This window comes from Clostridium paraputrificum, from assembly GCF_900447045.1.
Taxonomy (GTDB): Bacteria; Bacillota; Clostridia; order Clostridiales; family Clostridiaceae; genus Clostridium; species Clostridium paraputrificum.
On the sequence record NZ_UAWH01000014.1, the window covers coordinates 1,239,900 to 1,355,242 of the forward strand.

The 115,343-nt window shown below is 29.8% G+C and carries 107 protein-coding genes, 2 tRNA genes, 1 pseudogene and 3 other annotated features (2 of these 113 cut by a window edge); of the genes and pseudogenes, 81 read left to right on the forward strand and 29 right to left on the reverse strand.

All coding sequences use genetic code 11. The features are described 5' to 3' along the window. A protein-coding gene (locus DR024_RS10855) for a DUF2207 family protein (RefSeq protein WP_111918780.1) crosses the window boundary here: on the forward strand, positions 1 to 2,312 show its 3' portion. The gene continues 76 nt to the left of window position 1, outside the view; only the last 2,312 of its 2,388 coding nucleotides appear in the window; its start codon lies off the left edge, out of view; its stop codon occupies positions 2,310 to 2,312. Between the two features lie 162 nt (positions 2,313 to 2,474). Here DR024_RS10855 and DR024_RS10860 read toward each other — a convergent pair whose 3' ends face one another. After that, positions 2,475 to 3,008: a hypothetical protein gene (locus tag DR024_RS10860; RefSeq protein WP_027097941.1), complete on the reverse strand. Its 534-nt coding sequence runs from the start codon at positions 3,006 to 3,008 to the stop codon at positions 2,475 to 2,477. Positions 3,009 to 3,378: 370 nt separating this feature from the next. On the opposite strand from DR024_RS10860, the gene nrdD reads away from it, so the two are divergent. The 5 genes from nrdD (at position 3,379) to ymfI (ending at position 9,038) form a co-directional block, all read left to right on the forward strand. After that, complete coding sequence (gene nrdD, locus DR024_RS10865; RefSeq protein ID WP_051195930.1) at positions 3,379 to 5,442, forward strand: anaerobic ribonucleoside-triphosphate reductase; 2,064 nt, start codon at positions 3,379 to 3,381, stop codon at positions 5,440 to 5,442. Between the two features lie 347 nt (positions 5,443 to 5,789). Next, positions 5,790 to 6,296, forward strand: a complete 507-nt coding sequence (nrdG, locus tag DR024_RS10870; RefSeq protein ID WP_055254272.1) for an anaerobic ribonucleoside-triphosphate reductase activating protein — start codon at positions 5,790 to 5,792, stop codon at positions 6,294 to 6,296. A gap of 117 nt (positions 6,297 to 6,413) precedes the next feature. Beyond that, positions 6,414 to 7,325, forward strand: a complete 912-nt coding sequence (locus tag DR024_RS10875) for a metallophosphoesterase (protein ID WP_055183793.1) — start codon at positions 6,414 to 6,416, stop codon at positions 7,323 to 7,325. 20 nt (positions 7,326 to 7,345) lie between these two features. Further along, a complete protein-coding gene (locus DR024_RS10880; protein WP_027097938.1) occupies positions 7,346 to 8,281 on the forward strand; it encodes a dipeptidase in 936 nt (311 codons plus the stop codon). A 16-nt stretch (positions 8,282 to 8,297) separates the two neighbouring features. Further along, positions 8,298 to 9,038, forward strand: a complete 741-nt coding sequence (gene ymfI / locus DR024_RS10885) for an elongation factor P 5-aminopentanone reductase (protein WP_027097937.1) — start codon at positions 8,298 to 8,300, stop codon at positions 9,036 to 9,038. Between the two features lie 228 nt (positions 9,039 to 9,266). Here ymfI and DR024_RS10890 read toward each other — a convergent pair whose 3' ends face one another. The 3 genes from DR024_RS10890 to DR024_RS10900 all read right to left on the reverse strand — a co-directional run bounded on the left by DR024_RS10890 (position 9,267) and on the right by DR024_RS10900 (position 13,387). Continuing rightward, entirely contained in the window at positions 9,267 to 10,874 is a 1,608-nt protein-coding gene (locus DR024_RS10890; protein WP_055254268.1) for a Na/Pi cotransporter family protein, read from the reverse strand. A 345-nt stretch (positions 10,875 to 11,219) separates the two neighbouring features. Beyond that, positions 11,220 to 12,716, reverse strand: coding sequence for a sensor histidine kinase (locus DR024_RS10895; RefSeq protein WP_027097935.1), 1,497 nt, complete (start codon positions 12,714 to 12,716; stop codon positions 11,220 to 11,222). Further along, entirely contained in the window at positions 12,716 to 13,387 is a 672-nt protein-coding gene (locus DR024_RS10900) for a response regulator transcription factor (RefSeq protein WP_027097934.1), read from the reverse strand. Before DR024_RS10900 ends, DR024_RS10895 begins: the two co-directional genes overlap by 1 nt. A gap of 178 nt (positions 13,388 to 13,565) precedes the next feature. Between DR024_RS10900 and DR024_RS10905 the strand changes: the two genes are divergently transcribed. From DR024_RS10905 to DR024_RS10915, 3 genes are read left to right on the forward strand one after another with little or no spacing between them, the layout of a single operon-like run. Next, positions 13,566 to 14,813: a M16 family metallopeptidase gene (locus DR024_RS10905; protein ID WP_111918782.1), complete on the forward strand. Its 1,248-nt coding sequence runs from the start codon at positions 13,566 to 13,568 to the stop codon at positions 14,811 to 14,813. 7 nt (positions 14,814 to 14,820) lie between these two features. After that, complete coding sequence (gene recX / locus DR024_RS10910) at positions 14,821 to 15,459, forward strand: recombination regulator RecX (protein ID WP_111918784.1); 639 nt, start codon at positions 14,821 to 14,823, stop codon at positions 15,457 to 15,459. A gap of 10 nt (positions 15,460 to 15,469) precedes the next feature. Then, positions 15,470 to 16,540, forward strand: a complete 1,071-nt coding sequence (locus DR024_RS10915; protein ID WP_051195929.1) for a transglutaminase domain-containing protein — start codon at positions 15,470 to 15,472, stop codon at positions 16,538 to 16,540. A 173-nt stretch (positions 16,541 to 16,713) separates the two neighbouring features. Here DR024_RS10915 and DR024_RS10920 read toward each other — a convergent pair whose 3' ends face one another. Continuing rightward, positions 16,714 to 17,067, reverse strand: coding sequence for a tetratricopeptide repeat protein (locus DR024_RS10920; RefSeq protein WP_027097930.1), 354 nt, complete (start codon positions 17,065 to 17,067; stop codon positions 16,714 to 16,716). A 228-nt stretch (positions 17,068 to 17,295) separates the two neighbouring features. Between DR024_RS10920 and DR024_RS10925 the strand changes: the two genes are divergently transcribed. The 8 genes from DR024_RS10925 (at position 17,296) to DR024_RS10960 (ending at position 28,899) form a co-directional block, all read left to right on the forward strand. Beyond that, a complete protein-coding gene (locus DR024_RS10925; RefSeq protein WP_027097929.1) occupies positions 17,296 to 21,588 on the forward strand; it encodes a 2-hydroxyacyl-CoA dehydratase in 4,293 nt (1,430 codons plus the stop codon). 194 nt (positions 21,589 to 21,782) lie between these two features. Next, the gene (locus DR024_RS10930; protein WP_027097928.1) at positions 21,783 to 22,676 is read left to right on the forward strand and encodes an ROK family protein; all 894 of its coding nucleotides are present in this window, start codon (positions 21,783 to 21,785) and stop codon (positions 22,674 to 22,676) included. Between the two features lie 85 nt (positions 22,677 to 22,761). Beyond that, on the forward strand, positions 22,762 to 23,493 hold the full coding sequence (locus DR024_RS10935; protein WP_027097927.1) for a MurR/RpiR family transcriptional regulator: 732 nt from the start codon (positions 22,762 to 22,764) through the stop codon (positions 23,491 to 23,493). 402 nt (positions 23,494 to 23,895) lie between these two features. After that, entirely contained in the window at positions 23,896 to 25,335 is a 1,440-nt protein-coding gene (locus DR024_RS10940) for a glycoside hydrolase family 1 protein (RefSeq protein ID WP_027097926.1), read from the forward strand. A 43-nt stretch (positions 25,336 to 25,378) separates the two neighbouring features. Next, on the forward strand, positions 25,379 to 25,681 hold the full coding sequence (locus DR024_RS10945; protein WP_111918786.1) for a PTS sugar transporter subunit IIB: 303 nt from the start codon (positions 25,379 to 25,381) through the stop codon (positions 25,679 to 25,681). 42 nt (positions 25,682 to 25,723) lie between these two features. Beyond that, a complete protein-coding gene (locus tag DR024_RS10950) occupies positions 25,724 to 27,085 on the forward strand; it encodes a PTS sugar transporter subunit IIC (RefSeq protein ID WP_027097924.1) in 1,362 nt (453 codons plus the stop codon). A gap of 21 nt (positions 27,086 to 27,106) precedes the next feature. Continuing rightward, the gene (locus DR024_RS10955) at positions 27,107 to 27,421 is read left to right on the forward strand and encodes a PTS sugar transporter subunit IIA (RefSeq protein WP_111918788.1); all 315 of its coding nucleotides are present in this window, start codon (positions 27,107 to 27,109) and stop codon (positions 27,419 to 27,421) included. Between the two features lie 68 nt (positions 27,422 to 27,489). After that, positions 27,490 to 28,899: a glycoside hydrolase family 1 protein gene (locus tag DR024_RS10960; RefSeq protein WP_034866083.1), complete on the forward strand. Its 1,410-nt coding sequence runs from the start codon at positions 27,490 to 27,492 to the stop codon at positions 28,897 to 28,899. Between the two features lie 47 nt (positions 28,900 to 28,946). Here DR024_RS10960 and DR024_RS10965 read toward each other — a convergent pair whose 3' ends face one another. Then, entirely contained in the window at positions 28,947 to 29,888 is a 942-nt protein-coding gene (locus DR024_RS10965; protein WP_027097921.1) for a hypothetical protein, read from the reverse strand. 148 nt (positions 29,889 to 30,036) lie between these two features. Between DR024_RS10965 and DR024_RS10970 the strand changes: the two genes are divergently transcribed. From DR024_RS10970 to DR024_RS10985, 4 genes are all read left to right on the forward strand, one after another. Then, positions 30,037 to 30,333 carry a hypothetical protein gene (locus DR024_RS10970; RefSeq protein ID WP_027097920.1) on the forward strand — a complete coding sequence of 99 codons (297 nt, stop codon included), beginning with the start codon at positions 30,037 to 30,039 and terminating at the stop codon, positions 30,331 to 30,333. Positions 30,334 to 30,392: 59 nt separating this feature from the next. After that, positions 30,393 to 30,800, forward strand: coding sequence for a PH domain-containing protein (locus tag DR024_RS10975; RefSeq protein WP_027097919.1), 408 nt, complete (start codon positions 30,393 to 30,395; stop codon positions 30,798 to 30,800). Between the two features lie 80 nt (positions 30,801 to 30,880). Next, complete coding sequence (locus DR024_RS10980) at positions 30,881 to 31,303, forward strand: PPC domain-containing DNA-binding protein (protein ID WP_027097918.1); 423 nt, start codon at positions 30,881 to 30,883, stop codon at positions 31,301 to 31,303. Positions 31,304 to 31,345: 42 nt separating this feature from the next. Beyond that, positions 31,346 to 31,621, forward strand: coding sequence for a hypothetical protein (locus DR024_RS10985; RefSeq protein ID WP_423236502.1), 276 nt, complete (start codon positions 31,346 to 31,348; stop codon positions 31,619 to 31,621). A gap of 42 nt (positions 31,622 to 31,663) precedes the next feature. Here the strand turns inward: DR024_RS10985 and DR024_RS10990 are convergent, their stop codons facing one another. Both DR024_RS10990 and DR024_RS10995 read right to left on the reverse strand, forming a co-directional pair. Then, positions 31,664 to 32,251 carry a hypothetical protein gene (locus tag DR024_RS10990; RefSeq protein ID WP_034866080.1) on the reverse strand — a complete coding sequence of 196 codons (588 nt, stop codon included), beginning with the start codon at positions 32,249 to 32,251 and terminating at the stop codon, positions 31,664 to 31,666. A gap of 60 nt (positions 32,252 to 32,311) precedes the next feature. Continuing rightward, positions 32,312 to 32,590 carry a hypothetical protein gene (locus DR024_RS10995; RefSeq protein ID WP_034866077.1) on the reverse strand — a complete coding sequence of 93 codons (279 nt, stop codon included), beginning with the start codon at positions 32,588 to 32,590 and terminating at the stop codon, positions 32,312 to 32,314. A gap of 172 nt (positions 32,591 to 32,762) precedes the next feature. Between DR024_RS10995 and DR024_RS11000 the strand changes: the two genes are divergently transcribed. The 10 genes from DR024_RS11000 (at position 32,763) to DR024_RS11045 (ending at position 43,540) form a co-directional block, all read left to right on the forward strand. Next, on the forward strand, positions 32,763 to 32,993 hold the full coding sequence (locus DR024_RS11000; protein ID WP_027097916.1) for a DUF1653 domain-containing protein: 231 nt from the start codon (positions 32,763 to 32,765) through the stop codon (positions 32,991 to 32,993). 3 nt (positions 32,994 to 32,996) lie between these two features. Continuing rightward, a complete protein-coding gene (locus DR024_RS11005; protein ID WP_027097915.1) occupies positions 32,997 to 33,263 on the forward strand; it encodes an iron-sulfur cluster biosynthesis family protein in 267 nt (88 codons plus the stop codon). 12 nt (positions 33,264 to 33,275) lie between these two features. Then, positions 33,276 to 34,238, forward strand: coding sequence for an aromatic acid exporter family protein (locus DR024_RS11010; protein WP_055183800.1), 963 nt, complete (start codon positions 33,276 to 33,278; stop codon positions 34,236 to 34,238). A 76-nt stretch (positions 34,239 to 34,314) separates the two neighbouring features. Continuing rightward, on the forward strand, positions 34,315 to 35,496 hold the full coding sequence (locus DR024_RS11015; protein ID WP_111918790.1) for a PD-(D/E)XK nuclease family protein: 1,182 nt from the start codon (positions 34,315 to 34,317) through the stop codon (positions 35,494 to 35,496). 39 nt (positions 35,497 to 35,535) lie between these two features. Next, the gene (wsfD, locus tag DR024_RS11020; protein WP_055254253.1) at positions 35,536 to 37,002 is read left to right on the forward strand and encodes a glycan biosynthesis hexose transferase WsfD; all 1,467 of its coding nucleotides are present in this window, start codon (positions 35,536 to 35,538) and stop codon (positions 37,000 to 37,002) included. Positions 37,003 to 37,004: 2 nt separating this feature from the next. After that, entirely contained in the window at positions 37,005 to 37,853 is an 849-nt protein-coding gene (locus DR024_RS11025; protein WP_111918792.1) for a diguanylate cyclase domain-containing protein, read from the forward strand. Then, a complete protein-coding gene (locus tag DR024_RS11030) occupies positions 37,846 to 39,135 on the forward strand; it encodes a polysaccharide deacetylase family protein (protein ID WP_055254251.1) in 1,290 nt (429 codons plus the stop codon). Before DR024_RS11025 ends, DR024_RS11030 begins: the two co-directional genes overlap by 8 nt. A gap of 14 nt (positions 39,136 to 39,149) precedes the next feature. Next, complete coding sequence (locus DR024_RS11035; protein WP_055183805.1) at positions 39,150 to 40,403, forward strand: glycosyltransferase family 2 protein; 1,254 nt, start codon at positions 39,150 to 39,152, stop codon at positions 40,401 to 40,403. 17 nt (positions 40,404 to 40,420) lie between these two features. Further along, positions 40,421 to 42,535, forward strand: a complete 2,115-nt coding sequence (locus DR024_RS11040) for a cellulose biosynthesis cyclic di-GMP-binding regulatory protein BcsB (RefSeq protein ID WP_099329037.1) — start codon at positions 40,421 to 40,423, stop codon at positions 42,533 to 42,535. Between the two features lie 123 nt (positions 42,536 to 42,658). Then, positions 42,659 to 43,540: a DMT family transporter gene (locus DR024_RS11045; RefSeq protein WP_027097908.1), complete on the forward strand. Its 882-nt coding sequence runs from the start codon at positions 42,659 to 42,661 to the stop codon at positions 43,538 to 43,540. Between the two features lie 230 nt (positions 43,541 to 43,770). Here DR024_RS11045 and DR024_RS11050 read toward each other — a convergent pair whose 3' ends face one another. Then, entirely contained in the window at positions 43,771 to 44,799 is a 1,029-nt protein-coding gene (locus tag DR024_RS11050; protein ID WP_055254246.1) for a glycoside hydrolase family 18 protein, read from the reverse strand. A 271-nt stretch (positions 44,800 to 45,070) separates the two neighbouring features. Beyond that, positions 45,071 to 45,146, reverse strand: a tRNA-Met gene (locus tag DR024_RS11055). A gap of 277 nt (positions 45,147 to 45,423) precedes the next feature. Between DR024_RS11055 and DR024_RS11060 the strand changes: the two genes are divergently transcribed. The 3 genes from DR024_RS11060 (at position 45,424) to DR024_RS11070 (ending at position 47,600) form a co-directional block, all read left to right on the forward strand. Beyond that, entirely contained in the window at positions 45,424 to 45,633 is a 210-nt protein-coding gene (locus tag DR024_RS11060; RefSeq protein ID WP_055254244.1) for a hypothetical protein, read from the forward strand. 200 nt (positions 45,634 to 45,833) lie between these two features. Next, positions 45,834 to 46,640 carry a rhomboid family intramembrane serine protease gene (locus DR024_RS11065; RefSeq protein ID WP_055254242.1) on the forward strand — a complete coding sequence of 269 codons (807 nt, stop codon included), beginning with the start codon at positions 45,834 to 45,836 and terminating at the stop codon, positions 46,638 to 46,640. A gap of 51 nt (positions 46,641 to 46,691) precedes the next feature. Next, positions 46,692 to 47,600, forward strand: a complete 909-nt coding sequence (locus tag DR024_RS11070) for a ribonuclease Z (protein WP_111918794.1) — start codon at positions 46,692 to 46,694, stop codon at positions 47,598 to 47,600. Between the two features lie 40 nt (positions 47,601 to 47,640). Here the strand turns inward: DR024_RS11070 and DR024_RS11075 are convergent, their stop codons facing one another. Beyond that, on the reverse strand, positions 47,641 to 49,737 hold the full coding sequence (locus tag DR024_RS11075) for a glutamine synthetase III family protein (protein WP_111918796.1): 2,097 nt from the start codon (positions 49,735 to 49,737) through the stop codon (positions 47,641 to 47,643). A 13-nt stretch (positions 49,738 to 49,750) separates the two neighbouring features. Further along, positions 49,751 to 50,758 carry an aspartate--ammonia ligase gene (gene asnA, locus DR024_RS11080; protein WP_055254237.1) on the reverse strand — a complete coding sequence of 336 codons (1,008 nt, stop codon included), beginning with the start codon at positions 50,756 to 50,758 and terminating at the stop codon, positions 49,751 to 49,753. Positions 50,759 to 50,995: 237 nt separating this feature from the next. On the opposite strand from asnA, the gene glnA reads away from it, so the two are divergent. The 10 genes from glnA (at position 50,996) to DR024_RS11130 (ending at position 61,200) form a co-directional block, all read left to right on the forward strand. Further along, positions 50,996 to 52,318 carry a type I glutamate--ammonia ligase gene (glnA, locus tag DR024_RS11085; RefSeq protein WP_055254235.1) on the forward strand — a complete coding sequence of 441 codons (1,323 nt, stop codon included), beginning with the start codon at positions 50,996 to 50,998 and terminating at the stop codon, positions 52,316 to 52,318. Between the two features lie 28 nt (positions 52,319 to 52,346). Continuing rightward, positions 52,347 to 52,916: an ANTAR domain-containing response regulator gene (locus DR024_RS11090; RefSeq protein ID WP_055183809.1), complete on the forward strand. Its 570-nt coding sequence runs from the start codon at positions 52,347 to 52,349 to the stop codon at positions 52,914 to 52,916. 5 nt (positions 52,917 to 52,921) lie between these two features. Continuing rightward, on the forward strand, positions 52,922 to 53,761 hold the full coding sequence (dapF, locus tag DR024_RS11095) for a diaminopimelate epimerase (RefSeq protein ID WP_055254233.1): 840 nt from the start codon (positions 52,922 to 52,924) through the stop codon (positions 53,759 to 53,761). Further along, positions 53,754 to 55,370, forward strand: coding sequence for a CTP synthase (locus DR024_RS11100; protein ID WP_027097898.1), 1,617 nt, complete (start codon positions 53,754 to 53,756; stop codon positions 55,368 to 55,370). Before dapF ends, DR024_RS11100 begins: the two co-directional genes overlap by 8 nt. Beyond that, the gene (locus tag DR024_RS11105) at positions 55,354 to 56,547 is read left to right on the forward strand and encodes an LL-diaminopimelate aminotransferase (protein WP_111918798.1); all 1,194 of its coding nucleotides are present in this window, start codon (positions 55,354 to 55,356) and stop codon (positions 56,545 to 56,547) included. Before DR024_RS11100 ends, DR024_RS11105 begins: the two co-directional genes overlap by 17 nt. Positions 56,548 to 56,746: 199 nt before the next feature. After that, positions 56,747 to 58,126, forward strand: a complete 1,380-nt coding sequence (locus DR024_RS11110; protein WP_055254231.1) for a radical SAM/SPASM domain-containing protein — start codon at positions 56,747 to 56,749, stop codon at positions 58,124 to 58,126. 82 nt (positions 58,127 to 58,208) lie between these two features. After that, on the forward strand, positions 58,209 to 58,481 hold the full coding sequence (locus tag DR024_RS11115; RefSeq protein WP_027097895.1) for a metal-sensitive transcriptional regulator: 273 nt from the start codon (positions 58,209 to 58,211) through the stop codon (positions 58,479 to 58,481). Positions 58,482 to 58,743: 262 nt separating this feature from the next. Then, positions 58,744 to 59,601, forward strand: a complete 858-nt coding sequence (locus DR024_RS11120) for a hypothetical protein (protein ID WP_055254229.1) — start codon at positions 58,744 to 58,746, stop codon at positions 59,599 to 59,601. Between the two features lie 104 nt (positions 59,602 to 59,705). Beyond that, a complete protein-coding gene (locus DR024_RS11125; RefSeq protein ID WP_055254227.1) occupies positions 59,706 to 60,203 on the forward strand; it encodes a hypothetical protein in 498 nt (165 codons plus the stop codon). A gap of 43 nt (positions 60,204 to 60,246) precedes the next feature. Further along, positions 60,247 to 61,200 carry a calcium/sodium antiporter gene (locus DR024_RS11130; RefSeq protein WP_055254226.1) on the forward strand — a complete coding sequence of 318 codons (954 nt, stop codon included), beginning with the start codon at positions 60,247 to 60,249 and terminating at the stop codon, positions 61,198 to 61,200. Between the two features lie 79 nt (positions 61,201 to 61,279). Here the strand turns inward: DR024_RS11130 and DR024_RS11135 are convergent, their stop codons facing one another. Further along, positions 61,280 to 61,678, reverse strand: coding sequence for a DUF2871 domain-containing protein (locus DR024_RS11135; protein ID WP_027097891.1), 399 nt, complete (start codon positions 61,676 to 61,678; stop codon positions 61,280 to 61,282). Positions 61,679 to 61,761: 83 nt separating this feature from the next. On the opposite strand from DR024_RS11135, the gene DR024_RS11140 reads away from it, so the two are divergent. After that, entirely contained in the window at positions 61,762 to 62,163 is a 402-nt protein-coding gene (locus tag DR024_RS11140) for a hypothetical protein (protein WP_027097890.1), read from the forward strand. 47 nt (positions 62,164 to 62,210) lie between these two features. Here DR024_RS11140 and DR024_RS11145 read toward each other — a convergent pair whose 3' ends face one another. From DR024_RS11145 to DR024_RS11160, 4 genes are all read right to left on the reverse strand, one after another. After that, the gene (locus tag DR024_RS11145) at positions 62,211 to 62,684 is read right to left on the reverse strand and encodes a L,D-transpeptidase (protein ID WP_242859676.1); all 474 of its coding nucleotides are present in this window, start codon (positions 62,682 to 62,684) and stop codon (positions 62,211 to 62,213) included. 11 nt (positions 62,685 to 62,695) lie between these two features. Then, on the reverse strand, positions 62,696 to 63,571 hold the full coding sequence (locus tag DR024_RS11150) for a cation diffusion facilitator family transporter (protein WP_055254222.1): 876 nt from the start codon (positions 63,569 to 63,571) through the stop codon (positions 62,696 to 62,698). Positions 63,572 to 63,804: 233 nt separating this feature from the next. Further along, positions 63,805 to 64,266, reverse strand: coding sequence for a threonine/serine exporter family protein (locus DR024_RS11155; protein ID WP_027097887.1), 462 nt, complete (start codon positions 64,264 to 64,266; stop codon positions 63,805 to 63,807). Beyond that, positions 64,266 to 65,033 (reverse strand): threonine/serine exporter family protein, encoded by a 768-nt coding sequence (locus DR024_RS11160; RefSeq protein WP_027097886.1) that lies wholly within the window; start codon positions 65,031 to 65,033, stop codon positions 64,266 to 64,268. The genes DR024_RS11155 and DR024_RS11160 overlap by 1 nt, the downstream gene beginning before the upstream one ends. 129 nt (positions 65,034 to 65,162) lie before the next feature. Between DR024_RS11160 and DR024_RS11165 the strand changes: the two genes are divergently transcribed. The 13 genes and pseudogenes from DR024_RS11165 (at position 65,163) to DR024_RS11220 (ending at position 80,984) form a co-directional block, all read left to right on the forward strand. Continuing rightward, positions 65,163 to 66,395, forward strand: coding sequence for a serine hydroxymethyltransferase (locus tag DR024_RS11165; RefSeq protein WP_111918800.1), 1,233 nt, complete (start codon positions 65,163 to 65,165; stop codon positions 66,393 to 66,395). A gap of 70 nt (positions 66,396 to 66,465) precedes the next feature. Then, positions 66,466 to 67,017 carry a hypothetical protein gene (locus DR024_RS11170; protein WP_027097884.1) on the forward strand — a complete coding sequence of 184 codons (552 nt, stop codon included), beginning with the start codon at positions 66,466 to 66,468 and terminating at the stop codon, positions 67,015 to 67,017. 12 nt (positions 67,018 to 67,029) lie between these two features. Next, positions 67,030 to 68,298 carry a WD40/YVTN/BNR-like repeat-containing protein gene (locus DR024_RS11175; protein ID WP_055183819.1) on the forward strand — a complete coding sequence of 423 codons (1,269 nt, stop codon included), beginning with the start codon at positions 67,030 to 67,032 and terminating at the stop codon, positions 68,296 to 68,298. 62 nt (positions 68,299 to 68,360) lie between these two features. Continuing rightward, positions 68,361 to 68,486, forward strand: coding sequence for a CPC_1213 family protein (locus DR024_RS18150; protein ID WP_271805043.1), 126 nt, complete (start codon positions 68,361 to 68,363; stop codon positions 68,484 to 68,486). Positions 68,487 to 68,518: 32 nt separating this feature from the next. After that, on the forward strand, positions 68,519 to 68,764 hold the full coding sequence (locus DR024_RS11180) for a hypothetical protein (protein ID WP_034866070.1): 246 nt from the start codon (positions 68,519 to 68,521) through the stop codon (positions 68,762 to 68,764). Positions 68,765 to 68,869: 105 nt separating this feature from the next. Further along, on the forward strand, positions 68,870 to 69,379 hold the full coding sequence (locus tag DR024_RS11185) for a DUF1648 domain-containing protein (RefSeq protein ID WP_027097881.1): 510 nt from the start codon (positions 68,870 to 68,872) through the stop codon (positions 69,377 to 69,379). A 49-nt stretch (positions 69,380 to 69,428) separates the two neighbouring features. Next, positions 69,429 to 69,636 (forward strand) — a binding site (T-box leader). Positions 69,637 to 69,701: 65 nt separating this feature from the next. Continuing rightward, entirely contained in the window at positions 69,702 to 72,344 is a 2,643-nt protein-coding gene (locus DR024_RS11190) for a valine--tRNA ligase (RefSeq protein ID WP_111918802.1), read from the forward strand. Between the two features lie 179 nt (positions 72,345 to 72,523). Beyond that, positions 72,524 to 74,356 (forward strand): annotated as a pseudogene (locus tag DR024_RS11195) (glycosyl hydrolase family 18 protein); the annotation flags it as partial. Beyond that, on the forward strand, positions 74,333 to 74,980 hold the full coding sequence (locus DR024_RS18235; RefSeq protein WP_316133152.1) for an immunoglobulin-like domain-containing protein: 648 nt from the start codon (positions 74,333 to 74,335) through the stop codon (positions 74,978 to 74,980). The pseudogene DR024_RS11195 and the gene DR024_RS18235, both read left to right, overlap by 24 nt. A gap of 17 nt (positions 74,981 to 74,997) precedes the next feature. Beyond that, positions 74,998 to 77,493 (forward strand): glycosyl hydrolase family 18 protein, encoded by a 2,496-nt coding sequence (locus tag DR024_RS11205; RefSeq protein WP_055254602.1) that lies wholly within the window; start codon positions 74,998 to 75,000, stop codon positions 77,491 to 77,493. A gap of 181 nt (positions 77,494 to 77,674) precedes the next feature. Next, positions 77,675 to 78,946, forward strand: a complete 1,272-nt coding sequence (locus DR024_RS11210) for a dicarboxylate/amino acid:cation symporter (RefSeq protein ID WP_055254605.1) — start codon at positions 77,675 to 77,677, stop codon at positions 78,944 to 78,946. A 123-nt stretch (positions 78,947 to 79,069) separates the two neighbouring features. Beyond that, positions 79,070 to 79,801 (forward strand): ABC transporter ATP-binding protein, encoded by a 732-nt coding sequence (locus DR024_RS11215; protein ID WP_027097594.1) that lies wholly within the window; start codon positions 79,070 to 79,072, stop codon positions 79,799 to 79,801. After that, positions 79,794 to 80,984 carry an ABC transporter permease gene (locus DR024_RS11220; protein ID WP_055254607.1) on the forward strand — a complete coding sequence of 397 codons (1,191 nt, stop codon included), beginning with the start codon at positions 79,794 to 79,796 and terminating at the stop codon, positions 80,982 to 80,984. Before DR024_RS11215 ends, DR024_RS11220 begins: the two co-directional genes overlap by 8 nt. A 90-nt stretch (positions 80,985 to 81,074) precedes the next feature. Here DR024_RS11220 and DR024_RS11225 read toward each other — a convergent pair whose 3' ends face one another. After that, positions 81,075 to 81,557 (reverse strand): hypothetical protein, encoded by a 483-nt coding sequence (locus tag DR024_RS11225; RefSeq protein ID WP_027097596.1) that lies wholly within the window; start codon positions 81,555 to 81,557, stop codon positions 81,075 to 81,077. Positions 81,558 to 81,609: 52 nt separating this feature from the next. Continuing rightward, positions 81,610 to 82,020 (reverse strand): DUF3944 domain-containing protein, encoded by a 411-nt coding sequence (locus tag DR024_RS11230; protein ID WP_051195910.1) that lies wholly within the window; start codon positions 82,018 to 82,020, stop codon positions 81,610 to 81,612. Between the two features lie 126 nt (positions 82,021 to 82,146). On the opposite strand from DR024_RS11230, the gene DR024_RS11235 reads away from it, so the two are divergent. From DR024_RS11235 to DR024_RS11250, 4 genes are all read left to right on the forward strand, one after another. Beyond that, complete coding sequence (locus DR024_RS11235) at positions 82,147 to 83,589, forward strand: deoxyguanosinetriphosphate triphosphohydrolase (protein WP_034865914.1); 1,443 nt, start codon at positions 82,147 to 82,149, stop codon at positions 83,587 to 83,589. Positions 83,590 to 83,736: 147 nt separating this feature from the next. Then, entirely contained in the window at positions 83,737 to 85,509 is a 1,773-nt protein-coding gene (locus tag DR024_RS11240) for a M3 family oligoendopeptidase (protein WP_027097598.1), read from the forward strand. A gap of 143 nt (positions 85,510 to 85,652) precedes the next feature. Next, the gene (locus DR024_RS11245; protein WP_027097599.1) at positions 85,653 to 86,960 is read left to right on the forward strand and encodes a bifunctional folylpolyglutamate synthase/dihydrofolate synthase; all 1,308 of its coding nucleotides are present in this window, start codon (positions 85,653 to 85,655) and stop codon (positions 86,958 to 86,960) included. A 24-nt stretch (positions 86,961 to 86,984) separates the two neighbouring features. After that, entirely contained in the window at positions 86,985 to 88,871 is a 1,887-nt protein-coding gene (locus DR024_RS11250) for a hypothetical protein (RefSeq protein WP_027097600.1), read from the forward strand. A 51-nt stretch (positions 88,872 to 88,922) separates the two neighbouring features. Here the strand turns inward: DR024_RS11250 and DR024_RS11255 are convergent, their stop codons facing one another. After that, positions 88,923 to 89,171 carry a TIGR03905 family TSCPD domain-containing protein gene (locus tag DR024_RS11255; protein ID WP_111918804.1) on the reverse strand — a complete coding sequence of 83 codons (249 nt, stop codon included), beginning with the start codon at positions 89,169 to 89,171 and terminating at the stop codon, positions 88,923 to 88,925. Between the two features lie 154 nt (positions 89,172 to 89,325). Here DR024_RS11255 and DR024_RS11260 point away from each other — a divergent pair, with 154 nt between their 5' ends. Next, a complete protein-coding gene (locus tag DR024_RS11260) occupies positions 89,326 to 90,207 on the forward strand; it encodes a YncE family protein (RefSeq protein WP_027097602.1) in 882 nt (293 codons plus the stop codon). Here the strand turns inward: DR024_RS11260 and DR024_RS11265 are convergent. Beyond that, positions 90,200 to 90,733, reverse strand: coding sequence for a DUF4364 family protein (locus DR024_RS11265; protein WP_027097603.1), 534 nt, complete (start codon positions 90,731 to 90,733; stop codon positions 90,200 to 90,202). The genes DR024_RS11260 and DR024_RS11265 overlap by 8 nt on opposite strands. Positions 90,734 to 90,833: 100 nt before the next feature. Between DR024_RS11265 and pdaB the strand changes: the two genes are divergently transcribed. After that, positions 90,834 to 91,592: a polysaccharide deacetylase family sporulation protein PdaB gene (gene pdaB / locus DR024_RS11270; protein ID WP_055254612.1), complete on the forward strand. Its 759-nt coding sequence runs from the start codon at positions 90,834 to 90,836 to the stop codon at positions 91,590 to 91,592. Between the two features lie 107 nt (positions 91,593 to 91,699). Further along, on the forward strand, positions 91,700 to 92,356 hold the full coding sequence (locus DR024_RS11275) for a single-stranded DNA-binding protein (RefSeq protein ID WP_027097605.1): 657 nt from the start codon (positions 91,700 to 91,702) through the stop codon (positions 92,354 to 92,356). Positions 92,357 to 92,474: 118 nt separating this feature from the next. On the opposite strand, the gene dapD is transcribed toward DR024_RS11275, so the two are convergent. Next, on the reverse strand, positions 92,475 to 93,185 hold the full coding sequence (gene dapD, locus DR024_RS11280) for a 2,3,4,5-tetrahydropyridine-2,6-dicarboxylate N-acetyltransferase (protein WP_027097606.1): 711 nt from the start codon (positions 93,183 to 93,185) through the stop codon (positions 92,475 to 92,477). A 116-nt stretch (positions 93,186 to 93,301) separates the two neighbouring features. Between dapD and DR024_RS11285 the strand changes: the two genes are divergently transcribed. Continuing rightward, the gene (locus tag DR024_RS11285) at positions 93,302 to 93,817 is read left to right on the forward strand and encodes a cob(I)yrinic acid a,c-diamide adenosyltransferase (protein ID WP_034865915.1); all 516 of its coding nucleotides are present in this window, start codon (positions 93,302 to 93,304) and stop codon (positions 93,815 to 93,817) included. A gap of 111 nt (positions 93,818 to 93,928) precedes the next feature. Here DR024_RS11285 and DR024_RS17750 read toward each other — a convergent pair whose 3' ends face one another. From DR024_RS17750 to DR024_RS11300, 4 genes are all read right to left on the reverse strand, one after another. Next, positions 93,929 to 94,084 carry a hypothetical protein gene (locus DR024_RS17750; protein WP_165438808.1) on the reverse strand — a complete coding sequence of 52 codons (156 nt, stop codon included), beginning with the start codon at positions 94,082 to 94,084 and terminating at the stop codon, positions 93,929 to 93,931. Between the two features lie 145 nt (positions 94,085 to 94,229). Then, the gene (gene dapB / locus DR024_RS11290; RefSeq protein ID WP_027097608.1) at positions 94,230 to 94,985 is read right to left on the reverse strand and encodes a 4-hydroxy-tetrahydrodipicolinate reductase; all 756 of its coding nucleotides are present in this window, start codon (positions 94,983 to 94,985) and stop codon (positions 94,230 to 94,232) included. 11 nt (positions 94,986 to 94,996) lie between these two features. Beyond that, on the reverse strand, positions 94,997 to 95,875 hold the full coding sequence (dapA, locus tag DR024_RS11295) for a 4-hydroxy-tetrahydrodipicolinate synthase (RefSeq protein ID WP_111918806.1): 879 nt from the start codon (positions 95,873 to 95,875) through the stop codon (positions 94,997 to 94,999). A 16-nt stretch (positions 95,876 to 95,891) separates the two neighbouring features. Further along, positions 95,892 to 96,881 carry an aspartate-semialdehyde dehydrogenase gene (locus DR024_RS11300; RefSeq protein WP_111918808.1) on the reverse strand — a complete coding sequence of 330 codons (990 nt, stop codon included), beginning with the start codon at positions 96,879 to 96,881 and terminating at the stop codon, positions 95,892 to 95,894. A gap of 177 nt (positions 96,882 to 97,058) precedes the next feature. On the opposite strand from DR024_RS11300, the gene DR024_RS11305 reads away from it, so the two are divergent. The 3 genes from DR024_RS11305 to hslO all read left to right on the forward strand — a co-directional run bounded on the left by DR024_RS11305 (position 97,059) and on the right by hslO (position 99,015). After that, positions 97,059 to 97,310, forward strand: coding sequence for an alpha/beta-type small acid-soluble spore protein (locus DR024_RS11305; protein WP_027097611.1), 252 nt, complete (start codon positions 97,059 to 97,061; stop codon positions 97,308 to 97,310). A 66-nt stretch (positions 97,311 to 97,376) separates the two neighbouring features. Beyond that, on the forward strand, positions 97,377 to 98,126 hold the full coding sequence (locus DR024_RS11310) for a class I SAM-dependent DNA methyltransferase (protein ID WP_027097612.1): 750 nt from the start codon (positions 97,377 to 97,379) through the stop codon (positions 98,124 to 98,126). Position 98,127: 1 nt separating this feature from the next. Continuing rightward, on the forward strand, positions 98,128 to 99,015 hold the full coding sequence (gene hslO, locus DR024_RS11315) for an Hsp33 family molecular chaperone HslO (RefSeq protein WP_111918810.1): 888 nt from the start codon (positions 98,128 to 98,130) through the stop codon (positions 99,013 to 99,015). A gap of 158 nt (positions 99,016 to 99,173) precedes the next feature. Here hslO and DR024_RS11320 read toward each other — a convergent pair. Next, positions 99,174 to 99,248 (reverse strand) — tRNA-Cys (locus tag DR024_RS11320). A 115-nt stretch (positions 99,249 to 99,363) separates the two neighbouring features. Between DR024_RS11320 and DR024_RS11325 the strand changes: the two genes are divergently transcribed. Next, entirely contained in the window at positions 99,364 to 99,981 is a 618-nt protein-coding gene (locus DR024_RS11325) for an HD domain-containing protein (RefSeq protein WP_034865917.1), read from the forward strand. Between the two features lie 297 nt (positions 99,982 to 100,278). Here DR024_RS11325 and DR024_RS11330 read toward each other — a convergent pair whose 3' ends face one another. Next, positions 100,279 to 100,980 carry a DUF6873 family GME fold protein gene (locus DR024_RS11330; protein ID WP_027097615.1) on the reverse strand — a complete coding sequence of 234 codons (702 nt, stop codon included), beginning with the start codon at positions 100,978 to 100,980 and terminating at the stop codon, positions 100,279 to 100,281. A 142-nt stretch (positions 100,981 to 101,122) separates the two neighbouring features. On the opposite strand from DR024_RS11330, the gene ytxC reads away from it, so the two are divergent. From ytxC to pheT, 9 genes are all read left to right on the forward strand, one after another. After that, the gene (ytxC, locus tag DR024_RS11335; protein WP_027097616.1) at positions 101,123 to 102,013 is read left to right on the forward strand and encodes a putative sporulation protein YtxC; all 891 of its coding nucleotides are present in this window, start codon (positions 101,123 to 101,125) and stop codon (positions 102,011 to 102,013) included. A gap of 40 nt (positions 102,014 to 102,053) precedes the next feature. Beyond that, positions 102,054 to 102,182, forward strand: a sequence feature (ribosomal protein L20 leader region). A gap of 25 nt (positions 102,183 to 102,207) precedes the next feature. Next, positions 102,208 to 102,729: a translation initiation factor IF-3 gene (gene infC, locus DR024_RS11340; protein WP_027097617.1), complete on the forward strand. Its 522-nt coding sequence runs from the start codon at positions 102,208 to 102,210 to the stop codon at positions 102,727 to 102,729. Positions 102,730 to 102,750: 21 nt separating this feature from the next. Next, positions 102,751 to 102,948 (forward strand): 50S ribosomal protein L35, encoded by a 198-nt coding sequence (gene rpmI, locus DR024_RS11345; protein WP_027097618.1) that lies wholly within the window; start codon positions 102,751 to 102,753, stop codon positions 102,946 to 102,948. Between the two features lie 24 nt (positions 102,949 to 102,972). Next, complete coding sequence (gene rplT, locus DR024_RS11350; RefSeq protein WP_027097619.1) at positions 102,973 to 103,332, forward strand: 50S ribosomal protein L20; 360 nt, start codon at positions 102,973 to 102,975, stop codon at positions 103,330 to 103,332. 220 nt (positions 103,333 to 103,552) lie between these two features. Next, positions 103,553 to 104,908: a TrkH family potassium uptake protein gene (locus tag DR024_RS11355; RefSeq protein ID WP_027097620.1), complete on the forward strand. Its 1,356-nt coding sequence runs from the start codon at positions 103,553 to 103,555 to the stop codon at positions 104,906 to 104,908. A gap of 11 nt (positions 104,909 to 104,919) precedes the next feature. Next, a complete protein-coding gene (locus DR024_RS11360) occupies positions 104,920 to 105,588 on the forward strand; it encodes a potassium channel family protein (RefSeq protein ID WP_027097621.1) in 669 nt (222 codons plus the stop codon). A 14-nt stretch (positions 105,589 to 105,602) separates the two neighbouring features. Further along, positions 105,603 to 106,394, forward strand: a complete 792-nt coding sequence (locus DR024_RS11365) for a TrmH family RNA methyltransferase (protein WP_111918812.1) — start codon at positions 105,603 to 105,605, stop codon at positions 106,392 to 106,394. Positions 106,395 to 106,430: 36 nt separating this feature from the next. Beyond that, positions 106,431 to 106,650: a binding site (T-box leader), on the forward strand. A gap of 83 nt (positions 106,651 to 106,733) precedes the next feature. Then, entirely contained in the window at positions 106,734 to 107,753 is a 1,020-nt protein-coding gene (gene pheS / locus DR024_RS11370; protein WP_111918814.1) for a phenylalanine--tRNA ligase subunit alpha, read from the forward strand. 14 nt (positions 107,754 to 107,767) lie between these two features. After that, a complete protein-coding gene (pheT, locus tag DR024_RS11375) occupies positions 107,768 to 110,143 on the forward strand; it encodes a phenylalanine--tRNA ligase subunit beta (protein WP_111918816.1) in 2,376 nt (791 codons plus the stop codon). A 131-nt stretch (positions 110,144 to 110,274) separates the two neighbouring features. On the opposite strand, the gene DR024_RS11380 is transcribed toward pheT, so the two are convergent. Continuing rightward, complete coding sequence (locus DR024_RS11380; RefSeq protein WP_051195911.1) at positions 110,275 to 111,468, reverse strand: CapA family protein; 1,194 nt, start codon at positions 111,466 to 111,468, stop codon at positions 110,275 to 110,277. 255 nt (positions 111,469 to 111,723) lie between these two features. Between DR024_RS11380 and DR024_RS11385 the strand changes: the two genes are divergently transcribed. Together DR024_RS11385 and DR024_RS11390 are read left to right on the forward strand one after the other, a co-directional pair. Further along, positions 111,724 to 112,947, forward strand: coding sequence for a cell division protein ZapA (locus tag DR024_RS11385; RefSeq protein WP_027097625.1), 1,224 nt, complete (start codon positions 111,724 to 111,726; stop codon positions 112,945 to 112,947). A 139-nt stretch (positions 112,948 to 113,086) separates the two neighbouring features. After that, positions 113,087 to 115,343, forward strand: partial view of a U32 family peptidase gene (locus tag DR024_RS11390; protein ID WP_111918818.1) — the 5' portion only. Its footprint extends 89 nt past the window's final position; 2,257 of the gene's 2,346 nt are visible here — the first part of the coding sequence; the start codon lies at positions 113,087 to 113,089; the stop codon falls past the right edge of the window.

The following is a 115,343-nucleotide window of genomic DNA, read 5'->3' on the forward strand; positions in this document are numbered from 1 at the left end:
AAGCAGAAGATGAAGGATATTATATAAAAAATATGCAAGTGGATGTGGAGGTTAATGATAAGAGACAGTTTTTTATAACAGAAACAATAGATGTTTACTTTAATGAAGACAGACATGGCATTAAAAGAGATATAACTACTTCATCAGGTACAGAGGAATGTAGTATTTCAGATATTTCTGTAATAGGGGCACCCTATGAATCAACTAAGGAATCAGGGAATGTAAGTTTAAAAATAGGTGATGAAGATGAAACTATAGATGGAGACAAAAGATATATAATAAAATATACTTTAAATTATTATGATGATGAAGAAGTTGATGGAGACTATATTTATTTAAATCTATTGCCAACTTGGGATACAAGAGTTGAAAGCTTTAGATCAAATATAACGTATCCTAAGGGAGGAAAGCTAGAGAATATTACCTTAACAGATGGGGAACATGGAAGTAAAGAAAATAAGCTTTCTAAATATACAGTTAAAAATAACGAAATTATAATTGAATCTACAAAAGAAATTAAAGAAAATAATGGGATAACTATAAATGCAAGGTTAGAAGAAGGGACATTTAAAAATGTAAAAGAAAGAAAATATCCCTTCAATATAAATGATGAAATAGTTAATATTAAGATTACAAAAGAAAAGGAATACTTGGTAGAAAGAGAATTTGAAATAAAGGTTACATCACAAAACTATGATTTTGGATCAAATGAAATAAAGCTATGGGATGATAATAAATATAATAAGATAAGTGAATTAAGCTGTGATAATTCCCAATTTAAAGTGTCAGAAAAATACTCTTCAATTTATGTTCCTAAAGAAGTTGGAGTATATAAGGTTAAGGTATCTTATAAGGTTAGGCCAAGACTTGCAGATGATATCTATTTAGGTTTAAAGAGTAATAATTATGAAGGTAAGGTTGATAATCTTATTGTAAATGTAGAATCAGAGGTTCCTATAGAAAATGCTTTGGTAAACTTTTTAGATAGAGGCATTGGTAGTAATAAGGATAGATATACCCTAGCTAGAGAGAATAATAAGGTTACATTTAATAATACAAATACTATTCATCCAAGAGAAAAGGTATTTATATCAATAGACTGTGATAATAGTTTATTTACAAGAGAGATGGATAAGTCAGAAATAAAAACTATTATTTTATCATTTATAGTAGTAATAATTTCAGGAATTTTATTTTTAGTATTTAAAGAAAAAAGGAGATACGAACTAGAGTTAGAGTTTTATCCTCCAGATGGAATGAATAGTGCAGAATTGGCTTATGCCTATAAAAATAGTTGTACACCTAAGGATATTACTTCATTAATTTATCTTTGGGCAAGTGAAGGTCATTTAGAAATCAATTTTGATGAGAATAATGAGTTTAAATTGATAAAAATCAGTGAACTAGATAGTGAGCATAAAAAGTATGAACATACTTTGTTTAAAGGGCTATTTAAGAAAAGTAATGAGGTAACAGAAGCTAAGCTAAGGAATGGAGAGTTAGAAAATAAAATCTCCTCAGCTATTAATTCAGTTCAATCAGTATTTAAAGGTAAAAGAAAGAAGCTAACAGATGCAAAATCAAGAAAGATTTCAGTGTTGTTATTATTCATATCATTTATTCCAATGGTATTGTTCTATATCTCTGCCAAGTATACAAGCAATTTAACTAATGGAGATGTAATTGGATTATCTTTAATATCAGCTGGAATAATAAGTATTGTGTATATTATAATTTATGCTTTAAACGTAAATAATTTAAATAGAATTGTTACTAATAAAGCTAAATTAGGATTTTTTATTGCTTTATTTATATATTTATTATCAGCCTTTATTATAGTATTAATCTTTAAGATAGGATCCTATGCTATAACTGATATTGTAGTAGCTATATGTATTTTTTCAATAATTATTATGGCAGGACTTTTACCAAAGAGAAGTGAATATGGAAGAAAGATATTAGAAAAAATATTAGGATTCAGAAAATTTTTAGAAACAGCAGAAAAAGAAAGGTTAGAAGCCTTACTAGAAGAAAATCCAAATTATTTTTATAATATACTTCCTTATGCTCAAGTACTAAATATAACAGATAAATGGGCTGATAAATTTGAGGGCATAGAAGTAGATAAATCACCATATTATACAGGGTATACAGATTTAAATAGCTATAGTATGCTTAGGATAATTAGTACTAATATGAATTCAGTATCTGATACTGTGGGATCTCATAATACAAGTTCTTCTGATGGAGGTTTCTCGGGTGGAGGTTTCTCAGGAGGAGGAACTGGTGGTGGAAGTGGATCAAGCTGGTAGGCTATAGGATTTAACCTCAATATTACAATTAGTTTACAAAGATGTAATTTGATTTAACAATACTATGTTATCATAAGGTTGTAGCAAGAAATTGATAAAATTTCTTTGGTTTCGTGTTTCATCCTACTTAAAAAAGCGTCGCAAAAAATGCGACGCTTTTTTCTATTTATTTTTACAATCTACTTCTTTAATTTTTATGTTTTTAGGTAGTATAACCTTAATGTCTTTAATAGTAGATTTACTATCTTCTACATTTATCTTACAAGATACAAGGTCAGTCTTAGTTGTTACTTCCATTTCATATGCTCCATTTTTAGGATTCCTTTTTAATAATAAGTTGACCATTTCTGAGTATTCAATATAGTTATTTTTAAAAACTAAGTAAGTATCAAAAAAGTAAAGTTCTTTAATACTTAATCTTATTAGTAGTCCAACTACAATAGTAATTATAACCATTGCTCCAGTAATTATAGGACTGTACCCAGAATTTCTAAAATAGAAAGCAAATATTATTGTTGCTAGGATTAAACCAAATAAAGGAGCGTAAGAAGTTATTGAACTGGTTTTTACTCTATATTTAATATTTGATTTGTTTTTCCATACAGTTTTATAATGAACAGAATATAAAGAGCTTATGTAGTATCCTAGTGTCATTAAAAAAACAATTCCAAGTAATATTATTATAAATGAATTCATATGCCATCCCTCCATAATGATAAATAGTCAATGTAGAACATTATACTACTATAAATAATGTAGTCAACTATGTTAAAGGATTTGGTAAAATAGAGGTTTATAGGTCACCCCCAATGTATAGTGTTAGTTTTAGGTGTACCACAATATATAGTGAAAAATTCTTATCATAACCCGATATTTTGTGCAAATGATGATATAGTGCAATAATTAGCAAAAATAATAGAAAAACGAAGAAAGATGAAAATAGTTATAAATATCTATTAATTTAATTTCTGAAAACTATTTTTTTATAAGTTATAATAGCTTTAGTTGATTTGAAAAAATAAACATATTAAACCATAAGAGGTAATTTATTGTAAGGGGAATGTACATGGAAGTAATAAAAAGAGATGGAAGCATAGTTGAATTCAACAAACACAAGATTAGAGAGGCTATTTTAAAGGCTATGAAACATGGAAGTGGTATTTATTTACCAGATATAGCAAAATTAATAGCAAATGATGCAGAGAATTATTTTAAGGATGAAAATGAAACTCCAACAATTTATAAAATTGAATCTTATGTTTATGAAAGACTAGTGCATTATGGTCAATCAATAACAGCTAAATCATATGAGGGATATAGAGCTGTTCAATCATTTAAGAGAAATATTAATACAACAGATGAAAGTATATTAGGGTTAATTCAAAAGACAAATGAGGATGTACTAAAGGAAAATTCAAATAAGAATTCTGTAATAGCTGCAACTCAAAGAGATTTAATTGCAGGAGAAGTGTCTAAGGATATATCAAGAAGAAGATTAATTCCACCACATTTAGTGCAAGCTCATGATGAAGGTGCAATTCACTGGCATGATATGGATTATACTCTATCACCAATATTCAATTGTTGTCTTATAAATCTTGAGGACATGCTAAACAATGGTACAGTTATAAATGATAAATTAGTAGAATCACCAAAATCCTTTGGTACAGCTTGTACAGTGACTACACAAATTATTGCTCAAGTTGCATCTAACCAATATGGTGGTCAAAGTATAACAATTAAGCATTTAGCTAAGTTCTTAAGAGTTACATATGACAAGTATTATAAATTCTATATGGAAAAATATAATAATGAAGAATTAGCAATAGATTTAGCTAATGACATGAAGATGAAAGACTTGAGGGATGGAGTACAAACTATAAGATATCAGCTTTCAACTCTTCAAACAACTAACGGACAAGCGCCATTTAGTACAATTTACCTTGAAATTGAAGAAGGTAATGAATATGAAGAGGAAATGGCATTAATATGTGAAGAAATGATTAAACAAAGACTTGAAGGTATGAAGAACTATAAGGGACAAGAAATAGGTGAAGCCTTCCCTAAATTAGTATACCTTTTAGATGAGCATAACTGCCTAGAAGGTGGAAAGTATGATTACATAACTAAGCTTGCTGCGGAATGTACTGCAAAGAGATTGGTACCTGATTATCAATCAGCTAAGATTATGAGAATGAACTATGAAGGAAATACATTCCCACCAATGGGATGTAGATCTCACTTAAGTCCTTGGAAGGATTCAAATGGAGATTATAAGTGGTATGGAAGATTCAATCAAGGTGTTATAAGCCTTAACCTTCCACAAATAGGTATTATTGCAAATGGTGATATGGAGTTATTCTGGGAACTTTTAGACCAAAGATTGGCTTTATGTAAGGAAGCATTAATAACAAGACATAATATGTTATTAGGTACAGTTTCAGATGTTTCGCCAATTCACTGGCAACATGGTGCAATTGCTAGACTTGAGAAGGGTGAAGCTATAGACAAGCTTCTTAATGAAGGATATTCAACATTATCCCTTGGATATGTAGGAGTACATGAAATGGTTCAATCAATGCTAGGGGTAAGCCATACAACTCAAGAAGGAGAGAAGTTTGCACTTGAAGTTATGAACCATATGAAGGATGCATGTGATGAGTGGAAGAAGGAAACAGGATTAGGTTTTGGTTTATATGGAACACCAGCAGAAAACTTAATTTATAGATTCTGTAGATTAGATAAAGCTAGATTTGGAGAAATAAAGAACGTAACAGACAGACTTTATTATACAAACTCATATCATGTTCATGTATGTGAGGAAATAGATGCTTTCTCTAAGCTTAAGTTTGAATCTCAATTCCATGGTATTAGTTTAGGTGGTTGTATTTCATATGTTGAAGTGCCTGATTTAACAAGAAATGTAGAAGCTGTAGAAAGCCTAATTAACTTCATTTATCACAATATTCAATATGCAGAAATCAATACAAAACCTGATATATGCTATAGTTGTGGATATACAGGAGAAATTAAGTTAGATGAAAACTTAGAATGGTACTGTCCATCATGTGGTAATAGAGAAGAAAGCGAAATGCAAGTAATGAGAAGAACTTGTGGGTTAACAATATAGGCTCACGTTAAATTACCGAAACTGCGGGGACATCCTTAGAGCTTAATGCTACCAAGTAATATTAGAAATAGTATTATGGCTAAGAGTAATTGCTTAGGTATGGTAAAAAGGCATTAGGATTGGATAATCCGCAACCAAGCTCCTAAAAATATGGAGAAGGCTCAACGACTATAATGGTAATACATGTGTAATGAACATATTGTAAAGGGATAGTCTAGTCCGACCTTATATAAGGTGTTAAAGTATTGGGAAACCAACGGTGGTACGATATAGGAACAAATTTCTGGAATAAAGGAAGAACGGCTGAAATAGGAGATAGAGTACTTCATTTATAAGAAGGTGTTTTCATGAGATATGCAAAAATAAGAAAATTTGATGTAGCAAATGGACCAGATATAAGAACAACTCTCTTTGTTACAGGATGTACAAATAACTGTGAAGGATGTTTTAACAAAGATCTTCAAGATTTTAATAGTGGAGAACTTTGGACAAAAGAGATAGAAGATGAATTTTTATCCTATGTTAAAAATCCTAATATTAAGGGAGTAAATATTCTAGGTGGAGAGCCAATGGAACAAACTATGGATGATTCTTTAGTAAATCTTTTAAAAAGAGTTAAAGAAGAAACAGGGAAAGATATTTGGCTTTGGTCAGGTTATATTTATGAAAATATAATTAATGATGAAAAGAAGAGAAGAATTCTTCAACAAGTTGATGTTCTTATTGATGGACGCTTTCAGCTAGAAAATAGGGACATAAAACTAAAATATAGAGGCTCAAGTAATCAAAGAGTTATTGATGTTAAAAAGACTCTTGAAACTGGAGAAATAAGTTTAATAATAAAAGATGAATAGTTGATATTTAAAGGAGAAATTGCTTTGCAGTTTCTCCTTTAAAATTATTTAGGAGTAATCACTGTTTAGTTTTATTTTCATATAATGTTATAATGAGTAATTATAAGAAGGGATAGTATGACTCCTAATAAATTATTAAAGCTATACAATATAAGTGATAGAATACCCTTTGATAGAGAATCTAAAATAGTTGTAATTAGCGATGTTCATAGAGGAGATGGAAGCTATGCTGATTCATTAATGAGCAATAAAAATATATATGTAGCAGCTTTAAATTACTATTATAAAGAAGGATATACACTTATTGAAGCAGGGGATGGAGATGAACTATGGAAAAATAAATGTTATAGAGATATTTCTTATAATTATAGAGATGTTTTTCAAATATTAAATAAATTTAATAAACATGGAAGACTTCATATGCTTTATGGGAACCATGATGGTAAGAAAGCATCTAAAGAATATTTAGAAAAGCAAAAAAGAAAGCTTCATAAAATAGATAGGGCCTTTGGTGAAGACTTAATATATTTATTGGATAAAATTAAATTTAAAGAAAGTATAGTTTTAAGACATGAGCCAAGTAAGAAGGAGATATTCATAACCCATGGGCATCAGCTAGATTTTATGAATTATGAATTTGCACCTGTAAGCAAGTTTTTAGTAAGGCACCTTTGGAGATACATGGAAGGTATTGCAGGGTTTAAAGCTCCAACTAGTCCAGCTAATAACTATAAAAAAGGTGGTAAAGTAGATAAGAAATTAGCTGAGTGGAGCAAAGAATATAATAAATTTATTATTTGTGGACATACTCATGAAAGTAGGTTTCCTAAGTTAGGAAAAGGCTTGTATTTTAATGATGGATGTTGCGTTTTACCCTATTCTATAAGTACAATAGAAATTAGTAGTGGACTTATAGCATTAGTTAAATGGATAATAGATGTTAGAGATGATAACACCTTATACATAAGAAGAAATATTTTAGGTGGTCCAGAAAGGGTGGATGAATATCTAAAGTATGTAAAAGAGTAAAGAAAAAAGGGGAAATAGCTATGAAGTATATTGATTTACATTGTGATACAGCTGGTAGAATGTTATATGAAAATGGTGGACTAAAAAGTAATAGTTTTAAAATTGATATTGAAAAGATGAAAAAGGGCGGAGCTTTAGCTCAAGTATTTGCATTTTTTATAGATATAGGAGAAGTTAAAAATCCATTTTTAGAGTTTCAAATTATGCATAGAAATCTAGAAAAAGAGTTGGATAAAAATAAAAAGGATATAACTTTAGTTAGGAATGTAGAGGAATTATCAAAGGCTGAAAAGGATAAAAAGATAGGAGCATTTCTTTCCATAGAAGAGGGAGAAACCCTTGAAGGGAACATAGATAATATTCAAAAGGTTTATGATTATGGAGTTAGATTTATTACCTTAACATGGAATTATAAAAATAGTCTAGGATACCCTAACTATGAATTTTTATATAAGGATAAGGGACTTACACCTAAAGGTATAGAAATGGTGGAAGAGATGGAGAGATTAGGAATAGTTCCTGATGCATCACACCTTTCAGATAAGGGATTCTATGATTTGGTGGAAAAATGCAAGAAACCATTTATAGTAACACATTCAAATAGCAGAAGTATAAAAAGGCACCCAAGAAATTTAACTGACGATATGATTAAAAAGTTATCAGAAAAAGGTGGAATTATGGGAATTAACTTCTGTGCAGACTTTGTAGGTTATGAAAAAGTTACTCAAATAAAGGACTTGGTTTCACATATTAAGCACATAAAAAATGTTGGTGGAATAGATGTTATATCATTAGGTAGTGATTTTGATGGTATAGGAAATGAAGTGGAAGTTAAAGATGCTTCTGAAATGGGAAAATTAGCACAAGCCTTAGAAAAAGAAGGTTTTACAATAGATGAAATAGAAAAAATATACTATAAAAATGCATTATCATTTTTAATAGATACATTAAAGTAAGGATAGGTAAAGAAAGATGTCAAAGTTATTAGGTAAGGTAGCCATTATTACTGGTGCCTCAAGAGGAATAGGAAGAGCTATAGCTATTGAATTAGGAAAAGAGGGAGCTAGCGTTGTAATTAATTATTCTAAGGATGAAGAGGGTGCAAAGGAAACTCTAGAAGCTTTAAGGGAGCTAGGGGTAGTAGCATATGCTATAAAGAGGGATGTTTCTTCTTTTGAAGGAGCAGAGGAGATAATTAATAAAACTTTAGAGCATTTTGGTAAAGTTGATATAGTTGTAAATAATGCAGCAAGAAGTACATTAGGATTATTTATGGATGCAACAAGGGAAGATATTGAAGGGTTAATTAGCACAAATCTTTTAGGAGCAATGTATCTTACAAAGTTAGCAATACCTCATATGCTTGGAAAAGGTGGAGCAGTTTTAAATATTTCTTCTATGTGGGGAGAAGTAGGAGCTTCCTGTGAGGTTTTATATTCTACATCAAAGGGTGGATTAAACTTATTCACAAAAGCCTTAGCAAAGGAAATGGCTCCATCTAATGTAAGAGTTAATGCTATAGCACCAGGTGTTATAGATACAAAGATGAATTCATTTTTAAGTCAAGAGGAAAGAGAAGAACTAGAAAATGAGATTCCAGTTGGAAGGTTTGGACTACCTGAAGAAATAGGAAAGACAGCAGTATTTTTATGTTCAGATGATTCAAGTTATATTACAGGACAGATACTTAGAGTGGATGGAGGGTATATTTAAAATAACTTTGCTTAGGGCAAAGTTATCTTATTAAGAGAGAATAAAGATAATAAAGTGAAGGAAGAACTTTGCCTATGGCAAAGTTCTTTTAAGTGAGTGTTGGCTAAGACGCACAATAGCAATTGTATTGATGAATATTCTAAAATGGGGGAGTATATGGAACAGAAATCGCAAAGCAATTTCTCCTCCTAATCTCTATTATCCTAATTAACCTGCTTATCTTTTTATCTATCTTTCTCTCACTGCAGCTGCAATATTATTTGAATGGTCTCCAATTCTCTCTAAGTTACTTATTAAATCAAGGAAAATTGTACTTGAGTTTGCAGAGCAAGAGTGTTCATTTAATCTTCTAATATTGTTTTCTCTAAGATCCTTTTCGTATTTATCTATGGATTCTTCTATCTTTTTAATATTTAATGCTTCTATATTATCTTCATTCTTATAGCTTTCAATAGCTAAAGTTAAAGCTTCTAAAGTTTTTTCATACATAGCTATTAATTCATTTTTCGCATCAGTACCAATAGAAATATTATTATTTATTTTATCAGTAGCCAATTCAACTATATTTTCAGCATGATCACCAATTCTTTCAATGTCATTTATAACATGGAAAGTAGCACTTAAGTTCTTACTATCTGTTACAGGTAAATCATAGGATGATAAATCTACTAAGTAGTCTGTTATTTCTCTCTCTAGATTATTTATTATTTTTTCTCTTCTATAGACTTGCTCTATATTCTTTTCATTATTATTTAAGAATGCATCCATTGCTGCTTCTATATTTTTCTTAGCTATTTCACCCATTCTTATAGTTTCTTTAAAAACTTGGGAACTTGCTACAACAGGTGTTTCAAGTAAATTCTTATCTAAATAGATAGCACCATCTTTTTCGATAATTTCATCACCTGGTAAAAGTTTATTAGCAAGTAAAACTAGGTATTTAGCTAGAGGTAATAGTACTATAGTTACAGAAATATTAAATATAGTATGTGCATTTGCAACTTGTCTAGCAACATTACCTGGATCTATACTTTCAATTAAAGAAATTAATGGAGTCATAAATGGAATGAAAATAACTACACCAATAACATTAAAGAATAAGTGAATAAGAGCTGCTTTTTTTGCAGTTCTATTAGCTCCAGCTGAAGCAAGTAAAGCTGTTACACATGTACCTATATTACAGCCTAAAATTATTGGAAGTGCTACATTCATATCTATAGAACCAGTTGTTGCTAAAGCAACTAAAATACCAGTAGTAGCAGAGGAACTTTGAACTATTGCAGTCATTCCAAGTCCAGCTAAAACACCTAAAAATCTATTATTTCCAATTATATAAATTACATTTCTAAAGGCATCTGATTGGGTGATAGGATTTAATGAAGATGACATAACTCCCATTCCCATAAATAAAATACCAAAACCTAAGGCTATAGATGAAATATCTCTAGCTCTTTTTTTCTTTAGGGCTAATAAACCAATAGCACCAAGGCCTATAAATATTGGTGCTATTTTATCTAAATCTAAGGAAACCATTTGAGCTGTAATGGTTGTCCCAATGTTAGCACCCATTATAACACCAGCAGCTTGCATTAATGTCATTAGTCCAGCATTTACAAAACTAACAACCATAACTGTAGTAGCACTAGAACTTTGGATAACTGCTGTTACAATAGTACCTACAAGTACTCCTATATATTTATTGCTAGTAACTCTTTCTAATATACTTTTTAGTTTTTCTCCTGCGGCATTTTCTAAGCCATCTCCCATAAGTTTCATTCCAAAAAGGAATAAGCCTAAACCACCAAATACTTCAATGAAAATGTTAAATGTGTCCAAAATTTTCGCTCCTTCGAATATATAATTTTTACATAAATTTAATGTACAATACTATTTTATAATTAAAAGTTAACAATTCTAAGAGCTTTAACCTATATTTAACAATACGTATAATAAAAAGTTACAAAAATTATGTCAAATAATACGGAATAAAAAAAGATACTACCTGGGAGAGTAGTATCTTTATGATATAGGGTTCTTGGGGAGTTGTGACGTTGTGTAAACTTCCATATCTGCTAGGAATAATCTTACAATACAAGTATATATAACTAAGTTACATAAATCAACAGAATATGCTTAAGTTAGGACCTTTTTCCCTAAAATAGGGACTAAGTTACTATTTACCTATTCTTCAGGTGGATTTTCTACAGGTAATAGAAATTTAAATTCTACAGCATTTTCAATATTATTTAAAGAGTAATTAAAGTTGTGAATATCTAGTATGTTTTTTACTATAGACAAGCCAAGACCTGTGCTATTTTTATTTCTACTACGAGCCTTATCTATTCTATAAAACTTATTGAAAAGTTTATCTATATCATTTTTATCTATTTGAATACCATAGTTTATTACAGATATTTCATAAAAACTATCTTTCATGGAGATAGATACAACAATATCATTATTTTCAGGAGTATATTTTATTGCATTAGTTATAAGGTTTGTTAAAACCTGTTCCATCTTAAATCTATCTGCCTTTACATATGAGAAGTCAGTCTTTTCATCAAAAATTATTCTTAATCCATTTTCATTTGCTTCAATAGTAAATTTATTTACTAAGTTTTTAATTAATCTATTAATATTAAAAATTTCTAAGTTTGGTTTTATAACACCTGATTCAAGTCTAGATATTTCAAGCATATTTGTGACTAGAATGCTCATTTTTTTTGATTCATCAATTATTGTCTCCAGGTATTCTAGGGCGTTATCTCCAGAAACAATACCATCTTTAAGACCTTCAGCATATCCTTCTATTATACCTATTGGAGTTTTTAATTCATGGCTAACAGAGTCAACAAAGTCTTTTCTCATAATCTCTAGATTTCTTTCTTTTTCTATATCTTCTTCAAGTTTCTTATTCTTTTCTTTTAAGTCTTGAAGGGCTCCATCTAAATTGCTTGATAAAAAGTTTAAAGTACTAGCAAGATTTCCAATTTCATCTTCTCTGTCAATTTTACATTTTTCATTAAAGTTCATTTGGGACATCTTTTTAGCAACATTATTAATTTTTATAAGTGGTTTAGATATAAGATTAGTGTATACAGTAGAAAGTAATATTGATATAAATATGAAACCTATAAATATGTAAGAATAAAATTCCCTTATAACATCAGAAGCTTCTTGAATAGGTTGAATGGATGTAACTGAAATTAATATTGAATCATTAGTAGAATATAAACTCATAGGAGCCAAAACACCAATTTTCGTACTGTTACTATTAGGATCTATAAAATCTATGGTTTGAGGTTTTCCTGATGCAATAATCTCTTTTCTTAAATTATTATTTTTCAATAGTTGTTTTAGTGTTCTAACATAGGCTGTATCTTCACTGTAGGAATCAGAGATATAAAGTGTATCTCCAGTAATGGAAGAGAAAATACCTATTCTTGAATTTGTTTCACTTTCTAATATAATTAATGCTTTGCCAATGCTATTATAATCTTGAGTTTGATTAGCATATAAGGAAGTAAACCTATTAATATCTTTAACTAAATTATTCTTTTTCTTTAATTCATAAAAGCTTTGAAAAAAGAAGGTTTGAAATATAAATATAACAATCATTAACCCAAGTAAAAGGCTAAGAGTAATGATGAATATTTTTTTTGATAAGTTATTCTTCATTATTTCACCTCAAATTTATATCCGCTACCTCTAACAGTAACTATATAGTTAGCTTTATCTCCTAATTTTTCTCTTAATCTTTTAACATTGGTATCTACTGTTCTAATATCCCCATAGTAATCTATTCCCCAAACATTATCTAATATATTATCTCTACTTAAAGCAATACCTTCATTAGAGGCCAAATATATAAGAAGTTCATATTCTTTTGGGGATAATGAAAGTATATTTTCATCTATTTTTACTTCTCTGGAAAGTTTATTTATTACTAACCCATTAAAGTTTTGGGTACTTGAATCTATTTTTTCACTAGTCCTTTTTAACAAAGCCTTTACCTTTGCAACTAAAACCTTAGGACTAAAAGGTTTTGTAATATAATCGTCAGCTCCAAAGTCATATCCTTGAAGTTTATCTTCTTCTTGCCCCTTAGCAGTAAGTAAAATAACAGGAATTGTTGATACTTCTCGTATTTTTTCTAATACAGTTAATCCATCCATTACAGGCATCATTATATCTAAAATTATAAGGTCGATTTTATTACTTTTAAAGATTTCTAAAGCTTCTTTACCATTTTCAGCTTCATATACTAAAAAGTCTTCCTTTTGGAAATAATCTCTTAATAGAAACCTTATTCTTATTTCATCTTCAACAATTAAAATATTTTTTCTCATAGTATAAAAACTCCTTTCATTATTGTTTGTATAAGAAGTTAAAGTTATTATCATATACCTTATGTACATTATATAGAAAATTCCGAGGATATAAAATAGAATAATGTAATTATATATTGTAAAGTTAGGTAAAAAAGCTTATATTATATAGATACAATGATTGATAAGGAGATAATTGATGCTTAAGCTGAATTTTGATGTGAAAAAACACTATTTAGATAATGGTTTGGAAATATTAACTATAAAGAAAGATACTCAAATAGCTTCTATAAATTTAGGAGTTAAAGTGGGTGCAATATATGAGTCCTTAGAAGAAAAGGGAATAAGTCATTTTATTGAGCATATGCTTTTTAAGGGGACAAATAAAAGAAATAATGAAGAGCTTAATGATGAGCTTGAATCTTTAGGCGGAGAATATAATGCATATACAGATTATAATTCTACAGTATATACAATAAGTTGCTTAAGTGAAGAATTAGAGAATGCTTGTATATTATTAGGAGATATGATTACTTCATCTAATTTTCCAGAAGAAGAGATAGAGAGGGAAAGAGGGGTAATTCTCGCAGAAATGAGAACAAGCAAGGATGATATAGAGGATTTAAGTTTTAAAAGAGTAAATGAAGTGGCTTTTAATAGTAGTCCATTAAGATATGATGTTACAGGATTAGAAGAAGTTGTTAAAGGATTAAAAAGGGATGATATTAAAAGGTTTTATAATAAGTATTACACTCCTAAAAACAGCTTAATAACAATGGTATCATCTATGGAACATGAAGATGCTAAAGAGTTAATTAGTAGAGAATTTTCTAATTGGCAAGGGGTAGAGGAAGTAGAACATCCTGTAATTTGTGAAGATAATATTCCACTAAAGAAAGTAAGCTATAAAAACGATATGGAGCAAAGTACTATAGTTTATTTATATACATTTTATCATTTAGATAAGAATGATGAGTTAGCACTTAGAATACTAAATCACAGATTAGGTGAAAGCTCTAATTCATTGCTTTTTAGAGAGGTAAGAGAAAAAAAAGGACTTGCTTATGATATCTATACACATTTAGATATGACAAAGAACGTTAAGACTTTATATGTATACACTGCAGTTTCTGATGAAGATGTGGAAGAGGCTATAAGAGCAATTGATGAAACATTAAATAATGTAGTTAATGGAAATATAGAAATAGGTAATAAGGACTTAGCTATAATGAAAAAGGTCCATAAAACTGCAGTAATATCAACTTTAGAGGACTCTGCTGAACTTTGTAACTATATACTACATCAGGAACTTGAAGATGAAGATATTTATGAGTTTGTTAAGGATATGGAAGGTTTAAATAATTTAAATAAGGATAAAATTTATAAAGTATCAAAGTTGGTACTAAAAGATCCTACAATTCATATTTTAACATCTCCAAAGGAGTAGATTATAAATGAGCAAAATAACTAAGATAGAAGCTCAAAAAAGAACAAAAGATAGGGTTAATATTTATATTGATGAAGTCTATGCCTTTTCTGTAAGTGCAGAACTTGTATATAGAGAGGGATTAAGGAAAGACTTAGTAATAAATGAAGAAAAGCTAAAAGAAGTAGTTAAAGAGGACAATATAATAAAGTGTAAGAATACAGCTTTAAGAATAGTAGAAAGAAGCTATAAAACTGAAAAAGAAATTAAAGAAAAGCTTTTTGAAAAAGGTTATGAAAAAGATGAGATAGATAAAACCTTAGAGTTTTTAAGTGAATACAAGTTTATAAATGATGAAGCTTATACAAAGATGTACGTTAAGGATAGGTCTAAAACCCAAGGTAGAGGGAAAATAAAATATGCCCTTATGAAAAAAGGAGTAGACCAAGAGGATATAGAAAGTGCATTAGAAACAATAGATAAAGATGAAGAAAAAGAAGCAGCACTAGAGTTGGCTAGAAAAAGGTACCTAGCAATTTCTAAAAGAGAAAGTGATAAATATAAGATTTGGAATAAACTATGTAGATTTTTAGTAGGTAGGGGGTATGACTATTCTTTGGTAAAAGAGGTAGTTAAGGAAGTTGTCAATGTAGAAGAATTAGAGTAAGGGTGATCTTATGGATTTATTTAACTTAGATATTCAACAGCTAGTCTGTTTGGGTATAATTATTTTTTCTATAATTACTTGTGTTAGAAAAGTAGTATATAGTAGAGATCTAAACGAAGCAGTAGACCCAATTTTATCAGGGTGTTCAACTATAGTTACATTTTTCATAATTCTTTCTTATTATGAAAAGTTTGACATTATGGTTGGTAACTTATTAGCTCAAGTATTTCAAAATTCAATAAGAGATAATGGAATAGTTCATGTTATTTTATTAGTGGGAATATTTGCTGTGGTTAAGTTTATTATATATTCAGTACTTAAATTGGTTCATTCATTTTCACTAAATTCTGCTTTAAACAAACTAAGACACAATAGTCCTTTTCTTATAATTTTTTCTATTATATTTGGATTTATAAGGGGAATTATTTTTATTGTTTTAATATGTATTCCCTTAGTTTTATATAATAATTTAGTAAGTTCAAGCTATAGAGTAGGCATATTAGATGGACTTAAGCCTTATGATAAACTAGAGGAAATGGTAGATAGTAAAAAGGTTCAAGTTATTTCAAATGGACTAAAGGAGAATATATCTAGCAATAAAATTATTTATTATAATGGTATTACCTTAGATGAAGGGGTTAAATCTAATGCAAGCATAGATAATAAAGCAAAAGCATTAGTTTCTAGAGATACTAGTGATAGAGGAAAAGCTAGAAGTATTTATAGATGGGTTGGAAGCAATGTGATTTATGATGATGAAAAGGCAGATTCTATAATGGAAAATACATCATCCTTTGAAAGTGGAGCAATACCAACTTTTAGAGATAAAAGAGGAATTTGTTTTGATTATGCTTGTCTTTATACAGCTATGTGTAATGCTATAGGATTAAAAAATAGAATTATTGTAGGTGATGCTTACAATGGAAGTGAGTTTGTAAGTCATGCATGGAATCAGGTATATCTTGAAGATGAAGGCAAGTGGATAAATGTAGATCCAACTTTTTATATTTCAGGTAATTATTTTGATTCATCAAACTTTGAAGAAACACACAGAACTAAAAATATAGCAGGAGAATTTTAAAGGAGCTAAAGTTATTTGGCTCCTTTTTTAAGGCATATGAAATTAGATATAGCCAAGATATTTTTAAAGAAGATTGGAGCAAAATGGATTTTTTATATGGTTATAACTAAAATATAAAAAGAAAAGACCGAAATTGATTTCAGTCTTCTACATATAAGAATGTGAAATGTTATTTACTTATTTCTGATTTTAGATGTTATTAGTTTAATTGCTTTTTCACAGTCATCATCATCATTATTTAATGCCCAAGCCATATTAAAGTTAACTAAAGCTTTATTAGAATCCTCTTTCATGGCATAGCAATACCCTAAGTTAAAGTAATACTTGCTATCTTTTTGAAGAGACAGAGCATTTTGTATCATGGTAATAGCATTGTCATAATCTTTAAGTTTAATGAAGCAAACACCAGCATTATAGTAGGAGCAAGCTTCATTTTCTTTTTTAGAAACAGCTCTTTTATAACAATCTATAGCTCTTAAATAATCTTGAGAATTGTAAAGTTTATTACCTTCGCTAAAAAAATTCATAGTTTCCTCCATAAGTATAAAATATAAGTTCATTATGATTATAGACATTGGCAATATAATATATACATATTTTTCTATGAATATTCATAATATAAATAAATAATTACAATAGTAAACAAATGTTACAAATCTTTAAATCATTCTTAAATTTTTGGTGCTTTTCTTGAAATAAGTTTCAAGGAGTCTATAATATAGTTTGGGGCAAAATTTACTAAAGTAGGTGTATTTATGAAAAAATATAATATGGGGCTAGATGTGGGGTCGACTACAGTAAAATTAATAGTATTAGATGGTAATGAGAATATTGTTTACAGTGAATACAGAAGGCATTTTTCTGATATTAGAAGCACAATAATTAATTTAATAAAAGAGGCTTATGATGTTGTTGGAGAGTGCAAAATTACAGTAGGTGTAACAGGTTCTGGAGGGCTTTCTGTATCAAAGTGGTTAGATGTAGACTTTATTCAAGAGGTAATAGCGTGTACTAAAACAGTAGAAGAAGTTATACCAGAAACAGATGTGGCAATTGAATTAGGTGGAGAAGATGCCAAAATTACATATTTTAAAGGCGGAATAGAACAGAGAATGAATGGTACTTGTGCAGGTGGTACAGGTGCGTTTATAGACCAAATGGCAACTCTATTAAACACTGATGCAATGGGGTTAAATGAATTATCAAAGGGACATAGTGTTATATACCCAATAGCTTCTAGATGTGGAGTTTTTGCTAAAACTGATGTGCAACCATTAATTAATGAAGGAGCTAAAGCAGAGGACATAGCTGCATCAATACTTCAAGCTGTTGTTAATCAAACTATTAGTGGACTAGCTTGTGGAAAGCCTATAAAGGGAAATGTAGCATTTTTAGGAGGGCCATTATACTTTTTATCTGAATTAAGAGAAAGATTTATTGAAACTTTAGGTTTAAAGGATGATGAAGTGATTTTTCCTGAAAACCCTCAGCTTTTTGTTGCTATAGGCGCTGCACTTTTATCAAGAAATAAAGAATTTATTAGCTTTAAAGAATTACATAAGAAAGTTGAAAATATATCAAATATAAATGAAGAGGAAGTAGATAGATTATCACCATTATTTAAATTACAAAGTGATTATGATGAATTTGAAAAGAGACACTCTAAATCAAAAGCAAAAAGAGGAAAACTAGAGGATTGTAGAGGTGGTGTATTCTTAGGTATAGATGCAGGATCTACTACAACAAAAGTGGTGTTAATTAATAAAGATGGAGAAATTGTTTATGATTTTTATGGTGGTAATGGAGGAAATCCTTTAAAGAAGGTTATAGAGATATTAAAAGACCTATATTCTAAGTTGCCACAAGGAGTAGAAATTATTAACTCAGCAGTAACAGGATACGGTGAAGCTTTGATTAAAGCTGCATTACATATAGATATAGGAGAAATTGAAACAATTGCACATTATAAGGCAGCAGATTACTTCTTGCCTGGAGTTGACTTTATACTAGACATTGGTGGACAAGATATGAAGTGTCTTAGAATAAAAAATGGAGTTATAGACTCAATTTTACTTAACGAAGCATGTTCGTCAGGATGTGGGTCCTTTATTGAAACCTTTGGTAAATCACTAAATATGAGGGTGGAGGATTTTGCTAAGGAAGCAATTAAGTCAAAATCACCAGTTGATTTAGGATCAAGGTGTACTGTGTTTATGAATTCCAGAGTTAAACAAGCCCAAAAAGAGGGGGCAGAAATAGCAGATATTTCAGCCGGACTTTCATATTCAGTAATAAAAAATGCATTGTTTAAGGTTATTAAAATACGTGATGAAAAAGAAATGGGAGAAAAGATAATAGTTCAAGGTGGTACATTCTATAATGATGCCGTTCTTAGAAGTTTTGAACTTATATCTGGAAGAGAAGCAGTAAGACCAGATATAGCTGGGCTTATGGGAGCTTTTGGAGCAGCTATTATCTCTAAGGAAAGATATGTAGAAGGAGAAAAGTCTACTATTCTTTCAAAGGAAAAGGTTGATAGCTTCCAAATGACTTCTGATTTTAGGAGATGTGGTCGCTGTGGAAATAACTGTCTTTTAACAATTAATAAATTCTCTACAGATGAAGAATTTATTTCTGGAAACAGATGTGAAAAAGGATTAGGAATAGATAAGATAAAAGAAGAAGTTCCTAATATGTACAAGTATAAATTTAAAAGAACCTTTAATTATATTCCATTAAAGAAAGATGAAGCCAAAAGGGGGACTTTAGGATTACCAAGAGTTCTTAATATGTATGAAAACTACCCATTTTGGTTTACACTTTTAACTAATTTAGGATTTAGAGTAGAGCTTTCTCCAGTTTCAAGTAAGAGTATATACGAGCTTGGAATAGAAACAATACCATCTGAATCTGCTTGTTATCCAGCAAAAATTGCTCATGGACACATTATGGCATTAATAAATAGGGGGATAAAAAATATATTCTACCCATGTATTCCTTACGAGAGAATAGAGTTTAAGGATGCCAATAATCACTATAATTGTCCAATGGTAACATCATATCCAGAAGTGATAAGAAATAATATGGATGTGTTAAAAGAGAAGAATATTAAATTTATTCAACCATTTTTAAATTTAGAAGAAAAAGATGTATTGTCAGAAAGAATAGTTGAAGAATTTAAGGACTTTAATGTAACTATAGATGAAGCAAGAAAGGCAGTTGAAGAGGCCTATAAAGAGAGAGAAAACTTTGATAATGATATAAGAAATAAAGCTAAAGAAGTATTAGAATATTTAAAGGAAACTGGAAAGAAGGGTATAGTTTTAGCAGGAAGACCATACCATATTGACCCAGAAATTAATCATGGAATACCTGATATAATTAACTCCTTTGATATGGCTGTATTAACAGAGGATAGTGTGGCACATTTAGGAGAATTAGATTCGCCTTTAAGGGTTGTTGATCAGTGGATGTATCATTCAAGATTATATAGGGCTGCGAGTTTTGTAGCTAAGAATGATTCCTTAGAATTAATTCAACTTAATTCTTTTGGATGTGGTCTTGATGCAGTTACAACAGATCAAGTTTCAGAAATTCTTTCTTCTAAAGGAAAGATATATACATGCTTAAAAATTGATGAAGGTAACAATTTAGGAGCTGCTAAAATAAGAATAAGATCTTTAAAGGCTGCTATGGAAGAAAGAGAAAGAAATGGATATGTGCCTGTAGAGGAAAAAATAGAGTTTAGAAATCCTACATTTACAAAAGAAATGAGGGGAAAACATACTATTATTGCTCCTCAAATGTCTCCAATTCATTTTGATATAATAGAACAGGCAGTAAGGTCATGTGGTTACAATTTAGAAGTGCTTCCTGCTATAGATAGTGAGGCTGTAGAAGAAGGATTAAAGTATGTTAATAATGATGCTTGTTATCCATCAATAATAGTTGTAGGACAAATAATACATGGTTTAAAATCAGGTAAATATGATGTTAATAATACCTCTGTCATTATTACTCAAACAGGGGGTGGATGCAGAGCAACAAATTATGTTGGGTTCTTAAAGAAAGCATTAAAGGAAGCAGGATTTCCACAAGTACCTATATTATCTTTAAATGCTGTAGGGCTTGAAAAACAACCAGGGTTTAAAATTACTCTACCTTTAATTAATAGAGCTATTATGGGGATGGTTTATGGGGATTTATTCATGAGAGTTTTATATGCTACAAGACCTTATGAAAAAGTAAAGGAATCTGCTAATGCTTTATATAAAAAGTGGAATGAAATAGCTAAAGAAAATGTTAAGAATGGTAGCAAGAGAACATTTAATAAAAATATAAAACAAATAGTTAAAGAATTTGATGAGTTAGAGTTATTAAATATAAAGAAGCCTAAGGTTGGTTTAGTAGGAGAAATTCTTGTTAAATTCCATCCAACAGCTAATAATAATGTTGTTGATATAATTGAAGAAAACGGTGCTGAAGCAGTAATGCCAGATTTAATGGACTTCTTCTTCTACACAGCATATGATGAGGACTTTAAGTATAAATGTCTTGGTGAAAGTAAGGTTAAGAGAAATATATATATGATGGTCATAGAGTTCTTAGAAAGCTATAGAAAAACTATGAAGAAGGCTTTAAATGACTCTAAGAGATTCCATGCTCCAGCTCATATTAAAGATTTAGGAAAAATGGCATCACAAATACTTTCTTTAGGAAATCAAACTGGTGAAGGATGGTTCTTAACAGGAGAGATGATAGAACTTATTGAAAGTGGTACGTCTAATATAATTTGTATGCAACCATTTGCTTGCTTACCAAATCACGTAACAGGTAAAGGAATGATAAAGGCACTTAAGGAAAAATATCCTGAATCCAATATAGTAGCAGTAGATTATGATCCAGGAGCTTCAGAGGTGAATCAATTAAATAGAATTAAGTTAATGCTTTCTGTAGCATTTAAGAAGCTTGAAGGTGAGATGTTTATAGATTTACCAGCACATAAAGAGGCGAGTATAACAGAAGAGACTTTAATAACAATAGAATAAAATGAAAAAGGGATAGATGCATATCTAATCCCTTTTTATATGTAAAAAAACAGGATGTTTTTAATAAAAAACAAATTACTAATATGTTTAGTTTGTAACTAAAGTAATATAGTAGGTTTAATTTTTTATAATATGTAGTATTTTTAAATAAGTATCACTAATAAAATTAATAGAAGTACAAAGGGGGATTTATGATGAAGAAACATTATTTGGGTGTAGATATAGGTGGAACTTTCATAAAGTATGCTAAGGTAGATGAAGAGTTTAACATTATTAATAAGTGGAAGGTAAAGTCTGTTGAGTTTGCTGATAAGGATGGATTTTATGATTATCTTTGTTCCAATATGGGAGATTTACATGAAGTTGAAAGTATTGGAATAAGTGCCCCAGGCCTTATAGATAAAGAGTCTAATGTGAAATCTTATGCAGCACCTAATGTTCGCATTATGTATGGCACCAATATTAACAATGAAGTTAATAAAAGAACAGGAAAAATTGTGGCATCAATAAATGATGCAAAGTCAGCAGGGCTTTGTGAATTCAAAATAGGTAATGCTAAAGGAAGTAGTTCATCTGCATTTCTTATTATAGGGACAGGTACTGGTGGGTGTGTATGTGATAGTAATGGAGTTGTTTTTGGAAAAGATTCTTTTGCAGGAGAATTTCATCACTTAGCATTCATGAACTTAAAAACTAAACAAATAGATAGATTAGGTGATTATGCCTCAATAACTGCTCTAGTTTCAATATATAATTCAAAAGTAGATGATAAAGACAAAGTCGAGTTTGGAAGTGAAGTTACTTTTAGATATAAGAATGGTGAGGAGAAGGCAATTGAATCAGTTGAAGATTGGATGAATAATATAATTGTTCAGTTAATTACAATGACAACCTTTTACAATCCAGAGGTAATATGTATAGGTGGAGGCATCTCTGAGGAGGATTGGTTTATTAATTTATTAAAAGAGAAATACAAGGAAAAATGTATTGAGTTTTTATGTTCGGATGTTATTACTACTGATATAAGAGCATGCAAATATAATAATGATGCTAATATATTTGGAGCAATAATAAATGTTAAATCTTAATTTTGTATAAAAAACTAGTATATTAAGCAGAAGTTAGTTATAATGTTTCTGTAAACGATTAATGACGAATGGGGTTGACAGTAATATGTTTAATTATGAGGTTATACAAAGTTTAAATGAGTTAGAGCTTTCATTATATAGCTATATAATGATGAATAGAAAAAAAGTTATGTATATGAGAATTAGGGAATTAGCAGATGAAGCTCATGTATCAACAACTACTATTCTAAGATTTTGCAAGAAACTAAAATGTGAAGGATTTTCAGAGTTTAAAGTTAGATTTAAAATGTATATAGAAGAAGAAAATATAAAAAAAGTAAGTGATGATGCATCAGAGATAGTAAACTTTCTTAAGGGCATAGATAATAGTGATTTAGATTACAAATTGGACAGACTATGTAATATGGTTAAAAACGCCAATACAGTGATTTTTGTTGGAATAGGCTCTTCGGGAATATTGTGTAAGTATGCAGCTAGGTATCTTTCTTCCATAGGAAAATTTGCAGTACATATAGATGACCCATTTTTCCCTACAAATTTTAGATATTACTCTACTAATGCTTTAGTTATAGCACTATCAGTTTGTGGAGAGACTCCAACTATTATTGATCATGTTACTAGATTAAAAAAGGAAGGCTGCACAGTTGCTAGTATTACCAATACAGAGAATTGCACCCTTGCCAAAATGTCGGACTTAAACCTTTCATATTATGTTCAACAAGTAAAGGTAGGGGACAGTGATATTACAACACAGTTACCGGTATTATATATAATAGAGAGAATAGGTAAAAAATTATATAATGAATATAGAATTTAAAGTAATAAGACTCCTTACATGAACTATTATGTAAGGAGTCTTATTTTTTAATGTCTAGGAAAGTATAAAATTTCAATTGACTATAACTCAAAGGTATTATTATAAATTCATATTAAAAAAATATAAAATCAAGGATAGTAATTTTATAATTTCCTTACCTTTAGTACGCGTGGGATGGATATTTGTTTCCATGTGACTTGGAGCTTGCGACGGAACAAGGGAAATAAATATCCACTCCACCTTTTTTATTAAAAATACAGATAAATAAAAAAACAAGATGTTACTTTTGGGTATCAATTTATTAAAGAGTAGGACATGTTTTTTAAGGACCTAATTGGGTTACAAAGAGTCTTTAGAGGGGGTATAATAAGCTTGTAAGGCAGAATGAAAGGAGTTGATATAATGATATATACTAAATTGGATGCTTTCAGAGATGATTTTTTGTGGGGATCAGCATCAGCTGCTTATCAAGTAGAAGGAGCTTGGAATGATGGGGGCAAAGGAGAAAGTATATGGGATATATATACTAAAATTCCTGGTGCAACGTTTAAGGGAACTAATGGAGATATAGCAGTAGACCACTATAACAGATATAAAGAGGATGTAGCATTAATGGCTGAAATGGGGTTAAAAGCATATCGATTTTCAATATCATGGAGTCGTATATACCCAGAAGGAAGAGGAGAAGTAAATGAAGAGGGCTTAAAGTTTTACGATGACTTAATTGATGAATTATTGAAAAACAATATAAAACCAATCATAACAATATATCATTGGGATTTACCTCAAGCACTTCAAGATTTATATGGAGGATGGGAGTCTAAGAATATCATAGAAGATTTTAATAATTATTGTATAACTTTATATAAGAGATATGGAGATAGGGTAAAATATTGGGTAACTTTAAATGAACAGAATGTGTTTATAGGATTAGGTTATAAAGAAGGTTTGCACCCACCTGGTGTAAAGGATATCAAAAGAATGTTACAAGCTAATCATATAGCTAATCTTGCAAATGCAAAGGCTATAGAGTCATTTAGGTTATTTGTACCTAATGGTATGATAGGGCCAAGCTTTGCTTTCTCACCTACATATCCATATAGTTGTAATCCAGAAGATATATTAGCAGCTGAGGATGCTGAGGACATAAATTGTAGTTGGTGGTTAGATGTTTATTGTAAAGGGACTTATCCATCATTTACACTTAAAAATTATGAAAAGCTAGGAATCGCTCCTGTTATTGAAGATGAGGAGTTAGAACTTTTAGAAAAGGGTAAGGCAGACTTTATAGGAATAAATTATTACAGAACATCTACAGTTGCAATGAATCCCCTAGATGGAGTGACTAGAAATTATAGAATGAATAATTCAGGTGAAAAAGGAACTCAAGAAGAGGGAGGAATACCAGGAGTATATAAAAATAAAAAAAATCCACATCTTGATAGTACAAATTGGGATTGGGAAATTGATTCTACAGGGTTAAGAATAGGATTAAGAAGATTAACAAGTAAATATGGATTACCAATCTTAATTACTGAAAATGGCCTTGGAGAGTTTGACAAGCTTCAAGAGGGTGATGTAATAAATGATGATTATAGAATAAAGTATTTAAAAAATCATGTAAAAGCTTGTAAAGAAGCAGTTACTGATGGAGTAGAACTTTTGGGATATTGTACTTGGTCATTTACAGATTTATTAAGTTGGCTAAATGGATATCAAAAGAGATATGGTTTTGTTTATGTAAATAGAGATGAAAATGATGTAAAGGATTTAAGAAGAATTAAGAAGAAAAGCTTTTATTGGTATAAGGATGTAATAAAAAGTAATGGTGAAGACATTTAAATGAATCTAAATTGAAACTTTTAAAATTAAGGAGTGAGTTTTTATGAAAAAAATATTATTAGTATGTGCAGCAGGAATGTCAACAAGTTTATTAGTTAATAAAATGAAAGAATCTGCAATAGAACAAGGAATAGAAATAGATATAGAAGCATTACCTGTATCAGAATGTTCAACAGTAGTAGATAGTGTTGATATTGTATTATTAGGGCCTCAAGTACGTTTCCAAAAGCCACAAGTAGACGCTTTAGTTGCAGGAAGGATTCCAGTAGAAGTAATAGACATGAGGTTATATGGAACAATGAATGGAAAGGCAATATTAGAGAGTGCATTGACTAAGATTTCTTAATCTTAGCTTAATGATATAAATAATATTTAAGGAGGAAAAGAAATGAGTTTTATGGACAAGTTTCAAGTAGGAATTGAAAAAGCTCTTGTACCAATTGCTACAAAACTAAATGCACAAAGACATATTTGTGCGGTAAGAGATGCATTTATTTTAACATTCCCTCTTACAATGGCAGGATCCCTAATGATATTACTTAATTTTGTTTTGTTATCACCAGATGGATTTATTGCTAAGATATTTAAGCTAGGAGAAATATTTCCTAATTTAGCTGATTATCAAGCAATATTTAGTCCAGTATTAAAGGGGTCAGTAGACATACTAGCAATATTAATTGTATTTCTAGTAGCTAGAAACCTTGCAAGAATAATGAAAGCTGATGATTTATTGACAGGATTAACAGCTATATCAGTATTCTTTATAATCTACCCAGACTATGTTGCTGTAGAAGGCGCTAACCACTTAGCAACAAAATATATGGGTGCGCAAGGTTTATTCGTAGCTATTATAGTAGGTTTACTTGTTGGTGAGTTAATGTCTAGATTATCAAAAACAAGCAAATTAGAAATTAAAATGCCACCACAAGTTCCACCAGCAGTAGCAAGAACTTTTAAAGTTTTACTACCTATTATGATTGTAACAATTTCTTTCGCTATTATCAACTTTATTGTTATTAAAATTGCCCCAGGTGGATTACACGAAATTGTATACAATGTTGTTCAAGGACCTTTAACTAAACTTGGAAATAATGTTGGTTCAGTTGTTGTATTTGCTTTAGTTTCACAATTACTATGGGTTATGGGAATTCATGGCCCAAACACTATTGCAGCGGTTAGAGATACTATGTTTGCAGAAGCAAATAATGCAAACTTAGCATATGTTGCACAAAATGGTACTGCATGGGGAGCTCCATTTCCAGTAACTTGGGGAGGAATGAATGATGCTTTTGCAAACTATGGAGGATCAGGATGTACTTTAGGTTTAATTATAGCCATATTTTTATTTAGTAAGGCACAAGACCAAAGAGGTATTGCAAAATTATCTTTAGCTCCAGGATTATTTAATATAAATGAATCTATAATCTTTGGGTTACCAATAGTATTAAATCCGATATATATAATTCCATTTATTATTACTCCAGTTGTAAACATATTACTGGGTTATATGTTTGTGGTGGTACTGGAAATAATGCCACCGGTAGCATATGGGGTGCCTTGGACAACACCAGGACCATTAATACCATTCTTAGGAACAGGTGGTTCAGATGTAATGTCACTTGTATGTGGCTTTATATGTTTAGCTGTTAGTGTTTTAATTTATGCTCCATTCGTTATAGCTGCTAGTAAATCTGCTCAAAAGCAAGCTGAAGCAGAGGGGAATTTAGAATCCCAAATGGCAAACGTATAGAGAAGAAGTAGGAGAAGAGTAATGGAAGGGTTAGAACTTATATCATTTGAAATAATAAGTAATGTAGGAATGTCAAAGTCATTATCTATAGAGGCAATTAGAGAAGCTAGAAAAGGCAATTATGAGATGGCTGATGAAAATTTGAAAAGATCTAATCAGTATTTAACTGATGGTCATCACGCACATGCATCATTAATTCAGCAAGAAGCAGCAGGAGAAAAGGTGGATTTTTCACTAATACTAATGCATGCAGAGGATCAAATGATGAGTGCAGAAATCATAAAAAGTTTAGTAGAAGAAATGATAGAGATGTATAAGGATTTAAAGAAAGCTTAATTAAAAGGGTAGCCTGGTTTATAACATTAGGCTACCTGTTATTTTAGTAGAAAGTATGGAGGATATATATGAATTATAAATTTAATGAAGGATTTTATTGGGGAACTGCTATTTCAGCACTTCAAACAGAAGGAACCCATGAAGGTGATGGGAAAAGTGATACTACTTTTGATGTGTGGTTTAAGAAGGAACCTGAAAGATTTTTTGGTGGCGAGGGAAATAAAGTAGCGGTAGATTTTTATCATATGTATGATGAAGATATAAAGATGATGAAAAAAATGAATCATAACTCCTTTAGGTTTTCTATAGCATGGTCAAGGTTAATACCAAATGGAGATGGAATAGTTAATGAAAAAGCAGTTAAGTATTATAATGATTTAATTAATAAGCTATTAGATAATGGAATAGAACCTTTTGTTTGTTTGTTTCATTTTGATATGCCTTGGATTATGCAAGAAAAAGGTGGCTGGGAGTCATTAGATGTTGTTGATAAATATAAAGAATATGCAGAAATTGCTTTTAGATTATTTGGGCATAGAGTAAAGAAGTGGTTTACTCATAATGAACCTATAGTACCCATAGAAGGTTCATATATTTATGGATTTCATTATCCAATAATAAAGGATTTAAAAAGAGGTGTAAAAGCTACATACTATACTATACTGTCTAGTGCAAAAGCTGTAGAAGTATTCAAAAGACTTAGAAAAGATGGGGTTTTAAGAAGTGATAGTACTATTGGGACCATATTAAGTATGTCACCAGTATATCCTAGAGATTATAATAATAAGGAAGATGTTAAGGCATCAGAGATTTGCAAACTATTTTTTACAAATAGCTTCCTTGATCCTATGGTAAAGGGAGAATTCAATAGGGAATTAGTAGAATTATTAAAAAAATATAATTTATTAGAAGAGTTTTATACACAAGAAGAATTAGAGTTAATAAAAAATAACACCATAGAAACTTTAGGATTCAATTACTATTTTCCAAGAAGGGTAAAGGCTAAAGAACATATAAGTGGAGGAAAAGTAGAAAGTCCTGAATATTTCTTTGAACATTACGAAATGCCTAATAGAATCTTTAACAAGGATAGGGGATGGGAAATTTATCCTGAGGGTATTTATGATATTTTAATAATGTTAAGGGATGAATATGATAATATTCCAGTATATATTTCAGAAAATGGAATTGGAAGATATAAAGGTGATATTGAGGATATGGATGATGCAGGTTTTATTCATGATGATGCTAGAATTGAATTTGTAAAGGAACATTTAAAGTGGATTTGGAGGGCTCAAAATGAAGGCTCTAATGTTTTTGGATATCACATGTGGTCACTTATGGATAATTGGTCTATGTCTAATGCTTTCAAGAATAAGTATGGATTTGTACATGTAGACAGGGAAAATGGATTAAAGAGATCATTGAAAAAAAGTGGATATTGGTATGGGGATGTTAGTAAAAATAATGGTTTTTAAAATAAAGATACTAGATTTTATATAAATCTAGTATCTTTATTTGTATTTTAATAAGTTATCTCTTCAGTACTAATTTTGTAATTATCTTCTTTATAAGTTTTGGCAAAAATTGATATTGCAGAAATTACAGTGAATAAATAGCTTACACCTAAGTCTTTTATAAAAGCACTTTTTACTTCAGGAACTTTTAGTAATGCAGGAATGTCTAATAAACAATCTAACAAAGAAGCTCCTATATCTTTAAATTCTGAATATAATGAAATTCCAAGGGACAAGTAATTTGCAAGGAAAACCATAAGTATAATAATTAATGAAGTTATTAAAACACCTGAAATGTTAATCCTACCTCCAAACTTTTTATATCCAGCTATACAACAAAATACAAGCAGTATTGCACAAAGTGCAGAGATATATCCTAAATAGTTTACAAACATCCATACTGCAACACCTATTAAAGAGCCAAGTATTCCACCTATTATTCCCAGTGGAATGTTGTTTGGAAGCTCTCTTATAGATTCTTGTTTATAAGCAATATCAGCATGTACATTATTTTTGCAGTTATCACAACATAGCACTAGTGTTCCATCTATTGCAAATGGAGAAATGCTAACAACTTCACCACATAAACCACAGCAACTTGAAAGATTGTTAAGTGATAGTTCATTAGTAATTTTATTTAGTATTTCAATAAATTCATCTACATAAAGATCATTTATCTTTTTAGGTGTATAACTAACAATAATGTTTGAATTAGAGTAAAGTATATCATTTATTTTGTCATAATCAATTTTTAAGTTGTCTAAGAAGTATAATAACTTCATTTTTGTATAAGTTTCTGAAAGCTTTACTGGTAATACAAGATTATATGTATTTTTGTTAGCAACTATAGTAAAGCTAAAGCCATCTATAGAACCAATAACAGCCTCTTTATTCCCCAAAGCGTTAAGAGTGATTTTTTCACTTAGATTATTAAGAAATTTATCTTTCATATTTACCCCCCTTTTTGAAAATACAAATATTCCCTTTAGATTATATAACAATATAAAGGATATTTGCAAATATATGTAATTAATTTAATGTTGATATAAGGTTATCTTAAGGATATAATGATTTATCATAAAGTAATAGGAGAAGAAAATGGAGAAAGTAAAGTTTACTTTAAATGAAATAACTACTATAGTAGTGGCTATGATAGAGCAGATTGAGGTATATGAGATATCAGGAATAGATGAAGATATATATTTACCTAAGCCTATAGAAGATAAAATAGATTTATTAGGTACAGATGAAATAGAAGAGTTTTATAATAGTATAAATTTAATAGTTAATGAGGTAAGGGATTTAAAAAGTGGAGAATTAAATATGTTAAACAATTTAAGGAGTGAAATCTCATATATTGCTAATGAATATTTAGAAGATTATATTATAAATTAGTATAGGTTTACACAAAAATATGATATTATTATATTAATAAATGATTTGGAGGCGATGAAATGGGTATTTATGATAAGCTAGTTGGTAATGCTACTATGGGAGCAGATTTAAAATATGTTAATGATCATATTTTAGATGGGGAAGAAATAATAGCTTCATTTCAATTTATAAGAGATTCTATAATTCTAACTAACTTGGGATTATATTTAGTTGATGTACAAGGTGTAACCGGTAAAAAAGTAGAGGTTAAATTTTTCCCAGCGAAAAATATAAAAAGTGTTACTTATGAAACAGCAGGTAATTTTGATCTTGATGTTGATGTTAAAATTGGTGTTGATGGAAATACAGTAATGGCTACAAGTGGAGCTTTTTATAGTGCGCCTATTTCTTTTAAGGTGCCTAAAAAACAAGCAAATGAAGCTAAAGAAATAATTAAATTAGTAAAACAGAATTATTTATGTAAGTAAAAATTAGAATCCTTTACCGTAATAGGCAGAGGATTCTTTTACATATCTACAACTTTATATCTAGAAAGGGAATGATTATAATGATTTATAAAGTATTTGGAGACACAATTGTAATGAAATTAGAAAAGGGAGAAGAAATAATTTCAGAAATTACAGAATTATGCAAAGAAAAAGCTATAAGTGCAGGTTCTGTATCAGCTATAGGTGCAGTAGATAATGTGATTTTAGGCTTGTATAAAGTAAAGGAAAAGAAATATTTTTCTAGTGAGTATAAAGAGGAAATGGAGATGACAAGCCTTACAGGGAATATATCAGTAAAAGATAATGAACCATATTTACATTTTCATGCAAACTTTGGTAGAGAAGATGGAAGCGTAGTTGGTGGTCATTTAAATAAAGCTGTAATTAGTGCTACTTGTGAAATAATAATACATAGAATAAATGGAGTTATTGGTAGAAAATTTGATGATGAAATAGGATTGAATGTAATAGAGTTTAATTAGAAAGTGTTTTAAGAGCAAAATTTAAGAACCTTTAAAGCAAAAATGAATAAGATAAAATATGATTTAAATAATTTATGGGGGATTAGGATGAATCCTTATGAACTAATAGTAAAGGTTCAACAAAGAATGCAGCAAGATCCTGCTTTCGCACAAAAGTTTGCTCAACTTACTCAAGATTTAAATAACATACCTGGACTTCAACAGGAAGTTATGAGAATAATGCAATTAGATGAAAAGAAAAGAAAAAAGGCTTTGGATAAGTTACCTGATAATGTAAAGAGAACAGTAAAGGAAATGTTCGATCTTTTAAATAATTAATTAAATAAAAATCACAGAGGATTTTACTCTGTGATTTTTATTTTACTTTTTTACTTCTTGTACACCTGAAACTGAAGCATCTCCATCTAATTTAAATGTGTCTTTAGCTTCTTGGTTTTGGAAGTATATGTTTCCTTGTACCTTTGTATTTGAGATTTTAAAGTTCTTTCCTTGAACGTATATGTCTCCAACAAATGTACCACGTTTTAATTCAACGTCATCAGCAGCAATTGTTAATCTAGGTGCAGTTAGTGTAAATTCTTTAACTACATTTTGATTTTCATCAGTTGCATAAAGTGAAATATTACGTCCAACTTTTCCCTCAGGAATAGTTGTAAGTTTAGAAACAACTATGTCTTTATCAGTTTTAATATCATTCTGAGGTATTACTATCCAAGGACCAGTTTCATTTAAAGCTTCAACTAAAGTAACATCATCTGTAACCTTAGATGGGGAAGTAATTATATCAGGTTTTTCTGTACCTGTTGAATTTCCAGGATTTTGGCTTTGTTCAGTAGATGGTGGATTGCTGTTATTACCATTATTGGTATCATTATTCTTATCATTACTACATCCAATAAGAAGTGTAGATCCGATAAGAACTGCTGCTAATATTTTTCCGTACTTCATTATATATTCCTCCTTGTTATAGAATTCACATCTAGTATGTGGAGAAACATATAGAATTATTTATAGTAAGTTAAGTTTATATTTGCTGAATGCAATTCTTGCTGTTTCTATCATATCATTCCAAGAACCAAACTTAGTATTTTTTTGTATATAATCATTAAATTCATCAATATCTATATTATTAAAATCTTCTTCTGTTGTAATAATACAATTACAAGAGTTGAAAAAGTCGTCTATATTATTAAATTTACTGAATTTGCGCATGAACTCATCAGATAATACAGTTCTATATAAATCTATTTTTTTACTCAAGCTATTATTATTACTAGATAATGTCATATTAATCACCTCTTATATATTATAATATCATTAAATAGTAGTAAGTAAATTATATATAGTAAATATTAATAAATTTTTAAAAATTATAAATAATAGAGTCATGACTAAATAAAGCGAAAAAGGTATTTAATTATATGAAAAAGTTTGTATAATTGTATTTGAGGTGAAATAGATGAATAAAATAATACCTGGAATTTACAGACACTTTAAGGGAAATGAATATGAAGTAATTGATATAGCAGAGCATACAGAAACTGGTGAAATGCTTGTTGTATATAAGGCGCTATATGGAGAATTTAGAACTTTTGTAAGACCTTTAGAGATGTTTGCAAGTGAAGTAGACCATGACAAATATCCAGAAGTAAAACAAAAATATAGATTTGAATATGTAAGGGAGAATTAAGATATGAACATAAGATTTGATGAAAAGGCTAAAAAAGCTTTAGAAGATATAATAAAGGATAGTAGTGAAAATTACATAAGAATAAAGGTCTTTAGAGGGTGTGGAAGACCTGCATATGAAATTTATCCAAGTTATAAAAGTGAAGAGGATATGTTAGTAGAAATTGATGATATTCCTTTTGTATATAAAAAAGAGGATGAAAAAATGGTTAATGGAATAGAAATAAAGTATGATAAAGAAACTTATACAAATGGATTTTATATAAAATAGGGGAAAAGGTTTATGAAAAAAACACTATACTCTAATACAGTGAAAATTGTACTATCAGCTACAATTTCAATTATAATAGCAACAAGGTTAGGCTTAGAATTTAGTGTTACTGCAGGAATTATATCAATATTAAGTATACAAGGTACTAGAGTTGAATCTATATTAGTTGCAATAAAAAGATTTATTGCAGTATCTATAGCAATATTATTATCTTATTTTCTATATTTACTTCTTGGTACTAATCCAATAGTTTTTGGACTATTTCTTTTAATATTTGTTCCAATAACAAAAAGATTTTCCTTGCAAGAAGGTATGGTAGTTGGGTCTGTTTTATCTACTCATCTATTAGTTAGTAATCCCATAGATATTTATTGGGTTATAAATGAGTTTGGTCTAACCTTAATTGGTATAGGGGTAGCTCTTATATTTAATTTATTCACTGAGTCTTTAGAACATAAGTTTGAAGAGAATAAAGAAAATATTGAAGAGGGATATAGAAAAATACTTTATTCCATGGGGGAAACTTTAATTACTCATGCTGTACCAATAGATGAGCAGAAGGTTTTAGATGAGATAGAAGAAACTATTGCTTCCACAAAAACATTAGCTTTAGAGATAAATAATAATTATCTATTTAAGGAAAAGAAGCAATTTATAAAGTATATAGATATGAGAATTATGCAGATGGACACAATAAAAAGAATGAAAAAGCATTTTCAAAGGTTTTATATGAAGTATGAGCAAACTAAAATGCTTTCAAACTTAACTAAAGAGGTGGCAAATAATCTAGCTGAAGAAAATGACTGTCTTCAGTTAATTAATAAGGTTAATTATTTAAGAGATATATACAAACAAATGGATTTACCAAAGAGTAGAGATGAATTTGAGAATAGGGCATTATTATTTCAATTCCTAAATGATCTAGAGGAGTTTTTGCAAATTAAAAGAGAGTATTACTTATCAATGCATAAATAGGATGGTATTTACAAATTTAATATAATTGGCAAAGATTTACAAGGTATAGAAAAAAGATGTAAAATAAGGCTATTATATGATAAAATTAATTATTATGGGTCAAAAGGGGGATGAGATAGTGCCAATAAATACTATGGATTTATTAGGAGTTACTTTTAATGAAGAAATAATAGGTAATATGATAGTGGGTTTAATTAATAATTCCAATAATTTCAAAAATGCATTTGGTAAACATATATTGGAGGTACCTGATATAGATAGCTTTGAAGTAGAAGCTTATACTAAAAATTCTACATCAAGGGGGGTACCAGATATTATTGTAATTGCTGAAAATGCAAATGAAATTGTTATATCTGTTATTGAGGAGAAATTAAAAGCAAATGAAGGTCATAATCAAACCTTTATTTATACTGAAGAAGTAGCTAAAACAGAGCTTATTCAAGGGTATAATAATGATAAGAAGGTTAAATTTCAGTGTATCTATTTAACATTGCTTGAGGACGAGCTTAAGGAAGATGATAGGTATATTAATAAAACTTTTAAGGATTTAATAAATGATGTGTGGGTAGAGATAGAAGATGAAGGATTAAATAGGTTGTATAAAGACTTTGGAGCTAATATGATTAGATATTATAGTCTTAAAGAGCTTCCAGCTAACACACAGTCTATAAATATTCTTCTTGATAGTAATGAAAAGGAAAAGATGTTTATACACTTTAGGACATTGATGCTTTCATTGGATTACCCAGATAATTTATCTGTAAGGTTTTTTGGGAAAGGTGCAGGTGGAGACGAGCTAAGTTTTATATCTAAGCTTGTAAAGAGTAGATGGATAGGTAAAGAAGCAAAGTGGGAATATGGATTGTATGAAGTTGGAGAAGAAACTTATGAAATTCATATTGAAGCAGAGTTCCATGTTACTAATGAGAAGTTGGTACTATATGTACATTATGAGCCTAATCCATATATTACAAGATATAAACTTAAGAATGTTGCAAATAGTAAAAATGTTGACGCATTTGAAAAAAGAAGAAATTTAGTATTAGAAGTTGTACATAATGAAATTGATAAACTGGGAGATCCTTATATTAAAAAGTATGAAGGCACAAATAGTATAGCTTATACTGAATTCTATTTTAAACAAGATACAACCATTGGTGATTTTAAAGAAGTATTTATGAAATATGTATATATTCTATCTCATATTATTGATAAATCTTTAGATATTGTTGATGATAATAGGGAAAATATAAAATAAGATATAATTAAAGAACTAAAGATAATTAGGTGATTACAAATGAATAAAAGAATTAAAAGAGCTTTATTTGCTCTAGGGCAGAGGATAAGTCCGCAATTATTGACATTTTTTCTAATATTGATTATTGGAGGTATTACACTTTTTATCAGACCTATAATTGGTGTTGCCGATAATGGAGATTATTTTAGAATAATGAGTAGTAACGATTTATATCATTTGCCAATAGAAGAAGATGAGAAAATTTTGGGATATTTTAATAAGGATTATGGCATTTATGAGTATTATAATGAATCAGAAACTTTATTGATATCTACTCAATCATTTTTCATAAAACTTGCTTTAGGAATAAATCAAATATTCTATAGTAATAAAATATTTGATATAAGATTTTTAGGGGGCTTACTACTCTTTGTACACTCCATAGCAGGATATTTATTAGTAAAAGTATTTACATCATATTTAAAAAAAGAAAGATTAAAATATCTAATTTCTTTGTTATATGTTGTAATATTTTGTGATACTGGATATATATCTTACTTCAATTCTTTCTATGGAGAAGGAGTGGTAGTCCCTACGTTTTTATTAAGTATAGGAATAATATTATATATTATAAGATTTAATAAAATAAATCTATTAAATCTTATTCTGTTTTCATGTATTGTTTTCTTGTTTTTTGGGGCTAAACAACAATTAGCACCTATTGGTATATTAATAGCAATACTTATTTTAAGAGTAGCATTTTCTACTAAAGATAAAATCATAAGAGCAGGTTCTATAGCATTATCCATTATATTTGTAGTATCTGCATTGTTTTTTTATAAATCTATTAAGGGGGATTTTGATTATATAAATAGATTTCATGCAATGAATAGAGGGGTATTATTACATGAGAATGATCCTGAAAAAATATTAAAGTACTTTGGAATAGAGGGAAGTTATTCCTTATTAGAAGGTGAAATATTCTATGAGGAAACACCATCAATTTCTCCATATGATGAAAGGTTATTAGAAAACTTCTATAATAAATACTCTATTGGATCCATTATAAAATATTACACAACCCACCCATCTGCTTTAAAAAAAGTATTAGATATGGGCTTTAGTAAAGCTTATGAAATAAGACCAGAGGCAATGGGGAACTTTGAAAAGATAGAAGGGAAGGAATTTGGAGCAAAGAGTAATTTCTTTGTATTATGGAGTTCATTAAAGAAGTTTATAATGCCTAAAGGACTTTTATTTGCAATAGTGTATTCAGGAGTATATTTTATTTATTCCTTTAAAAGGTATAAAAAAGCTTTTAATAACAAGGATAAGAAATCAATTCTCATTGAAGATTGCTTTATATATGTGTATTTGGCTGGGTTATCTCAAATATTCACATCTGTAATAGGAGCAGGAGATGCAGATTTATCAAAGCACGTATTTCTATTTAATTTAAGCTTTGATTTGATTTTGATAAATTTTATCGTACAAATGATAAAAAACAGTGGAAAGGAAGTTGACTAAGGATGAATGATTATAAAGCAAATAATAAAATAGATATATCTATAAGTTTACTTATAGCATATTTTTTAATACTGTCCATTTCTTTTAATTACTTAAACTTAGGTTCTGACATTAAGAATTATATAATGATTACACTTGTAATGATTGTAGCCTTAGCAAGTTATTATTTAAGTAGAACTTTTGTTTTAGTAATAATCTTAATAATAGACTTTGTCTATACCTCCTATAACTTTTTAATTTCTGTGATTTCTAATGTGAAAATAGAGGAAGAAGTTTTTTTCTGGATAGTTATAATACCTGTAACTGCATTGGTTGTATCCTTCTTATCAGAAGAAATTAAGAATCTTGAAAATAATTATGCAAAGATAATTTCATATAATGAAAAGTTTATAAAGGTAGATATATCAACTGGATTAAGAAATTTAAGTGCCTTTATGGAAGAAATGCCTGTATATATTAACCTTTATAAAAGATATAACGTTCAAGTAAGTCTAATTCTTGTGAGAATTAAACATGGAAATAGGCTTGTAAAGATTGTAGGAAAAGAATATTTTAATAAGGTTTTAGTTAAGTGCTCAGAAGAATTAAGTGATTCCTTAAGGTTTGAAGATAGAAAATATATTCTAGATGATGACACATTTGCTTTTATTATAATTTCAGATAAGGATGGAACTAGTATTGTAAAAAATAGACTGAAAAAATCTATAGGTGAATTAAAAATTGGAAAAGAACAGCTATATAATGATTTAAATATAGAAGTTCAAATAGGTTCATACACTATAAATGAATCAATAAATGATTCAATGGATTTCATTGAAAGAGCAGAGAAGGAATTGGAATACGATGTTTAAAAAAAGGAGCTTGGTATTTCTTTTATGTATAATGCTATTTTCTACATTTTCTGTTAGAACTATAAAAGCAGATACTGAAAATAAGTATTTTCTAATTATATTTGATAGCTATAAGGAGTTTACAGCTAATGAGAATTTGTTAAATAAATTAGTAAGAGTTATGGTAACAAGTGGCTCTGACTTAAAAATAAAAAGGTGGAATGAATACACAAATGAGGATGTGGTTAATGCCTCAGGTGTTGTAGTTTTAGCCGTTGAAGATGAGCTGAATAATGAGGTTAATAGTATAAAAGAGAATAATTCAAATGTAGTTACCTTTAATGAAAGTAATTTAGATATGTTAGATAGAGGAAATGAACTAATTTTAAAAAGATATCTAGAGAGGGAATTTAATATAGATAATTCTAAAAAAGGCACTTATCTTGTTTTAAAAAATGTCTATCCATATGATAGTTTAAAAGAATTGGTTGAAAAAGTAGAGTATCTAAAAGAAAGAGGAATTAACTTTATTGTAGATGCAATGCCTGTGTTTAAAAATCAAAATTTTGATTCTATGAAAAGATATACTGAAGCCTTAAGGTATTGTGCTGCAAATGGAGGAACAATATTTATATCATCACCATATATATATCAGTCTCAAAATATTCAGGTTAGTGAGCTTATTAGTAAAATGACTTTAGCATATGAAAGTTTTGTTAATTATTGGATATATCCAGTGGGGCTTACAGTACCAAATGAGTGGATATATAGTTATGATAAAGAAAACTTTATAAACAGAAGCAATTCAGTTTTGCTTTGGAATAATAGAGATATAGGAAATCTAAATATAAGGAGTCTTAATATTAAAGGAATAAAAAATGTTCTTGTGGAAGAGGAGTGGAAAAAGCTAGATAAGGAATATTACCATGGAGTAGCTTTAGCTATTAATGGAAACACCGAAAATGATTTGTTTCAAAAAACAGTAGAAGAAATGTTATCATCAGGAATTGTTTTTTCAAATCCTACTAAAAGAATGGATATGGAGATTTCTTTTGGTAACTATAAAATTGAAGGGAATTATAAAGGGATATTTCTAAATGGGAAAAGTGTATATACTGAAAGGTTTATATCTAATAAAGAATATAGTAAGGCTTTTATTAATGAAGAAATAGAGGAAGAAGATAAGGTGAGTTTAAGTGACTTTAATAAAGGGATATTTACTATTACATTAATAGCAATATGTATTTTTATAATTTTCTTTTTTAATAGTAGAAGAATTGATAAAAAGAAATATTTCAAGTAGGTGGGTAAAGGAATATGAATATTTTTGACTATCTTTTATTATACTCCCTAGGGACTATATGGGTTGTTATAACTGTAAACATTGTCTTAGTAATTGGAGGGTATATTTATTATACAAAAACAAATGACAAAAAAATGAAAGAGGAATTGGAGCATTATCCATTTGTAAGTATTATGGTACCTGCGCATAATGAAGGAATTGTAATAGAGAAGACTGCAGTATCATTGTTAAATTTGGATTATCCAGAGGATAGATATGAAGTAATAATTATAAATGATAATTCATCAGATAATTCAGCTGAAATACTAGAAAACGTAAAAAATAGGTATCCAAATAGAAACTTCATTGTAATAAATACAGATAATATAACAGGTGGTAAGGGAAAATCTAATGCATTAAATATTGCCTTAGATTTAAGTAGGGGTGAATATTTAGCTATATATGATGCTGATAATACGCCAGAGTCTAAAGCATTAAAATACCTAGTTCAAACCATAGAAGAAGATAAACAATTAGGTGCTGTTATAGGGAAGTTTAGATGTAGAAATAAGAAAGTAAATATGTTAACTGCCTTTATAAATATTGAAACTTTAGCTTTCCAGTGGATGTCACAGGCTGGAAGGTGGCAGTTCTTTAATTTATGTACCATTCCTGGCACAAACTTTATTATAAGAAGATCTTTAATAGAAGAAATGGGGGGATGGGACACAAAAGCAGTTACAGAAGATACTGAAATAAGTTTTAGATTATATAGAATGGGGTATAAAATTAAATTTATGCCACTTGCTGTAACTTGGGAGCAAGAACCTCAAACATTAAAGGTTTGGTTTAAGCAAAGGACAAGATGGGCAAAAGGAAATATATATGTGGTTTTAAAGAATGTTAAATATATTTTTGCAAGGGATTCAGGAGCAACACGATTTGATATTGCTTATTATGTTATGGTATATTTTTTCTTTTTAAGTGCAAATATTATTTCGGATTTATTATTTATTTTATCAATGTTGGGGCTTATTACATTAAATATTGAAGGGTATGGTATTGCACTATGGGTTATGGCAGTATCTGTTTTTATATTATCATTGCTGGTGTGTATATCTACAGAAAAAGGGGAATTGACTTTAAAGAATTTCTTTATTATAGCCATAATGTATTTTACATATTGTAAGCTTTGGGGTATAGTAGCTGGATTTGGTTTCTATAGTTTTATGAAGGACACGATTTTAAAGCAAGAGGTTAAATGGTATAAAACTGAAAGGTTTGAATAAGGGAGTAGGAGGTACTAATGAAGAAGAATATAAAAGAACTTTTAAAGATAATTAGTTTGATTTTAGTTGTAAGTTTTATTATACCAGTAAATATTGCTACAGCTTTTCCTAAAAATAGTTATACATATACAAATGAAACTTATATAAGTAAGATTGATTTAAATAGTAATATTACTTTTCATGGAGTATTTGATAGTTATAGATGGATTTTTAATACTAAGAGTAAAGAAGGAATTGAAAGAGCAACTTTAAACTTAGAGATAGAATTAACAGATGTGTTAGCTGATAAAGTAAAGAGCTACTTAACATTTTCTCTAAATGGATCTCAATTTTATTCTATGGAAATAAATAAGAGAAATGGAGAGCCAGAAACTATCACTATAAATTTACCTGGTTATTTATTGAAAGATGGATCTAATGAAGTTAAAGTAGAAGGATATTTAAGATGCAGTGATGAACCCTGCACTGATGATTATAATACTGCAAACTGGTTAGTTTTGGGAGGAAAATCAAATATAGAATTAGTAGAAAAGGCTAAAGTATATGGAAATAAAATTATAGAATTCCCTTATGGATTATCAGAAAGCTATGATTCTAATAATAAAATAATAATTCCTGATAAGTATACAGATGGTGAATTATCATCTGCTCTAAAATTCCAAACTCTTTTAGGAGGGATTAATGGTAATGGGGAAATAGTAAAATGGAGCGATAGAGGAGATTTATCAAAAAGTAATGTTATATTTATAGGTTCTAAAGAAGAGGGGGAAAGTAATCTTCCAATAATAAGCAATGATATAAAAGATTTGCCCTTAGATAATGAAGCTTATATAGGAGTAAATAATTCACCTTTTTCTACAAGAAGTGATTTAAAGCTAATTTCTATAATTTCAAATAGTGAAACTGAATTAGAGAGTGCTATTAAGTTTTTGATGAATAAGGATATATATGGTCAAGTTTCATCAAGTTCAACCTTTGTAAATAGTAATCTTGATTTAGATAAAGAGATAAAGCCAATTAGCTCTATAATTACCCTAGATGAATTAGGGATAAGTGAAATGAAAGTGGAAGGACTTTTTAGAAAAGAAGTTAAGATTGGATATGCCTTACCTAAGAATAAAAAGTTATCTCCAGGAGATAAGCTTGAATTAAATTTAAGATATTCTGAAAATCTTGATTTTGATAGGTCTTTATTTACTGTATATATAAATGATACTCCAATAGGTAGTAAAAAGTTAGAGAGGGAAAAAGCTAATAATGATAATATATCAATAGTTATTCCTAAAGATGTTTTAAATACATCATACCTAGAAATAAAATTAGCTTATGATTTAAATTTAAAAGGTGTAGAGTGTGAGAAGAATCAGCATGAACAACCATGGGGATTGGTAACTGGAGATTCATATATACAAATTAATAGTAGAAATACAAATGAGTTTTATTTTAATAATTATCCTGCGCCATTTGTTCAGGATTGGGATATAAATGATACCATGTTTATTATTCCGGATAACCTTCCATCTAAGGATTTAACTGCTTTAGGAAATATGGCTAACCTTATGGGAAAAGGCATGAGATACAACCTTGGTAAAATAGGAGCAGTAAGTATAGGTAACTTAAAGGATGAACATAAGGATAATAATATTATAGTTTATGGTACGCCTAATAGTAATAAGCTTATAAAGGAACTAAATAATTCATTATGGTTTAAGTATGATAAAGATTGGAGTAAATTCTTATCTAATGAAAAATTATATTTAATGGATGACTATGCTAAAAACATTGCAACATTTCAGTTAGATTACTCTAGCTACAGTAGTGGAAAGTTTATGTTAGTTCTAACATCTCCAAATGAAGAACTACTAACTAAGAGTTTGGTGTATCTAGGAAAAGAAACAGAGGTATATAAGTTGTATGGAGATGGAGCTGTTATTGATATAGATGGTAATGTAAGAAACTTTAAGTATAAAGAGTCAGAAGAGGCACCTATGTATGAACAATTAAAAGGACTAGAAGGTGGGGAAAAAACATTATTGATTATATCAGGATTAATCTTTGTCTTTATAATTGCAGCTGCAGTATTTTACCTAAATAAGAATAGAGATATTATAAGAAGCAAGAAAAATAAATAGAAATGTGAAAAAGTACTTGGATTTTTCTAAGTACTTTTTTTATCTTTAGTATGGTACGGTGGATAATATATAAGTATAATGTATATTGAATTTTAATTTAAAAAGCTACATTAGGAGGAACAGATGAATTTTAATAATTTGAGTAATAGAACAAAAGGAATAATATTTATAATACTATCAGCCTTTGGATTTGCTATGATGTCAGCCTTTGTTAAGTTAGCTGGGGATTTACCATCCTTTCAAAAAACTTTTTTTAGAAATCTAGTATCTGCAATAGTTGCTTTAATTTTAATTTTAAAACACAAGGAAAGTTTATTTGGTAAAAAGGAAAACCAAAAGACTTTAATAATGAGATCAACCTTTGGTACATTAGGAATAGTTCTAAATTATTATGCTATAGATAGACTTATTCTATCAGATGCAAATATGCTAAATAAATTAAGTCCATTTTTTGTAATAATATTTTCTGCTTTGTTCTTAAAAGAGAAGATTAATTTTAAACAGGGATTAGCTTTAGTTATAGCTTTCTCAGGAGCTTTATTCATTATAAAACCAAGTTTTAATTTTGAAATGATTCCTGCTTTAGCTGGTATAGGTGGCGCAATTTTTGCAGCAGCAGCTTACACTTGCCTTAGAGTCTTAGGAGGAAAAGAAAAACATTATACAATAGTATTTTATTTCTCTGCCTTTTCATTAGTGGCAATATTCCCATTTATGATGGCAGTATATAAATCTATGACAATGACTCAGCTTATGTATTTATTATTAGCTGGTGTCTTTGCAAGTGTTGGACAGTTTGGAATAACATTAGCATATAAATATGCTCCTGCAAAAGAAATTTCTATTTTTGATTATTCAAATATAATTTTCTCAGCATTAATTAGTTTTGTTATCTTTGGAGCATTACCAGATTATTTAAGTGTTATTGGATATTTAATAATATTTGGAGCATCGTTGTTTATGTTTTTATATAATAAGAAGCTGGATAAAAAGATAAGAAGGTAAAAAGAGTTAATGTAGATGCCTGAATATTTTTTTCTTCTTGCTATCTCAAATCTCCAAATCATTCTTTATAAATTCTAAAAATGAATATATTGAAGAAACAACAAAGCTTATTGGAAGTTTTGAATTTAATAAGAAAAGGAGTTGTCCCAATAGAGAAAAATTATTATCTATTGAGACAGCTCCTTTATTTTAAATTTATTATATTAATTATCTATCTTATTTTGATTATCCTATTTAAGTCCTTCATGAATTGCATTTAAAAGTTTACCAGTCTTATCAGCATCATAAAGCCAGAACATAATTCCCCTTAAATTATTATCCTTAACATATTTGGTTTTATGAGAAATAGATTCTTCATCATCATAGGATATAAAATTATCACCATTAAATAGGTAAGGGGCTTTTGCTTCATCATCCCAATATCTTGTGTAACCATTTTTATTAATATAATCTCTATCTAAATCAGTAAAGTCTTGAGATATACCACCTGTTGATTGAGCCATTTGAAGATATCCATTATTTACATTAGGAACTCCTGTCCAAGATCTGGAGTAGAAGGCAGAACCTATTAATAATTTTTCTGATGGTACTCCAGCAGCTTCAAATAGTTTAACTGAATTCATAATACTGCTTGGAAATATATCTCCTGAAGAAGTATAAAGATTAGTATGATGACCAGTTAATATTTGAAAACCGCCTCTAAAATCATAGGTCATAAGCATAACATAATCTAAGTACTTTTGAACTTTTTTCATATTAGTAAATCTAATAAAATATTCATCAGCACCAGCTGCTATAGTTAACAAATAGTGTCTGTTGTCTTTCTCTCCTTCTTTGTCTAAAGCTTCTCTTAAATCCTTCAATAGAAGAGTGAAGTTCTCTTTATCTTTAGGGCTAGATGTAATTCCAGAGATTGATGAAGTAGGATATTCCCAATCTATATCAATACCATCTAATTTATGTTCTTTCATAAATCTTATAGCTTCTTCATTAAAGAATTTTCTACTTTCTTCTGTCATGGCAGCTTCAGAGAAACCACCATTTCCCCATCCACCTAGAGAAATAAGAAATTTAATTTCAGGATTATATTTTCTTATTCTTTCTAATTCATTAAAGTTCTTTAATTTAGTATAAATTTTTCCTTCAGAATCGATTTTACCAAAGGCTAAGTTAACATGAGTAAGTTTCTTAGCGTCTTCTTCAGTAATTGTTTCTAGTCCACCATCTCTCATATAAGCTATTACATATTTTTTCTTCATAGTGAATCCTCTCCCCATTTATAGAATACGTAATTATTATAACAGTTATGGATAATAATAGGGAAGATTGTATAGACATATTATTTATAAATGCAAAATTTGGGGTGGATATTTATTTTGCTTGTTCTGTCGCAGGGTCCAAGTCACAGAAAAATAAATATTTAAAGATAAGGAAAATGTAATAATACCTTTGATGTATAGCTAATTGAAATTTTATACTTTCCTAGACAGTGAAAAAAGAACTTCTAGCTATTCTAGAAGTTCTTTTATATGGTTGCGGGAGCAGGACTTGAACCTACGACCTTTGGGTTATGAGCCCAACGAGCTACCAACTGCTCCATCCCGCGTTATTTACTATGTATTTATATTAAGGCAATTATTAAAGTTAGTCAAATACAGGATTGCCTAGATATATTCAGTATATAGGAGGAAAGTGTGAAGTTTATGTATGAAATTGTTTAAAACCATGTATCAGGGAGGAAAATATATGGATTAACCTTTAAGGGTACAAAATTATTAAAAAAGTATAATTTATATAAAAAAATAATTGTTAAATATTTACAATTATGTATACTAGTGCGATAATGATTCATATAAGAAAGGGAAAAAGGGGGAGAATAAGGGATGAGTTCATATTATGTTAGTAATAAAGTTGACTTAAATGGTATGCATATAGTTCATGAAGAGGGATGTAAGAATATGCCTGAAGAATTAAATATAACTTATATGGGGGAGTATTATAGCAATATTGAAGCGGTAGAAGACTGCAAAAAGAATTATTATCATAATAGTGATGGATGCTATACATGCTGTCCTGATGCAAACTTTAGATAGGAAAAAGAACTAAAACCAAAGAAAATAATTTTATAATTTTCCTACCTTCAGTGGGGGAGGAGAGGATGTTTGTTTTTCGGTGACTTGGAGCTTGCGACGGAACAATAAAAATAAATATAAGTGCCGATTTTCTTGGCTATTATTATATTATGTGGTAGAATTTATATTAAACAAAATATGAGATAAAGGGGCGTTTGCTTTTGAATTGGATAAATAAACTAGATAGAAAATTTGGAAGACATTATATTCATAATTTAATGGGAATAATTATAGCTGGTAGTGCAGCCTTATTTATAATAGATTATGTTTTAAAGACAAATATAAGAAGTATGCTTTATTTAGAACCAGCTTTAGTATTACAAGGTCAAATATGGAGACTTGTAACCTTTGTTTTTGTAATGAATCCAGGAAGTATAGTATTTGCAGTTTTTGCTTTCTACTTTTATTATATAGCTGGGAACGCTTTAGAATATGAGTGGGGCGGGTTTAAATTTAACCTTTATTATTTGGTAGGTATGATATCAGCAATTGTTATATCTTTTATAACAATGAGTTCTGTTACTGCTGATATAATAAATTTATCTTTATTTTTAGCTTATGCTAAGCTATATCCTAATGCAGAATTTTTACTATTTTTCATTTTGCCTATTAAAGCAAAGTATTTAGGATATTTTAACTGGGCAATAATAATATTAGGAGTTTTACAAAGCATTATTAATTTTAGTATACAAGGAATTTTAATTAATCTAGTTCCTGTAATTAATTACCTTTTATTCTTTGGAGCAAGTAATTATAGGGAAAAGAAAATGAGAAATAGCTCTGTTATAAGAATGAAGGACTACAAGAGAAAAATTAATTCTGTTAAAAAGTCATATACTCATAAGTGCACTGTTTGTGGCATTACTGATGTAGATGATCCAGATATGGAATTTAGATATTGTAGCAGGTGTAATGGAAAGCATGCTTATTGTGAAAAGCATATTTTAGATCATGAACATATAAAATAATCTAGGGGGCAGCAAGTAAATGCTGCCCTTTTTACATCTAGGAGTGATAAGATGGTTAATTTATGTTTTTTGGGAACACTAGGAAATATACCTTTACCTAATAGACATTTAGCAGCTTTAATGGTTGCTTATAATGGAAGAAAGATATTAATTGATTGTGGAGAAGGAACACAAGTAGCTATTAGAGAAGGTGGGTTAGGATTTAAGAATATTGATTGTATATGTATAACTCATGTACATGGTGATCATATAATAGGACTTCCAGGGCTATTATCTACCATGGGAAATAGTGATAGAAGAGAGAAGGTAAAAATAATAGGTCCTGTAGGGCTAAGAAAAGTAGTGGATGGATTAAATGTTATTAACCCCTATTTACCTTATGAATTAGAGATTATTGAGGTGAAAACAGAAAAAATAGTGCTAAGTGATGAAATTATTATTTCTTCATTAGAATTGGAACATTCAACTAATTGTGTTGGATACAGCTTCTATTTTAAGAGAAGAAGAAAGTTTGATAGGGAAAAGGCAGAAGAAAATAATGTTCCAAAGATTTTGTGGTCAAAGCTTCAAAAGAATGAAGAGGAAATTGAATATGAGGGGAGCATATATACAAAGGAAATGGTGTTAGGCCATGAGAGAAGGGGAATAAAATTATCATATATTACAGACACAAGGCCTATAAAAGAAATACCTGAATTTATTAAAGATAGTGATTTGTTTATTTGTGAGGGCAACTATGGGGACGATAATGATTTGGATAAAGCTTTAAAAAATAAGCATATGACTTTTAGAGAAAGTGCAACACTTGCAAAGTTAGGGGAATGTATGGAACTTAAAATAACTCATTTTAGTCCATCACTTCCAAATCCTCAGGATTTTATTCATAATGCTAAAGAGGTTTTTGAAAATTCATCTATTGCTTATGATGGGGAATTAAAAACTATTAATTATAGGGAATAATAAGGGCGTAATTCTGTTTAGAATTACGCCTTTAGTAAACTTATATTTTATATAGTAAGTCTGCATAATTTGGTATTGGCCAATATTCTTTGCCTACTAATAATTCAAGACTGTCCGCATAGGATCTAGCTTCTTCCATAGTAGGTATAATTAATGATTTGTAGAAGTCCGCAACTGATAGTGGATCTGAATAGTCATCAACCCTTCTTAAAAGGCTATCTAGCTTTTCTATTTCGGTATATAAATTGTTAGCTAGGTTAGATATATTAGTTAAGGTTCCTCTTTCCATATCACAGCAGTTACTTAAGCCAACAGACTTTTTAGCTATGATTGTATCACTTAAATTTTTCATGTAATTAGTAACAGCAGGTAGTATTTCTTTTCTTATCATATCCACCATTGTTAGTGCTTCAATATTTATGATTTTTGAGTAATTTTCAAGTAATATTTCATATCTTGAACGAATTTCTGTTTCAGTAAATATATTATGCTTTTCAAATAAAGCTATATTTTTATCCTTAATGAAGTAAGGAAGAGCATCAACTGTAGTTCTTAAGTTTAATAAACCTCTCTTTTCTGCCTCTTGGATCCATTCATCAGAGTAATTATTTCCATTAAAGATAATTCTCTTATGGTCTTTTAGAGTCTTTTTAATTAATGAATTTAAAGCCTTCTTAAAATCAGTTGCCCCTTCAAGTTCATCTGCAAAGGAAGAAAGAGCTTCAGCAACAATTGTATTTAAGATTACATTTGGTCCAGAGACAGAGAAGGTAGAGCCAAGCATTCTAAATTCAAACTTATTACCTGTAAATGCAAAAGGAGATGTTCTATTTCTATCTGTTGTATCTTTGGGAAATCTAGGAAGGACATCAACTCCAAGTTCCATTTCTACCTTGTCTTTAGCTGAGTACTTTTCATTATTTTCAATAGCATCTAATATACCTGAAAGCTCATCACCTAAGAACATTGAAACTATAGCTGGAGGAGCTTCATTAGCACCTAATCTATGGTCATTTCCAGCATTGGCTACAGATATTCTTAGTAAATCTTGATATTCATCCACAGCTTTAATTACTGCACATAGGAAAGTTAAAAATTGAGCATTTTTAGCTGGAGTTTTTCCAGGTTCTAAAAGGTTTTGACCATTATCAGTAGATAAAGACCAGTTATTGTGCTTTCCTGAACCATTTATACCTTCAAAGGGTTTTTCATGAAGTAAACATACTAAACCATGTTTATCAGCAACCTTCTTCATAGTTTCCATAGTTAATTGGTTGTGATCTGTAGCTAAATTAGTTGTAGTAAATATAGGAGCAAGCTCATGTTGGGCAGGCGCAACTTCATTGTGTTTAGTCTTTACAAGTACTCCAAGCTTCCATAATTCCTTATCTAATTCTTCCATAAAAGCTGCTATTCTAGGTTTTATAATACCAAAATAGTGATCTTCAAGTTCTTGCCCTTTAGGCGCTTTTGCACCTAGTAAAGTACGTCCTGTTAATATTAAGTCTAATCTCTTTAAGTAAAGATCTTTATCAATTATAAAGTATTCTTGTTCAGGTCCAACAGTTGTTATAACACTCTTAACATCTTCATTACCAAATAAATTTAATACTCTTAAAGCTTGTTTGTTTATTGCTTCCATGGAACGAAGTAGAGGAGTTTTTTTGTCTAAAGCTTCCCCGCTATATGAGTAGAAGACAGTTGGTATACATAAAGTATTATCTTTTATAAAGGCATATGAAGTGGGGTCCCATGCTGTATAACCTCTAGCTTCAAAGGTTACCCTTAAGCCACCATTTGGGAAACTTGAAGCATCAGGTTCCCCCTTAATTAATTCTTTACCTGAAAATTCCATAATTATTTGTCCATCTTCAGTTGGTGAAATAAAGGAATCATGCTTTTCAGCTGTTATTCCTGTCATTGGTTGGAACCAGTGTGTAAAGTGAGTAGCACCTTTTTCTAATGCCCAGTCTTTCATGGCACATGCTACAATATTTGCCACATTTATATTAAGAGCTTTACCCTTATCAATACAAGATTTTAGTTCATTGTAAGTTTGTTTTGGTAATCTTTCTTTCATTATTTTTTCATTGAAAACCATGCTTCCAAATAAATTAGGTACATAATCTTTATTCATTTATAAATCCCTCCTATAGCAAGTTTATATTATTTTCTTTACAAATTTTTAGGGTATCTTTATCCCAAATTGATGAATGAACTTCTCCTATATGTGCTTTTCCAAGTAGAAGCATGGAGAGTCTAGATTGTCCAATTCCACCACCTAAAGTTAGTGGCAAGGTTTCATTAAGAATCATCTTATGAAAAGGTAGGTTCTTTCTATCTTCGCATCCACTTTTAACTAACTGTTCTTCAAGGGAGGTTTTATCTACTCTTATTCCCATTGAAGAAACCTCAAAGGCACATTCTAAAATATCATTCCAAAATAATATATCTCCATTTAATGCCCAGTCATCATAGTCAGGAGCACGTCCATCATGCTTTTTACCATTAGGTAGAAGATCTCCAATTTTCATTATGAAAGAGGTTTTATGAGTTTTTACAAATTCATTTTCTCTCTCTTTAGGAGTTAGCTCTGGATAAAGATTATATAGTTCTTCTGTGGTAATAAAAGTAACATCATTAGAAAGAGTCGTTGTAATTTCAGGATAAATTACTTTTAATGAATCCAAGGTATTACAGATTGCAGAAACGATGCTTTTTACTGTATCCTTCAAATACTCAATATTACGTGTTTCTTTAGTAATTATCTTTTCCCAATCCCACTGATCAATATATATTGAGTGAAGGTTATCCATTTCTTCATCTCTACGTATTGCATTCATATCAGTATAAAGACCTGTTAACTCTTTAAAACCATATTTAAATAGTGCCATACGTTTCCACTTAGCAAGAGAGTGTACTACTTCTGCGTAAGTTCCAGTTTCCTTAATATCGAAACTTACTGGACGTTCGTATCCATTTAAGTTGTCATTAATTCCTGTTGTAGGATCTACAAATAGTGGTGCAGATACTCTCTTTAAATTTAACTTTTCCCCAAGTTCTTTTTGAAATTTACTTTTTATAATTTCAATAGCCATTTGTGTTTGAAATAAATCAAGTTTAGGTTCATAGTTTTTAGGAATGAATGTTTTACTCATATATATAGCCCCCTTTTAAAATAAAAAAAGACGCCCTAGGAAATTAATCCTATAGCGTCTTTGCTTTAGTTCATTATATTCTTGATGGAAATAAATAGTCAATACTTTTTTAAAATATTGACAAAAAAATATCTAAGGAATAAAATGTTAATAGGACAAAGGCGTTCTAAGTTTGTGAGTGATTCGCAGGTTTAGTGACGTCTTTTTTTGTTTATAGAGACATTAAGGAGGGTAATTATGGATAGAACAATAAGTGAAATCATCAAGTTTGTAGATGATAATGATATTAAATTTATTAGACTTCAATTTTGTGATATATTGGGGGAATTAAAAAATATATCAATAATGTCCTCTCAATTAGAAAGGGCTTTTAAGTATGGAATAAGCTTTGATGCTTCATCTATAAAGGGATTTTTAGATATAGAAGAGTCAGATTTATTCTTATATCCAGACCCATCAACATTAACAATATTACCTTGGAGACCACAGGAAGGTAGGGTGGCAAGATTCTTTTGCTATATTAAAAAGCCTAATGGGGAAATCTTTGAGGGAGATACGAGATATATACTTAAAAAAACAGAAGATGAACTTTGGAGTAAAGGATATTTATCTAAGGTTGGACCAGAATGTGAATTCTACTTGTTTAAAAGGGATGATGAAGGAGACCCAATATTAATTCCTCATGATTTAGCTGGATATTTTGATGTTGCACCTTTTGATAAGGGAGAGAATGTAAGAAGAGAAATTTGCCTTACACTTGAGGATATGGGATTAACTCCAGAAAGTTCTCATCATGAATCAGGACCAGGGCAAAATGAAATTGATTTTATGTATGATGGCTCTCTAGCTTCTGCTGATAATTTTATAACTTTTAAAAATGTAGTAAAAACAATAGCATCGTTAAATGGGCTACATGGAAGTTTTATGCCTAAACCATTTATAGATAAGAGTGGTTCAGGTCTTCATATAAATTTATCTTTATTTAAGGATGAGGATAATATTTTCTTAACTGATGTAAATCATAATGAAAATGCAGAAAGTTTTATAGCTGGAATTTTAGGGCGTATTAAAGAGATAACAGCAGTTTTAAATCCTACTGTAAATTCATATAAAAGATTTGGGGGATATGAAGCACCTAAATATATAACATGGTCACACAATAATAGATCACAGCTTATAAGAATACCAGCATCAAAGGATAAGTACTGTAGGATGGAACTTAGAAGTGCAGATTGTACATGCAATCCATATATGGCTTTTTCTTTATTATTAAAGGCAGGTCTTGAAGGCATAGAGAAGAATAAAAAACTTATAGCTCCTGTTGATAAAAATATGTATTCAAGTCTATTAGAAAATGATATTGATAGTCTTCCAGATAATCTTGGGGAAGCTATAAATATAATGGAAAAAAGTACATTTGTAAAAGAGTCATTAGGAGATTTTGTTTTTAATAAGTTTATTGAGAATAAAAAGAATGAATGGAAGGATTACGAAGAAAAATGTGTTCAAAATGATGAAGTAAGTGATTGGGAAATAAATAATTACTTTATTAAACTTTAATTAGATGTGCTAGCGTGGGAGGTGTTATATGGATAAGATACTTGTAGTTTGTAGTTCTGAAAAAGGAAAAAAAGTATATACTGACAATTTAAAAGATATGGGATATATCCATGTTGACACTGAAAATAATAGTGGAGCTGCAAGGAGAAGAATACTTGTAGATGAATATAATATGGTTATAATTGATACACCTCTTACTGATGAATTTGGTAATGATTTAGCTATTAAAATAGCAGAAGGAGGAACTATTGGGGTTATACTTATGGTTAAAAGTGAAAGTGCTGATATGATTAGTGCTAAGGTTGAAGATTATGGAGTATTTGTTATATCAAAGCCTTTTACAAAATCAATATTTTATCAAGGAGTAAAATTTGTTTTTACCTCTTTAAGGAGATTTAGGGCGTTAAAAAAGGAGCAAAGCACATTAAAAAGAAAAGTAGAAGATATAAAGAGAATAGATAGAGCAAAATGTTTGTTAATTCAATATAATAACATAACGGAGGAAGAAGCTCATAGAGTTATAGAAAAGCATGCTATGAATGAAAGAATAACTCGTAGAGAGGTGGCAGATAAAATTATTAAAAGATATGGGGTATAGATATTATGAAATTTACAAAGATGCATGGTATAGGAAATGATTATATATATTTTAATTGCTTTGAAGAGAAAATAAAAAGTCCAGGGGAATTATCAATTAAGTTAAGTGATAGACACTTTGGAGCTGGTGGAGATGGTATTGTGCTTATATTGCCATCAGATAAGGCAGATTTTAGAATGAGAATGTTTAATGCTGATGGATCAGAAGGAAAGATGTGTGGCAATGCATCAAGATGTGTTGGTAAATACTTATATGAGAAGGGGCTAACTAAAAAAACAAGTATTAAACTAGAAACTCTATCAGGAATTAAGGTATTAGATTTAAAGGTAGTAAATGAAAAAGTAGTATCTGTAAAAGTAAATATGGGAAAACCTATTGTAGAGGCAAAAAATATTCCGGTTATATCAGATGAAGAAGAAGTTATAAATAGAGAGTTAATTATTAATAAAGAAAAATATAATATTACATGCCTATCAATGGGAAATCCTCATTGTGTAGTATTTATGGATAATATTCATAACTTAGATTTAGAAAAAATAGGACCATATTTTGAGAATAATGAAATTTTTCCAGATAGAATTAATACAGAATTTGTGGAAATTATTAATGAAAAATATATAAAAATGAGAGTTTGGGAAAGAGGAAGTGGTGAAACCCTTGCTTGTGGAACAGGGGCATGTGCTTCTGTTGTAGCTTCAGTTATAAACGGATATTGTAAGAGAGATAGTGATATAAAGGTTGGGCTTTTAGGTGGAGAATTAATTATAAATTATACTTCACAGGGAGATGTTTATATGGAAGGACCTGCAGAATTTGTGTACGAAGGAAGGATAGAAGATGAGTAAAAAGTATATTTTTGTAACAGGTGGAGTTGTATCAGGCCTTGGAAAAGGTATAACAGCAGCATCCTTAGGAAGACTTTTAAAAAGTAGAGGATTAAAGGTAGCAGCTCAAAAGTTTGACCCATATATTAATATTGATCCTGGAACAATGAGCCCCTTTCAACATGGTGAGGTTTTTGTAACAGATGATGGTGCAGAAACGGATTTAGATTTAGGGCATTATGAAAGGTTTATTGATGAAAGCTTAAATAAATATTCTAATATTACAACAGGTAAGGTATATTGGAATGTTTTAAATAAAGAAAGAAAAGGGGAATACTTAGGAGAAACGGTTCAAGTAATACCACACATTACAAATGAGATTAAAAACCAAGTTTATTTACTGGGAAATAATACCAATTCAAATGTGATTATTACTGAGATTGGAGGAACTGTAGGTGACATAGAATCACTTCCATTCCTAGAGGCTATAAGGCAAGTTTCATTAGAAGTAGGACGTGAAAATTGTTTGTTTATACATGTTACTTTAGTTCCATACATATTAGGGTCAGAGGAATTAAAGACTAAACCAACACAACATAGTGTAAAAGAGTTGCAAGGTTTGGGAATAAAACCAGACATTATTATGTGTAGATGTGACATAGAATTAAATGAGTCAGTAAGAAATAAAATTGCAATGTTCTGCAATGTAAAAGAGGATTGTGTAATAGAAAACAGAACTGTACCAGTATTATATGAAGCACCATTAATGCTTGAAAAGAATAGATTTTCTGAGATTGTATGCAGAGAATTAGGAATTAAAAATACTAAATCCAACTTAACTGAATGGGAAGCTATGGTTAAGAAAATTAAAGCCTGTGATAAGGAAGTTAAAATTGGAATAGTAGGGAAGTATGTACAACTTCATGATGCATATATTTCTGTAGCAGAAAGTTTAAAGCATGCAGGTTATGAAAATGGAGTAAACATAGATATACAATGGATTGATAGTGAAGAGGTAACAAGAGAAACAGTTAAAGAAATGCTAAGGAATTGCAGTGGTATAGTTGTACCAGGTGGTTTTGGTAATAGAGGAATAGAGGGGAAAATTGAAGCGATAAGGTATGCTAGAGAAAACAATTTACCTTTCTTAGGAATTTGCTTAGGTATGCAAACTGCTGTAATTGAGTTTGCAAGAAATGTTTTAGGTTTAAAGGATGCTAATTCAAGGGAGTTTGATGAAGTATGTAAGAACCCAGTTGTAGACTTAATGAATAATCAACTAGGTGTTGAGTATAAGGGTGGAACAATGAGATTGGGCTTATACCCTTGTGCTATAAAAGATGGTAGTAAATTAAAAGAATTATATGGAAGAGATAGAATAGAAGAAAGACATAGACATAGGTTTGAGTTTAATAATAAGTATAGAGCAATGTTTGAAGAAAAGGGTATGACATTAAGTGGTGTTTCTCCAGATGGAAGTTTAGTTGAAGTTGTAGAAATAGATAAGAATGACTTCTTTGTTGCAGCTCAATACCACCCAGAGTTTTTATCACGTCCAAATAGACCACATCCGTTATTTGTGGGATTAGTAAAAGCATCCAAGGAGGGGGAGTATGGTAAAGATCAATAGTAACTATTTAAGTTTAAAAGATAGCTATTTATTTTCAACAATAGCTAAAAAGGTTAAAGCTTATAAAGAAAAGAATCCTGATAAAAGAGTTATATCTCTTGGAATAGGAGATGTAGTTTTACCATTATCAGAGCCAGTAATTAATTCATTAAAAACTGGTGTTGAAGAAATGGCAAAAAAAGATTCCTTTAAAGGGTATGGTCCTGAACAAGGGTATGATTTCCTAAGAGAAGGTATTAGGGGATATTATAGTGAATTTGGTGTTCAGCTAGATGAAAAATCAATATTTATAAGTGATGGAGCTAAAAGTGATTTGGGAAATTTATTAGATATTTTCTCAAAGGATAATATAGTTTTAATACCAGATCCAGTGTATCCTGTATATGTAGATACTAATATTATGGATGGAAGAAAAATAGAATATATGAACTGTAATGCAGAAAATAATTATCTTCCATTACCAGATTTCAATGTTAAAGGAGATATAATATATTTATGTTCGCCTAATAATCCTACAGGTGCAGCATACAATAGGGAACAATTAGAAAAGTGGGTTCAATATGCAAAGGAAATTGGAGCAATAATCCTTTTCGATGCAGCATACGAAGCTTTTATATCTAGCCCAGAAATTCCAAGAAGTATATATGAAATAGAAGGGGCAAAAGAATGTGCAATTGAAGTATGTTCCCTTTCTAAAACAGCTGGCTTTAAAGGAATGAGATGCGGTTATACAATAGTTCCTTTAGAATTAGAATGTGAAGGAGTTAAGTTAAACAAGTTGTGGCTTAGAAGACAAACAACTAAATTTAATGGGGTATCTTATGTTGTTCAAAAGGCTGCTTCAGGAGTATTCTCTAAAGAGGGAAGAGAGAAGGTAAAGGAAGTAATAGATTATTATAAAGAAAATGCTAAGATAATATCTAAAGTCTTTGATGAACTTGGAATTTCTTATACTGGAGGAGTAAATTCACCATATATATGGATTGAATGTCCAAACAAAATGTCATCTTGGGAGTTTTTTGATTTTCTATTAACAGAAGCAAATGTTGTTGGAACTCCAGGAGAAGGCTTTGGTGAAAATGGTGAAGGACGCTTCAGATTTAGTTGCTTTGGAGATAGAGAAGATATAGAGGAAGCTTCACAAAGAGTGTTTAAAGCGTTAAATGATTTAAAGTAGTATCTAAAGAGAAAAAGGTTATAGACATAGTTGTTAAAATAAAGAAAAGTATAAATAAATATATATTAAAGATTTTAAAGTAAGCTTAGAAATTATATTTTAAGCTTACTTTTTATATTTTTAGGTATTCATTCTTTGGAAAATGAATATAATTTTATAATGACTAATAGTCATTGTAAGATTATAAGGAGGTAATGCTATGAACATAATTGAAACCATCGGAAAGGAAAGTAGGGAGGTGATTATTTCTCAGGTTTGTAGAATCCTAGAAAAGAATCCAGAAAAGAATGTAGACAAGTTATTTAGTGTTATTAAGGCATTATCAAGAAATACAGAAAGTAAAGATGCTATAGAGAGTATAGAGAAATACTATAATGAAGTACCTTCTATAAAGGAAGAGATAAATCATATACTTTCCACCACAAATTCAAACTGTTTACAAAAGTTTTTTAAGAATTTTTTGGCTAATGCTATATGGAGTGGAGTACCTAAAAGAGGAAAGTGGATGGAAAGTGAAGATACAAAGATTCCTTTTGTACTATTATTAAGTCCATCAATGAGATGTAATCTTAGATGTACTGGGTGCTATGCAGCAGATTATCCTAAAGATTCAGGACTTTCATATGAAGAGGTGGATAGAATAGTTGGAGAAGCTAGAGAGTTAGGGATACATTATATGATTATATTAGGGGGAGAACCTTTTTTTGTAGATTATATGTATAAAATATATGAGAAATATAATGATGTTTACTTTACTCCGTTTACAAATGGAACCTTATTTAATGATGAGGTAGCTGATAAATTATGTAAGCTTGGAAATGTAATGCCTATGTTTTCTTTAGAAGGTTTTGAAGAGGAAACTGATAGTAGAAGGGGAAAAGGAATATTTAAAAAAGTAATGGAAGGTATGGATTTATTAAGGGATAGGGGAATACCTTTTGGCGTTTCTTCAGCTACATCAACTCATAATATAGATAAGGTAAGTTCTGAAGAGTTCATTGATATGCTTATAAAGAAAGGATCCTTAATGAGTTGGTATTTTATTTATATGCCTGTTGGAGACAAGCCTAATGTAAAGGATATGCTAACTCCAAGTCAAAGAATAGACCTTGGTAGAAGAACTAGAAAAATAAGAACTACAAAGCCTTACTTTACAATAGATTTCTTTAATGATGCTCCTTATGTAGGAGGATGTATAGCAGGAAAGTACTATTGTCATATAAATTCTAGTGGTGATGTAGAACCATGTATATTTGCTCATATTGCTACAGATAACATAAAGGATAAAAAGCTTATAGATGTATTTAGATGCAATATGTTTAAGGAATTAAGAAATAGGCAACCCTATAATAAAAATATGTTAATGCCATGCATGATGATAGATAACCCTAATGTAATAAGAGAAATTGCAGCTAAGGTTAATGCATATACCACAGATGCCAGTGCAAATGCTATGCTAAATGATAAATATTTTAAAGAAAAGTTAGATACTTTAGCAAGTGAATTTAAGCCATATGCCGATGAAGCTTGGAAAAAAGATTTCAATTGTAAAGGTAATGATGAGTTTTCTAAGGGATAAAATATATAGTTAGGTATTTATCATTTTTTATTTTTAGGATAAACTATAAATATACCGATATAGGGTATAAGGAGGAATAATAATGAGTAACGACAAAGATAAATTAAATAAGGATATTTTAAATAGATTAAAAAGAATAGAAGGTCAAGTAAAAGGAATCCAAGGAATGGTGGATAAGAATGTATGCTGTAAGGATGTTCTTATACAAATTTCTGCTATTAGATCAGCTATTAATAAAGTGGGCGCATTAATGCTAGAAAACTATGCAATGAATTGTTTATCCCTTGATGAAAACTCTGAGGATAAAGAAAAATTACAAGAGTTAATTAAAACAATGAATACATTTATGAAATAATATAATCCAAGATATAAAAGAGAAGTTCTAATAGAGCTTCTCTTTTACTGTCTAGGAAAGTTACCTTTAGTATGTGGGGGAATAGATATATTTTTCTGTGACTTCTAGCTTGCGACGGAACGCGAAAAATAAATATCCACTCCACCTTTTTTATGATTTAAAGAAATATTTAAATATTGTTATAAATATATAAATATATAAATATATAAATATATAGCAAAAATAAGTTGGGCAAGTTAAAATTATACTAGGGATGATAATAATGAAAGTTAATAAAAAAATGCTTTTGGGAGTAATAGCTTTAATTATTTTTTCATGGGGAGTAAATATGATTTATTTTATGAATACTCGTATCAATGAACCTTTGTTTTGTTATAGCTATGGAGATAATGAATTAGCTCTTATTTCTTATTTTACAAGTGATGAAGAAGATAAGATAGAAAGAGTTGTATTTCCTGAATTAGGAGAGGAAGAATTTGATATTCTTAATATGTACAGTTATCCTGGAAGTTCAACTGGTCTTTTTCATAATGAATTAAATCATGAGATAGGTTGTAAGTATAAAGTGAATTATTTTTATATTCCAATAAGGGAATTCTCTGATGAATATACAAAGAAATTATTTGGTGGTACCAAAGTAACAAAGTTAAATTATACTACAGCTAAAGGAAAAGAAGGTGCCATAGAATTTGGTGAAATTAAGTTTAAAAATAAAGATTTAACTTTATTAGATAACAATATTATTAGTGTGAGTGATTCACTTTACGATAGCTATTACAATTACTCTAGTTTTATTGTAGAAGATGATATTGAAATTACAGGAATAGATGATGAGTTATTTAAGTTATATTTAGAAAATGGTTTGATCCAAATTAATAATGAGAAAATAGATAGCAAAAGCTTTCCTATTAAATTGAAAAAGGGTGAGATACTGCAAGTTCAAGTAGAAGTTGATAATATTTTCCCTCACTATTATATGATTAATGGAAGCGTAACATTTATAGCAAAAAATAAAGAAGGTAAAGAAGAAAAAATAAACATAGCTGTTATGGATACTACCAATAAAGAGTTTACTAAAAAACAAGTTGAAGACTTGAAAAAATTAAGGGGGATAAAATAATGACAAGTGATGGATTTAAAAAGATATTTATTGGGTTAATATTTGTTTTCCTTGATATAGTTATATTTATAAATTGATTACCTGATTTTATAGGATATATTTTAATGCTTGAAGGATGTGTTATGTTATCACCAAAAGAGAAATTATTTCAAAAAACAATAAAGCCTTTGAAAATTCTTACTGGGATATCAATTATAAAATTATTAATATTTATCTTTCCGCACCTTATACTGAATCTTTCTGATGCTGTAATTATGGAAGATAGTATTTATTTTTTTATTGCAAAAGAAAGTCTTAATATTGTATCTACTGTACTTTGGATTTATGTGGTTTTTTACTTGTTAAAAGGGGTTTATGCAATGGTGGCAGAAAGGGGAGACAATGCGATTTTAAGGCATATTAGATTTACTATGGTGTGTTATTTAACGCTATTTGCCATAGAGCACATTATGACCTCTCTTTTATATAACATAGATTTTGCAGGAGTAATAAGGACAATTGCTATATTTGTTATAGGGGCAGAAGCAGTATGTAATATATTGATTTTGGTTATTATAAATAGAAGTAAAAAACTTCTTGAGGATAAGAGTGATTTAGTATAAAATTTATAAGGAAATTCGCAAAAGAAAGTAGAGGAATTAACTCATGGACTTCATTATTTTAATTATAGGATTCTTTTTGTTAATTAAGGGGGCAGATATATTTGTTGACGGGGCTTCTTCAATAGCTAAAAAAATAGGAATCCCTTCTGTAATAGTTGGGTTAACAATTGTATCATTAGGAACAAGTGCACCTGAGCTTGCAGTAAGTTTGATTTCTTCTTTTAATGGAAACAATGGAATTGCAGTAGGAAATGTTTTAGGATCTAATTTGTTTAATACACTAGTAGTTTTAGGTGGAACAGCTATAGTAGCACCACTTATAATAAAAAAATCTACTATAAAAAGAGATTACATAACTACATTATTAGTAACTATTTTAACTTGTTTTCTTATTTTTGGATTAGTACCTAAGAGTGAGAATATGCTTTCACGTATAAGTGGTATTATCTTATTAGTAGTATGTATTGCTTATATGTTTATATTAGTTAAGGCTGCTAAAAAAGATAGTGTTAAAGATGAAGAGAATACATCTGAAATAAAAATGTCAAAGAATATACTATTATCATTAATAGGTGTTGTAGGAATAGTCTTTGGAGGAAATTTAGTTGTAGATTCAGCTACAAATATTGCTTATGCTCTAGGAATGAGTGAAAAGTTAGTTGGACTAACTATAGTGGCTGTTGGAACTTCCTTACCAGAATTAGTAACATCAATTGTTGCAGCTTTAAAGGGTGAAAATGATATTGCATTAGGGAATGTTCTAGGTTCTAATATATTTAATTTAGTACTTATACTTGGAGCTTCAGCAACCATTAGTCCTATTACAGTTTTAGGGGTAATGCTAATAGACTTCATAATTTTAATTGCAGTAACATTATTTATTGGTGCTTTAATATTCTTTAATAAAAAGGAAGATAAAAGGCTTGGTAGATTAGAAGGAATAATCCTTGTTGGAATATATGTAGCATATTTAGCTTATATAATAATGAGAAACTAAAAGAAGAGAGCTATAGATTATATTATCTGTAGCTCTCTTCTTTACTATATAAAAATTTGATATACTAAAATAAAAAGATTTATTTTTTGATTTTTTTGTTAAGTATAATCATAAACCAAATTAGTGAAGCACCTAATATAGCATGTCCTAAACCTGCCATATGAGGAAGGCCAGCAAAATCCTTAGAAAGTACTTCAAGTACTCCACGGAATACTATTGTTCCAATTAAGGATATTAATCCTATATTGTATGATATTAACCATTTGTTAAAGTGTTTGTAAGATGAAACATCAAAGTTTTTATCAAGTAATAATATTATTAGGAAAAATAAAAATCCTAATACTAAAGTATGTGTGTGTGCAGTTCCAAGAACTGTTTCACCAGAAAAATTATTGAACTTAGTAAATTCTCTGTGGAAAACACCAAGGATTAGTCCAAGTCCAAGATAGATAAATGATAAATTAAATAATTTTTTCATTTGCTTAACTCCTTAAAAACAATAAATATTAACTAAGATTAATTATACATTAAATAATAAAAAAGTAAAGAGGGGATGAATATATGGGTACAATAATAGCTCTACTTATGTTAGCAGCGGGTTTATTTGTAATAGGCTTAGTAGCATATAAAACAGCCGTAGGTATGGGAGGTAGTACAGCATTAAGAGGTGTTGCTGTTAAGAAGGAAAATAAGGGATCAATATCTTTTAAGGAATGTAGAAATCTAACTGGAGAAAAAAGCAAAGTCTTTATGATTGAGGCAAATAAAAAGGTTAAAGTATTACTTAATGTAGAAGGGGAAAAAGGAGAGGTTCTTGTAACTATTAAGGATAAGAGTGGAAATTTAATTCTTAATGATAGAAAAAGTGAAGAGTTTGAATATACTGCTGATGTAAAAACTAGAATAAATGCAAGTATTAAGTTTACTAACTTTTATGGACAAGTAGAATTGGATGTTATATAAAAAGTTGTACTGTAGGGAATATTTTTAATTCGCTACAGTACAACTTTTTAGCTTATTATAACCTTTGTTTTTTCTGGAATGTTGTCATATATCCATTTAGCGTTTACTTTTGTAAGTCTTACACATCCATCTGAAAGAGCCATTCCTAATCTTCCATCTCTTATTGAGCCATCTAAATTATAAATTATTGAATGAAATAGATAGTTTCCTTTAAATTGAGTATAGTACCAGCATTTATAGCCTTTTTCCACTCCAAAATATAATCCTTTAATGCCAACTGTATATGTTCCTTTAGGTGTTGGAGTAGAGGCTTTGCCTATTGTACATAAATAACTGTGTACTAGTGTCCAGTTATTGGTTTTGCCTTTAAAAATATTTGTTTTAAAATTCTTTGTATCTACCCAAATTAAATAGGAAGTTAAGCTTGAGTAATTTTTTGAATTAATATAGTCTAATATTTCTTCAGTATAATTTGGAGAAGCTCTATAAAACTTTTTTGATATATAATTGATTATTTTCAATTTACACCTCATTAATTACTTTTATAGTAAGGATTTACATGAACCATACAATGCTTTATTCTTGAATCTTCTTCTATTAAATTATGGACATATAATGCTATTTTATGTCCTTCTTCCACAGTTAATGTAGCATCCACAGATATATCAACATCAACGTAAAGCCTATTGCTATGCTTTCTGGTTTTTAAATTCTTTATTTCATAAATTCCATCTATTGAGTTGATTCTATCAATTATAACTTGGATATCTTCTTCAGATGCAGCTTCGTCTATTAATTGTGCAATACTTTGTTTACTAATATCAAAAGCAACTTTAATTATTACTAAGGCTATTATTATTGCAACAAGAGGATCTAGAAAAGTATAACCCATTCTAGCACCAGCTATACCTATTAAAGCACCAGCTGATGATAATGCATCAGATCTATGATGCCATGCATCAGCCTTTAAAGAAGGGCTATTAATTTGGTTAGCATATTTTATTGTATACCAATACATTAATTCCTTTACAATGATTGAAATAATAGCTGCAATTATAGCTGAAAAGCCAGGAGTAACATAGCTATGGTTAATTATTTTGATTATTCCAGAATATCCTATGCTAATTGCTACAAGAAAAAGAACAATAGCGAGAAATAATGAAGTTATACTTTCTATTTTTTCATGACCATAAGGATGAGACTTATCAGCTTCCTTATGAGATAGCTTTAAACCAATAATAACGCCTATTGTCGTTATCACATCAGAAAGAGAGTGCATTCCATCTGCAAGCATAGCAGTACTTCTAGCTATAAAGCCTATTAGTATTTTTATAAATGCTAAGATAAAGTTTCCTATAATAGTATTTTTACTTACACGTACCCCAATGTCTAACCTTTCATCTTTCATAAATTCATCTCCTAGTTCTCAATTGAATAAGTAAAGAAAATTTTCTCTTTATATAATATTAATAAATATAAGGAGTGTTACAGAAGTAGGAAGTGATAGCATTTATCAATTGAAAAAATGGAGGTAGATATTTATTTTTCTCGTTCCGTCGCAAGCTCCAAGTCACAGAAAAATAAATATGTATTTCCTAGACGTTAAAAAAAGAAGAGAAATTTTATAAAATTTCTCTTCTATTAGTTATTTTCATTTAATAAATTTTTTTTACTCTTCCTTCTATTTATTAACCTTGTAATTGTAGAAACAAAAATAATACCAAGAACTAGAGTGCCTGAAGAGGCTAGTGTATTTAATCCAAGTTCTAAAGAACCTGTTACATTTCCGGTAATTGCTTCATACATTGTGTAATACATTCCTGCTCCAGGAACTAGTGGAATAAGACAACATATTACTAGGGTAGTAACTGGAGTTTTTAGTACTCTAGCAAATATTTCTGAATATACGCTAAAGCATATAGATGAAATAAATAAAGAGCTAATAGTAGAAAGGCTTAAATGAAGACCTAATGCATATACAAACCAGCTAAGACCACCACCAATAGCTGCAAAAAACAACTTTTTTCCCTTTATATTGAATATAATTCCAAAACCACAGGAAGCAATAAAGGATGCCATAGTTTGAACAAAAACCATTGTCATTATATATTACCTCCTAAAGTATTAATCCAGAAACTTAATATTGCACCTGATCCGACAGCAATTGATATAGCTATAAGAAAAGCTTCAGCAGCTTTAGTTAACCCTGCTAAAAAATCACCGGCTATAGTATCTCTAATTGCATTTGTAATTGCAAGTCCAGGCACAAGAAGCATTATAGCACCAATTATAGTTTTATCTATATTAATTTTAAATCCTAATATAACTAAAAGTAATGTAAGTGAAGCTGCAGTAGCCCCTCCAATACAGTTAATAAAGAATTCATTTATAGATAGTTTTTGGAACTTTATAGTAACTATTTTTATTATTAAACCTATAAAAGTAGCAGCTAAAAGGTCATTAAAGCCTCCTCCAAAAAGTATGGAGAATGTACCTGCTGCAAGTGCAGAAAAAGCTAATGTAAGAGGAATAGAATATCTTTCGCCATTATCTATTTCTTTTAGTAGCTTTAAAATATGGCTTAAATCCATAGGTTCACTTTGTAAAGTTCTTGAAAGTTCATTAATTTTATCTATTTTATTTAAGTCTACGCTTCTTGATTTAACTCTATTTATTAAAGAATATGTTTTATTGTCATGGCAAATTGAAACCATTATTCCAGTAGGAGTTACAAAACTATCAGCTTCATCAACACCAAAGGAATAGCATATTCTACATATTGTTTCTTCAACTCTATATGTTTCAGCACCGCTTTCAAGCATTATTCTACCAGCATATGTAGAAACATGTAGGAGCTTGTTCATATCCATATATATCACTCCTAAAGTAAAAATTACTTAAGTATTATAGCATATAAGAAGAAAATATTATATAAATTTTGGTTGATAATTGGTATAATAAAGACTATAATTTATTAAAAACTAGATTGGGGTGGAAAAATGAATTTTGATAATGTAAAAAAGGTAGATGAAGAAGTTTATGCTCTTATGGAAAAAGAGTTAAACAGACAACAAAAAGGTATAGAACTTATTGCATCTGAAAACTTTGCTAGTGAAGCTGTTATGGAAGCAATGGGATCATACTTAACAAATAAGTACGCAGAAGGATATCCAGGAAAGAGATATTATGGGGGCTGCTACGTTGTTGATGAAATTGAAGATATAGCTAGAAATAGAGCTAAGGAACTTTTTGGAGCTGAGCATGCAAATGTTCAACCTCATGCAGGTTCACAAGCTAATATGGCTGTATATTTCACAATTTTAAAACCTGGGGACACTGTTTTAGGGATGGACTTAAGTCATGGTGGACATTTAACTCATGGATCACCAGTTAATTTTTCAGGAAGATTATTTAACTTCGTATCATATGGCGTTGATAAGGAAACTGAAAGAATTAATTATGATGAAGTAAGGAAAATTGCATTAGAATGTAAGCCAAAACTAATTGTAGCTGGTGCGAGTGCTTATGCAAGAATAATTGATTTTAAAAAGTTTAGAGAAATTGCAGATGAAGTTGGTGCATATTTCATGGTTGATATGGCTCATATTGCAGGGTTAGTTGCTGCAGGGTTACATCCATCACCAGTACCATATGCTGACTTTGTAACATCTACAACTCATAAAACTTTAAGAGGACCAAGGGGCGGATTAATCCTTTGCAAAGAAAAGTATTCTAAGGATTTAGATAAAAATATATTCCCAGGAATGCAAGGTGGACCTTTAATGCATGTTATTGCTGGTAAAGCAGTATGCTTTAAGGAAGCTTTAGATCCTAGCTTTAAGAAATATATGACAAAAGTAGTAAATAACTGTAGAGTTTTAGGGGAAGAACTTGTAAATAGAGGATTTAAATTAGTTTCTGATGGAACTGACAACCACCTAATCCTTGTTGATTTAAACAATAAGGATGTAACAGGAAAAGAAGTTGAAAATCTTTTAGATACAATTGGAGTTACTGTTAATAAAAATACAGTGCCAAATGAAACTAGAAGCCCATTTGTAACATCAGGTATTAGAATTGGTACTGCAGCAGTTACTACTAGAGGCTTTGAAGAAGAAGATATGAAAGTTATTGCTGAAATAATTGATGAGGCAATACAAAATAGAGAGGGAGATCTGTCTACTTTAAGAGAAAAGGTTGAAGCTCTTTGTGACAAACATCCATTATACTAGAATAGAGGAGGTTCATATATATGAGCCTCTTTTTTGTTTATAAATTTAAAATTATGAGAGGTAATAAGAAGTGAGAAAAAAGAAATATATTATTGTAATAACTGGGTTAATAGCATGTGTCTCCTTAATATTAGGATACAATTTAATTAAAGCAATAAATAAGCAAAAGATTTTTAAATACTCATTAAAAGACATGGAAATTATATCTACAAATATGGATGAAAACAATAATTTAGAAGATAGTATTAATGGTATTGAAGTGATAGAATTTACTCCACCATTTATCGAAACAACTATTGAAAGTACTTCAAATGACTGCACTACATTAGCAGTATATATGAGCGAAAGATATCATATTAATTTATCAAAATCTAATAATGAATTGAGTGAATATGCAAAGTTAGGTGGTGTAGAAAGACATAAGGTGATAAAGGGTGATGTTAATGACTTTATTATTGAGCTAACCTATGCTTCAAATGGATTAGATGAAAATTCAGTTTTATTAAAGGATAGGGATAAAGATAAGAGTAGACCTTTATTCAAAACTAGATATCATATAAAAAAGACTAATAAGCCAGCAACTTATGAATTAGTTGAAGTTGGGGCAAATCTAGGTGAATAGGGGGAGAATATAATGAAAGAAAAAACAGAAAAAATATTAATATGTACTTCTATAGCCTTATTGTTATTTTGCATATTTTCTTCTATATATATTTTTAAAAATAGGAAATATAATGATGAAGAAAAATATCCAGTTATAGAATATAGTGATACATCAAGAATGAGGTATATAGCTGTTCCAATGTTAGAAGAGTATTTAAATAAATATGTAAATAATGCAAGTTATGAAGAGGAAAATATAAATATAGCTAGTTATAAATATAAAAATAGTCAGCTTATTGCAGGAGATAATGAGGTTTTTGCAGTAGCAACTATTTTTGAAGTAGAACCTAAAAATCCTAGGGATATAGGAGATTTAGTAAACTGGGGGATTTATGGAGATGATGGCCTTATACATTGTAATTGGACTTTTATAATTAGAAAAATTGATGGAAATAAATATAAATTAATAGATATAAAAGATACTAAAGAGGTAATTAAAGAGCTTCAATTAGATAACAATACAAATTTGATGGAAGTAGTAGCTGAAGCTAATAAGTGTAGTTATAAGATAGAAAATGACAAAATATATGTTACCTACGATTTAGGAGAACAGTGGGTTGATACATCTCTAACATATAGTGGTTTTGTAGGAGATATAGTAGATAATGGAAGGAACCCACAATTGCCAGAGGGAAGTTATATGCCTGAGTTACCAAAGGGAAGCTATTATATAACACCAGAGAAGACAGCATTTATATCCCCATCAGGAGATATGATATTATCTGAGGATAAAGGCTTAACATGGGATAAGGTTAAGGTAGGACCAGCTGGTATTGTTGGTGTAAGAGCAAGCTTTGTTGGATTTACTGAAGATGGATTTGGGTATGCACTTTTATGTGGAGATAGGGTAATGAGTTGGGAAACAGCATCTATATTTACAAGTAATGATGGTGGCCATAATTGGAATTATATTGGGGTGTTAGAGGATGAAGGAGGCTCTAGTTTATCTACTGGAATATCATTTTCAACAGATAAAATAGGATTTATTTCTACTAATGCAGGATTAGAGAGAACTGTAGATGGAGGAAAAACCTGGAGTAGGGTTGAAGTGGATGTTCCTGTAGATTTGAAGGTATACTATGACACTCCATTAGTACCAGCTTTTAAGGATGGAAAGGGAGAACTTTTAGTTGGTCAAGGTAGCGATGGAGATTATGGAGCAGCAGGAAGTCAGTTTGCAAGATTTGTAAGTGAGGATAATGGGCTTACTTGGACTTATAGTGGCGAGGTAATAAAATAGTTATTCATAATTAAGTAGAATAAATATTACTAAAAAGAACAACCTATACTTGAGGTGATATTATGGGAAAAAAGAAAACAAATAATAAAGTACACATAAATCATGATCCACAAGCAGAAAGCTCTAGAGCTGTTTTTGGAGAGCCTAAAGCTAAAGGTGATGAATTTACTCCAAGAACCTTTAAGTAATATCTACATTTAAGTATAAGGGGAGATATATAATGACTAAAGAAGAAAGAATTAATAAATTACTTGAATGGATGAAAACTGCAACAAAGAGTGAAAGGCATATACCTGAAATAGAGGAATTTGCAAAGAATAATCCTAAAGTTTTTGGTGAATTTCACAGACTTGCTGGAGGAATAATAAGTGGTGAAGATTTAAGTACAAAAGAAAAGTTAGTTGAATTAATAAATAATAATGAAGAAGAATTTAATGCCATATTTAATGCATTAAATATAAAGTGATTTTAGTATTAAGGAGTAGGTATTTATTTTACTTAGAACAAGAAAAACAAATATCTACTCCCCTTTATTTTTAGTTAGTAATATAATAAGTCTAGGGGGGATGAAATGAAGGATTATGATTCAATAAGGCCGGAAATAAAAGTTGAATATAAGTTATGGGAAAAGGTTGTTATAGCTATAGGAGTACTAGGAATTTTATTTTCAATTATATACTTAGTTATCAATTGGGGAGGCTTACCAAAAGAAATTCCAGTTCATTTTAATGGAGCAGGTGAAGTAGATAATTGGGGCAATAAAGGAACACTTATGATATTTCCTATATTATGTACCATAACTTATGGACTAATGATGATATTTACTTTATTTCCTAATGGATATAATTATATCGTTAAGATAACAAGAGAAAATGCAGAAAATCAGTATAGAAATGCTAGGGAATTAATAAATTATATGAATACAGAAATGGTATTATTTTTTGCATTTTTAGAGTGGAGTTGTATTCAAGTAGCATTAGGACAAGCTAAAGGACTAGCAGTATGGTCTGCTATAGTATTTGTTGTAGTTTTAATTATAACTTTAGGATATAAAATATATAAAATGTATAAGTTAAAGTAAACATTGACAAAAAAAGTGGAATAATATATTATGAAATAAATTAATAATTTTAATGGCAGTGATAAAGAGGAGTAAAAACTGAAAGTATCAAAGAGAGAGGGGTAAGGTGTAAGCCCTTATATGGAAGGTTTTGAAGGTAGCTTTTGAGCTTCTTTAGTGAAATTTAAGTAGCTAAAGACGGTTTTTCTAAATCGTTATTTAATTAAGAGCCCATGAAAGTGGGAATAAAGGTGGTACCGCGAGTCTTCGTCCTTTTTTGGATTGAAGGCTCTTTTTTATTTTATAAAATAAAGAAAGCAATTAACTTAAAGGAGGAATTAATATGTTAGAAAACAAAGAATTATCTACAACTTATAATCCTAAAGAGTTTGAAGATAGAATTTATAAGACTTGGGAAGAAAATAAGTATTTTACACCTGTAATAGACAAGAGTAAAAAGCCTTATTCAATAGTAATGCCGCCACCAAATATAACTGGTAAGTTGCATTTAGGGCATGCACTTGATAATACACTTCAAGATATGCTTATAAGATTTAAGAGAATGCAAGGTTACTGTACTTTATGGTTACCAGGTGAAGACCATGCCTCAATTGCAACAGAAGTTAAGGTTGCTAATGAACTTGCAAAGCAAGGTTTAGATAAGAAGGAAATGGGAAGAGAAGCTTTCCTTGAAGAAGTATGGAAGTGGACTGAAGAATATAGAGAAAAGATAAGACAACAATTAAAGAAAATGGGTGTTTCTGCTGACTTTACAAGAGAAGCATTTACTATGGATGAACACCTAGATAAGGCTGTAAAACATGTTTTCGTTAAATTATATAACGAAGGGTTAATCTATAGAGGAAACAGAATAACTAACTGGTGTCCTAAGTGTCAAACTGCATTGTCTGATGCAGAAATTGAATATGAAGAACAAGATGGATTCTTCTGGCACATTAACTATCCACTAGCTGATGGATCAGGTTCACTTGAAATAGCTACAACTAGACCTGAAACATTACTAGGAGATACAGCTGTTGCAGTTAATCCTAATGATGAAAGATTTAAGGATTTAGTAGGTAAGATGTTAATCCTACCTTTAACAAATAGAGAAATTCCTATAATAGCAGATGATTATGTTGATATGGAATTTGGTACTGGTGCAGTTAAAATAACTCCTGCTCATGACCCTAATGACTATCAAGTTGGTTTAAGACATGATCTTCCACAAATTAAGGTTATGGATGATAAGGGAATTATAAATGAACTAGGTGGAAAGTACCAAGGCATGGATAGATATGAAGCTAGAAAAGCTATGGTTAAGGACCTAGAAGAGCAAGGATTACTTGTAAAAGTTAAACCTCACACTCATAATGTAGGAATTCATGATAGATGTGGAACTACAGTTGAACCAATGATATCAAATCAATGGTATGTAAAGATGGAATCTTTAGCTAAGCCTGCTATAGATGTGGTTAGAGAAAAGAAGACTAAGTTTGTACCAGAAAGATTTGAAAAGACTTACTTCAACTGGATGGAAAATATTCAAGATTGGTGTATTTCAAGACAATTATGGTGGGGACACAGAATACCAGTATGGTACTGTGGAGACTGTGGAGAAATAAACGTTGCAGAAGTTGCTCCATGTAAGTGTTCTAAGTGTGGATCAGAAAACTTAACTCAAGAAAATGATGTTTTAGATACATGGTTCTCATCAGCACTTTGGCCTTTCTCAACTTTAGGATGGCCAGAAAAGACAGAAGATCTAGAATACTTCTACCCAACAAGTACATTAGTTACTGGATATGATATCATATTCTTCTGGGTTGCTAGAATGATATTCTCAGGCCTTCACAACATGAAGGAAACTCCATTTGATACTGTACTAATTCACGGTATTATAAGAGATTCAGAAGGAAGAAAGATGAGTAAGTCACTAGGTAACGGTGTTGACCCACTTGAAGTAATAGACACTTATGGTGCAGATGCTTTAAGATTCATGCTAGTTACTGGTAATGCTCCAGGAAATGACATAAGATACTATCCAGAAAGAGTTGAATCTGCAAGAAACTTTGCTAATAAGATTTGGAATGCATCTAGATTTGTTATGATGAATCTTGATAAGGAAGTTATGAATAAGTATGCAGATTGTAAGGAATATTCATTAGCTGACAAGTGGATATTATCTAAGATGAACACATTAGTTAAAGAAGTTACTGAAAACATGGATAAGTTTGAACTTGGTATTGCATTACAAAAGGTATATGACTTCATGTGGACAGAATTCTGCGACTGGTATATAGAACTTGTTAAGCCTGTATTCTACGGAGATGATGAAAAGGCTAAGGGAGTAAATTATAACGTATTAAATACTGTTCTTGTTACAGGATTAAAATTATTACACCCAGTAATGCCATTTATCACAGAAGAAATTTATACTCATTTAACAGATGAAGAAACTATAACAACTTCAGTATGGCCAGAATATTCAGAAGAGCTAAGTAATGCTGATGCTGAAACTGAAATGGGATATGTAATAGAAGGTGTTAAGGCTTTAAGAAATGTAAGAGCTGAAATGAATGTTCCACCTTCAAGAAAAGCAAAGGTTATTTGCTATATTGGAGAAGAAGCTAAAAATGCATTTATGGCAGGAACAGCTTATATTGAAAAGCTTGCATCAGCTTCAGAAGTTGAATTTATAGCTGATAAGTCAGAAGTTCCAGCAAATGCTGTATCTGTTGTTGTTAAGGGTGGAGAATTATTTATGCCACTTCTTGATTTAGTAGATAAAGAAAAGGAACTTGAAAGATTAAATAAAGAAGTTAAGAAGCTTGAAGGTGAAATTGAAAGAATTGACAAGAAGCTTAATAACCAAGGGTTTGTAGCTAAGGCTCCACAAGCAGTTGTAGATGGAGAAAAAGCTAAAAGAGAAAAGTATGTTGAAATGTTAGAAGCTGTAAAAGGAAGAATAGATGCTTTAAATTAAAAAATATGTTTTATTTAGGTGCTATAAGATTATATCTTATAGCACCTTTTTAAGCTAAAAAATACATATCTTACCTTTAATAAGAAAAATTCACAAAATATTAATTGAATAAATATTCTGAATATTCTACAATAAAAGTAGAACGTTAAGTTCAAAAAAACTATTAAAGGAGGAGAAAGATGAAAACTAGAAGGTTTAAACAGTTTTTGTCGACACTTTTAGTAGTTGCGCTAACGTCAGCAGGAATTACAGTTAGTACTAGTGCAACGGAAGCAAAAGATAATGGACAGCTTAACGTTACAAATGAAAAAAACTCAGATGAACTTAAGAGAAAAATAGTAGGATACTTTCCAGAATGGGCTTATTCAAGTGAAGCTCAAGGATACTTTAATGCAACAGACCTACAGTGGGATTCTCTAACTCATATCCAATATTCCTTTGCAATGGTTGACCCATCAACTAATAAAATTACATTAGGGGATAAGCATGCTGCAATTGAAGAGGATTTTACAGGATATGACCTAAGTTATAAGGGAAAGAAAGTAGAATTAGATACTTCTCTACCTTATAAAGGACATTTTAATGTTTTACAAACTATGAAGAAGAGTTACCCAGATGTAGATCTATTAATTTCTGTTGGTGGTTGGGCAGGATCAAGAGGTTTTTATACTATGCTAGATACAGATGCAGGAATAAACACCTTTGCTGATTCATGTGTTGAATTCATAAGACAATATGGATTTGATGGAGTAGATATTGATTTTGAATATCCTTCAGCTACAAGCCAATCAGGAAATCCAGATGATTTTGATCTTTCAGAACCAAGAAGATCAAAGCTTAACGAAAGATATAATATCTTAATAAAAACTTTAAGACAAAAGATAGATGAAGCAGCTAAAGCAGATGGAAAAGATTATTTGTTAACTGCTGCTGTTACTGCATCTCCTTGGGTATTAGGTGGTGTAAGTGATAATTCTTATGCAAAATACCTAGATTTCTTAAGTGTAATGTCTTATGACTATCATGGTGGTTGGAATGAGTATGTTGAGCACTTAGCTGGTATATATCCAAATGCAGAGGATAGAGAAACAGTAGCTCAAATAATGCCAACCTTATGTATGGATTGGGCATACAGATATTACAGAGGCGTTTTACCTTCTGAAAAAATCTTAATGGGTATTCCATACTACACAAGAGGATGGGAAAATGTTCAAGGTGGTACTAATGGCCTTCATGGAACAAGTAAAACTCCAGCATCAGGAAAATACAATATATGGGGAGATGACCTTGATGGTGATGGTAATTTAGAACCAGCAGGAGCAAATCCATTATGGCACGTATTAAACCTTATGGAAAATGATCCTAATTTAAAAGTATATTGGGATGATACTTCTAAGGTGCCATATGTTTGGCAAAATAATGAAAAGGTATTCTTATCCTTTGAAAACGAAAAATCTATAGATGCAAGATTAGATTATATTAAAGACAAAAATCTTGGTGGAGCATTAATTTGGGTAATGAATGGTGACTATGGCTTAAATCCAAATTATGTAGAAGGCTCAACAGATGTTAATGAAGGAAAGTATACATTTGGTGATATCTTAACAAAGAGATTAAGTGAAGGATTAACAAAGATGGGTGACTGTGCAAAATCACCTGAAGATTCTAATTCATCTCTAGAACCTATTAATGTAGATGTTAATCTTACAGGTAATTATGATCATCCAAACTACACTTATTCTTTAAATATAACTAATCATACCGGTGAAGAAATTAAGGGAGGATGGACTGTATCCTTTGATTTGCCAAAGTCTGCTTTATATAAGTCTTCATGGGGAGGTACTTATACTGTAGAAGATAATGGTGACTTTGCTAGAGTAACATTAACCTCAGGAGCATGGCAAAATATTTCTTCAGGGGCAACAGTTACAATACAAGGTATGATTGGATTATGTTTCTCAGGAGTAAGAAATATCACATTTAATGGAATGAATCCAATAGGTAATAATGAAGCACCAGTTATTTCAGGTGCTGAGGATATTACTATTAACTTAGGGGATACTTTTAATCCTTTAAATGGAGTTAAAGCATTAGATAGTGAAGATGGTGATTTAACAAGTAAAATTTCTATTAATGGTAAAGTAGATAATACTAAGGCAGGAGAGTATACTTTAACATACTCAGTTTCAGATAGCAAAGGTGCAGTAACTACAGTTACAAGAGTTGTTACTGTTTTTGATAAGAATGCACCTATAGTAAACACAAATCCAGAAATTACTGGAGTTAAGGATCAAACTATAAAAGTTGGAGGAACCTTTAATCCATTAAGTGGAATAAAGGCAACAGATAAGGAAGATGGAGACTTAACTAGTGCTATTAAAGTAGTAGGTACTGTAGATACTTCAAAAGCAGGAGTATATAAATTAACCTACACTGTTGTGGATAAAGATGGTGGTAAAGCGGAAGCTTCCTGCAATATAACTGTTGAAGAACAAAAATATCCAACTTACGACTCTAATACAATTTATAACGGTGGAGACATAGTTATTTATAATGGAGAAACTTATAAATGTAAGTGGTGGACTCAAGGACAAGCACCAGGTGCTCAATGGGGACCATGGGAAAAAATATCATAATATAGGAGGATGATAATATGGCAAAGAGAAAGTTAAAAAAGAACTTAAAAACTTTTGTTGCATTTAGTGCTATTACTGCTTTATTGTTAACTAATGGTATTCCAATTAGTGCTTTAACTCAGTCTTCCAATACAACTGAGATTACTTCACAAGCTACTACAGGGTTACGTAATGTAATGTATTATGGTGACTGGTCTATTTGGGGAGGACAAGGTAATTTCTATCCAAAGGATATACCAGCAGATAAATTAACACATTTAAATTTTGCTTTTATGGATTTTAATGCTTCAGGTGAGTTGATTTATTGTGATAAAGATGCAGCTACAGGACATCCATTAGGAAACGCAGGTGTAACTTATGGTGATGTTAATGGTGGTATCTTAAATGCATTCCAAGTGTTAAAAGCAGAAAATCCTAACTTAAAGATAGGTGTATCTTTAGGTGGATGGTCTAAGTCTGGAGACTTCTCAACAATAGCTGCAAATGCTTCAACAAGAGCTAAGTTTGTAGAAAACGTTATGAAGTTTATTAAATATACAAATATGGATTTTGTTGATTTAGACTGGGAGTATCCTGGTGACTATAGAGAGCCTGATAAGACTGATAATACAAACGATGAAGGAACACCAAATGCAAGTCCACAAGACAAGGATAATTACATCTTGTTATTACAAGATTTAAAGAATGCCTTAAATAAACAAGGTAAAGAGCTTGGAAAAACTTATGAATTATCTGTAGCATTACCAGCAGGAGTATCTAAAATAGAGGCTGGTATAGATGTTGATAAGTTATTTGATATAGTAGATTTTGCTAATATAATGACTTATGATATGGCAGGAGCTTGGAGTACAACAAGCGGTCATCAAACTGCATTATATACAAATCCTAATGCTCCAGAAGAATATAAAGGGCTTTCAGTAGATGAAAGTATTAAGTATTATATATCTCAAGGTGCAGAAAGAGAAAAAATAGTTGTTGGTGCAGCATACTATACACGTGGCTGGGAAAAAGTTTCAGATAAAGGTGTTGACCCAAAAAATCCTGGATTATTTGGAGAAGCTGCAGTAGTTAATAAGAATGCAGACCTTACACCAACACCAGGAGCACTTAATGAAGCTCCAATGAAGAATGGTGAAGGCGGAAGAGCTGGTGGAGTATGGGGATACAATGCCCTATATAAGTTAAAGGCTAAGTACACTGGATTAAAAGAGTACTGGGATGATAGCGCTAAGGCTCCATATTTATACAACCCAGAAACAGGTGCATTCTTTACTTACGATAATGTAAGGTCAATTCAAGAAAAGGCTAAGTATGTTAAAGAAAATAATCTTGGTGGTATGATTGCTTGGATGGCATCACAAGATGCAACTACAACTTCTACTAAGAGAGATGAATTAACAAATGCTACTAAAGAAGCATTATTTGGTTCAGGTGAATTACCTAAGTACGATGTAAAATATACAAATCCTAATTTAACTTGTACAGTAACTCCAGTAACTCAAGCATGGGGAACTGGTGGAGTACTAAATGTATCAATAAAAAATAATGAAAAATTAAGTGAGTCTGGTGAAGTGTTATCAACAGTTGAAACCGCAGCTAAAACTGTTAAAAATATGAAGGTTTATATTAAGACTAATGGTGTAGCAATTACAGGTTCACAATATCCAGCAGGTCCAGTTTCAAAGGTAGGAGATTACTACGTTATAGACTTTGGCGGCATGTCAGATGGTAAGTTAATGAAACCAGGAACAGAATTTACTTTTGATTTAAATCTTGATAAAGCTATTGAAGATACTAGCAGTATTATAAGTGTTGAAGTATCACAAAGAATGTATCAAACATCTCCTGAAATTATGAAACAAACAATTTGGGGTGATACAAACTCAGCACCAGTTATATCTGGAGCTAATAATATTACTATAAACTTAGGTGATAAGTTTAATGCTTTAAGTGGTGTTACAGCTACTGATAAGGAAGATGGAGATTTAACTAGTGCCATTAAAGTAGCAGGAACTGTAGATACTTTAAAGGCAGGAGAATATACTTTAACTTATTCTGTTAAAGACAGTAGTGGTAAAGAAACAACAGTTACAAGAGTTGTGACTGTTTTTGATAAGGATGCTCCTGTAGTAAATACAAATCCTGAGATTACTGGAGTTAAAGATCAAACTGTAAAGCTTGGTTCAACTTTCAATCCATTAAGTGGGGTAAAGGCAACAGACAAGGAAGATGGAGATTTAACTAATGCTATTAAAGTGGCAGGAACTGTAGATACTTCTAAAACAGGAGTATATAAATTAACTTACACTGTTGTAGACAAAGATGGTGGTAAGGCAGAAGTTTCATGTAATATAACCGTTGAAGATCAAAAATATCCAACCTATGATTCTAAGACAGTATATAATGGTGGAGATATAGTTGTTTATAACGGAGAAACTTATAGATGTAAATGGTGGACACAAGGTGAAATACCAGGATCATCAGAATGGGGAGCATGGGAAAAAATTAGTTAGTATTTTATTAGGGGTAAATCAAATTGATTTACCCCTTTTTGTATAAAAAACTCTTAAGTGTTTATTAATAATATTTAGGAATAAGTATTTGACATGAAATAAGTTATCTACTATAATCTATTCATAGTAAAATAGTATGAATTAAATTATTAGTTACAAAAGATAAGTGGAGGAAGTTTAAATGACGTTTAATATTGAATTAGTAGCAGCTATTGTATTTGCTATATTAGCCTTAGGTTTACTTTGGTACCTTAATAAAAGAAAAGTTTCATTTTCAGTAAGAACTTTAATTGGGTTAGGATTAGGGCTTATTTTTGGATTAACTTTAAAGGAGAATTCACTAATTGTAGAACCTATAGGAAAGATATATATTTCATTAATTAGAATGGTTGTAATTCCTTTAGTTATGGTATCTATAATTAATAGTATATCTAATTTTGAGGATAGCAGTAAACTAAAATCTTTAGGAATTAGAGCTATGGGGATGCTTTTAGGAACAACAGCTATAGCTGGAATTGTTGGTATTATATTTGGAAACATTTTTTCTGTTGGTAAAGGTATAGTATTTGAAGGAGCAGAAAATTTTGTTCCTAAGGAAATTCCAAGCTTTATGGATGTATTTAATGATATGCTTCCAACAAACCCTATAAAATCAATGGCTGAAGGACAAATTATACCAGTTATAATTTTTGCATTATTTATAGCTTTTGCAATTATTATGGAAGAGAAAAAGAATAAGGAAAAGGTAGCACCTTTTAAGGCTTTCATAAATTCATTTAGTACAATATTAATGAGAATAACTAGAATTGTACTAAGATTAACACCATTTGGAGTATTTGGTCTTATGACAGCTGTAGGAGCAAAAAATGGTGTAAGTACATTAATGCCACTTTTAACTTTTGTAGTAGCAATTTATTTAGCCCTAGCGTTTCAAATTCTTATAATACATAGCTTGTTTATATTAATTTTTAAAAGAAGAAGTCCTATTAAATTCTTTAAAGGAATATGGCCAGCACAAGTTGTTGCATTTACAACTCAAAGTAGTTTTGGAACACTTCCAGTAACTATAGAATCCTTAGAAAATAATATTGGAGTATCAAGTAGTACAGCAAGTTTTGTTGCTTCCTTAGGTTCCACGGTTGGTATGAATGGATGTGGAGGAGTATTCCCAGCTATAGTAGCTATATTTGTTGCAAATGTATTTGGAATTGAACTTACATTAACTCATTATATTTTAATGATTTTAACTATAGTTGTTGGTTCCGTAGGAATTGCAGGAGTTCCAGGTGCAGCTACAATGTCTACAACACTTATTTTAACAACATTAGGACTTCCAATAGAAGGTATGGCTATTATTTTAGGCGTAGATGCAATAATAGATATGGCAAGAACTCTTACGAATGTAACAGGAGCTGGACTTGCAGCTTACATAGTGGATAAAGAATGTAAATAGATTAAATTTAAGAACTATAACCAAGGTTTATAAATTGGTTGTAGTTCTTTTTTTAGTGAAGCTACAAGTTTGATGAAATAAACAGAGTATAGTAAAATATTACTAGTAAAAGGAGGGAAGATTATGTTAGAGGTAAAGGAATTAAGTAAAAAATTTAAAGACGCCGTGGTTGTAGACAAGCTTTCTTTTAATGTAAATAAAGGGGAGATAGTTGGTCTTCTTGGAGAGAATGGAGCAGGAAAGACAACTACTCTTAGAATGATATCAACAATGCTAAAAATTACTTCTGGAGAAGTTAAAGTAAATGACTATGATGCTTCAAAGGAACCTGAAAAGGTAAGAAGAGAAATTGGAATACTTTTTGGTGGTGATATTGGACTTTATGATAGACTTACAGGAAGAGAGAATATAAGATATTTTGCTAACCTTTTTGGAATTAAAAATGATGAGGCAAACAAAAGGATAGATGAACTTTCTAAGGATTTTGGTATGGAAGATTATATTGATAAAAAGGTTGGTAAATTTTCAAGAGGGATGAAACAAAAAGTATCTATATCTCGTTCAATAGTTCATAATCCATCAGTTATGTTATTTGATGAACCAAGTACAGGGTTAGATGTAAGAGCTACTAGGGTTGTTCACCAGTTTATAAAGAAGTGTAAAGAAGAAAATAAAACTATTCTATTTTCTAGCCATTCCATGGCTGAGGTAGAGAAACTATGTGATAGAGTTATTATTATTCATAAGGGCAAGCTTGTAGAGCAGGGGAGAATAAATGAACTTAAGGAAAAGTATAATACAGAGGATTTAGAAGAAGTTTTTGTATCTTTAATTGGAGGTGATAAGGATGAGTAATTTCTTAACAGTTTTAAAGAAAGAATTAACTGACATTATTAGAGATAGAAAAACCTTAGCCTTTACAATAATTCTACCTATTCTTATATATCCTTTAATGTTTAAGGTTATGTCAACAGCCATGACTAGTTCAACAACTGAAGCACAGAAGGAAAGTAGAATTGTACTTCAAGGTGACAAGGATTCAAGTATAGCAGCTCTATTAAAAAGTGAAGAAGGTATAATAATTGAAGAGGTGGAAAACCCATCAGAAGCCTTAAAAAGTGGGGATATACAATTAATAATTAATATACCTAATAATTTTGATGCAAATATAGCTAGTGGTAAAGTTACTAATGTAGAAATGTTAATGGATGACGAATCCAATAAATCAACAGCTGCAGCAGGAATTGTATCCTCTATTTATGAGGCATATAGCAAGCAAATAGTAACCTCAAGATTACAAGAACAAGGGATAGAAGAAGAAATTTTAACGCCTTTTAATCTTGAAATAAAATCTGGAGTAAGTAAAGATGGTAATATGAATCAATTAGGAAATTATATGACAGGAATGCTACCAAGCATGGTTGTATTACTTCTTTTATCTTTAACACTTGGACTTGCATCTGAACTTGGAGCAGGAGAAAAAGAGAAAAATACTTTTGAACCTCTTTTATCTACATCAGGAAATAGAAGTTCAATACTTTGGGGGAAAATAGGTAGCCTTTGTATAATGGGAGCAATTACATTATGCTTTAGCATGATATCTTTATGGATTTCATTTAAACAATATATTTCTGAATTGTCAGGAGGAGGAGAGATAGCTCTTTCACTAAGTGGAAAGTCTATAGCCTTAACAATAGTTTTCTCATTATTACTTATAGTTATAATTTGTGCACTACAAATATGTATAAGCTTATTTGCTAGAAGTACGAAGGAAGCTAATACTTATCTTTCTGGATTAATGATGCCTATGATGATACTTTCATTTATTCCAATGTTTTTAGATGCAAAAAGTATTAATGAAGTTTTCTTTCACATACCAATAATAAATTCTGTATGTGTTATAAAGGAAGCTATGGTTGGAATTTTTAATACTCAGCATATTCTTTTTGTGTTAGGATGGCAAATAGTATATGTTATTGCTGCTGTTGTAGGTGCTAAAATAATGTTCTCAAGGGAAGAGGTTGTATTTAGAAGTTAGGATAAATAAAAGAATATAAAAACAATAAATATAAGAATATATAAATATTTAAATAGGAAAAACAGGAAGGTATCATCTTCCTGTTTTAAATTATTTACAGTAAATTTTCTTCAAGTAGCCATCTAATTCTTTCTTTTCATCATCATTTAAACAATCTTTTTTAGATTTCTTTAGTAGCTCTTTAAATTTTTCGTAATCTTTATCTCCTAACTTACATTTAGCTATTTTATTTTTTAATGATATTAATTTCTTAATTTGATCCTTTGAAAGATCATTATTTTCTTGTAAACACTTATTGATTTCTCCAAGTGCTTTTTTATCATCATCAGATAATAATTTTAGGTTTTCAGCTTTAGATAGCATCTTAATATCTTCAGCAGCACGTTCTTTTCCAAGCTTATGCTTATGATGTCTGCTTTCATCTTCCTTTTTTTCAGCATCCTTCTTTTCAGATTCTGTAGCTGTAACTGTTGTAGTTTCATTTGGATATTCTACAGCACTTGCTATTATAGCAGAAGATCCACTAACTAAAGCAAGAGATAATGCTATAGCACTTACATATCTTTTTATCATTTGTATTCACCTCTATATATAATTTTGAACAAAATTAGTATGTGACAAACAATTAATGAGTATTCACAGAGTTGTTGTACTTATTTCGTATATAAGCAATTTGAATACAAGAAGGCATTATTTGTTTGTATATTTCAGATTGAAAATCCGAGTATACTATTGAGTTTTTCTTAATTTCATCTAACAAACAGCTTTCTATTTTTTCTGTTGAATAATTAGAATTAAAATTTATCTTAAGTTTCTTACATATATCAATAAGCATATCTTTATAATAAACAGAGCCATTTAAGAAGTAATCTTGCAGGGAAGTTTCACCTAACCTTTGTATATCTTCAGCTATATAGATCCAAGGGGTATTCTTGTTTTTGTAATCTTTTAAGTTAAGATAGTTAGCTAGTTTTTCTAAGTCATCATTAGAACAATTTTGTAAAAATTCTAAATCAGGATCATATCTATAACTCATTTATATCCTCCTAAAAATACTTATAGTAATGTCTATAATATTATTTCCATTTTTATGATAAGTATAACTTTAGTTATATTGTAAAAAATATAATAAATAATTGAAACATAAGGAAAGATGATATTTATGACTAGATTTAAATGGAATGATATTTTAAATAAAAATAGAATTAAAGAATATAAATCGGCTAAAAAGAATTTTGATGGCAGAGATGAATTTGAAAATGACTATGATAGGATTCTTTTTAGTGCATCTTTTAGAAGACTTCAAGATAAGGCTCAAGTTTTTCCTCTTGAGAAATTAGATTTTGTTAGAACTAGGTTAACTCACTCCTTAGAGGTGTCTTCAATTGGAAAGTCCTTAGGAATGATTATAGGACTACAGTTAATTCCTCTAACTAAAGGAACAGATGACGAAATAAACTTTCAAATGGTAGAAGAAATAGGAAATGTGTTGTCCTGTGCAGGACTTATACATGATTTGGGAAATCCACCTTTTGGACATTTTGGGGAGGTTGCCATTAGAGAATGGTTTGCTTCTAAGTTAAAAAAAAATAAGGATGGAAGCTTCTATTTTAAATTTGAGGAATATGAATTTAAATTAGAAAGGCAAGAAGCCTTAGACCTTTTGAACTTTGAGGGGAATGCTCAAGGTCTTAGAATTTTGACTAAGTTACATTTTGTTATAGATAGATATGGAATGAATTTAACTACTGGAGTGCTAAATTCAATTATAAAGTATCCTATATCATCCTTGGAACTTGGGAATAAGAAGTTTGGTGGAAAGAAGATTGGATATTTTAAAGCAGAGGAGAATACCTTTAATTATATAGTTAATAGTACAAAGATAGGTAAAAATAGAAATCCATTAGTATATATATTAGAGGCTGCTGATGATATTGCATATCTCTTAGGTGATTTAGAAGATGCATTTAGCAAGAAAATATTCTCACATGAATTATTTAAAAATAAATATAGGGAGTTTATAAAGGAAGAAGGATATGAAGAGAAAACCCTTGAGGAAAGCTTATCTTTCTATCTTTCTAAGAACTATGATATTGCAAAAGAGGAATATGGATATGAAGATCCAGGGGAATATGCCCTAAAGTCATTTATAATAAAGTTAAATAGATATTTTAAAGACTGTGTTTCGGAAGAATTTATATCCTCTTATGATGAGATTATGAGGGGGGAATATAAGGGGAATCTTATAGAAAATTCTAAAGCTAATAAGGTATCATCATTTTTAAGAAGAATATCTAATGAATATGTATATAATAATGATAGAATTGTATCTAATGAAATTGTAGGGTATAAAATAATAGAATTTTTGTTAGATACCTTTATACCTGTTGCATTAAACAAGGATGTAAAACCCTATGAGGGGTATGATGGAAAACTATATTCACTTATTTCTAAAAATTATAGATTTGTATGTGAACATAGTATTGAACAAAAGGATTGTAGTGAAGAGTATTGTAGATTATTATTAGTTACTGACTTTATATGTGGAATGACAGATTCATATGCTGCTCATATTTATCATGAATTGTTGGGTATGAGAATTTAAAATATTAAATTTTTATTTTTATTCTAACAAAATACAAAATACATGGAAAAATACATAGAAAATTAAGTATATGATATGAAAAATTAAAAAGTAATAGTAATTTAATAATGAATTGTGGTATTATATTATTTATTGAGGAGGGATAATATGGAATTAAATTGGAGCTTGAAGGAAATATATCCTTCATTTGAAAGTGAAGAATTTAAAAATGATTTAGAAAAGTTAGACCAAAGTATAAAGTCCTTAAATACTTGGGCTGATGAAGTAGTTTGTGAGGAAGGCAATGTAAGGCCAAAGCTTGAAGAATATATAAAGAGATCTTCAAAATTATCTGAGCTAATTGGTAGGCTTGAGGCTTTTATTTCTCTTACATTAAGTGCAGATACTAAAAATTCAGAAGGGTTAAGATATTCTGATATATTAGATAGTAAACTCACTGAGATTGTTGAAGCAACTACAAAGCTTGAAAGATGGATTAGTAATATAAAAGATATCGATATCGTTATTAAGGGATCAGAAGTTTTAAAAGAGCATGAATTTTACATTAAAGAAATAATAGAAAAGAGTAAATATCTTCTTTCAGATAGGGAAGAATCTATAATTTCTAAAATGAAGAATACAGGATCAAATGCTTGGCTAAAATTAAAGGATAATTTAATATCTAACTTAAAGGTGGACATAGAAATAGATGGTGAAATGAAAGAACTACCTTTAACAGTAGTATTAAATATGGCTTATGATCCAAATGGAGAATTAAGAAGAAAAGCTTATTTTGCTGAAATTGAATCATATAAAAAAGTTGAAGAGGGTGTAGCAGCAGCCTTAAATGGAATTAAAGGTGAGGTTTTAACAGTATGTGATTTAAGAGGATATAAATCACCTCTTGATATGACTCTTGTTAATTCTAGAATGGATGAAGAATCATTAGATGCAATGCTTGAAGCTATGAAGGAAAGTATGCCTTTATTTAGAAAGTATTTAAGAAGAAAAGGTGAACTTTTAGGATACAAAAATGGATTACCATTCTATGAAATGTATGCACCTGTTTCAGAAGCTGAAATGAAATTCACTTATGAAGAAGCTGCAAAGTATGTAGAAAAGAACTTTAGAACTTTCAGTGACCATTTAGCTGATTTTGCTAAAACTGCAGTTGAAAAAAGCTGGATAGATGTATTCCCTAAAGAAGGTAAGGTTGGGGGAGCATTCTGTCATAACCTTCATTTCTTAGGTGAAAGTAGATTTTTACTAAACTATGGAGAACAGTTTGGTGATGTTGTAACTATGGCACATGAGCTTGGACATGGATTCCATGGAGAGTGTTTAAAGAATGAAAAGATATTAAACTCTGATTATCCAATGCCAATTGCAGAAACAGCTTCTACATTCTGTGAAACTATTATTAAAAAAGCTGCTATAAAAGATGCAACTAAGGAAGAGGCTTTAGCTATTCTAGAAAATGAAATATCAGATTGTACACAAGTTATTGTAGATATATATTCTAGATTTTTATTTGAGAAGGCTTTCTTTGAAAAGAGAAGAGAAAGTGCTTTATCAGTAGAAGAGATAAAAGAATTAATGTTAAATGCTCAAAGAGAAGCATATGGTGATGGATTAGACCCAGAATACTTACATCCATATATGTGGACATGGAAGCCACACTACTATTATGCAGACTCTAACTTCTATAACTTCCCATATGCATTTGGATTATTATTTGCTAAGGGATTATATGCTGAATATTTAAAGAAGGGTAAGGAATTTACTACTGAATATGAAAATCTTCTTTCAATTACAGGTAAAAATGCTATAGCCGATATAACTAAGGTTGTAGGAATTGATATTCATAATAAGGAATTCTGGAAGAATTCTCTAAAGACTATAGAAGAAGATATAGAGCAATTTATAGAGTTAACTAAATAGATAGAAAAGGGATGTATCAAAAAATACTTATGATACATCTCTTTCTTTTTTGGAAGAAGTATTATTAACTTGTTAGTTATAACTATTTGACTTATAATACTTAGATAAAGGATAGATTTTACTATATAGATAGGATGATATAAATGAAGTATGATGAAGCAATGGATTATATACATAAGGTAGGTAATTTTGGCTCTAATTATGGCCTTGAAAGAACCTATAGACTACTAGAAATCCTTGGTAATCCCCAAGAAGGATTAAAATTAATACACATAGCAGGAACAAATGGTAAGGGTTCAACCACATCTATAATAACTTCTTTACTTATGGAGAAGGGGTTTAAGGTTGGCATGTATACATCTCCTTTTTTAGAGGAGTTTGAAGAAAGAATACAAATTAATAGAAATAATATTCCTAAGGATACTTTAGGTAGACTAATGGATGTTTTAAAAGTTTCTGTTAACCAGGTTATTTTAGAGGGATATAATCATCCAACAGAGTTTGAAATAATTACTTGTTTAATGCTTTTATATTTTAAAGAGGAAAATATAGATTATGGAGTTATTGAAGTAGGTTTAGGTGGAAGGCTTGATTCTACCAATGTTATAACTCCAATACTTAGTATAATTACCTCTATAAGCTTAGATCATACTAACCTTTTGGGAAGTACTTTAGAGGAGATTGCAGGTGAAAAGGCTGGTATTATAAAAAAAGCTATACCTGTAATAAGTTATCCTCAGGAAGAGGAAGCAAAGGTGGTTATTGAAAAGGTATGTAAGGAAAATAACTCTTCTTTATATATAGTAGATAAAAGCAAAGGTCACTTTTTAAGTGTTGTTAATAAGGATAAGATATATCAAAAAGTAGAAGTAGAATTTAAGAATAAAAAAATAGATTTAGATTTTGCTCTTCTTGGAGAACATCAAATTACTAACTTATTAGTAGCATTAAATGGAATAAGTGTACTTGAGGAAATTGAAAATATTAAGTTTACCATAGATGATATAAAAGAGGGGGTAAAAAAGGTACAATGGAAAGGTAGACTAGAGGTTATGAAAAATAACCCTTTAGTTGTTATTGATGGGGCTCATAATATTCAAGGTATAAAAACATTAAATGAAAATGTACATAAGTATTTTACTTATAAGAATATATATTTATTATTAGGGATATTAGCTGATAAACAAGTTGAAGATATGGTGAAAGTTATTACACCAGAGGCTAAAAAGGTGTATGCGCTAACACCTCATAGCAATAGAGCAGAATTATCAAAAGATTTAAAGAAGGTTATAGACAAGTACAATTCAAATTGTGTTGCTCTAGATAGCTACGAAGAAGGATTAGCTTTAGCTTTATCAGAGGCAAATGAAGAAGATTTGATTTTAATAAGCGGGTCACTATATATGATAGGTGATATGAGAGGCATTATTAGAAGGAAATTCAATAAATAAAATATGCTAGAGGGTGGGGATTTTATGACCTGTGAAGAAAAGGATATATGCTACAAGGACTTAAAAACATTTTATGAGGAAAATAAGGGCCAGGTATACACAAACCAAAACTTTGAAGAAGCAGGAAAAGATGAGATAAACTCAATTTTTATGGGTAATGATTTACCTACCTTTGATATGATTGGAAATTCAAAAAGGTTATTAAGAATTATTGACTTAATAATTGAAGATGAATCTAATATTAGTGAAGCAATATCTTTCATAGAAGAACATCCTTTAATAAAGTATTATGGGGAGTTTATAGAATTAATTAATGGAAGAATTGAATCTAATATTATTAACAAAAGGGATATAATAAAGGTTGGAAGATTAATGGCTTTTAAAGGTAACTCAAAAGAAGAAATAAAGCTTGGATTAACTCTTTTGTTTTTTGATGAAATTGAAGAAATAAAGGAAAAGCTTTTAGTTTTAGCTTTATATAATGAGTATTCTTTTTATGTTGCTAAATTATTTTTAAAGTTAAAGGGTTCTGATGAGATATTATTTGATTTAGCTAAAGTATCTCAGGCAGCAGGAAGGGTGATTTATGCAAATTATATAGATGTACTTAATAAAGATATGAAAGAGTGGATGGTCTGTGAAGGCTGGAAAGGGGAATATTTCAAGAATTTTCTTTGGAATACCACTATAATTAAGGTGGGGTATGATTACTTTCTAAATAATGACAATATTAATGAGAAGACTTTTAAAGCTTTTGGAGAAGTAGTAAGCAATATATTTGTATACTATAATTATGAAAAGTTATCTATATTTAAAAGGTTAGTAAAAAGATATATTGATTTATTTGAGAAGTATGATAAAGATGTTAAAAGTTGTTTAACCTTAGGAAATGTGTATAGATATATAGTTGATGAATCAGTCATGGAAGATGAATATTATAAAAAAACTCAAAAGCTCTATTTAAAAATAGATTGGACAAGAGTATTTAATGATGCTATAAAAGATGAAACTGTTGATTCACCATTATTATTTCAATTAGCTGTTGAAATGGATGAAGATTTAACTGTAGAGGAGTTAAATATGCTCTTAAAAAGGAATCCTAGAGATTATGTTTGGTATAAGTATATAGAAATGTTAAATGAAACATCATACTCCGATCTATTAATAAGTACAGTTAAGAAATCTCTAAATTTAAAGGAAATATTTATAGGTCCAAAGGATTTGTCAAAGGAAGTTTATGTTGAGGATAGTAGTGATTATTCATTACTTTTAATAGCTTTAGAGTCACTAACAAGAGAGAGCATAATTAAAAATCAAGATTTCCTTGTAGAATGCTTAAATGCTGATTTAATAGATATAAGATTATCAGCAATTGAAAAGCTATGGTCTATAGAAGATCGATGGACAAGAAAAACCCTATCTTCACTTGAGGAGGCAATTAAAAATGAAGTTGTTGATTGGATAAGAAAAAAAATAATTTTCATTATATATGAAAATAACAATAATTTTATAATTACTGATATTAACAATCCAGAAGAGGAGATTGATGGGGAAGATATATTTTTAACTAATATAATTATACCTACAGTTACTGTCAACAAGCTTAAATATAACAATGAGCTAGTAAAAGAAGGAGATGTATTGACTCTTTTAAATGGTCTAGATGGTTATAAAGAGGATAGAATATTTATTACTACTAGCTTTGGGTTAGTTATTGGAGAGTTAAGCAGTAGGGAAGGAGAAATTATTAGAAATCTTATTATGGCAGGAGAAAGAATTGCAGGTAAGATTGAGAAATATGATGATAATATAGATTTTATGTATATAAGTCTATATAAAAAGGGAGATTACTTAATTAAAGAGTTAAGTAATATAATAAATGAAAAATTCAAATTTCTTATAGAAGATTAAAAATTCAAGTATTTAAACAGCCCCTTGTCAAGTAGACAAGGGGCTTTCTTTCTATTTATTTTCTTTCCACTCTTTAAGAGCTTTAGCAAGTTGGTCTGGGCAAGAAGTACCTTTCCCTCTGCAGTCTATACCTTGTAATTTATTTATTGCATCGTCAATATTCATGCCTTCTACTAATCTAGATATACCTTGAAGGTTACCTTCACAACCTCTTAAGAAGTTAACCTCTTTAATAATATCATTTTCTATTGAAAAAGTAATTTCTGTAGAACATGTCCCCTTTGTCTTGTATGAATACATGAACATACCTCCCTGTAATTTTATTTATAACAAATTATATTATATATGGTAAGGGCGTAGAAATAAAGGAAAAAATATGGTGAAAGTTGTCCCATTAGAGATAAAGACACATATATTATAAGTACAATAAGGTTTCCTAAAGGGGTTGTTTTTAATGAATTCTATAGCAATTTGCAATACATCCAGTGATAATTTAAGCTTAATAGATATAGAGAGTTATTCAGTAGATCATATCCCCTTAGATTTAGGAGAAAAACCTGTTGGACCTCATGGTATAGAGTATGAAAATAATACTATAATCACATCAAATAATTATAGCAATAGCATATCTTTAATAGATATGCATTCAAAGAAAGAGGTAAACAATCTATATGTTGGAGCACATCCTAATGATGTTAAGCTTTATGAAAATAAGGCTTATATTGCCTGTGGAGAAAGTAATTCATTATTAGTAATGGATATGGCAAGTAAGAAAATAGCATTTGATATAAAACTTGAATCATATCCCCATAGCATTGCATTAGATAAAGATAAGGGAATAATGTACATTAGTAATATGGATGGACACTCTGTATCTATTATAGATTGTTTGAATAATAAGGTGATTGGAAGAATTAAAGCACCAGAGTATCCAACAAAGATTTTACTATCTAAGGATGAAAAAAAGATTTACCTATGTGAAAGTTATTTAGGTTATGACATTGAAGGTTATATAGATATAATTTCTACAGAAAATTATAAAAGTATTGGAAGAATAAAGGTAGGTATTACACCAGTTGATATGTATGAATATGGAGAAGAATTATATGTATCTAATTTTACTGAAGGATCTATTAGTGTTGTAGATATAAAAAGATTAAGAGAGACTAGAAAAATATACGTAGGTGGAATGCCAAGAGGAATTATAAAACAAAAAGATTATATATATATAGGAGATTATATGGGGGGAAAATTAAGAATTATAGACTTTAGTGAACAAAAGGTAAAGACCATACCTATAGGTAATGAACCTAACGGTATGATCCTTATTAATTAGTTTCTTCAAATAAAATATTAATTATTTTATTATAAATTTCAGAAGGGTTTTCTTGCCACTTACTACAAAGCAAGGAAGCTTGTTTTTTAGTAGGAACAGATACTTTTAAATCAATTAAAGGTAATTTATCCTCGATTGCTGTTAGTTCTACTAAGAAGTTATCATTTTTAGCTAAAGTGTAATCACTTTGAATAGTTAATTCTTTTTTTATTAACTCTATTTTTTCGTTAATATAATTGTTTATTATAGATATTTTTGAAGGGGAAATTCTGTCCTTAAAAAAGGATAGAACATTTTCTCCTTTTTTTGTTAGTACTATTAACTTTTTTTCATTTATGTCTTCATATCTTATGAACTCGCTAGAATCAAGTTCACTTATATATTGTTGAAGTGTAAAGTAGTTAATAAGATTGTTTTCCAGCACTATTTCTGTAAGCTGAGTATTTGATATAGGCCTGTTTAATTCTTTTAAAATATGTAAAAGTAATAGCTTATTTTCAGCTAATTCTGCTGTATTTTCAAACATAATAAAACCTCCATCTCCACTGAAAGTATAGATTTATTATATCATAAATTATTATTAAGTGAATATAAATTTAGAGATAGAAATGATAGGGGTAAGAAGTTTGGAGTGGAAAAAGGTTAGAATTGGTTTATCCTTGTTACTAATAGTTATTTTAATAGGTGGATCTTTTTTGCTTAATGGAAAGACTAAAAGTACTTTTGGGGAAGTGGCAGAAGTACCAATTTATTCAGTAGATAAGGAAGAAAAAGAAATAGCACTAACTTTCGATATCAATTGGGCGGAAAATGATTACATTTATAGCATATTAGATACATTGGATAAATATAATGTAAAGGGAACATTCTTCGTAATGGGGGGATGGGTAAATTATAGTGATGAAAATGTGGAAAAGTTAAAGAAGATTAACGAGAGGGGGCATGAGATAGGGAATCATAGTTATAAGCACCCTATCTTTAGCAAGATAGGAGAAGAAAGAATTAAAGAGGAACTTAGAAAAACAGATGAGGTTGTTGAAAAATACACAGGAAAAAAGCCAATGGTTTTTAGATTTCCAAGTGGAGATTATAATGCACAATCATATAGGACTGTAACATCTTTAGGATATAAATGTATTCAATGGGATGCAGATTCTGTAGATTGGAAGGAACAAGGTGAAGAAGTAGAATATAACAAAGTCATGAAGAAGGTAAAAGCAGGATCTATTCTTTTATATCACAATAATGCAAAATATACTCCAAATAATTTGAATAGGATAATACCTGAACTACAAAAGCAAGGGTATAAATTTGTCACTGTAGGAGAATTAATTTATAAAGAAGATGCTTATGTTGACAAAGATGGAGTACAACATAGAAAATAATTCTATTTAATATTGAAAATGGAATGTGGAATGTATTATAATGGAAATAGGTGCTTGTGGGATCTTCTTTATTTACAATTTTATTACTAAGGGAGAGAGGGGTTACAATGGATAATTTAATGTTAAATAACAAAATCTATCTTGAAGGTAAGATAGTATCTGAGCTAGAATTCAGTCATGAAATGTATGGGGAAGGGTTCTATAGTTTTAATTTGGAGGTTATGAGACTTAGTGATTCAGTAGACATGTTAAATATTACTGTATCAGAAAGACTTTTAACTGGGATAGATATTACTATAGGAAAAGATATAATTGTTGAAGGTCAACTAAGATCCTACAATAAATTTATGGATGGTACTAATAAATTAATATTAACTGTTTTTGCTAGAAATATAGAGCCTTGTATAGAAAGAAGTAAGAATCCAAATGAAATTTTCTTAGATGGATATATATGCAAGGAACCTGTATATAGAACAACACCATTTGGAAGAGAAATAGCTGATGTTTTATTAGCTGTAAATAGAGCTTACAATAAGTCAGATTATATTCCAACTATAGCTTGGGGAAGAAATTCTAGATTTTGTCAAACTTTAAGTGTTGGTGACAATATTAGGGTGTGGGGAAGATTACAAAGTAGAGAATATCAAAAGAAGATAACAGAAACAGAAGCAATAAAGAAAATAGCATATGAAGTTTCTATTTCTAAGATGGAGAAGGTAAGTAAAGAAGAAAGTGCTTCACAAGATGAAGAAGGAGCAGTGTAAATTAAGATTTTAACATATTTAGATAAATATAAGAAAAACCACAAGAAAATTATAAAGTAAGATATAAAGCAGTCTATGAAAGACTGCTTTTTTAATGTATATGAAAATATAATATGTATCACTTTCTTAAATCATCAAGTAACTTAGTTTTATATCTTGTTTGTTCATCAACATTTTTTATAATCTTAGCAGGAGAACCAGCTACAACAACACCTTCTGGAACATCAGTTGTAACTACTGAACCAGCTGCTACAACGGACCCAGAGCCTATCTTTACTCCTTCTAAAATAACTGAATTGGCTCCAATCATTACATCATCCTCTATAACACAAGGAGACATACTAGGTGGTTCTAAGACACCAGCAATAATTGCACCTGCACCTACATGAACCCTTTTGCCAATCTTTCCACGTGCTCCAATAACTGAGTTCATATCTATCATAGAGGCTTCTCCTATTTCAGCACCTATATTTATAACAGCACCCATCATTATAACAGCATTTCTGCCTATCTTAACCTTGCTTCTAATTATAGCGCCAGGTTCAATTCTTGCATCTTGTTCTAGTAAGTTCAGCATAGGTACTGCAGAATTTCTTCTATCATTTTCTATTCTAAAATGTTTAATTATATCTTTGTTATCAAGAATTATATTAGTAATTATATTTGACTCTCCAAATAATATATAAAAATTATTAAATCCATACCATTCAGTTTGTTCAAGGTCCACCTTAGAAAGGTCACCATTAACATATACTTGTACAGGTGTGGATTTTTTTGATTGTTTGATAAATCTGGCTAATTCGTAGGGATCAGTAAAATTATATTCCATATTTAAGCTCCTAAAATTACTCTTAGTATTATAATTATGATTAAGAGTAGTAATATTTGCAGAAATTATAAAATTTTTTGGTTATAATATATATGAATTAGAAATGAGGTGGATGTATGATACAAATATATACAGGTAATGGAAAAGGGAAAACAACTGCTTCTATAGGCCAAGGAGTTAGAGCAGCTGGTAGAGGATTTAAGGTATATATGGTGCAATTTCTTAAGGGTACCCCTACAGGAGAGTTAGAGTCTTTAAGGAAAATAGATAACTTTAAAGTTTTTAGATTTGAAGAGAAAAGGGATTTTGTTTGGAATTTAAATGCAGAAGAAATTGAAGAACTAAAAAAAGAAGTTATTAAAGCATATAATTTTATTTTAGAAGTTGTGGAAAATAAAGAATGTGATCTTTTAATAATGGATGAAATTATGGGAGTATTAAAGAATGGTTTTTTATCAGTAGAAGATATTGTAGAAATAATTAATAGAAATAACCATGATATAGAAATTATTATGACAGGAAGAGATGTGCCTAAGGAACTGGCAGATAGGGCAGATTTAATTACAGAGATGAAAATGGTAAAACATTATTATGAAAAAGGTGTACCTGCTAGAGAGGGAATAGAGTATTAAAAAAACATGTGGCTAGTAATAGTCACATGTTTTTCTATGTCAAAAATGCGTAAGGAGATATATTCAATATCACAAGGATATCTTTTGTAAAAAACAAAGAAAATATACTTGCTAATTTATATGATCGCTTTGGAAGCCTTCTCTTTTTACGGAATGTTTCTTTCGAGTTCTATTATTATTCTTTCCTTCTTCACTAGTTATTGGAGTTTGGTAGTTACATTTCTCCATTCTAGCGTGTTTATTATCAGGTTGGCTATCTTTTGTCAAGTTAATCACTCCTTGTTACTTTTATCTACTAATTTAGTATGTATAACTAATATTACTCTTATACCGTGAAATTTAATAATTATTAAAAATATAAAAGAAGCTATTATAGATAGAAATTTTCTACCTATAATAGCTTAATTTACTGTTATTTATTTTCTATAACATTTTCCATATTATATAAGCCTGCCTCAGTTACTTTGCTCATATATTGGCAAGCCTTTAAAGCGCCAACAGCAAAAACTTCTCTAGAGATTGCTTTGTGAGTTAATTCTATAACTTCGCCAGTTCCAACAAAAATTACATCATGATCCCCAACAATGGAGCCACCTCTAACAGCATGTATACCTATTTCATTATCTTTTCTCTTTGAATTTCCTTCTCTTCCATAAATATATTCTGTTTCATATGGAATAGAATCTTTTATTGTATCTGCTAGTAGAATAGCTGTTCCACTAGGAGCATCTACTTTTTGGTTATGATGTTTTTCTATAATTTCAATATCATAGTTTTCATATAATAATGGAACTACCTTCTTTAATAGAGAATTTATTAGATTAATTCCAAGAGACATATTAGCTGATTTAAATAATGGAAGAGTTTTACTCTTTTCATTTATTAAATCTAAATCTTCTTTAGAATATCCAGTTGAGCATAAAACTAAAGGTTTTTTAGTTTTTTCTGTTAACTCAAGAAGATTTGATAAAGCATCAGCTCTTGAAAAATCTAAAAGTACATCATAATCTATATTTACATCATGAACATTCTTGAAAATAGGAAAGCTAGTTTCAGAAGGAAATTTATCTATTCCAGCTACAATTTCAATATCATCGAAATTTTTAGCAGATTCAATAACCATTTTTCCCATTTTTCCTGAGCATCCATTTAAAATTACTTTTGTCATATGGTCACTCCCTAAAGTAAATTATATTCTTTTAATGTGTCCTTTAATTTCATTAAGTTACTATCACTCATTTCATAAAGTGGTAGTCTTAAAGGACCAACATCCTTACCTATTAAATTTAAGGCAGTTTTAATAGGAATAGGATTTGTTTCTATAAATAAGGTGCTAGATAGTTTTAGATTTTCTAATTGAAGGTCTAAAGCTTTTTTTACATCTCCATTTAAATAAGACTTTATCATGGTGTGCACAGCATTAGGAATAATATTGGCTAGCACTGATATAACTCCCTTGCCACCTAAAGATAATATAGGTATAGCTTGGTCATCATTTCCTGAATAAATATCTATTTTATCACCACATAAAGCTTTCATTTGTACTACTTGACCAATATTCCCACTAGCTTCTTTAATAGCAACTACATTTGAAAGGGTAGATAGTTCCTTTAAGTTTTCAGGAGTAATGTTAACTCCAGTTCTACTAGGAACATTATATAAAATAATTGGTGTATTTACAGAATTATTTATTGCCTCAAAATGTTTTATTAAACCTCTTGAATTTGTCTTATTATAATAAGGTGTAATTACTAAAAGTCCGTCTACACCAGCACTTTCAGCATATTTACTCATTTCTATAGATGATAGAGTGTTATTTGAACCTGTACCTGCTATAACTGGGATTCTTTTATTTACAACATCAACGGTAAATTTTATTGTAAGTTTTTTTTCTTCCTCACTCATAGTTGTAGCTTCACCGGTTGTTCCACAAATAATAATGGCATCAGTACCTTCTTTGATGTGCCACTCTAATAATTCTTTAAGCTTTTTATAATTTACTCCATTATCATTAAAAGGAGTAACTATAGCAACACCAGAACCTTCAAAAATTGACATTAGAAATCCTCCAATCTTACTTTTTATCGATCATAAGCTCTGCAATTTGAATTGCATTTAATGCAGCACCCTTTCTAATGTTATCAGCAACCACCCATAAATTTAAACCGTTGTCCACACTAAAGTCTCTTCTAATTCTTCCTACATAGATATCATCTTTTCCTGTTACAAATAAAGGTGTAGGGTACTTCAATTCTTTAGTATTATCATATACAACTACGCCTTCAGTGTTGCTTAATAAGTTAACTATATCATCTAATTCAAATTCATTTTGAAGTTCTAAGTTGATGCTTTCACTATGAGAATTTAAAACAGCAACTCTAGCAGTTGTAGCAGTTATTTTTAATGTGTCATCATGAAGAATTTTTCTTGTTTCATTAATCATCTTCATTTCTTCCTTAGTGTATCCATTTTCTTCGAATACATCAATGTGTGGTAATACATTACCTGTTATTGGATAAGGGAATTTCTTAGGTTCAATTCCTTTATAACCATCCTCTAAGTCTTTTATTCCTTGAATTCCAGCCCCTGATACCGCTTGGTAAGTTGAATATACAATTCTCTTGATTCCATACTTCTTATGAATAGCGTTTAGTACAGGCATAGCTTGAATAGTAGAACAATTTGGATTCGCTATTATTCCATTATTCCACTTTATATCTTCAGGATTAACTTCAGGTACTACTAGTGGTACCTTTGGGTCCATTCTCCAAGCACTACTATTATCAATAGCAACAGCACCGATTTTAGCAAACTTAGGTGCAAACTCTAAACTTACACCTCCCCCTGCTGAAAATAAAGCAAAATCAATTTTCTTATTTACTATATTTTCATCGCAAGTCTCCTCAACAATGAAGTCCTTTCCTTTAAATTGTAATGTTGTACCTGCGGATCTTTTAGATGCGAAAAGATACAAATTCTTTACTGGAAAATCTCTTTGCTCCAATATTTCTAAAAATTTTCTACCTACATTTCCAGTAGCCCCAACAATTGCAACGTTATACAAAAGTATCCCTCCTAAATATTATTAATATAATTTCTTATATACAATTAATATAGTTAAAGTATTGGGAAATATCAATAGTATTGGTAAAAATAATACCAATTTCTTATATTTACAAGAGGGAATAAATATAAGCTATGGGGGAATAATAAGGTTGAAATTTAAGAGGGAGTGAAAGTTTTGAGTAAGACACCATTAAAAAAAGTGATAAAAGCAAAATTAAAAGGAAATAAAGAATTAACACCTGAAGAGGAGTTAAGAGAAAAAATAAAATACGAAATAGCAGAGGAACTTGGATTAAAGGATAAGGTGGATGCCTTTGGTTGGGGTGGACTAACAGCAGAAGAAACTGGTAGAATTGGAGGAATTATGACAAAAAGAAAAAAAGATCTTCATATACCTACCAATAATGAAATTCTTGGTAGAAAATAAATTGACTTAATGAAGGAATAGCTTTAATATATTTGTAGTAATTATAAAACTACTGGGGGAAAAGTTATGGCCTATGGCGAATTTGCAAAGATTTATGATGAGTTAATAAATGAAGATATTAACTATGATTCAATGGTAGTAAGATTGAAAGAAATAATTGATAAATATCAAAGTAATCCAGTTGATTATTTAGATTTAGCCTGTGGAACAGGTAATATTGGCGTAAGAATGGCTAAATATTTTAAGTCTACATATGCAGTTGATTTATCTGAAGATATGTTAAGAGAGGCTTTTGATAAATTTAAAGCTGAGAGGATTAAAGCTAAAATTATATGTCAAGATATGAGAGAGCTTTCCTTAAATCATAAATTTGATGTGATAACATGTGTATTAGATTCAACTAATTATCTTATAGAAGATGGCGATTTAGAAAAATACTTCACAGGAGTATATGAACATCTTAAAGATGGAGGATTATTTATTTTTGATATCAATTCTTTTTATAAATTAACCAATATTTTAGGAAACAATATTTACACATACAGTTCTGAGGATGTTTTTTATACATGGGAAAATACAATTGAAGATAATGTTGTAAATATGTTTTTAACTTTTTTTGTTAAAGAGAAAAATGAACTTTATGAAAGATTTGAAGAAGAGCATTTTGAGAGAGCTTATGAAGAAAGTGAAATTGAAGAAGTTTTAAATCAAGTAGGATTTACTTTGTTAGGTAAATTTGATGGATACAATATAGATGAAGTACAACAAGAAAGTGAAAGAATTTTATATGTTGTAGGAAAGAATATGGAGGTATAGTATGAAAGATAAAATTATAAGAGCAACTGCTAAGGATGGTATGGTTAGAATACTTGGTGGTATCACAACTAATATGGTTAATGATGGAACTAGCGTTCATGAATGTACACCTTTAGCATCTGCAGCATTAGGTAGAATGTTAACGGCAGCAGCTTTAATGGGAAGAACATTAAAATCAGATGATGAAGTTGTAACTATAAAGATAAATGGCGGAGGAATAGCTAAGGGAGTAACAGTTACAGGATATCAAAATGCATCAGTTAAAGGATTTATAGGTAATCCATATATAAAATTGCCGCTAAATGCTAAGGGTAAATTAGATGTAGGTGGAGCAATAGGTAAGGATGGCTTATTATATGTAATAAAGGACTTAGGGTTAAAAGAACCATATGTAGGTCAAGTTCCAATACAAACTGGAGAAATCGCTGAAGATTTAACATATTATTTTACTGTTTCTGAGCAAACTCCTTCAGCAGTATCTTTAGGGGTGCTTGTAGATAAGGACTATTCAATAAAAGCTGCAGGTGGATTTGTAATTCAAATGATGCCAGGTGCAGATCCATTATTAGCAGATTTATTAATGTATAGATTAGAAGAGGTACCTTCAATAACAACAATGATAAGTGAAGGTAAAACAATTGAAGAAATATTAGAGTTCATTTTTGATGGAATGGATTTAAAGATATTAGATGAAGTTGAACCTAAGTATGTTTGTGATTGTTCAAGAGAAAGAATAGAAAAGGCCCTAATTAGTATAGGTGAAAAAGATTTAAGAGAAATATATGAAGATGGTAAAGAAGAAGAAGTTGTTTGTCACTTCTGTAATAGAAAATATAAGTTTACTAATGAAGATATAAAAGATTTATTAGAAAAAGCTACGAATAAATAAGGAACCTTATTTTCTATTGCCAGGACTATATTCTATATTCAAAAAAATATAAGTTCTTAAGTTTTTAAAAACTTAAGAACTTAAGAAGCTATAGTAAAAATGCCATGGTTAAAAAAACTGCTACAGAATAACAATATTTTGTAGCAGTCTTTTTTTTATGGAGGCGCCGCCCAGATTTGAACTGGGGAATAAAGGTTTTGCAGACCTCTGCCTTACCACTTGGCTACAGCGCCAAAGCTTATATTAATAATGTATACATTAACCTTAGATTTGATACTACTTTTATAAAGATTGATTTATAATAAAGTGGACAAAAGGAAATACTAGTTGTAATAGGAGGTGATACTTGTGAAATTACAAGAGAAATTTAATGAAATTGAAAAACATTTATTAGAAGATGAGAAGCCTTCCATATATTTAAATGAATTAAAAACTTCAGGAGAACTATCTGTTGAACCTTTTAAGTGGTTAATAAGTCTAGAAAAAATAGAACAATCACCTAAACATCATCCAGAAGGAGATGTATGGATTCATACTATGATGGTTGTTGATAAAGGGAGTTCTTATAGAGAGTATGTAGAAGATAAAAAGGTCTTTATGTGGGCGTTATTATTGCATGACTTAGGGAAGAGAAGTACAACTAAGCTAAGAAAAGGAAGATGGACTTCATATGATCATGATAAGGTTGGAAGAAAAGATTCCTATGATTTTTTAAGTTATTTTAAATTGGATGAAGAATTTAAAAGTAAGGTTTCTATATTGGTGAGATATCACATGCATTTGTTATTTATAATGAATAAATTGCCTTATGGAGATATAAAGGGAATGAAAAAAGAAGCTAATCTACATGATTTATCATATGTATTTTTAAGTGATAGGTTAGGTAGAGGAGGAATGGATAAAGAAGAGATAGAGAAGGTAGAAAAGGAAGTAGAGTCATTTAGAAATAAGTTTTTGAAACAATAAAAAATGTGGAATGGATATTTATTTTTGCTTGTTCCGTTGCAAACTCCAAGTCACAGAAAAATAAATATCTATTCCCTTAGTATTTAAGGTAAGGAAACTATAAAATTATTATTCTTGATTTTATAGTTTTTTAATATGAAAATGTAACAATACCTTTGATTTATAGCAAATTAAAATTTTATATTTTCTTATATAAATAGGATTAAGCTTTAAAACTTAATCCTATTTTTAATTATTTAAAGGTAAATAATTTTCATAGAAACATTTTTATAACTCCTACGTAATATATATGGAAAGCTAGATGTATAAGAGACTTCCGCGGTCTATGAGCTTTCCTTTTTTTAATGCTATTGGCTCTATATCATGCTTATAAAGAAATTTATAAACTTCTTTACCATAAGCATAACAATTTAATTCGCCAAATAAGGCTAATCTATTTTCAGATATCATTCCGCCAACTCCTCCTATGAATCCATAATTCAAAGAGGGTAATAGTATGTCCCCAGGGGGAATAAGAAGTACGTCTAAGTCTTCTTGAATTAGTTTTTTATAAATTCCTTTATCACTTGTAATGTATGCATTTTTTCCTGTTGGTAATACGGAACATTTGGTATATCCTTGTTTAACATTAATTGTCTTTTTGCTATCCTGAAATTTAAGGAGGTTTGGATCTGTATAATTTAAGTTGTGTACAAAAAGATTGTCAGTAATTAGTGCGTTTATAATTATATTTTCTGGGTAATTAGTTCCTAATGAATTCTCAGAGAGTATATAATTAATTCCTTTAGAGGATAATAAGTTTAAAAAATCCTTAGAAATATCCTTTTGTACAATAACTTTCTTATTTCTTTTATCAAGGATGTTAAGTTGGATATCAACATGGCCATTTATAGCTTCATAAACCTTTGGACATTTTGGTATTAAAATAGGTTCTATATTTAAATTTATTATATTATTTAATTCTTCATTACTAATTTTGTAGTCTAAAAAACAATACATGATAAAAACTCCTAATTATTTATATAAGAATACATTACTATATCGTGTAAACAAAAATCAATATGTACAAAGGGGTAAAAATAAATTCCGTATATTGAAGAGATTTTAATACATACTATTACTATGGAAGGGAGTGAAACCCATGCTTGTACTACAGTTAGCTTATTCGGGTGAACTAGATTTTGTTGAAGAACTTCAAGAGCTAAAGGAACTATTGAAAAAGAAGCACATAATAATAGGTGTGGTTGAAAGTTTAGAAGGGAAGACACATGTAATAAAAGTTATGTGTGATGATTCGAATTATAGTGATAGAACAGGTAATATAATTAATTTATATATTAGTAATATCCTTTATAAAATTGTTATTACAAAGTATAAAGAAAAAGAACTTTTTGAGTATTTGACAGACACATACTTTTTCTTGAAGCGAGATGAAATGTTAGAAGTAGAAGAAGAAATAATGAAGGTTCTATATTGTGAGGAAGGCGTTCATGACTCTAATTTTATATTCTATTCTAATAAAACAAACGCAATTATAGATAAAATAAAAGAATGTATTGAAGAAAATAATGAGATTAATATTAATGGATTCATTACTTTTAGGATGCGAGAGTTAAGAAAAGATATTGAAGATGTTGTAGATAAAGTAGTTGAAAGATATATGGTTGAAAAAGAATATAAAGAATTTATACGACTGTTAAAATACTTTGTTGAAATTCAAGAGTGTAGAGTTGAGGAAATTAACTTGACAGCCTTACCATCAGGAGGATATATAGTGACAGATGGATATGGAGAAGATATATTTCCTACATTTTTAAATGAATTATCAGACTGTAAAATAGGAATTGATGCCAATGTTGAAGATATAGTTATAAGTGGCTTGATAACTAATGCTCCTCAAAAGATAGTAATACACAAAAGAGAGGAATGTAAAAATAAAGAGTTTATAGAAACTATAATAAATGTCTTTGGTGAAAGAGTAGTATTTTGTGATGGATGTAAATTATGTTCAAAAACTAATATAAAAATGTAAAAAGATGTTGACAATGTATATAAGCAATGATAAAATAACATTTGTTAAGAAGAAACAGCCGTTTCTCACCATGCAACAATTGAGTTAGCTTGGTTATTTATCTAGATTATTTATGTGAAGTAATTACGATAATAGAAAACGGCGTTCAACGCCGTTTTTTTTATATTATAAAGTTTGCTTTAATTTTTTCGGAGGTGAAAACTATTAATAAAAATTATATAGTGAATGAGGATATTAGAGACAAGGAAATCAGAGCTATTGGTGCTGATGGTTCTCAATTAGGTATCTTACAAACAAAAGAAGTCCTTAAGATGGCTGAAGAAGCGGAGTTAGATTTAGTGATGATATCACCAAATGCTAAGCCTCCAGTTTGTAAAATAATGGACTTAGGAAAGTTCATTTATGAGCAATCAAAAAAGGAAAAAGAAGCTAAGAAGAAGCAAAAAGTTGTTAGTATTAAAGAGGTAAGAGTTAGTCTTACAATAGAAGAGCACGATATCGAAATTAAAGCTAAAAATGCTAGAAAGTTCTTATTAGACGGAGACAAAGTTAAAATCACTGTTAGATTCAGAGGAAGAGAAATGGAACTTAGTCACTTAGGTGCAAAGATTCTTGAAAACTTCGCTAACAAATTGGCTGATGTAGGTAATATAGAAAAGCCAATTAAAAAAGAAGGAAGAAATATGACAGTGGTTATTGGCCCTAAAAAGGCATAAACTGAGAGGAGGAAATTTATCATGCCAAAAATGAAAACTCATAGAGGTGCAGCAAAAAGATTCAAGAAGACAGGTACAGGAAAGCTAAAGAGAGCTAAGGCTTTCAAGAGCCATATCTTAACTAAGAAGAGCTCAAAAAGAAAGAGAAATCTTAGAAAGACAGGATATGTTTCAACTACTCAAGAAAAAGCAATGAAGAAATTATTACCATATCTATAAGAATTGGTACAGGAGGTTTAAAGAATGGCAAGAGTAAAAAGAGCGGTTAATTCTCGTAAGAATCATAAAAAAGTTTTAAAGCTTGCAAAAGGATACTACGGTGGAAAGAGCAAGTTATTTAAGACTGCTAACGAATCAGTTATTAGAGCATTAAGAAATGCTTATGTTGGAAGAAGATTAAAGAAGAGAGATTTCAGAAGATTATGGATAGCTAGAATAAATGCTGCTACAAGAATGAATGGTCTTTCTTATTCAAAGTTCATGAATGGAATCAAGTTAGCTGGAGTTGACATAAACAGAAAGATGTTATCTGAAATAGCTATCAACGATCCAAAAGCATTTGCAGATTTAGTTGAATTAGCTAAGAAGCAATTAAACGCTTAATATAAGAATGCGGCCTAAGGTCGCATTTTCTTTTAATATTAATAAAGTAGGAAAATGCTTTACTATCTAAAGAAAAAAGTTACTTAGGGTATATTATATCTTGTTCAGTTTGATAATACTATTAGGCAAGATATTATATACTCTTACTTTTATATAAATATAGAAACAAAAAATGGTATATAAAGAGATATAATAAAGCATGAACTTTTGGAGTGATTTTATGCAAAAATTAAAGAGGATTAATAAATATAAATTAAATGGTGTACAGACGCTAGCCCTTGGTTTCATTGCTGTAATTATTATTGGAGGCTTGATACTTAGTTTACCTATATCTTCTGCAAGTGGAGAGAGTACTAACTTATTAGATGCTTTATTTACTTCTACTTCTGCTGTATGCGTTACTGGTTTAGTAACATTAGATACAGGGACTCATTGGAATGCATTTGGGCAAACAGTAATAATACTATTAATAGAAATTGGTGGCTTAGGGTTCATGTCATTTACTACTTTTGTAGCAATATTATTAGGTAAAAAAATAACCCTTAGAGATAGATTAATGGTACAAGAAGCTTTAAATACATTTAGTATACAAGGTCTTGTAAGAATGGTTAAATATGTACTTGGGTTTACTTTTGCAGTTCAATTCTTTGGAGCAATGCTGTTATCAACACAGTTTATACCTGAGTTTGGATTGAAAAAGGGATTCTTTTATAGTATTTTTCATTCAATATCTGCTTTTTGTAATGCTGGTTTTGATTTATTTGGTAATTTTTCAAGTCTTACTGGATTTTCAAGTAATATAGCAGTAATTTTAACAATAAGTGCACTTATTATTATTGGAGGGTTAGGCTTTACAGTATGGCTTGAAATATATAGCTATAAGTATAAAGGAATAAGAAAGTTATCTGTACATGCTAAAATAGTTTTATTGATTACAGGTGTTTTATTAATAGGTGGATTTGTAGCTATGTTTTTTATAGAGTATAGCAATCCAGAAACTATTGGTGGCATGGGATTAAAAGATAAGTTGTTAAATTCCTTCTTTGCATCTGTTAGTCCAAGAACAGCAGGGTTTAATAGTATATCTACAGATGGAATGACAACAGCTGGTAAGTTTTTGACAATAATATTAATGTTTATTGGAGGATCACCAGGATCAACAGCTGGAGGTCTTAAAACAGCAACTTTTGGTTTGATAATACTTACAGTTATAAGTGTAATTAAAGGTAGAGAAGATACAGAAGCCTTTGGAAAAAGATTTGCCAAGGAATTAGTATATAAGGCTTTTGCATTATTGATAATAGCAGTGGGATTAATAATAGTAGTTACAATGTTATTATCAGTAACTGAAAAAGGAATAGAATTTATAGATTTACTATATGAAGCAACTTCGGCCTTTGCTACAGTAGGGTTAACTACAGGTGTAACCCAAAAATTAAGTACAGTAGGTAGAATTATTATAATGATAATGATGTACTTTGGTAGAGTTGGTCCACTAACTGTTGCTCTTGCACTTACTAATAGAAAGAAAAAAGTTGATTATAAATACCCAGAAGGAAAGATATTAATAGGTTAGGGGATGATTTTATGGCTAATAAACAATTTGTTGTAATAGGACTTGGAAGATTTGGTGCATCAGTAGCTAAAACATTATATTCTTTAGGAAATGATGTTTTGGTTATAGATAAAGATGAGGATTTAATTCAAGATATATCAGATAGTGTTACTCATGCAGTACAAATGGATGCAACTGATGAAAATGCATTAAGAACATTAGGTCTTAGAAATTTTGATGTTGCAGTAGTTACAATAGGTGCTAATATCCAATCAAGCGTAATGGTAACACTATTAGTAAAAGAATTAGGTGTAAAATATATAATTGCTAAAGGAAATAGTGATTTGCATGCAAAAGTATTATATAAAATTGGTGCTGATAGGGTAATTCTACCAGAAAAAGATATGGGAGTTAGAGTTGCTCATAATTTGGTTTCATCAAGTATACTTGATTATATAGAATTATCACCTGATTACAGTATAATGGAAATTGAAGCTTTAGATGAATGGCAAGATAAAACATTAAGAGAGCTTAAGCTTAGAAGTAAGTACGGAATAAATGTAATGGCTATTAAGAAAGGTGATGAAATTAATCTTACTCCTTCAGCAGATGATACTGTTGAATCTAAAGATATTATTGTTGCTATAGGGTCAGCTCAAGATTTAGCAAATCTTGAAGGTGTAATAGTTAAATTTAAATAATTGAGGTGTAAACTTTGGTTCATATAGAAAGTAAAGATAACAATTTATTTAAAGAAACCAAAAAGCTTAAAGAGAGAAAAGGAAGAAATAAGAGCTCTAAGTATTTAATAGAGGGATTTAGGTTAATAGAAGAAGCTTGTAAAGCAAATCTGCCTATAGAATATATTTTTATAAGCCATAGGCTAGAAGAAAACAAGTTTGAAGAGTATTTAGGGAAATATATAACAAATAGTATGAAACTTTATACATTGAAAGATAGCTTGTTAAGAGAGTTATGCTCAACTGAAGAACCTCAAGGGGTTGTTGCAGTTGTTAGGATGAATGAAGTTGACTTAAACAAAGAAGGTAGTTTTTATATTCTATGTGATAAGGTTCAAGATCCTGGTAATTTAGGTACTATCATTAGAACTGCTCATGCAGCAGGTGTGGATGGTGTAATTCTAACTAAGGGAACTGTTGATATATATAATGAAAAGACTATACGTTCTACAATGGGATCTATGTTTTATATTCCAATAATCTTAGAGGATAGTGATTTTACTATTACTAAATCCTTAATAAATAAGGGGTTTTCTCTTTTAGCTACATCCTTAGAAGGGAATAAGGATTTCTTTAAAGAAGATTTAAGCGGGAAGATTATTATCTCCGTAGGCAATGAAGGTAATGGTGTAAGTGAAGAAGTATATAGCCTTTCTGATAAGAAAGTTAAAATACCAATGCCTGGAGGAGCAGAGTCATTAAATGTAGCAATAGCTACCTCGATAGTGATTTATGAAAAAGTTAGGCAGAATCAGTTGAATTTTTAGAAAAACATTTGTATAATAGGAAAGTAATAGAATATTAAATAAACTATGATTGAGAGAGTAAATATAAGGAACTTTTTCAGGGAGAAGAGGACATAGACTGAAAGCCTCTTTATAGAGAATTATATTGAAGTTCGCTCAGGAGTTCTAACTATGAAATAATAGTAGTAGTTAGCGGGGAACCGTTAAATTAACTAGAGTTGGGTATCTATTTTTATAGAACCAATTAGGGTGGTAACGCGGATATTCCGTCCCTTTTTTAGGGACGGTTTTTTTATTTTATAGAGAATTTTCTATGAAGTATTCAATGGCCCTAGAGGTAAAGAAGAAAGGAGAATAAAAATGCAAGAAAAGTTAATGCAAATTCAAGAAGTTGCTTTAAAAGAAATTGAAGAAGCAAGTAACAGTACAGATCTTAGTGATATAAGAGTTAAGTATTTAGGTAAAAAAGGTGAACTTACAACTATTTTAAAAAGTATGGGTGGTTTATCAAAAGAAGAAAGACCTATAGTTGGTAAGATGGTTAATGATGTTAAGAAGGTTGTTGAAGAAAAACTAGATGCAGCTATTAACGCTATAAAAGAAAAGGAAAAGAATGAAAAACTTCAAAATGAAATTATAGATATTACTCTTCCAGGAAAGAAGAATGTATTAGGAAAGAGACACCCACTAGAATTAACTCTTGAAAGAATTAAGGATATATTTATATCTATGGGATTCTCAATTGAAGATGGTCCAGAAGTAGAATTAGACCACTATAACTTCGAAGCTTTAAATATTCCTAAAAACCATCCAGCTAGAAGTGAACAAGATACATTCTACATTAATGATAATATAGTTTTAAGAACTCAAACTTCACCAGTTCAAATAAGAACTATGGAGAATCAAGAACCACCAATAAAGATGATATCTCCAGGTAAGGTTTATAGATCAGATGCAGTAGACCCTACACACTCACCAATATTCTATCAAATGGAAGGGTTAGTTGTAGCTAAGGGAGTAACATTTGCAGATCTTAAGGGAACTTTAGAACTATTTGCAAAGAAGATGTTTGGAGATAAGGTTCAAACTAAGTTTAGACCTCACCATTTCCCATTTACAGAACCATCAGCTGAAATGGATGCTTCATGTTATGTATGTGGAGGAAAAGGATGTAATGTATGTAAGGGATCAGGTTGGATAGAATTACTTGGTTGTGGAATGGTTCATCCAAATGTATTAAGAAACTGTGGTATAGACCCAGAAGTGTATAGCGGATTTGCTTTTGGCTTTGGTATAGATAGAATGGTAATGCTTAGCTATGGCTTAGATGATATCAGATTATTATATGAAAGTGATATGAGATTCTTAAATCAATTCTAGAGGAGGATAAGGGAATGAAAGTACCATATAATTGGCTAAATGATTATGTTGATATAAATGTAGATGCAAAAGAATTAGGTGATATTCTGACTTTAACAGGTTCTCAACTTGAAGAAGTAGAAATACAAGGTGACAATATAAAGAATGTAGTTGTATGTCATATTTTAAAGATAGAAAAACACCCTGATGCTGATAGATTAAATGTTTGTCAAGTAAATATAGGAACAGAAGAAATTCAAATAGTTACAGCTGCTACAAACATGAAGGAAGGGGATAAGGTTCCAGTAGCTCTTCATAAATCTATTTTAGCAGATGGAACTGAAATTAAGAAAGGTAAGATGAGAGGGGTCGTATCTAACGGTATGTTCTGCTCAGAAGAAGAGCTTGGAATTGCTGGAGATGAACCAGTTCATGGATTAATGATTTTACCTGAAGATGCTCCTGTAGGAATGGATATTAAAGAGTATCTTAAGCTTAATAAAGCAATATTAGATTTTGATATAACTTCTAATAGACCAGATTGTTTAAGCATGGTTGGTATGGCTAGGGAAACAGCAGCAGCTTTAGGAACTACTTACAAAATGCCAAACATGAGCTTTGAAACAAAATCTTCAAAGAATATAAATGATGAGTTAGAAGTGGAAATAAAGAGTAGCCTTTGCAACAGATATATGGCAAGAGGAGTAAAAAATGTAAAGATAGCTCCTTCTCCAGGTTGGATGCAAGAAAGACTTCTTGAAGCAGGTATTAGACCTATAAACAATATAGTAGATATTACAAACTTTGTTATGCTTGAAATTGGAGAACCAATGCATGCCTTTGATGCTAGACAAATAACATCAAAGAAGATTGTTGTAGATACTGCTAAGGATGGAGAAAAGTTCACTACTTTAGATGAGCAAGAGAGAGAATTAAATTCAACTGTTCTTTGCATTAAGGATGGAGACAGAACAATAGGTCTTGCAGGTATAATGGGAGGATTAAACTCTGAAATAGAAGAAGGTACTACAGAAGTAGTATTTGAATGTGCTAATTTCGATGGAACTAATATAAGAGTTAACTCAAAAGCACTAGGAATAAGAACTGAAAGCTCAGCAAGATTTGAAAAGGATATAGATCCAAACCTAGCTGAATTAGCTATTAATAGAGCATGTGCACTTGTATGTGAATTAGGTGCTGGAGATGTAATGGAAGGAACTATAGACCTATATCCAAATAAGAAAGAAGAAGGTCATTTAACTGTTTCTGCTAGTTGGATTAATAAGTTCTTAGGTACAGAAATACCTGTAGAGGATATGAAGAAATACTTAGATTCTTTAGATATGCCTACAACAATAAATGGTGATGATTTAGAAATTACATCTCCTACATTTAGAGTTGATATAGCTATAAAAGAAGATATAGCTGAAGAGGTAGCAAGAATCTACGGATATGATAAAATACCTACTACTGTATTTGATGAAACACCAACAAGGGAAAACAAACACAAAAATGAAGTATTAAGAGGTATTGTAGTTGATGCTTTAATAGCTTCAGGAATAAATCAATCTATATCTTATTCATTTGTATCACCAAAGGTATTTGATAAAATTAGATTGCCAGAAGATTCACCATTAAGAGATGTAGTTAAAATTAAGAATCCTTTAGGAGAAGATTACTCTGTAATGAGAACTTCAACTATACCATCAATGATGGATTCTTTAGGAAGAAATTATTCTAGAAGCAATGAATATGCGAGATTATTTGAAATAGGAAAAGTATATCTTAAGAATGAAGATGACAACAAGTTACCAACAGAAAAGAATGTTTTAACAATTGGTATGTATGGAAACTGTGATTTCTTAGACCTTAAGGGTGTTGTAGAAAATGTACTTGATAGATTAGGAATAACTAAGGCAAGATTTGTACGTGAAAGTGAAAATCCAAGCTTCCATCCAGGTAAAACTGCTGGAATTCAATTAAGAGGTAAGTCTGCAGGTGTGTTTGGAGAAATACATCCAGATGTACAAGAAGCTTATGGACTAGATGTTGCAGCCTACATTGCTGAATTAGATTTAGATTTACTATATGAAGCTTCTGAAACAGTTAAGAAGTATACACCTATTCCTAAGTTCCCAGCAGCAACAAGAGATATAGCTATATTAGTAGACGATTCTGTTCTTGTTGGTGACATTGAAGAGGCTATAAGAAAAGCAGGAGGTCCTTTAGTAGAAAAGATAACTCTATTTGATATATATAAGGGAGCTCAAATTGAAGAAGGAAAGAAGAGCATAGCTTATGCAATAGTTTATAGAGATACTAAGAAATCATTAACTGATAATGATGTAAATAAGGTTCATGATAGGATATTAAAAGCATTAGAGCATAAATTAGGAGCTCAATTAAGATAATTTAAAAGGTTAGATGGATATTTATTCTGCATGTTCCGTAGCTACGTTCCAAGTGACATAAATAATATCCACCCAACTCATAGATATTTAAAAAGCAGTATATTTGTTTAGAGCAAATATACTGCTTTAATTTAACTATTTATAATTTCGTTAGTAGACTTATTTGAATCTTTAACTCTGTTAAAGACATCTTCACTAAGGCCTTCTATATCATTTGATTTTAGAATTTTATTTGTAGGTAATATATTATAGACTGTCTTTCCAGAAGCATTAACATATTTATATACCCAAGTTGGTTCTGTCTCATAAGAAGTTAACTTTAATTTGTTATTAGAATCTTTAGTAATAAACAGTTTAACCATTAACCCATCTTCTGATTTTATATTTCCCATTGTTTCAAATCTTTGATTAGATATAAAATTTCCTAGAGAATAGCAAACCAATGTTTCATTTCCGTTGGTATCATTTTTTAGCGTTCTTATAGGTTGAACCACATGAGGATGACTTCCAAAGATAACATTTACCCCAATAGAATTTAGCATACCTGCCAATTTTTCTTGTTGAGCACTTGGTTGTAGCTGATATTCATTTCCCCAGTGTATATAGAAAATGGTAAATTCAGCTCCATCTTTAATCATATTATCATAAGTAGACTTCATATTATTTATGTCATTCTCTATATTAGAATCACTAAATAAGTTTATTTTAGGCTCCATTTCCTTAGATAAGGGAAGTCCATTTATATATCTATAACCATTTTTATCTATTGTTGAATAAGTATAATTAGTTATTCCAATCTTAACACCTTTTATATCTTTTACTATATAGTTCTTATCCTTAACTGTATTCTTTATTCCAAGAAGGTCTAAACCAGCTTCTTTTATTAATTTAGCAGTACTCTCAATACCCTTATCTCCCATATCATTAATATGATTATGAGTAGAACAGACCATGTCAAAACCTGCATTTTTTATAGAGTTTAATATTTCTTTAGGGCTATTAAACTTTGGATAGCCACTAAAATTATGTCCTTTACCTAAATAAGTGGTTTCAGAGTTACATATGGCTAAGTCAGAAGTGGATACGTAATTTTTTACATAAGTGAAAAAGTTATCATAATTATAAGTATTTGTTTTTGAATCGTATCCTGAATAAACTTGTTCCATATGCATAAGAACATCTCCTGCACCAAGTACAGAGATGGTTGTATCTTCCTTTTCAGCTATGGTAGGGGTAGTTGGTTCATTGCAGCTATTACAAGATATAATTGTAAATGATAAAATTAAAGTTAATAATATTGAAAGAATTACTTTTTTATTTTTCATATAAGCACCTCACTAGAAAAATAATATCATAAAGTAAAATTTTTGTAAATTTATTACAAAAACCATGAGGCATAAAATATATTACATTTGAGTGAAAATTTGTTTTCTGTAATTTGAAGTTTTGCAATGAAAGAAGCAAAATAAATATTTTCTTTACTTTTTGTAAATAAGTAAGGTACTTTTTGTAAAACATAATTGTTTTATGTAATAATTTCACCTATAATTAAATATATAAGGTTTCGAGAGGTGTTTAGTATGATAAAGGTTACCGTTAAAATAAATGGAATTGAATATAGTCTAAAGGGTAGGGAAGATGAAAACTATCTAAAGGAAGTAGCTGAATATGTAAACAGTAAAATGAATGAGATAAAAACTAAAAATCCATTATTAAGTACTGTTGATTCAGGTGTGCTTGCAGCTTTAAATATTGCAGATGAATTATATAAAGCTGATATTGAGATAGAAGAGTTTAAAAAGAAGAAGGAATCTCTAGAAGAAAGAAATTCAGGACTTAGAGAAGGCATAAAGGAACTAAGAGAAGAAAATGATAAATTAAAGGCAGACAAAGAAAAAGCAGTAAAAGATCTAGAAGGTAAGATTAAGGTACTACAAGATGAAATAAAAGTGCTTATGGAGGAAAAGAATGTTTTGGCTATAGAAAATAATGATATAAAGAAAGATAATAACATTCTAACAAACCTTAATAACAAGCTTAATGAAGAAATTGTACAAGTTAATAATTTAAGTGAAATACTTAATAAAGAAATAGTTGATATAAAAGATAAGAATGCAACCTTAAAGAGTAATATAGATAAATATGTAGAGGGTGAAAAGGGTTATAAAGCACAAATAGAAAACTTGAACAAGGAAATTAAAAATTTAAATGATAAGGTTGAGGGAAATAAAAAGAAGGAAGATGTTTTAAAAGAAGAAATTAGCAATCTTAAAAAACAAAATTCTAAGTTAGATGAAGATGTTAATAGAGCTTTAAATTCTAAATCTTTATTAGAAGAGGAGTTAGACTTAACTAAAGCTAAGAACCAAGAAGTAAAGGAACAACTAAACTCATTAAATTATAACTTAAGTGATTTAGAATATAAGTATGAAGATAATAAGAAAGAATTAGTGAAGGAAAAAGAATTGAATAGGTCTTTAGTAGAAGAATTAAATTCAATTCATAAGAATATGAAATCTCTAGAAGATGATAATTTACAAAATAACGAAAATGTTGAATTATTAAATAAGGAAATCATTGAATTAAAAGATGAACTTGAAGTGAAAAATAATGAATTAATTGAAGCTAGAGATAAGGCTGAAAAACTATCATATGAAAAGCAAAAAATAATGGAAAATGGTAAAGATTCTAGACAAGAGTTAAAGACTAGCAAATATAAAGTTTTAGATCTGGAAAAGAAATTAATGGATGCTCAAATAGAAATAGCAAAATTAAAAAAGGAAAGAAATCCTTTAATGAAATAAGTTGTTAAGAGACAAGTGAGTAACATCATTGTCTCTTTAATTTTGTATAAAATTATAAATTAGCATAAAAAGATGTTTTATGATATAACTTTATATAGCATACTAAAGATATAGTTAAATTAATTAGGAGAGAATTAAGATGGAAAAGATAGAATTATTAGCACCTGTTGGTAGCATGGAAAGTCTTTATGCTGCTGTAAATAATGGTGCAGATGCAATATATTTAGGTGGACCTAAGTTTTCAGCTAGAGCTAAGGCCATAGAATTTGATAATGAAAAAATGAAAGTAGCAGCTGACTATTGTCATAGCTATGGAGTAAAAATATATGTAACTATGAATACAATTCTAAAGGAAAAAGAGTTAAAGGATGCTATTAAATATGCTGGCTACCTTTATGAGATAGGAATTGATGCCTTAATTATTCAGGATTTAGGATTTTTAAAATTAATAAAAGAAAAATATCCTGATTTTGAGGTTCATGCTTCAACTCAAATGACAATTCATAATGGAGAAGGAGCAGTTTATTTCACTGAAAAAGGCTTTAAAAGAGTTGTTTTATCTAGGGAGTTAAGCTTAGAAGAAATTGAATATATATCTAAGGACTTGGGTATAGAGACAGAAATATTTGTGCATGGAGCATTATGTGTTTCATATTCAGGACAATGTTTGATGAGTTCTATGATTGGTGGAAGAAGTGGTAATAGAGGAAAGTGCGCTCAACCATGTAGGCAAGAGTATAAGTTGATTTCTGCCTCAGGTGGAGAGAAGAAGGGGCATCTTTTAAGCACTAAAGATACATGTACTATTGATGATATGAAAGATATTATAGAGAGTGGTGCATTGTCTTTAAAGGTTGAAGGAAGAATGAAAAGACCAGAATATGTAGCTGGAGTTATAGAGACATATAGGAAGGCAATAGATAAAGAGTTAGAAAACAGGGAATTTAATGTTGAAGAAGGAAAGAAAACTTTACTTCAATTATTTAATAGAGGTGGATTTGCCAATGCTTATCTAAAAAAGGACTCTGGTAAAGATATGATGAGCTTTGTAATTCCTAAGAATACTGGTTTAGAACTTGGAAAATCAGATGATAAAGGAGAGATTATTCTACAAGAAGATATAACCATAGGTGATGGTGTAGGATATGGAAGTAAAGGCTTTACTGTAAGTAAGATACTTCTAAATGGAAAAGAGGTATTAGAAGCTGATAAGGGAGACAAGGTAAAGTTATTCCCAAAAGGATATAAAAAGGGAGATTTATTATATAAAACTTCTAGCAAAACATTATTTGATGAACTCTCAGAGAAAATAAAACCTTATTATAGAAAGATATCACTAATTGGTGAAGTTAGATTTAAGGTTGGAGAAGAGATGGTTCTTAAGGCATCTTATAAAGGCATTGACTATGTAGTTAAGGGTGATTTAGTAGAAAAAGCTGAGAAGAGGCCTTTAGATAAAGAAAGAGTTATTGAAGCGTTAACTAAGTCAGGTGGATATCCATATAAATTAGATGAGGTTATTTTTGAAGACTTCCAGGATGGATTTATTAGAGTAGCTTCATTAAATAACCTAAGAAGAGAATTGTTTGAAAAAATAATGAAAAGTGAAACTTCAAAATATAGAAGAAGAAGATATTTAATTAATGAAGTACATGAATTTAAAGCTCCTAAAAAGCCTTTGGATTTAGAATTATTAGTAACATGTACAACTAAAGAACAACTTAACACTCTTATTGAATTTGGAGTTAAGAATATTGGTGTTGATATATATAGTAGAGAAAAAGATTCAATAACAATAAGTGATATAAAAGCTATAAGTGGTATTAATTTCTTTATACTAACACCAGAAATTATTAAGAGTGAATTTAAAGGTGTTGTAAATGTTATTGAAAAGGCAAAGGGGAATGTAAAAGGGCTAATAACTGCTAATGCAGGTATAATCAATATCTATAAAGATAAAATGAATATAATAGGTGATTATAAGTTAAATGTATTTAATAGTTATGCCATAGATTTTTATAGAGAAGATATAGGAAATATTTCATTAAGTCTTGAATTAAATAAAAGAGAAATTAAAGAAGTAATGAAGAATATGCCATCAGGAGTTGCATACCAATTGTATGGAAAAACAGAGCTTATGGTTAGTGAATATTGCCCTATAGGAAGTACATATGGAGGTAAGAATAAAGATAAGAAGTGTAACTTAGCATGTACAAGAGATAGGTTTACTTTAGTTGATGAAGTTAATGAAAAATTTAGAGTTATGACGGATGTATTCTGTAGAAGTCATATTTTGAATAGTGTTGCTTTAAATCTTATAGGAGAAAAGGATGAGTTAAAAGCCATGGGGATAGAGTCCTTTAGAATAGATTTTAAAGATGAATCTAGGGAAGATG

Bases quoted from the DNA above. Each gene is read 5' to 3' on its own strand.
- DR024_RS10860 (WP_027097941.1), bottom strand. From the start codon at position 3,008: ATGAATTCATTTATAATAATATTACTTGGAATTGTTTTTTTAATGACA.
- nrdD (WP_051195930.1), top strand. From the start codon at position 3,379: ATGGAAGTAATAAAAAGAGATGGAAGCATAGTTGAATTCAACAAACAC.
- nrdG (WP_055254272.1), top strand. From the start codon at position 5,790: ATGAGATATGCAAAAATAAGAAAATTTGATGTAGCAAATGGACCAGAT.
- DR024_RS10875 (WP_055183793.1), top strand. From the start codon at position 6,414: ATGACTCCTAATAAATTATTAAAGCTATACAATATAAGTGATAGAATA.
- DR024_RS10880 (WP_027097938.1), top strand. From the start codon at position 7,346: ATGAAGTATATTGATTTACATTGTGATACAGCTGGTAGAATGTTATAT.
- ymfI (WP_027097937.1), top strand. From the start codon at position 8,298: ATGTCAAAGTTATTAGGTAAGGTAGCCATTATTACTGGTGCCTCAAGA.
- DR024_RS10895 (WP_027097935.1), bottom strand. From the start codon at position 12,716: ATGAAGAATAACTTATCAAAAAAAATATTCATCATTACTCTTAGCCTT.
- DR024_RS10900 (WP_027097934.1), bottom strand. From the start codon at position 13,387: ATGAGAAAAAATATTTTAATTGTTGAAGATGAAATAAGAATAAGGTTT.
- DR024_RS10905 (WP_111918782.1), top strand. From the start codon at position 13,566: ATGCTTAAGCTGAATTTTGATGTGAAAAAACACTATTTAGATAATGGT.
- recX (WP_111918784.1), top strand. From the start codon at position 14,821: ATGAGCAAAATAACTAAGATAGAAGCTCAAAAAAGAACAAAAGATAGG.
- DR024_RS10915 (WP_051195929.1), top strand. From the start codon at position 15,470: ATGGATTTATTTAACTTAGATATTCAACAGCTAGTCTGTTTGGGTATA.
- DR024_RS10920 (WP_027097930.1), bottom strand. From the start codon at position 17,067: ATGAATTTTTTTAGCGAAGGTAATAAACTTTACAATTCTCAAGATTAT.
- DR024_RS10925 (WP_027097929.1), top strand. From the start codon at position 17,296: ATGAAAAAATATAATATGGGGCTAGATGTGGGGTCGACTACAGTAAAA.
- DR024_RS10930 (WP_027097928.1), top strand. From the start codon at position 21,783: ATGAAGAAACATTATTTGGGTGTAGATATAGGTGGAACTTTCATAAAG.
- DR024_RS10935 (WP_027097927.1), top strand. From the start codon at position 22,762: ATGTTTAATTATGAGGTTATACAAAGTTTAAATGAGTTAGAGCTTTCA.
- DR024_RS10940 (WP_027097926.1), top strand. From the start codon at position 23,896: ATGATATATACTAAATTGGATGCTTTCAGAGATGATTTTTTGTGGGGA.
- DR024_RS10945 (WP_111918786.1), top strand. From the start codon at position 25,379: ATGAAAAAAATATTATTAGTATGTGCAGCAGGAATGTCAACAAGTTTA.
- DR024_RS10950 (WP_027097924.1), top strand. From the start codon at position 25,724: ATGAGTTTTATGGACAAGTTTCAAGTAGGAATTGAAAAAGCTCTTGTA.
- DR024_RS10955 (WP_111918788.1), top strand. From the start codon at position 27,107: ATGGAAGGGTTAGAACTTATATCATTTGAAATAATAAGTAATGTAGGA.
- DR024_RS10960 (WP_034866083.1), top strand. From the start codon at position 27,490: ATGAATTATAAATTTAATGAAGGATTTTATTGGGGAACTGCTATTTCA.
- DR024_RS10965 (WP_027097921.1), bottom strand. From the start codon at position 29,888: ATGAAAGATAAATTTCTTAATAATCTAAGTGAAAAAATCACTCTTAAC.
- DR024_RS10970 (WP_027097920.1), top strand. From the start codon at position 30,037: ATGGAGAAAGTAAAGTTTACTTTAAATGAAATAACTACTATAGTAGTG.
- DR024_RS10975 (WP_027097919.1), top strand. From the start codon at position 30,393: ATGGGTATTTATGATAAGCTAGTTGGTAATGCTACTATGGGAGCAGAT.
- DR024_RS10980 (WP_027097918.1), top strand. From the start codon at position 30,881: ATGATTTATAAAGTATTTGGAGACACAATTGTAATGAAATTAGAAAAG.
- DR024_RS10985 (WP_423236502.1), top strand. From the start codon at position 31,346: ATGAATAAGATAAAATATGATTTAAATAATTTATGGGGGATTAGGATG.
- DR024_RS10990 (WP_034866080.1), bottom strand. From the start codon at position 32,251: ATGAAGTACGGAAAAATATTAGCAGCAGTTCTTATCGGATCTACACTT.
- DR024_RS10995 (WP_034866077.1), bottom strand. From the start codon at position 32,590: ATGACATTATCTAGTAATAATAATAGCTTGAGTAAAAAAATAGATTTA.
- DR024_RS11000 (WP_027097916.1), top strand. From the start codon at position 32,763: ATGAATAAAATAATACCTGGAATTTACAGACACTTTAAGGGAAATGAA.
- DR024_RS11005 (WP_027097915.1), top strand. From the start codon at position 32,997: ATGAACATAAGATTTGATGAAAAGGCTAAAAAAGCTTTAGAAGATATA.
- DR024_RS11010 (WP_055183800.1), top strand. From the start codon at position 33,276: ATGAAAAAAACACTATACTCTAATACAGTGAAAATTGTACTATCAGCT.
- DR024_RS11015 (WP_111918790.1), top strand. From the start codon at position 34,315: ATGATAAAATTAATTATTATGGGTCAAAAGGGGGATGAGATAGTGCCA.
- wsfD (WP_055254253.1), top strand. From the start codon at position 35,536: ATGAATAAAAGAATTAAAAGAGCTTTATTTGCTCTAGGGCAGAGGATA.
- DR024_RS11025 (WP_111918792.1), top strand. From the start codon at position 37,005: ATGAATGATTATAAAGCAAATAATAAAATAGATATATCTATAAGTTTA.
- DR024_RS11030 (WP_055254251.1), top strand. From the start codon at position 37,846: ATGTTTAAAAAAAGGAGCTTGGTATTTCTTTTATGTATAATGCTATTT.
- DR024_RS11035 (WP_055183805.1), top strand. From the start codon at position 39,150: ATGAATATTTTTGACTATCTTTTATTATACTCCCTAGGGACTATATGG.
- DR024_RS11040 (WP_099329037.1), top strand. From the start codon at position 40,421: ATGAAGAAGAATATAAAAGAACTTTTAAAGATAATTAGTTTGATTTTA.
- DR024_RS11045 (WP_027097908.1), top strand. From the start codon at position 42,659: ATGAATTTTAATAATTTGAGTAATAGAACAAAAGGAATAATATTTATA.
- DR024_RS11050 (WP_055254246.1), bottom strand. From the start codon at position 44,799: ATGAAGAAAAAATATGTAATAGCTTATATGAGAGATGGTGGACTAGAA.
- DR024_RS11060 (WP_055254244.1), top strand. From the start codon at position 45,424: ATGAGTTCATATTATGTTAGTAATAAAGTTGACTTAAATGGTATGCAT.
- DR024_RS11070 (WP_111918794.1), top strand. From the start codon at position 46,692: ATGGTTAATTTATGTTTTTTGGGAACACTAGGAAATATACCTTTACCT.
- DR024_RS11075 (WP_111918796.1), bottom strand. From the start codon at position 49,737: ATGAATAAAGATTATGTACCTAATTTATTTGGAAGCATGGTTTTCAAT.
- asnA (WP_055254237.1), bottom strand. From the start codon at position 50,758: ATGAGTAAAACATTCATTCCTAAAAACTATGAACCTAAACTTGATTTA.
- glnA (WP_055254235.1), top strand. From the start codon at position 50,996: ATGGATAGAACAATAAGTGAAATCATCAAGTTTGTAGATGATAATGAT.
- DR024_RS11090 (WP_055183809.1), top strand. From the start codon at position 52,347: ATGGATAAGATACTTGTAGTTTGTAGTTCTGAAAAAGGAAAAAAAGTA.
- dapF (WP_055254233.1), top strand. From the start codon at position 52,922: ATGAAATTTACAAAGATGCATGGTATAGGAAATGATTATATATATTTT.
- DR024_RS11100 (WP_027097898.1), top strand. From the start codon at position 53,754: ATGAGTAAAAAGTATATTTTTGTAACAGGTGGAGTTGTATCAGGCCTT.
- DR024_RS11105 (WP_111918798.1), top strand. From the start codon at position 55,354: ATGGTAAAGATCAATAGTAACTATTTAAGTTTAAAAGATAGCTATTTA.
- DR024_RS11110 (WP_055254231.1), top strand. From the start codon at position 56,747: ATGAACATAATTGAAACCATCGGAAAGGAAAGTAGGGAGGTGATTATT.
- DR024_RS11115 (WP_027097895.1), top strand. From the start codon at position 58,209: ATGAGTAACGACAAAGATAAATTAAATAAGGATATTTTAAATAGATTA.
- DR024_RS11120 (WP_055254229.1), top strand. From the start codon at position 58,744: ATGAAAGTTAATAAAAAAATGCTTTTGGGAGTAATAGCTTTAATTATT.
- DR024_RS11125 (WP_055254227.1), top strand. From the start codon at position 59,706: ATGCTTGAAGGATGTGTTATGTTATCACCAAAAGAGAAATTATTTCAA.
- DR024_RS11130 (WP_055254226.1), top strand. From the start codon at position 60,247: ATGGACTTCATTATTTTAATTATAGGATTCTTTTTGTTAATTAAGGGG.
- DR024_RS11135 (WP_027097891.1), bottom strand. From the start codon at position 61,678: ATGAAAAAATTATTTAATTTATCATTTATCTATCTTGGACTTGGACTA.
- DR024_RS11140 (WP_027097890.1), top strand. From the start codon at position 61,762: ATGGGTACAATAATAGCTCTACTTATGTTAGCAGCGGGTTTATTTGTA.
- DR024_RS11150 (WP_055254222.1), bottom strand. From the start codon at position 63,571: ATGAAAGATGAAAGGTTAGACATTGGGGTACGTGTAAGTAAAAATACT.
- DR024_RS11155 (WP_027097887.1), bottom strand. From the start codon at position 64,266: ATGACAATGGTTTTTGTTCAAACTATGGCATCCTTTATTGCTTCCTGT.
- DR024_RS11160 (WP_027097886.1), bottom strand. From the start codon at position 65,033: ATGGATATGAACAAGCTCCTACATGTTTCTACATATGCTGGTAGAATA.
- DR024_RS11165 (WP_111918800.1), top strand. From the start codon at position 65,163: ATGAATTTTGATAATGTAAAAAAGGTAGATGAAGAAGTTTATGCTCTT.
- DR024_RS11175 (WP_055183819.1), top strand. From the start codon at position 67,030: ATGAAAGAAAAAACAGAAAAAATATTAATATGTACTTCTATAGCCTTA.
- DR024_RS18150 (WP_271805043.1), top strand. From the start codon at position 68,361: ATGGGAAAAAAGAAAACAAATAATAAAGTACACATAAATCATGATCCA.
- DR024_RS11180 (WP_034866070.1), top strand. From the start codon at position 68,519: ATGACTAAAGAAGAAAGAATTAATAAATTACTTGAATGGATGAAAACT.
- DR024_RS11185 (WP_027097881.1), top strand. From the start codon at position 68,870: ATGAAGGATTATGATTCAATAAGGCCGGAAATAAAAGTTGAATATAAG.
- DR024_RS11190 (WP_111918802.1), top strand. From the start codon at position 69,702: ATGTTAGAAAACAAAGAATTATCTACAACTTATAATCCTAAAGAGTTT.
- DR024_RS18235 (WP_316133152.1), top strand. From the start codon at position 74,333: ATGAATCCAATAGGTAATAATGAAGCACCAGTTATTTCAGGTGCTGAG.
- DR024_RS11205 (WP_055254602.1), top strand. From the start codon at position 74,998: ATGGCAAAGAGAAAGTTAAAAAAGAACTTAAAAACTTTTGTTGCATTT.
- DR024_RS11210 (WP_055254605.1), top strand. From the start codon at position 77,675: ATGACGTTTAATATTGAATTAGTAGCAGCTATTGTATTTGCTATATTA.
- DR024_RS11215 (WP_027097594.1), top strand. From the start codon at position 79,070: ATGTTAGAGGTAAAGGAATTAAGTAAAAAATTTAAAGACGCCGTGGTT.
- DR024_RS11220 (WP_055254607.1), top strand. From the start codon at position 79,794: ATGAGTAATTTCTTAACAGTTTTAAAGAAAGAATTAACTGACATTATT.
- DR024_RS11225 (WP_027097596.1), bottom strand. From the start codon at position 81,557: ATGATAAAAAGATATGTAAGTGCTATAGCATTATCTCTTGCTTTAGTT.
- DR024_RS11230 (WP_051195910.1), bottom strand. From the start codon at position 82,020: ATGAGTTATAGATATGATCCTGATTTAGAATTTTTACAAAATTGTTCT.
- DR024_RS11235 (WP_034865914.1), top strand. From the start codon at position 82,147: ATGACTAGATTTAAATGGAATGATATTTTAAATAAAAATAGAATTAAA.
- DR024_RS11240 (WP_027097598.1), top strand. From the start codon at position 83,737: ATGGAATTAAATTGGAGCTTGAAGGAAATATATCCTTCATTTGAAAGT.
- DR024_RS11245 (WP_027097599.1), top strand. From the start codon at position 85,653: ATGAAGTATGATGAAGCAATGGATTATATACATAAGGTAGGTAATTTT.
- DR024_RS11250 (WP_027097600.1), top strand. From the start codon at position 86,985: ATGACCTGTGAAGAAAAGGATATATGCTACAAGGACTTAAAAACATTT.
- DR024_RS11255 (WP_111918804.1), bottom strand. From the start codon at position 89,171: ATGTATTCATACAAGACAAAGGGGACATGTTCTACAGAAATTACTTTT.
- DR024_RS11260 (WP_027097602.1), top strand. From the start codon at position 89,326: ATGAATTCTATAGCAATTTGCAATACATCCAGTGATAATTTAAGCTTA.
- DR024_RS11265 (WP_027097603.1), bottom strand. From the start codon at position 90,733: ATGTTTGAAAATACAGCAGAATTAGCTGAAAATAAGCTATTACTTTTA.
- DR024_RS11275 (WP_027097605.1), top strand. From the start codon at position 91,700: ATGGATAATTTAATGTTAAATAACAAAATCTATCTTGAAGGTAAGATA.
- dapD (WP_027097606.1), bottom strand. From the start codon at position 93,185: ATGGAATATAATTTTACTGATCCCTACGAATTAGCCAGATTTATCAAA.
- DR024_RS11285 (WP_034865915.1), top strand. From the start codon at position 93,302: ATGATACAAATATATACAGGTAATGGAAAAGGGAAAACAACTGCTTCT.
- dapB (WP_027097608.1), bottom strand. From the start codon at position 94,985: ATGACAAAAGTAATTTTAAATGGATGCTCAGGAAAAATGGGAAAAATG.
- dapA (WP_111918806.1), bottom strand. From the start codon at position 95,875: ATGTCAATTTTTGAAGGTTCTGGTGTTGCTATAGTTACTCCTTTTAAT.
- DR024_RS11310 (WP_027097612.1), top strand. From the start codon at position 97,377: ATGGCCTATGGCGAATTTGCAAAGATTTATGATGAGTTAATAAATGAA.
- hslO (WP_111918810.1), top strand. From the start codon at position 98,128: ATGAAAGATAAAATTATAAGAGCAACTGCTAAGGATGGTATGGTTAGA.
- DR024_RS11330 (WP_027097615.1), bottom strand. From the start codon at position 100,980: ATGTATTGTTTTTTAGACTACAAAATTAGTAATGAAGAATTAAATAAT.
- ytxC (WP_027097616.1), top strand. From the start codon at position 101,123: ATGCTTGTACTACAGTTAGCTTATTCGGGTGAACTAGATTTTGTTGAA.
- rpmI (WP_027097618.1), top strand. From the start codon at position 102,751: ATGCCAAAAATGAAAACTCATAGAGGTGCAGCAAAAAGATTCAAGAAG.
- rplT (WP_027097619.1), top strand. From the start codon at position 102,973: ATGGCAAGAGTAAAAAGAGCGGTTAATTCTCGTAAGAATCATAAAAAA.
- DR024_RS11355 (WP_027097620.1), top strand. From the start codon at position 103,553: ATGCAAAAATTAAAGAGGATTAATAAATATAAATTAAATGGTGTACAG.
- DR024_RS11360 (WP_027097621.1), top strand. From the start codon at position 104,920: ATGGCTAATAAACAATTTGTTGTAATAGGACTTGGAAGATTTGGTGCA.
- pheS (WP_111918814.1), top strand. From the start codon at position 106,734: ATGCAAGAAAAGTTAATGCAAATTCAAGAAGTTGCTTTAAAAGAAATT.
- pheT (WP_111918816.1), top strand. From the start codon at position 107,768: ATGAAAGTACCATATAATTGGCTAAATGATTATGTTGATATAAATGTA.
- DR024_RS11380 (WP_051195911.1), bottom strand. From the start codon at position 111,468: ATGAAAAATAAAAAAGTAATTCTTTCAATATTATTAACTTTAATTTTA.
- DR024_RS11385 (WP_027097625.1), top strand. From the start codon at position 111,724: ATGATAAAGGTTACCGTTAAAATAAATGGAATTGAATATAGTCTAAAG.